The 114,580-nt window shown below is 65.3% G+C and carries 101 protein-coding genes, 1 tRNA gene, 2 rRNA genes and 1 pseudogene (2 of these 105 only partly in view); 58 read left to right on the top strand and 47 right to left on the bottom strand.

The annotated features are described in order from the left end of the window. A protein-coding gene (locus U8330_RS04295) for an alpha/beta hydrolase (RefSeq protein WP_323107159.1) crosses the window boundary here: on the bottom strand, positions 1-757 show its 5' portion. It extends 86 nt beyond the left edge of the window; 757 of the gene's 843 nt are visible here — the first part of the coding sequence; its start codon is at positions 755-757; the stop codon falls past the left edge of the window. 280 nt (positions 758-1,037) lie between these two features. Between U8330_RS04295 and U8330_RS04290 the strand changes: the two genes are divergently transcribed. Beyond that, positions 1,038-2,024, top strand: a complete 987-nt coding sequence (locus U8330_RS04290; RefSeq protein ID WP_323103898.1) for a GlxA family transcriptional regulator — start codon at positions 1,038-1,040, stop codon at positions 2,022-2,024. A 106-nt stretch (positions 2,025-2,130) separates the two neighbouring features. Here the strand turns inward: U8330_RS04290 and ligD are convergent, their stop codons facing one another. The 3 genes from ligD to U8330_RS04275 form a co-directional block, all read right to left on the bottom strand. Beyond that, positions 2,131-4,734 (bottom strand): DNA ligase D, encoded by a 2,604-nt coding sequence (gene ligD, locus U8330_RS04285; RefSeq protein WP_323103897.1) that lies wholly within the window; start codon positions 4,732-4,734, stop codon positions 2,131-2,133. Positions 4,735-4,737: 3 nt separating this feature from the next. After that, positions 4,738-5,577, bottom strand: a complete 840-nt coding sequence (locus U8330_RS04280; protein ID WP_323103896.1) for a Ku protein — start codon at positions 5,575-5,577, stop codon at positions 4,738-4,740. A gap of 227 nt (positions 5,578-5,804) precedes the next feature. Beyond that, a complete protein-coding gene (locus U8330_RS04275) occupies positions 5,805-8,114 on the bottom strand; it encodes an FdhF/YdeP family oxidoreductase (protein ID WP_323103895.1) in 2,310 nt (769 codons plus the stop codon). A 372-nt stretch (positions 8,115-8,486) separates the two neighbouring features. Here U8330_RS04275 and coxB point away from each other — a divergent pair, with 372 nt between their 5' ends. The 6 genes from coxB to U8330_RS04245 all read left to right on the top strand — a co-directional run bounded on the left by coxB (position 8,487) and on the right by U8330_RS04245 (position 14,522). After that, positions 8,487-9,530, top strand: coding sequence for a cytochrome c oxidase subunit II (gene coxB / locus U8330_RS04270; protein ID WP_323107158.1), 1,044 nt, complete (start codon positions 8,487-8,489; stop codon positions 9,528-9,530). After that, a complete protein-coding gene (ctaD, locus tag U8330_RS04265) occupies positions 9,527-12,064 on the top strand; it encodes a cytochrome c oxidase subunit I (RefSeq protein WP_323103894.1) in 2,538 nt (845 codons plus the stop codon). The genes coxB and ctaD overlap by 4 nt, the downstream gene beginning before the upstream one ends. After that, the gene (locus tag U8330_RS04260) at positions 12,064-12,441 is read left to right on the top strand and encodes a hypothetical protein (protein WP_323103893.1); all 378 of its coding nucleotides are present in this window, start codon (positions 12,064-12,066) and stop codon (positions 12,439-12,441) included. Before ctaD ends, U8330_RS04260 begins: the two co-directional genes overlap by 1 nt. Continuing rightward, complete coding sequence (locus U8330_RS04255) at positions 12,438-13,106, top strand: cytochrome c oxidase assembly protein (RefSeq protein WP_323103892.1); 669 nt, start codon at positions 12,438-12,440, stop codon at positions 13,104-13,106. Before U8330_RS04260 ends, U8330_RS04255 begins: the two co-directional genes overlap by 4 nt. Further along, positions 13,103-14,152 (top strand): c-type cytochrome, encoded by a 1,050-nt coding sequence (locus U8330_RS04250; RefSeq protein WP_323103891.1) that lies wholly within the window; start codon positions 13,103-13,105, stop codon positions 14,150-14,152. Before U8330_RS04255 ends, U8330_RS04250 begins: the two co-directional genes overlap by 4 nt. Before the next feature lie 127 nt (positions 14,153-14,279). Beyond that, entirely contained in the window at positions 14,280-14,522 is a 243-nt protein-coding gene (locus tag U8330_RS04245; RefSeq protein ID WP_323103890.1) for a DUF2087 domain-containing protein, read from the top strand. Between the two features lie 106 nt (positions 14,523-14,628). On the opposite strand, the gene U8330_RS04240 is transcribed toward U8330_RS04245, so the two are convergent. Then, a complete protein-coding gene (locus U8330_RS04240; protein ID WP_323103889.1) occupies positions 14,629-14,901 on the bottom strand; it encodes a DUF2934 domain-containing protein in 273 nt (90 codons plus the stop codon). 160 nt (positions 14,902-15,061) lie between these two features. Between U8330_RS04240 and U8330_RS04235 the strand changes: the two genes are divergently transcribed. The 3 genes from U8330_RS04235 to U8330_RS04225 are packed head-to-tail and all read left to right on the top strand — an operon-like array spanning position 15,062 to position 15,737. Continuing rightward, positions 15,062-15,262, top strand: a complete 201-nt coding sequence (locus tag U8330_RS04235) for a hypothetical protein (RefSeq protein WP_323103888.1) — start codon at positions 15,062-15,064, stop codon at positions 15,260-15,262. A 46-nt stretch (positions 15,263-15,308) separates the two neighbouring features. Continuing rightward, positions 15,309-15,509, top strand: coding sequence for a hypothetical protein (locus tag U8330_RS04230; RefSeq protein WP_323103887.1), 201 nt, complete (start codon positions 15,309-15,311; stop codon positions 15,507-15,509). 3 nt (positions 15,510-15,512) lie between these two features. Next, positions 15,513-15,737, top strand: coding sequence for a hypothetical protein (locus U8330_RS04225; protein ID WP_323103886.1), 225 nt, complete (start codon positions 15,513-15,515; stop codon positions 15,735-15,737). A gap of 59 nt (positions 15,738-15,796) precedes the next feature. Here U8330_RS04225 and yjfF read toward each other — a convergent pair whose 3' ends face one another. From yjfF to tal, 8 genes are all read right to left on the bottom strand, one after another. Further along, on the bottom strand, positions 15,797-16,771 hold the full coding sequence (gene yjfF, locus U8330_RS04220; protein ID WP_323103885.1) for a galactofuranose ABC transporter, permease protein YjfF: 975 nt from the start codon (positions 16,769-16,771) through the stop codon (positions 15,797-15,799). Further along, positions 16,768-17,817, bottom strand: coding sequence for an ABC transporter permease (locus tag U8330_RS04215; protein WP_323107156.1), 1,050 nt, complete (start codon positions 17,815-17,817; stop codon positions 16,768-16,770). The genes yjfF and U8330_RS04215 overlap by 4 nt, the downstream gene beginning before the upstream one ends. Further along, complete coding sequence (ytfR, locus tag U8330_RS04210; RefSeq protein ID WP_323103884.1) at positions 17,814-19,331, bottom strand: galactofuranose ABC transporter, ATP-binding protein YtfR; 1,518 nt, start codon at positions 19,329-19,331, stop codon at positions 17,814-17,816. The genes U8330_RS04215 and ytfR overlap by 4 nt, the downstream gene beginning before the upstream one ends. A 236-nt stretch (positions 19,332-19,567) precedes the next feature. Continuing rightward, positions 19,568-20,530 carry a galactofuranose ABC transporter, galactofuranose-binding protein YtfQ gene (gene ytfQ, locus U8330_RS04205; protein WP_323103883.1) on the bottom strand — a complete coding sequence of 321 codons (963 nt, stop codon included), beginning with the start codon at positions 20,528-20,530 and terminating at the stop codon, positions 19,568-19,570. Positions 20,531-20,720: 190 nt separating this feature from the next. After that, positions 20,721-21,422, bottom strand: coding sequence for an L-ribulose-5-phosphate 4-epimerase AraD (gene araD, locus U8330_RS04200; RefSeq protein WP_323103882.1), 702 nt, complete (start codon positions 21,420-21,422; stop codon positions 20,721-20,723). 12 nt (positions 21,423-21,434) lie between these two features. Then, the gene (gene araA / locus U8330_RS04195) at positions 21,435-22,943 is read right to left on the bottom strand and encodes an L-arabinose isomerase (RefSeq protein ID WP_323103881.1); all 1,509 of its coding nucleotides are present in this window, start codon (positions 22,941-22,943) and stop codon (positions 21,435-21,437) included. A 43-nt stretch (positions 22,944-22,986) separates the two neighbouring features. Then, positions 22,987-24,648 (bottom strand): ribulokinase, encoded by a 1,662-nt coding sequence (locus U8330_RS04190; RefSeq protein ID WP_323103880.1) that lies wholly within the window; start codon positions 24,646-24,648, stop codon positions 22,987-22,989. A gap of 384 nt (positions 24,649-25,032) precedes the next feature. Then, complete coding sequence (tal, locus tag U8330_RS04185) at positions 25,033-25,983, bottom strand: transaldolase (protein WP_323103879.1); 951 nt, start codon at positions 25,981-25,983, stop codon at positions 25,033-25,035. 367 nt (positions 25,984-26,350) lie between these two features. Between tal and U8330_RS04180 the strand changes: the two genes are divergently transcribed. After that, positions 26,351-28,726, top strand: coding sequence for a glycoside hydrolase family 3 N-terminal domain-containing protein (locus U8330_RS04180; RefSeq protein ID WP_323103878.1), 2,376 nt, complete (start codon positions 26,351-26,353; stop codon positions 28,724-28,726). A 6-nt stretch (positions 28,727-28,732) separates the two neighbouring features. On the opposite strand, the gene U8330_RS04175 is transcribed toward U8330_RS04180, so the two are convergent. The 3 genes from U8330_RS04175 to U8330_RS04165 form a co-directional block, all read right to left on the bottom strand. Further along, a complete protein-coding gene (locus tag U8330_RS04175; RefSeq protein ID WP_323103877.1) occupies positions 28,733-29,488 on the bottom strand; it encodes an SDR family oxidoreductase in 756 nt (251 codons plus the stop codon). A 63-nt stretch (positions 29,489-29,551) separates the two neighbouring features. Beyond that, positions 29,552-30,352, bottom strand: coding sequence for an inositol monophosphatase family protein (locus U8330_RS04170; protein ID WP_323103876.1), 801 nt, complete (start codon positions 30,350-30,352; stop codon positions 29,552-29,554). Positions 30,353-30,420: 68 nt separating this feature from the next. Beyond that, positions 30,421-31,281, bottom strand: a complete 861-nt coding sequence (locus tag U8330_RS04165) for a helix-turn-helix transcriptional regulator (protein WP_323103875.1) — start codon at positions 31,279-31,281, stop codon at positions 30,421-30,423. A gap of 253 nt (positions 31,282-31,534) precedes the next feature. On the opposite strand from U8330_RS04165, the gene U8330_RS04160 reads away from it, so the two are divergent. From U8330_RS04160 to U8330_RS04135, 6 genes are all read left to right on the top strand, one after another. After that, positions 31,535-32,644 (top strand): MFS transporter, encoded by a 1,110-nt coding sequence (locus U8330_RS04160; RefSeq protein WP_416236898.1) that lies wholly within the window; start codon positions 31,535-31,537, stop codon positions 32,642-32,644. Positions 32,645-32,798: 154 nt separating this feature from the next. Further along, positions 32,799-36,071 carry a helicase-related protein gene (locus U8330_RS04155; protein ID WP_323103873.1) on the top strand — a complete coding sequence of 1,091 codons (3,273 nt, stop codon included), beginning with the start codon at positions 32,799-32,801 and terminating at the stop codon, positions 36,069-36,071. A 166-nt stretch (positions 36,072-36,237) separates the two neighbouring features. Next, complete coding sequence (locus tag U8330_RS04150; RefSeq protein ID WP_323103872.1) at positions 36,238-36,555, top strand: Dabb family protein; 318 nt, start codon at positions 36,238-36,240, stop codon at positions 36,553-36,555. Positions 36,556-36,589: 34 nt separating this feature from the next. Then, the gene (locus U8330_RS04145) at positions 36,590-37,558 is read left to right on the top strand and encodes an NAD(P)/FAD-dependent oxidoreductase (RefSeq protein ID WP_323103871.1); all 969 of its coding nucleotides are present in this window, start codon (positions 36,590-36,592) and stop codon (positions 37,556-37,558) included. Between the two features lie 10 nt (positions 37,559-37,568). Beyond that, positions 37,569-38,021: a DUF3429 domain-containing protein gene (locus tag U8330_RS04140; protein ID WP_323103870.1), complete on the top strand. Its 453-nt coding sequence runs from the start codon at positions 37,569-37,571 to the stop codon at positions 38,019-38,021. 169 nt (positions 38,022-38,190) lie between these two features. Further along, a complete protein-coding gene (locus tag U8330_RS04135; RefSeq protein WP_323103869.1) occupies positions 38,191-38,313 on the top strand; it encodes a hypothetical protein in 123 nt (40 codons plus the stop codon). Positions 38,314-38,369: 56 nt separating this feature from the next. Here the strand turns inward: U8330_RS04135 and U8330_RS04130 are convergent, their stop codons facing one another. After that, complete coding sequence (locus U8330_RS04130) at positions 38,370-39,518, bottom strand: fumarylacetoacetate hydrolase family protein (protein ID WP_416236815.1); 1,149 nt, start codon at positions 39,516-39,518, stop codon at positions 38,370-38,372. 234 nt (positions 39,519-39,752) lie between these two features. Here U8330_RS04130 and U8330_RS04125 point away from each other — a divergent pair, with 234 nt between their 5' ends. Next, positions 39,753-39,998, top strand: a complete 246-nt coding sequence (locus U8330_RS04125; protein ID WP_323103867.1) for a BON domain-containing protein — start codon at positions 39,753-39,755, stop codon at positions 39,996-39,998. Positions 39,999-40,001: 3 nt separating this feature from the next. Here the strand turns inward: U8330_RS04125 and U8330_RS04120 are convergent, their stop codons facing one another. The 6 genes from U8330_RS04120 to U8330_RS04095 form a co-directional block, all read right to left on the bottom strand. Further along, positions 40,002-41,021 (bottom strand): zinc-binding alcohol dehydrogenase family protein, encoded by a 1,020-nt coding sequence (locus U8330_RS04120; RefSeq protein WP_323103866.1) that lies wholly within the window; start codon positions 41,019-41,021, stop codon positions 40,002-40,004. A gap of 52 nt (positions 41,022-41,073) precedes the next feature. Next, positions 41,074-42,048 carry an ABC transporter permease gene (locus U8330_RS04115; protein WP_323103865.1) on the bottom strand — a complete coding sequence of 325 codons (975 nt, stop codon included), beginning with the start codon at positions 42,046-42,048 and terminating at the stop codon, positions 41,074-41,076. A 43-nt stretch (positions 42,049-42,091) separates the two neighbouring features. Next, the gene (locus U8330_RS04110) at positions 42,092-43,660 is read right to left on the bottom strand and encodes a sugar ABC transporter ATP-binding protein (protein WP_323103864.1); all 1,569 of its coding nucleotides are present in this window, start codon (positions 43,658-43,660) and stop codon (positions 42,092-42,094) included. 120 nt (positions 43,661-43,780) lie between these two features. After that, complete coding sequence (locus U8330_RS04105) at positions 43,781-44,770, bottom strand: ABC transporter substrate-binding protein (RefSeq protein WP_323103863.1); 990 nt, start codon at positions 44,768-44,770, stop codon at positions 43,781-43,783. Between the two features lie 401 nt (positions 44,771-45,171). Beyond that, complete coding sequence (locus U8330_RS04100) at positions 45,172-46,191, bottom strand: aldo/keto reductase (protein WP_323103862.1); 1,020 nt, start codon at positions 46,189-46,191, stop codon at positions 45,172-45,174. Positions 46,192-46,267: 76 nt separating this feature from the next. Then, complete coding sequence (locus U8330_RS04095; protein ID WP_323103861.1) at positions 46,268-47,779, bottom strand: altronate dehydratase family protein; 1,512 nt, start codon at positions 47,777-47,779, stop codon at positions 46,268-46,270. A 165-nt stretch (positions 47,780-47,944) separates the two neighbouring features. Here U8330_RS04095 and U8330_RS04090 point away from each other — a divergent pair, with 165 nt between their 5' ends. Beyond that, positions 47,945-48,823 carry a GntR family transcriptional regulator gene (locus tag U8330_RS04090; protein WP_323103860.1) on the top strand — a complete coding sequence of 293 codons (879 nt, stop codon included), beginning with the start codon at positions 47,945-47,947 and terminating at the stop codon, positions 48,821-48,823. A 49-nt stretch (positions 48,824-48,872) separates the two neighbouring features. Continuing rightward, positions 48,873-49,973 (top strand): mannitol dehydrogenase family protein, encoded by a 1,101-nt coding sequence (locus U8330_RS04085; RefSeq protein WP_323103859.1) that lies wholly within the window; start codon positions 48,873-48,875, stop codon positions 49,971-49,973. 99 nt (positions 49,974-50,072) lie between these two features. Here U8330_RS04085 and U8330_RS04080 read toward each other — a convergent pair whose 3' ends face one another. Continuing rightward, positions 50,073-51,044, bottom strand: coding sequence for an AraC family transcriptional regulator (locus U8330_RS04080; protein ID WP_323103858.1), 972 nt, complete (start codon positions 51,042-51,044; stop codon positions 50,073-50,075). Between the two features lie 216 nt (positions 51,045-51,260). On the opposite strand from U8330_RS04080, the gene U8330_RS04075 reads away from it, so the two are divergent. The 4 genes from U8330_RS04075 to U8330_RS04060 all read left to right on the top strand — a co-directional run bounded on the left by U8330_RS04075 (position 51,261) and on the right by U8330_RS04060 (position 55,573). Next, the gene (locus tag U8330_RS04075) at positions 51,261-51,623 is read left to right on the top strand and encodes an Atu4866 domain-containing protein (RefSeq protein ID WP_323103857.1); all 363 of its coding nucleotides are present in this window, start codon (positions 51,261-51,263) and stop codon (positions 51,621-51,623) included. Between the two features lie 99 nt (positions 51,624-51,722). Continuing rightward, the gene (locus tag U8330_RS04070; RefSeq protein WP_323103856.1) at positions 51,723-52,793 is read left to right on the top strand and encodes an aldo/keto reductase; all 1,071 of its coding nucleotides are present in this window, start codon (positions 51,723-51,725) and stop codon (positions 52,791-52,793) included. A 372-nt stretch (positions 52,794-53,165) separates the two neighbouring features. After that, positions 53,166-55,100, top strand: coding sequence for a methyl-accepting chemotaxis protein (locus tag U8330_RS04065; RefSeq protein WP_323103855.1), 1,935 nt, complete (start codon positions 53,166-53,168; stop codon positions 55,098-55,100). Then, positions 55,100-55,573 carry a chemotaxis protein CheW gene (locus tag U8330_RS04060; protein WP_323103854.1) on the top strand — a complete coding sequence of 158 codons (474 nt, stop codon included), beginning with the start codon at positions 55,100-55,102 and terminating at the stop codon, positions 55,571-55,573. Before U8330_RS04065 ends, U8330_RS04060 begins: the two co-directional genes overlap by 1 nt. 28 nt (positions 55,574-55,601) lie before the next feature. Here the strand turns inward: U8330_RS04060 and U8330_RS04055 are convergent, their stop codons facing one another. The 8 genes from U8330_RS04055 to U8330_RS04020 form a co-directional block, all read right to left on the bottom strand. Further along, positions 55,602-56,345 carry an SDR family NAD(P)-dependent oxidoreductase gene (locus tag U8330_RS04055; protein ID WP_323103853.1) on the bottom strand — a complete coding sequence of 248 codons (744 nt, stop codon included), beginning with the start codon at positions 56,343-56,345 and terminating at the stop codon, positions 55,602-55,604. A gap of 15 nt (positions 56,346-56,360) precedes the next feature. Continuing rightward, a complete protein-coding gene (locus tag U8330_RS04050) occupies positions 56,361-57,452 on the bottom strand; it encodes a glycerol dehydrogenase (RefSeq protein WP_323103852.1) in 1,092 nt (363 codons plus the stop codon). Next, entirely contained in the window at positions 57,443-58,216 is a 774-nt protein-coding gene (locus U8330_RS04045; protein ID WP_323103851.1) for an SDR family NAD(P)-dependent oxidoreductase, read from the bottom strand. Before U8330_RS04045 ends, U8330_RS04050 begins: the two co-directional genes overlap by 10 nt. A gap of 12 nt (positions 58,217-58,228) precedes the next feature. After that, positions 58,229-58,906 carry an HAD family phosphatase gene (locus tag U8330_RS04040; RefSeq protein WP_323103850.1) on the bottom strand — a complete coding sequence of 226 codons (678 nt, stop codon included), beginning with the start codon at positions 58,904-58,906 and terminating at the stop codon, positions 58,229-58,231. Continuing rightward, positions 58,903-60,405: a xylulokinase gene (locus tag U8330_RS04035; protein WP_323103849.1), complete on the bottom strand. Its 1,503-nt coding sequence runs from the start codon at positions 60,403-60,405 to the stop codon at positions 58,903-58,905. Before U8330_RS04035 ends, U8330_RS04040 begins: the two co-directional genes overlap by 4 nt. A 39-nt stretch (positions 60,406-60,444) precedes the next feature. After that, entirely contained in the window at positions 60,445-61,419 is a 975-nt protein-coding gene (locus tag U8330_RS04030; RefSeq protein WP_416236814.1) for an ABC transporter permease, read from the bottom strand. A 13-nt stretch (positions 61,420-61,432) separates the two neighbouring features. Beyond that, the gene (locus U8330_RS04025; RefSeq protein ID WP_323103848.1) at positions 61,433-62,944 is read right to left on the bottom strand and encodes a sugar ABC transporter ATP-binding protein; all 1,512 of its coding nucleotides are present in this window, start codon (positions 62,942-62,944) and stop codon (positions 61,433-61,435) included. Between the two features lie 118 nt (positions 62,945-63,062). Continuing rightward, positions 63,063-64,028 carry a substrate-binding domain-containing protein gene (locus tag U8330_RS04020; RefSeq protein WP_323107151.1) on the bottom strand — a complete coding sequence of 322 codons (966 nt, stop codon included), beginning with the start codon at positions 64,026-64,028 and terminating at the stop codon, positions 63,063-63,065. A gap of 216 nt (positions 64,029-64,244) precedes the next feature. Between U8330_RS04020 and U8330_RS04015 the strand changes: the two genes are divergently transcribed. From U8330_RS04015 to U8330_RS03980, 8 genes are all read left to right on the top strand, one after another. Then, positions 64,245-64,865, top strand: a complete 621-nt coding sequence (locus U8330_RS04015; protein WP_416236813.1) for a glucose-6-phosphate isomerase — start codon at positions 64,245-64,247, stop codon at positions 64,863-64,865. A 49-nt stretch (positions 64,866-64,914) separates the two neighbouring features. Next, complete coding sequence (eda, locus tag U8330_RS04010) at positions 64,915-65,568, top strand: bifunctional 4-hydroxy-2-oxoglutarate aldolase/2-dehydro-3-deoxy-phosphogluconate aldolase (protein ID WP_323103847.1); 654 nt, start codon at positions 64,915-64,917, stop codon at positions 65,566-65,568. Beyond that, on the top strand, positions 65,565-66,518 hold the full coding sequence (locus U8330_RS04005) for a shikimate dehydrogenase (protein WP_323103846.1): 954 nt from the start codon (positions 65,565-65,567) through the stop codon (positions 66,516-66,518). Before eda ends, U8330_RS04005 begins: the two co-directional genes overlap by 4 nt. Positions 66,519-66,521: 3 nt before the next feature. Continuing rightward, positions 66,522-67,457, top strand: a complete 936-nt coding sequence (locus U8330_RS04000; protein ID WP_323103845.1) for a phosphoglycerate dehydrogenase — start codon at positions 66,522-66,524, stop codon at positions 67,455-67,457. After that, on the top strand, positions 67,457-68,320 hold the full coding sequence (locus U8330_RS03995; protein WP_323103844.1) for an MBL fold metallo-hydrolase: 864 nt from the start codon (positions 67,457-67,459) through the stop codon (positions 68,318-68,320). The genes U8330_RS04000 and U8330_RS03995 overlap by 1 nt, the downstream gene beginning before the upstream one ends. A gap of 67 nt (positions 68,321-68,387) precedes the next feature. Continuing rightward, entirely contained in the window at positions 68,388-69,266 is an 879-nt protein-coding gene (locus tag U8330_RS03990) for an SIS domain-containing protein (protein WP_323103843.1), read from the top strand. 319 nt (positions 69,267-69,585) lie between these two features. After that, positions 69,586-71,526 carry a methyl-accepting chemotaxis protein gene (locus U8330_RS03985; protein ID WP_323103842.1) on the top strand — a complete coding sequence of 647 codons (1,941 nt, stop codon included), beginning with the start codon at positions 69,586-69,588 and terminating at the stop codon, positions 71,524-71,526. A 367-nt stretch (positions 71,527-71,893) separates the two neighbouring features. Further along, the gene (locus tag U8330_RS03980) at positions 71,894-72,886 is read left to right on the top strand and encodes a helix-turn-helix transcriptional regulator (protein ID WP_323103841.1); all 993 of its coding nucleotides are present in this window, start codon (positions 71,894-71,896) and stop codon (positions 72,884-72,886) included. Positions 72,887-72,925: 39 nt separating this feature from the next. Here U8330_RS03980 and U8330_RS03975 read toward each other — a convergent pair whose 3' ends face one another. The 4 genes and pseudogenes from U8330_RS03975 to U8330_RS03960 all read right to left on the bottom strand — a co-directional run bounded on the left by U8330_RS03975 (position 72,926) and on the right by U8330_RS03960 (position 76,679). Next, the gene (locus tag U8330_RS03975; protein WP_323103840.1) at positions 72,926-73,264 is read right to left on the bottom strand and encodes a cupin domain-containing protein; all 339 of its coding nucleotides are present in this window, start codon (positions 73,262-73,264) and stop codon (positions 72,926-72,928) included. A 2-nt stretch (positions 73,265-73,266) separates the two neighbouring features. Beyond that, entirely contained in the window at positions 73,267-73,983 is a 717-nt protein-coding gene (kduD, locus tag U8330_RS03970; RefSeq protein ID WP_323107149.1) for a 2-dehydro-3-deoxy-D-gluconate 5-dehydrogenase KduD, read from the bottom strand. A gap of 51 nt (positions 73,984-74,034) precedes the next feature. Then, positions 74,035-75,195: pseudogene (gene uxuA, locus U8330_RS03965) on the bottom strand (mannonate dehydratase); the annotation flags it as partial. Beyond that, on the bottom strand, positions 75,192-76,679 hold the full coding sequence (locus U8330_RS03960) for a mannitol dehydrogenase family protein (RefSeq protein WP_323103839.1): 1,488 nt from the start codon (positions 76,677-76,679) through the stop codon (positions 75,192-75,194). The pseudogene uxuA and the gene U8330_RS03960, both read right to left, overlap by 4 nt. A 154-nt stretch (positions 76,680-76,833) precedes the next feature. Here U8330_RS03960 and uxaC point away from each other — a divergent pair, with 154 nt between their 5' ends. The 8 genes from uxaC (at position 76,834) to U8330_RS03920 (ending at position 84,830) form a co-directional block, all read left to right on the top strand. Further along, positions 76,834-78,240: a glucuronate isomerase gene (gene uxaC, locus U8330_RS03955; RefSeq protein WP_323103838.1), complete on the top strand. Its 1,407-nt coding sequence runs from the start codon at positions 76,834-76,836 to the stop codon at positions 78,238-78,240. 107 nt (positions 78,241-78,347) lie between these two features. Further along, a complete protein-coding gene (locus tag U8330_RS03950) occupies positions 78,348-79,274 on the top strand; it encodes a TRAP transporter substrate-binding protein (protein WP_416236897.1) in 927 nt (308 codons plus the stop codon). 117 nt (positions 79,275-79,391) lie between these two features. Continuing rightward, positions 79,392-80,006 (top strand): TRAP transporter small permease, encoded by a 615-nt coding sequence (locus U8330_RS03945; RefSeq protein WP_323103836.1) that lies wholly within the window; start codon positions 79,392-79,394, stop codon positions 80,004-80,006. A 4-nt stretch (positions 80,007-80,010) separates the two neighbouring features. After that, a complete protein-coding gene (locus tag U8330_RS03940; RefSeq protein WP_323103835.1) occupies positions 80,011-81,291 on the top strand; it encodes a TRAP transporter large permease in 1,281 nt (426 codons plus the stop codon). Between the two features lie 21 nt (positions 81,292-81,312). Next, positions 81,313-82,095 carry a FadR/GntR family transcriptional regulator gene (locus tag U8330_RS03935; protein ID WP_323103834.1) on the top strand — a complete coding sequence of 261 codons (783 nt, stop codon included), beginning with the start codon at positions 81,313-81,315 and terminating at the stop codon, positions 82,093-82,095. Positions 82,096-82,114: 19 nt separating this feature from the next. Beyond that, positions 82,115-82,948 (top strand): 5-dehydro-4-deoxy-D-glucuronate isomerase, encoded by an 834-nt coding sequence (kduI, locus tag U8330_RS03930; RefSeq protein ID WP_323103833.1) that lies wholly within the window; start codon positions 82,115-82,117, stop codon positions 82,946-82,948. Positions 82,949-82,977: 29 nt separating this feature from the next. After that, entirely contained in the window at positions 82,978-84,021 is a 1,044-nt protein-coding gene (locus U8330_RS03925; protein WP_323103832.1) for a Gfo/Idh/MocA family oxidoreductase, read from the top strand. Positions 84,022-84,212: 191 nt separating this feature from the next. Beyond that, positions 84,213-84,830: a hypothetical protein gene (locus U8330_RS03920; RefSeq protein WP_323103831.1), complete on the top strand. Its 618-nt coding sequence runs from the start codon at positions 84,213-84,215 to the stop codon at positions 84,828-84,830. 45 nt (positions 84,831-84,875) lie between these two features. On the opposite strand, the gene U8330_RS03915 is transcribed toward U8330_RS03920, so the two are convergent. The 4 genes from U8330_RS03915 to U8330_RS03900 all read right to left on the bottom strand — a co-directional run bounded on the left by U8330_RS03915 (position 84,876) and on the right by U8330_RS03900 (position 88,887). After that, the gene (locus tag U8330_RS03915; RefSeq protein ID WP_323103830.1) at positions 84,876-85,316 is read right to left on the bottom strand and encodes a BLUF domain-containing protein; all 441 of its coding nucleotides are present in this window, start codon (positions 85,314-85,316) and stop codon (positions 84,876-84,878) included. Next, the gene (locus tag U8330_RS03910) at positions 85,313-86,956 is read right to left on the bottom strand and encodes an EAL domain-containing protein (protein WP_323103829.1); all 1,644 of its coding nucleotides are present in this window, start codon (positions 86,954-86,956) and stop codon (positions 85,313-85,315) included. The genes U8330_RS03915 and U8330_RS03910 overlap by 4 nt, the downstream gene beginning before the upstream one ends. A gap of 180 nt (positions 86,957-87,136) precedes the next feature. Then, the gene (locus tag U8330_RS03905; RefSeq protein ID WP_323103828.1) at positions 87,137-88,039 is read right to left on the bottom strand and encodes a proline iminopeptidase-family hydrolase; all 903 of its coding nucleotides are present in this window, start codon (positions 88,037-88,039) and stop codon (positions 87,137-87,139) included. Positions 88,040-88,104: 65 nt separating this feature from the next. Beyond that, on the bottom strand, positions 88,105-88,887 hold the full coding sequence (locus tag U8330_RS03900; protein WP_323103827.1) for a LuxR family transcriptional regulator: 783 nt from the start codon (positions 88,885-88,887) through the stop codon (positions 88,105-88,107). A gap of 125 nt (positions 88,888-89,012) precedes the next feature. Here U8330_RS03900 and U8330_RS03895 point away from each other — a divergent pair, with 125 nt between their 5' ends. Genes U8330_RS03895 through U8330_RS03875 form a run of 5 tightly spaced genes read left to right on the top strand, consistent with a single transcriptional unit; the run spans position 89,013 to position 94,962 of the window. Next, complete coding sequence (locus U8330_RS03895) at positions 89,013-89,906, top strand: proline iminopeptidase-family hydrolase (RefSeq protein ID WP_323103826.1); 894 nt, start codon at positions 89,013-89,015, stop codon at positions 89,904-89,906. A gap of 48 nt (positions 89,907-89,954) precedes the next feature. Continuing rightward, a complete protein-coding gene (locus U8330_RS03890; protein ID WP_323103825.1) occupies positions 89,955-90,893 on the top strand; it encodes an ABC transporter permease in 939 nt (312 codons plus the stop codon). Next, on the top strand, positions 90,890-91,741 hold the full coding sequence (locus tag U8330_RS03885; protein WP_323103824.1) for an ABC transporter permease: 852 nt from the start codon (positions 90,890-90,892) through the stop codon (positions 91,739-91,741). The genes U8330_RS03890 and U8330_RS03885 overlap by 4 nt, the downstream gene beginning before the upstream one ends. Further along, the gene (locus U8330_RS03880) at positions 91,738-93,426 is read left to right on the top strand and encodes an ABC transporter ATP-binding protein (RefSeq protein WP_323103823.1); all 1,689 of its coding nucleotides are present in this window, start codon (positions 91,738-91,740) and stop codon (positions 93,424-93,426) included. The genes U8330_RS03885 and U8330_RS03880 overlap by 4 nt, the downstream gene beginning before the upstream one ends. A 21-nt stretch (positions 93,427-93,447) precedes the next feature. After that, on the top strand, positions 93,448-94,962 hold the full coding sequence (locus U8330_RS03875; protein ID WP_416236812.1) for an ABC transporter substrate-binding protein: 1,515 nt from the start codon (positions 93,448-93,450) through the stop codon (positions 94,960-94,962). A gap of 81 nt (positions 94,963-95,043) precedes the next feature. Here the strand turns inward: U8330_RS03875 and U8330_RS03870 are convergent, their stop codons facing one another. Both U8330_RS03870 and U8330_RS03865 read right to left on the bottom strand, forming a co-directional pair. Then, complete coding sequence (locus U8330_RS03870) at positions 95,044-96,606, bottom strand: D-aminopeptidase (RefSeq protein ID WP_323103822.1); 1,563 nt, start codon at positions 96,604-96,606, stop codon at positions 95,044-95,046. Between the two features lie 168 nt (positions 96,607-96,774). After that, complete coding sequence (locus U8330_RS03865; RefSeq protein WP_323103821.1) at positions 96,775-97,506, bottom strand: SDR family oxidoreductase; 732 nt, start codon at positions 97,504-97,506, stop codon at positions 96,775-96,777. Between the two features lie 81 nt (positions 97,507-97,587). On the opposite strand from U8330_RS03865, the gene U8330_RS03860 reads away from it, so the two are divergent. Then, entirely contained in the window at positions 97,588-97,983 is a 396-nt protein-coding gene (locus U8330_RS03860) for a helix-turn-helix domain-containing protein (RefSeq protein ID WP_323103820.1), read from the top strand. A gap of 112 nt (positions 97,984-98,095) precedes the next feature. Here U8330_RS03860 and U8330_RS03855 read toward each other — a convergent pair whose 3' ends face one another. Together U8330_RS03855 and U8330_RS03850 are read right to left on the bottom strand one after the other, a co-directional pair. Beyond that, positions 98,096-98,941 carry an amidohydrolase gene (locus U8330_RS03855; RefSeq protein WP_323103819.1) on the bottom strand — a complete coding sequence of 282 codons (846 nt, stop codon included), beginning with the start codon at positions 98,939-98,941 and terminating at the stop codon, positions 98,096-98,098. Between the two features lie 107 nt (positions 98,942-99,048). Continuing rightward, positions 99,049-99,858, bottom strand: coding sequence for an IclR family transcriptional regulator (locus tag U8330_RS03850; RefSeq protein WP_323107146.1), 810 nt, complete (start codon positions 99,856-99,858; stop codon positions 99,049-99,051). 381 nt (positions 99,859-100,239) lie between these two features. On the opposite strand from U8330_RS03850, the gene U8330_RS03845 reads away from it, so the two are divergent. The 12 genes from U8330_RS03845 to U8330_RS03790 all read left to right on the top strand — a co-directional run bounded on the left by U8330_RS03845 (position 100,240) and on the right by U8330_RS03790 (position 111,908). Continuing rightward, the gene (locus tag U8330_RS03845) at positions 100,240-100,974 is read left to right on the top strand and encodes an SDR family oxidoreductase (RefSeq protein WP_323103818.1); all 735 of its coding nucleotides are present in this window, start codon (positions 100,240-100,242) and stop codon (positions 100,972-100,974) included. A 30-nt stretch (positions 100,975-101,004) separates the two neighbouring features. Further along, positions 101,005-101,850 (top strand): fumarylacetoacetate hydrolase family protein, encoded by an 846-nt coding sequence (locus tag U8330_RS03840; RefSeq protein ID WP_323103817.1) that lies wholly within the window; start codon positions 101,005-101,007, stop codon positions 101,848-101,850. Between the two features lie 20 nt (positions 101,851-101,870). Then, a complete protein-coding gene (locus tag U8330_RS03835; protein ID WP_323103816.1) occupies positions 101,871-103,148 on the top strand; it encodes an L-fuconate dehydratase in 1,278 nt (425 codons plus the stop codon). Between the two features lie 126 nt (positions 103,149-103,274). Continuing rightward, on the top strand, positions 103,275-103,505 hold the full coding sequence (locus U8330_RS03830; RefSeq protein ID WP_323107145.1) for an acylphosphatase: 231 nt from the start codon (positions 103,275-103,277) through the stop codon (positions 103,503-103,505). A gap of 170 nt (positions 103,506-103,675) precedes the next feature. Further along, on the top strand, positions 103,676-104,299 hold the full coding sequence (locus U8330_RS03825; RefSeq protein WP_323103815.1) for a Rieske (2Fe-2S) protein: 624 nt from the start codon (positions 103,676-103,678) through the stop codon (positions 104,297-104,299). Next, on the top strand, positions 104,296-105,141 hold the full coding sequence (locus tag U8330_RS03820) for an aromatic ring-hydroxylating dioxygenase subunit alpha (protein WP_323103814.1): 846 nt from the start codon (positions 104,296-104,298) through the stop codon (positions 105,139-105,141). The genes U8330_RS03825 and U8330_RS03820 overlap by 4 nt, the downstream gene beginning before the upstream one ends. Before the next feature lie 11 nt (positions 105,142-105,152). Beyond that, positions 105,153-105,818 (top strand): glutathione S-transferase family protein, encoded by a 666-nt coding sequence (locus U8330_RS03815; RefSeq protein WP_323107144.1) that lies wholly within the window; start codon positions 105,153-105,155, stop codon positions 105,816-105,818. 4 nt (positions 105,819-105,822) lie between these two features. Further along, on the top strand, positions 105,823-107,205 hold the full coding sequence (locus U8330_RS03810) for an amidohydrolase (protein ID WP_323103813.1): 1,383 nt from the start codon (positions 105,823-105,825) through the stop codon (positions 107,203-107,205). Positions 107,206-107,238: 33 nt separating this feature from the next. Then, positions 107,239-108,336, top strand: coding sequence for a BMP family ABC transporter substrate-binding protein (locus U8330_RS03805; protein WP_323107143.1), 1,098 nt, complete (start codon positions 107,239-107,241; stop codon positions 108,334-108,336). A gap of 40 nt (positions 108,337-108,376) precedes the next feature. Next, complete coding sequence (locus tag U8330_RS03800) at positions 108,377-109,918, top strand: ABC transporter ATP-binding protein (protein WP_323107142.1); 1,542 nt, start codon at positions 108,377-108,379, stop codon at positions 109,916-109,918. Further along, a complete protein-coding gene (locus U8330_RS03795; RefSeq protein ID WP_323103812.1) occupies positions 109,915-111,000 on the top strand; it encodes an ABC transporter permease in 1,086 nt (361 codons plus the stop codon). The genes U8330_RS03800 and U8330_RS03795 overlap by 4 nt, the downstream gene beginning before the upstream one ends. Beyond that, positions 110,997-111,908 (top strand): ABC transporter permease, encoded by a 912-nt coding sequence (locus tag U8330_RS03790; RefSeq protein WP_323103811.1) that lies wholly within the window; start codon positions 110,997-110,999, stop codon positions 111,906-111,908. The genes U8330_RS03795 and U8330_RS03790 overlap by 4 nt, the downstream gene beginning before the upstream one ends. 407 nt (positions 111,909-112,315) lie before the next feature. On the opposite strand, the gene U8330_RS03785 is transcribed toward U8330_RS03790, so the two are convergent. The 3 genes from U8330_RS03785 to U8330_RS03775 all read right to left on the bottom strand — a co-directional run. Continuing rightward, positions 112,316-112,392 (bottom strand) — tRNA-Met (locus U8330_RS03785). A 57-nt stretch (positions 112,393-112,449) separates the two neighbouring features. After that, positions 112,450-112,564 (bottom strand): 5S ribosomal RNA (gene rrf / locus U8330_RS03780). Between the two features lie 304 nt (positions 112,565-112,868). Continuing rightward, positions 112,869-114,580, bottom strand: a 23S ribosomal RNA gene (locus tag U8330_RS03775); it runs 1,176 nt beyond the window's last position.

Here is a 114,580-nt window from a genome sequence, read left to right as displayed (position 1 = left end):
TCAGCGTTCCGTTTTTCAGCAGCTTCACCGACTTCAGAGCGGAATCGGCGATCGGGACGATCTGGTCGTCTTCGCCGTGCAGCACCAGCGTCGGCACCGAAATGGCCTTCAGGTCTTCCGTCTGGTCGGTTTCCGAAAACGCCTTGATGCCATCATAATGGGCCTTGGCACTGCCCATCATGCCCTGCCGCCACCAATTCTGGATGACGCCTTCCTGAGCCTGTCCGCCATCGCGGTTGAAGCCATAGAAGGGGCCGGCCGGCACATCGCGGAAGAACTGCGCGCGATTGGCCGCGAGAGCGGAGCGGAACCCGTCGAAGACCTCGATCGGCAGGCCTTCCGGATTGGCTGATGTCTTCAGCATCAGCGGCGGAACGGCCGAGACGAGCACGGCCTTCGCCACCCGTCCCGACGGCTCGCCATGCTTGGCGACATAGCGGGCGACTTCGCCGCCGCCGGTGGAGTGGCCGATATGGACGGCGTTTTTCAGGTCCAGATGCTCTGCAACCGCGAAAGCATCAGCGGCGTAGTGATCCATATCATGCCCCTCGGCCACCTGCGCCGAGCGACCATGGCCGCGGCGATCATGGGCAACGACGCGATAGCCCTTGGACAGGAAGAAGAGCATCTGCGCGTCCCAGTCGTCGGAGGACAGCGGCCAGCCGTGGTGGAAAACGATCGGCTGGGCGTTCTTCGGACCCCAGTCCTTGTAGAAGATGTCAACGCCGTCCTTAGTGGTGACGAAACTGCTGGTCATGTCGGTCTCTCCTTGGATCTTGGTTGCGGTTTGGGTCTTGGATGCAGTCTGGGTCTGGGCGGATGCGGGGAACTTGACGACCGCGAGCGACACGGCTGCGCCGCCCGCAATCAGCAAGCCCCGCCGCGTGGCCATCGGGCCGGAGCCTGGTTCAATCGATGTCATGGCCGTTTCCCTTCGGAAAATTCGGGCTTCGTCGTTTCGACATGGACAGATGTAAGCCAAACCTGCCTTATAGGGAGGCGGCGGAAATGACGATCATGAAGCGGAAACTGACAAAATGGCCGAGCGGCGCGAGGTGGTGGCGGAAGTCGGGTTGCTGATCTATCCCGACTGTCAGTTGGCAGCCGTCTACGGGTTGACGGATCTGTTCCGGATCGCGAGCCAATGGGTGCCATACCAGGCCGACCATCAGAGAACGGTGCGGGTTTCACACTGGCAGGTCGAGCAGGACGATGTCGTCTGCGTCTGGGATAGCCATCCCGGCGCCGCGCATCGCCTCAGCTATGTCATCGCGCCACCGAGCATCGTCATGCCCGCCAAGATGCAGGCCATGCCTGTTGCGGCGCGCTGGATGGTGGCCAGGCATCACGAAGGTGCCACAGTCGGATCGATCTGCGCCGGCGCCTTCGTGCTGGCCGAGACGGGATTGATCGACGGCCGACGGGTCACCACGCACTGGGCGTTCAGCGATGAACTGGCAGCACGCTATCCGAAGCTGGAACTGGCGGCCGAGCGGATGGTCATCGACGACGGCGACATCGTGACGGCCGGCGGGATTCTCGCCTGGACGGATCTCGGACTGACGCTCGTCGAGAAACTGATGGGCCTACAGACCATGCTGGCGACGGCCCGTTTCCTGCTCGTCGATCCGCCCCGTCGCGACCAGGATCCCTACCGGTCCTTCGCACCCAAATTCGACCATGGCGATACGGCGATCCTGCATGTTCAGCACCATATCCATGCCACGGCATCGCAGGCTCATGAGATCCCGGACCTGGCCGACCGGGCGGGACTGACCGAACGCACCTTCCTGCGCCGGTTCGTCAAGGCGACGGGGCTTCGGCCGACCGAATACATCCAGCAGATCCGTATGATGCAGGCGCGGGACGCCCTGGAGACCACCGGGCTGCCCGTGGCCCAGATCGCCTGGAACGTCGGCTATTCCGACGGTGCGGCCTTCCGAAAGATCTTCCTGCGTGTCACCGGACTGAAACCGACGCAGTACCGCCAACGCTTCGGACTTCGCTCGGAGCTCAGCGCATAGCGCCGACCTCTTCCCGGATCTTCGGCCCGCTACGGACCCAGCTCACTAACGGCGTACATGGCAACGAAGAGCTGCCACTCCCTACTCCCTACTGCCTCCTCGCTCCTCACCGCTTCCCCTTCGGCACCGTCCCTGCAGCGTCGAAGAACCCCTCCCACGGATCCTGCTTCAGGGCGGCCAGTCGGTTGGGGACAGTATCGACGGTGAAGCTGGCCGGGCCGATCGCGTCGGTCAGCTCCTCCCAGGCGATCGGAGTCGAGACGGCGGCGCCGGGGCGTGCCCGGGTGGAAAAGGGAGCAACGGCGGTGGCGCCGCGGCCATTGCGCAGATAGTCGATGAAGATGCGGCCCTTGCGCTTGGCCTTGGTGGCGACCGCGAGATATTTGTCGGGCTCTGCCCGCGCGGCGGCCGTGGCGAGCGCCTTGGCATAGGCCTTGACCGCGACCCAGTTGGCTGAAGGCTTGAGCGGCACCACCACATGCAGGCCCTTGCCGCCCGAGGTTTTGACGAAGGCGGTAAGGCCGTCCGCCTCGATCAGCTGTTTCAGAAGCTGCGCGCCTTCGATGACCGCCGACCAGGCCACATCCTCGCCGGGATCGAGATCCATGGTGATCATGTCCGGCTTTTCCAAAGCCTTGGTGGTGGCACCCCAGGGGTGGATTTCGAGCGTTGCCGATTGCACCAGCGCCGCCAGGCCATCGAAATCGAGAATGCGCAGCAGCGGCTCGCCGCTCTTGTCCTTCGCATCCTTGATCTGCCCGACAGCCTTGTTCATGCCCCGCCAGGCATGTTTCTGGAAGAAGCGCTGCTTGCCGTCGATCCCGTCCGGGCAGCGCAGCAGCGAGAGCGGCCGGTCGACCACGAAAGGCGCCATGAAGGGCCAGACCTGGGCATAGTAGTCCGCCAACCCCTGTTTGGTGACGCCCTCCTTCGGCCAGTAGATCCGGTCGGGATGGGTCAGCGCGATGCGCGCCTTGGGTGGGGCAGGCACCGTGGTCTTCGCCTTGCCGGACGCGCGCTTCGGCGCTTCCGTTGAATCTTTCGTCTCGCGTATCACCGCCTCCGCGCCCTTGTCCTCCCGCAGACCGCGGAAGGCGGCGTGGCGCAGATTGCCATCGGCCGACCAGGCGCGGAACTCGACCTCGGCGACCAGCTTCGGCGCGACATAGACGAGTCCGCGCCGCGCATCGGCCGTCAGCTTCTCGGAAAACGGGCTCTTTTCCTCTTCAAGCGGCGACAGCAGCTCGAACAGGCGTTCGGCCATGCTGCGCGTGAAACCGGTGCCGACGCGCCCCACATGCCGCAGCGCCTTGCCTTCGTAGACGCCGAGCGCCAGCGCGCCGATCGCATGGTCGGAGGTAGAGGATGGCGCATAGCCGCCGATGACGAATTCCTGCCGCTCGGAGCATTTCGACTTGATCCAGAGCTTCGAACGCCCGGATTCATACGCGCTGTCCCGATCCTTGGAGATCACGCCCTCAAGGCTTAGGCGGCAGGCATGGGTCAGCACCAGGTTGCCGTCATCCTCGAAATGATCCGAGAAGCGCAGCAGCGGGTCGTCGCTGCGCAGCAATTTCTCAAGCAGCGCCTTGCGCGCAACGAGCGGCGCCTTGCGGACATCGTGCCCGTCGAGATGCAGGCAGTCGAAGAGATAGAAGCGAAAGCGATCGCTGCGGCCTTCGCTCAGGTCCTCCTGCAAGGCGGAAAAATCGGACGCGCCATTGCCGCGCTCCACGACGATCTCGCCATCGAGCAGCGCCGTTTCGACCGGCAGCGCGGCAAGCGCATCAGAGATGGCCGGGCCGAACCGTGCCGTCCAGTCGAGCCCGCCGCGGGTGAGCAGCGTGACGGCGCCATGGTCGATGCGCGCCTGCAGACGGTAGCCGTCGAACTTGATCTCATGCAGCCAGCGCGTGCCGGCCGGTGGCTTGGCCTTGAGCGTGGCGAGCGCCGGCTGGACGAAGTCCGGCAGCGCGCTCTTGCGCGCCCCCTTCGGCCATTCATGCGCCTGTGCCTTGGCCGCGGAGGAAGCTGACGTCTTGCCGGCCGCCGGGCCGGACGCCTTGCGGGTCTTCCTCGATGAGGAGGCCGCGTTCTCCGCCCCGTCCTTCCCCCTGGAGTTCCAGGTATCCTCCGGCGCCGCCTTGACCTCATCGAGCGTGCGGCCGGATTTGACGGAGTCGGGGCGTTCTTTAAGCAGCGCTTCGCCCTTGCCTGGCCGCGCCTCCTCGTCGTCTCCCTTGATCAGCAGCCAGTTCTCGCGCGTTTCGCCAGGCCGTCCATGCATGCGCACCAAATGCCAGCGGCCCTTCAGCTTCTCGCCCTCGAGTGTGAATTCGAGGTGCCCTTTCTTGTAGGATTTTTCGAGATCGTGGATCGGGCTCCAGGTTCCTCGGTCCCAGACGATCACCGTGCCGCCGCCATACTGGCCCTTGGGAATGATGCCTTCGAAATCATTGTAGGAGAGCGGGTGGTCCTCGACATGCACCGCGAGGCGCTTGTCTTCCGGGTCGAGGCTGGGGCCCCGCGTCACCGCCCAGCTCTTCATCACGCCGTCCACCTCCAGGCGGAAGTCGTAATGTAGCCGGGTGGCATCGTGCTTCTGCACGACGAAGCGCCGCTCTCCCTTCGCACCCGCGGCTTCGGTTTCGCCTTTCGGTTCCGGCGTCTGGTCGAAGCGACGTTTGGCGTTGTAGGTGGCGAGACTCATGGCTCAGCCCGCCTTGCGGCTTGTGGCGGCCGCGCTCCTGCCGCCCTTCCCGCTCTTGCCCGTCTTGCCGCCCGCCTCCACGCTGCGGCGCAGCGCCTCCTTCAAATCGACGATGTTGTCGCGCTTCTCGACCTTGCGCTTCGGCAGCGTCTTGCCGGCAATCTTGGCCTGCACCAGCTCGGTCAGCGCGTCATTGTAGCGATCGGTATAGGCATGAGGATCGAAGCGGCCGGACTTGGTCGCGATGATATGCCCGGCGAGATCCAGCATCTCGTCATCCATCTTGACGTCGGGAATGGACTTGAAGGCGGTCTTGGCCGAGCGGACCTCGTAGTCGAAATTGAGCGTGGTCGCGACCAGCGTGTCGCCCTGCGGGCGGATCAGGAGCGTCCGGTTGCGGCGGAAAAGGATCGCCTCGCCGATCGCCGCCATGCCATCGGCGGCCATGGCGCGGGCAAGCGCCGCCATGGTCTCTCCATCATGATCGCCGACGGGTGCGAGGTGATAGGGCCTGTCGAAATAGAGCGTGTCGACGGCTTCGAGCGGCAAGAAGCGCTTGAGCGTGATCGTCTTGTCGTTCTCCGGCATCAGCGCGGCCAGTTCATCGCCCTCGATGGTGATGTAATCGCCATTGTCGAGCGCATAGCCCTTGATCTGGTCGTCCCGCTCGACCGGCTTACCGGTTTCGCTGTCGACGAACTGCCGCTCGACCCGATGGCCGGTCTTGCGGTTGATGATATTGAAGGAGATCTTCTCGGTGGACGACAGCGCCGAATAGAGCCCGACCTCGCAGGAGATCGACCGAAACTTCAACGTCCCCTTCCAACTCGCCCGCCGCGTCATCCACACACCCCGCCTCAGGTTCTTCCACTCGATGCTACAACGAACGGAGGGTGCGGCGGTTCCAAGGGAGCCAATCCGCTGCCAGATGGGTCCGGCAGACAGCGAAGGAATGCCGGTCCACTCCGAGCCGGCAGGGCGTGATCGATAAATCCAACTTTATCGATCACGTCACACAGCGCCAGCATCCCGCCGCTCCACCCCACGCCGGTGAGCGCTGATCGCCTCCCTCAGGCCGTCTCCGCCTGCGTGCCGGATCGGACGATGCGGACGGGGACGGATTTGGCGGCGGGTACCTTGCTCTTTTCCGCATGCTGCCAGAGCGGGATGAGGCCGTTGGCTTCCGGATAATAGGCGCCGGTGCAGCCGTCCGGAATGTCATAGGGCACGACGCGAAGCCCGTCGAGCCGACGCTCGACATTGTCGTCCGCCACCGTTTCGAGAGAGACGATCTCGGCCTCGCGGACGCCGAGCCGGGCCATTTCCTTTCGGTTGAGGAAGAGCACCATACGGGTGCCGTCCACGCCGCGGAAGCGGTCGTCATAGCCATAGACGGTGGTGTTGAACTGGTCGTTGGAGCGCAACGTCATCAACCGGAGCACGTCCGGCCCGTCTTCGGCAAAGCTTGCCGAAAGCGCGCCCGGCAGCTTGAATTCCGCCTTGCCGCTCTCGGTCTTCCAGATTCGGTCGCGCACCGGCAACGGCTTTTCCATGCCTCCGGGCGTGTGCATACGGGCGTTGAAGTCCTTGAAGAGATCCGGATAGGTCGCCTCGATGGCGTCGCGCGCCGTGGCGTAATTCGCAACCCAGCCGTCCCACGGGACCTTCGGGTTCGGCTCCAGGCAGGATTTGGCGAGTTCGGCGACGATCCGCGGCTCGGAGAGAAGATGCGGCGAGGCCGGCTCGTGGAAGCCGCGCGAGCCATGGAAGCAGGAGGTGCTGTCTTCCATGCTCACCGTCTGCGGCCCCGTCGCCTGCCGGTCGATCTCGGTGCGGCCGAGGCAGGGCAGGAGATAGGCGACGCGGCCGTTGAAGAGATGGCCGCGATTGAGCTTGGTCGCCACTTGGACGGTGAGCCGCATCTTCGGCCAGTGCTCCTCCATAAGCCGCTGTTCGGGAACGGCGCGCAGGAAATTGCCGCCAAGGCCGATAAAGGCATCCACCGTGCCGTCGATGATGCCCTGGCAGGCGTCCACGGTCGACAGGCCATCCTCGCGCGGCGGCTCGAAATCATAGAGTTCGGCGAGCCTATCGAGAGGCACGAGATGGGCCTTTTCGGCAATGCCGACCGTGCGCTGGCCCTGGACGTTGGAATGGCCGCGCACCGGACAGATGCCTGCGCCATCCCGGCCGAGATTGCCGCGCAGCATCAGGAGGTTGACGAGCACCTGCACGGTCTCGACGCCGCGCTTGTGCTGGGTGAGCCCCATGCCGTAGATACCCATCACCGCCTTGGAGGTCAGGTAAACGCCGGCGGCCTCGGTCATGGCGGCACGCGGCAGGCCGGATTCCCGTTCGAGCTCGGACCACTCCTGCGCCCGGACATAGTCGATGAAGGCCTGTGCCCCTTGCGTGTGCTCGGCCAGGAACTCACGGTCGAGTACGCCCGAACCGCCCTTGGCGAGGTCGACATCGTCCGCCTCGATCACCGCCTTCGCCATGCCGACAATGGCCGCGATATCGCCGCCGGCCTTGACCTGATGATATTGGCAGGAAATCTCCGTGGCATGTTCCACGGTCATCTGCAGCGGGCTTTGCGGATTGACGAACCGCTCGAGCCCGCGCTCCTTCAGGGGGTTGAAGGTGACGATGCGGGCGCCGCGCTGCACGGCTTCCTGCAACTGGTGCAGCATGCGAGGGCTGTTGGAGCCCGGGTTCTGGCCGAAGAAGAACATGGCGTCAGCCTGGTCGAAATCCGAAAGCCGGACGCTGCCAACTGGCTGGCCGATGCTTTCCGCCAGACCGACCGAGGTCGATTCATGGCACATGTTGGAACTGTCGGGCAGGTTGTTGTTGCCGTAGAGCCGCGCCATCAGCGCATACATGTAGGAGGTTTCAAGCGAGGCGCGGCCGGAGGCGTAGAAGACGGTACGTTTGGGATCCTGCGCACGGATCTCCTTCAGCTCGCGGCCAATGGCGCGGAAGGCGTCCTCCCAGCTCGTCTCGACATAGCGGTCGGTTGCGGCGTCGTAGCGCATCGGATGGGTCAGTCGCCCGGTGCGTTCGAGAGTATAGTCGTCCCAGCCCTTCATCTCCTCCACCGTATGTTTGGCGAAGAGCTCCGGCGTGGCGCGATCCGGCGTCAGCTCCCAGAAGGTGGCCTTGGCGCCGTTCTCGCAGAACTCGGCCGGGTGGGGCTTGGCAGGCTTGGCCCAGGCGCAGCTGACGCAGGCGAAGCCATCCGGCTTGTTCTGCAGGGCGAGACCGCGGATGACCGAGGCGGGGCGGCCGTTTTCCTTCGCCTGGCGCAGGAGCGACTTGACGGAACCCCAGCCGCCGGCAGCGCCGGTATAAGTCGTGATCTTGGGTACCTCGGACATGAGCGGTCTCCATGCGCAGCGGAAGGGCGCGGCAGAAGCGCCGCACAAGCGTGAACGGCCGGTCGCGCGCAACGTTCCGCCGCGCGGTCCGGCCAGGAAGGAAGCTATGGCGTGGCGCCCGCTTGGAAAGCGGCGGGCACCAAAAGTTTCGACCGGTTTTCCGGCTTTTGTCTGTTAGCGAAGCCTTGCCAGCCGGCCACACCGCGACATATTGCCTCTTGAACCCACGACACTCCGCGACATGCGGCCTTGACGGCCGACCGGGACGGACAAGCGGGACCGCCAGCCCCTTCGACCCGGCCCCTTCCGAACCAGGGCCACAGCCACGGAGCGACGGATACTTTGCGACAGCCTCTCCCGCCCGCGCGCCGCCTGCCTGGGAACGCACCTCCGTCCGCATCCACCGGGCGCTGTCGTCCGCCGGTTCTGATTACGCTCGCCCTTGTCGCTCCGCTTGCGACCCCCCTTTCCGGATGCAGCGGTCGGCAGTCTGCGCTCGACCCGGCGGGAACCGAGGCAGGCGCGGTCCACGACCTCTTCTTCGTCATGCTGATCGGCGGCGCGGTTATCTGGACGCTGGTCATGGCCCTTCTGCTCTATGCCGGCCGCAGCCGCCCGGAGCCCGTCTCCGCCAAGACGGCCAACCGGCTGATCCTGTGGGGCGGCGTCGCCTTTCCCGTCACCGTGCTTTTCCTGCTGCTCGCCTATGCCGTCTGGCTGATGCCGCAGGTCAGGCCCTGGCTCGGCGCCGGGCCCACGGGCGAGCCGCAGATCGAGGCGACGGGCGAACAGTTCTGGTGGCGGCTGCGCTATCTGGAAGGGCCAGGCCAGCCGGGCTTCGAGACCGCCAACGAGCTGCGCCTGCCGGTCGGCGAGCGGACGATCTTTGCCCTTGAAGCGGCCGACGTCATCCACTCCTTCTGGATTCCGACGCTCGGCGGCAAGATGGACATGATCCCCGGCCGCACCAACATCCTGTCGCTGGAGCCGACCCGGACCGGCACCTTCCGCGGGCCCTGCGCCGAGTTCTGCGGAACCTCCCATGCGCTGATGGCCTTCACCGTGGTGGTCATGGAGCGGGCCGACTATGACAGCTGGCGGGCAGCACAAGCGGCGGGCCATCCCGCCGTGCCGCAAGCGCTGCAGGCCGGGCGCGATCTCTTCTTCCGCCATGGCTGCGCGGCCTGCCACGCGATCAACGGCACGGCGGCGATCGGCCGTGTCGGGCCGGACCTGACCCGGATCGCCAGCCGCGGCACGCTTGCCGCCGGCACGCTGTCGAACACGCCGGACAACCTCGCCCGCTTCATCCGCGATCCGGGCGCCGTCAAGCCGGGCGTGAAGATGCCCGCCTATACCATGCTGCCTGCGGCCGAGATCGATGCCATCGCCGCCTATCTCGGAGACTTGCGATGAGCAGCGTCGATCTGGCGAGCCTGAAGGAAAACGAGTTCTCGGAGGAGGAGCGCGAGGCGCAGGAGGAGCGGCTGCGCGCTGTGTGGGAAACGCCGAAGGGCTGGCGCTACTGGACCTCGGTCAACAACACCGAAATCGGCCTCTGGTACGGCGCCACCGCCTTCATCTTCATGCTGTTTGCCGGCCTGCTCGGCCTCATGGTGCGCGTGCAGCTCGCCGTGCCGGAGAACAGCTTCATCTCCGCCGATCTCTTCAACCAGGCCTTCACGCTGCACGGGACCATCATGATGTTCCTGTTTGCCGTGCCGATCTTCGAGGCGGTGGCCGTCTATCTCCTGCCCTCGATGCTTGGCACGCGCGAGCTGCCCTTCCCGCGGCTCTCCGCCTTCGGCTATTGGAGTTTCGCGCTCGGCGGCGTCTTCGTCTGCGGCTCGATCTTCTTCAATGCCGCGCCCAACACCGGCTGGTTCATGTACCCGCCGCTCGCCACAGACAAGGAAACGGCCGGCATCGGCGCCGACATCTGGCTGCTCGGCCTCTCCTTCATCGAGGTGGCCTCGATCGCCGCGGCCGTGGAGCTGATCGTCGGCATCATGAAATGCCGGGCGCCCGGCATGCGCATCAACATGATGCCGCTCTTTGCCTGGTATCTGCTGATCGTGGCGGGCATGATCCTCTTCGCCTTCCCGCCGCTGATCGCCGGCGACATCCTGTTCGAGATGGAACGGATGTTCAACTGGCCGTTCTTCGACGTCGCGCGCGGCGGCGATCCGCTGCTCTGGCAACACCTCTTCTGGATCTTCGGCCATCCGGAGGTCTACATCATCTTCCTGCCGGCCATCGCCATCATGGCCATGGTGGTCCCGACCTTCTCGCGCCGGCCGATCGTCGGCTATTCCTGGATCGTGCTTGCTGCCGTGGGTACCGGTTTCTTGAGCTTCGGCCTGTGGGTCCACCACATGTTCGCGACCGGCCTGCCGCAAATGTCGCTCGCCTTCTTCTCGGCCGCGTCCGAAGCCGTGGCAATCCCGACAGGGGTGCAGATCTTCGTCTTCATCGCCACCATGCTCGCCGGCCGGGTCATCTTCTCGACACCGATGCTGTTCGGAGCGGGCGGGCTGGCGATCTTCATCATCGGCGGGCTGACCGGCGTCATGGTGGCGCTGGTGCCCTTCGACTGGCAGGCGCATGATACTTATTTCGTCGTGGCCCATCTCCATTACGTGCTGATCGGCGGCATGCTCTTCCCGGTCGTTGCCGGCATCTACTACTACTACCCCCTGCTCGACGGAAAGAAGCTCTCCGACCGGCTCGGCAAGATCGCCTTCTGGCTGATGTTCGTCGGCTTCAACACCGCCTTCTTTCCCATGCATTTCGCCGGATTGCGCGGCATGCCGCGCCGGGTCTTCACCTATCCCGCCGATATTGGCTGGGACTGGTTCAACCTGATCTCGACCATCGGCGCCTTCATCTTCGCGGCCGGCGTCGGCACGGTGCTGATCGATGTCGTGCGCCCCAAGGGGAAACAGCCGCGCTGCGGCGACAATCCCTGGGGCTCCGGCACGCTGGAATTCATCTCCGAGCCGGATGAAACCTGGGGCGTGCGTTCGGTGCCGATCATCACCAGCCGCTACCCGGTCTGGGATCAGCCCAATCTCATCGAAAAAATGCGGGCTGCCCGCTACTTCCTGCCGGACGCCAAATCGGGTGCGCGCGAAACGCTGGTGACGACGGTGCTGGATGCGCGGCCGGTGCAATGCCTGCGCGTCGGCGGCACCTCGATCGTCACCATGGTCGCGGCCTTCATGCTTGGCGGCGTCTTCATCGCGCTCACCTTCCACTGGTGGATTCCGACCATCCTCTTCGCCATCGGCACGCTCATCGCCATCCTCTACTGGCTGTGGACGGGAACGGCCGAAGTGCCGAAGGAGGAGGACTATGATGTCGGCATGGGCGTGCGCCTGCCGGTCTATGCCTCCGGTCCGGATTCGGTCGGCTGGTGGGCCATGTTCATCACCATGGTCGGCGACGGCACCGCCTATGCGAGCCTGATCTTCTCCTATTTCTTCTTCTGGACCATCCATGACGACTTCACCAACGGCATCGAGGGACCGGGCGCCGTCTGGCCGATGGTGGCGCTCACCGCCTTTGCGCTGGCCTGGGCAGGCATGCTTGCGGCGCGGCGCGTCAACAGGGCCGAGCAGCGCCAGATGACGCAGGTCCTGCTCGCCCTCTCGGCGCTGCTTGCGCTTGCCGGCTGCCTCGCCGGGCTTGCCGGGCCCTTTCTCGCCGGCATGGACCCGACCCAGCATTCCTATCCGGCCATCGTTTGGGTGGTGGCGATCTGGACCGTCGTGCATGGCGCGGTGGGTGTCCTCATGCAGCTCTATTGCCTGGCCCGCAGCCTCACCGGCCGGCTGACGGCGCGCTACGACATGGATCTCGGCAATGTCGTGCTTTACTGGCACTTCATGGTGATCACCGCCGTCACCGCCTTCGCGGTCATCGGCCTCTTCCCGCTGGTGAGGGCGTGATGCGGTTCATCAAGGAAATCGAGACCTTCTGGACCCTCTTCACCGCGCCCACCGTCTGGGCGCTGCATTTCCTCGTCTGCTACGTCGCCTTCGCGGTCTATTGTGCCAAGCAGGGGGCGCTGGCGCTCTCCTTCGACACGATGCGGCTCGGGCTGGCCTTCGTGACGGTGGTTGCTCTGGCGATGATCGTGCTGGCCGGCTGGCTTGCCTGGCGGCAATGGGGGTTCGGCACCGACGATCCGCCGCATGACGACCCGACGGACGAGGACCGCCGCAAGTTCCAGGGCTTCGCAACGCTGCTTCTCTCGGGCCTGAGCTTCATCGCCGTTCTCTACACGGCCGTGCCGCTGCTCTTCATCGCGGCCTGCCAGTCATGACCGCGCCGCGCCGTTCCCTCCTCCTTGCCGGCCTCTTCGTGTCCGCCCTGATCGTGGTGGCGATCGCGGCGAGTTGGGGGGAAGGCTCCTTTGCCGCGCATATGGTGATCCATATGGCGCTCGTCGCCATTGCCGCGCCGCTGCTGGCAGCCGCCCTTTCGGGCACGACATACGATGTCACGCGTCACCTCTCCTGGCTGACGCCGCTTAATGCCTCGCTCCTCGAACTGCTCATCGTCTGGCTCTGGCATGTGCCGGCCATGCGGGTGCTGGCGGAAAGCCACGCCATCTTCGCGCTCCTGGAACAGGCGATGTTCCTCGGCGGCGGCCTACTCTTGTGGTTCGCCTGTCTGGGCGGGCGGGCCGATGGGCGGATGGGTCGGCAACTGGCAGGCGCGATCGGACTCGTCTTCACCTCCATGCACATGACGCTGCTCGGCGTGCTGCTCGCCCTCAGTCCCCGCCCGCTCTATGCCAGCGGCACGGTCACCTGCTTCGGCCTGCCGCTCAGCGCCGAACTCGACCAGCAGGCAGGCGGCGTGGTGATGCTGCTCGTCGGTGCCGTTTCCTATCTTGTCGGCGGCGTTGCGCTGCTCGCGGGCATTCTCGGCCCCGATGCCGCCGAGCGGGACATGACCGGCCGGATCAGGGAGGATGCCGCATGAGGCTGCGTCTCAGACATCTCGTTGCAACACTGATCGCCCTGCCGGTTCTCGGCCTTCTCGTCGGATGGCTGGGCCTGGTGCCGATCGGCGCCTCGGGCGGCCATTGGGCGGCAACCGACTGGTTCCTGCACTGGGTCATGCGCAATTCCGTGCGCACCGCCGCGCTCGGCACCGCTACGCCGCCGCTGGAGGATCCAGCCATGCTGCCGCTTGGTGCCGGGCACTTCGAGGTCGGCTGCGCCGTCTGCCACGGATCGCCGGCGCAGGATCGCTCGGCCGCAGCCCTTGCCATGCTGCCGCCGCCGCCGGTCTTAAGCGAGGTCGTGCCGACCTGGACCGACGCGCAACTGTTCGAAATCGTCCAGCACGGTGTCCGCTTCACCGGCATGCCCTACTGGCCGGTGCGCAATCGCGAGGATGAGGTCTGGTCGATCGTCGCCTTCCTGCGCCAGCTGCCGGAGATGGATGCCGCGACCTATCGCCAGTTCGCGGGCCTCGCCGAGACCACGCCCGGCGCGGTCGAGCCGCCGGCGCTGACCTGCGATGGATGCCACGCCGAGGAGCGGCTGACCGGCCGCAGCCTCATCCCCTCGCTTGCCGGGCAGTCGGAGGCCTATCTGCTCGACAGCCTGCGCGCCTATAGCGAGGGGACGCGGGCAAGCGGCGTCATGGCAGTGGCGATCAGCGCGCTGAAAGACGAGGAGCTGCCGGCGTTGGCCTCCGCCTATGCCGAGCGCGCCCGTCGACGCCAGGAGCCGGCCGAGGCGAAGCCGGCGATGGCCGAGCTCGGACGAAAGCTCGCCGAACTGGGCGACCCCGCACGCCGCATCCCCGCCTGCCTCTCCTGCCACGAAAAACCGGACGCCAACCCCGCCTTCCCCCGCCTCTCCGGCCAGTCCGCCCCCTATCTGCAAAGCCAGCTGCGCCTCTTCGTCGCCAAGACCCGCGGCGGCGGGCCCTATCGCCAGCTGATGCAGCAGGCCGCCGAACATCTGGAGGAAGCCGACATCCAGGCCCTGGCCGCCTATTTCTCAGCGCGGCCGTGAGGGGCATCGGAACAGGCGCAGACGCCTCTGCCTATTGACAGAACAGCCCTATTTACGAATCTTCTTATAAAAACGCGCATCTCGGCTGCTTCGAGAGTGCGGAGGCTTGGCTGTTCGGGGACGAGGAATGGACCTGATCGATGCAGACGGACGGGTAACGCGCTGGCCTCGCAAAAGAGAACAGCGACTGATTGTGCTCGACCACCTCGCCGCCCTGTTCGAACGGGGCCGGTCATACCCAGAGAAAGAGATCAACGAGATCCTCAAGGCCGGCCACCTGTTTGGCGACTGGGCCCTGCTTCGACGCGAACTCTTCGAAAGCGGTCGGCTCGACCGAGATGCGAAAAGCGGGCTCTACTGGCGGATTTGACTGAGACCCTCACGGGTGCCTATCGCCCGTCTCACGCCGCCGCTGCGGCGCGCTCGCGAAAGGGTCGAGGGCAGCTCGAGACGAGTTCGCCCCCGACCGCTGTCACTCAGCGCGCGATATCGCCCTGCATGTTGCGGGCCGACTGGCGGGTTGTGTCCTGCGTGTCGTCTTCGGCGTCGTCTTGGGCATCCGCACTGTTGGCCGGGTCGAGTTCGTGCGTGCCGCCGTCGAGCATTGCGCTGCCGTAGAGCTCGCGTTCGGCGTCCTGCCAATGGCGTTCGTGGCTGCCGTGGCTGCCGCCATCCTTTTCCCAAAGTTCGTAGGCGCGCGCGCGGATGCGCTCTTCGCGGTTGTCGTCCTGCGGCCGGTCCTGATCCATGGTCGGTCTCCTTATCCTCGAGCGCCCTGATCGAAGGGCATCGCGAATGAAACATCAGCACTTGCCCATTGTTCCCGCTGTACCGGGCGCAAAGGGGGAACATTCGCAGACATCCTGGGTTTGCTTCTCACGTGACGAACGCCTGGAAGGAGGAGAGACCATGCAACCCGTCAGAGAACCGAAGACGAAGGGGCCCTATGAGGGCCGGAGCGAGGACTGCCAGGAAGCCATCGGCAGCAAGCTGCAGATGATCACCGAAGCGGCCATGCATGCCGGTTGGACGCGCGAGGACATCCGCGCCGCCTTCTGCGCGCTCCTGTCGGAGTTCAAGGACCGCGACGAGCAGCAGCAGGCCGCGTGACCGGCCGGAACTCGATGCCGCAAACACCCAAGCAAGGAGACAACGAATGGCCGATGCCGTGAAAAGCAATGCCGCCCCCGGGACGACAGACGAACTGCCGCGCTGGGAAGGGCCGCAGTCCACGCGCCCGAGCAGCTACCTGCCGGCCGCCGATGACCCGGACCGGGCCACCGATGCCAATGGCGAGACCAATGCCGCGCCGGAACGCGCCAAGGTTTCCGACGCCGGCAAGGTCAAAGGGGACTGAGCGATGAGCGACAAACCTGCCGCCGAGAAGGACGCCGCCGGCGCCTTCACCCGCCCGACCATCGGGCGAACCAATGACGGCGTGTCCAGCGCCAAGCCGACGGTCATCACCGGCTCCGAAGACGCCACCGAGCATCGCGAGCCGCCGCCGCGGGAGAAATCCGCAAAGGATTTCGACCTGAACTTCAAGGAACGCGACGCGAGCGCCGGCGATCCGAACAAGGCGTGACGATGAGTCCGAACGATAAGAGGCCGGCAGCCCGTTAAGGGTATGCCGGCTGCTTTGCGTCAGGCCGCGGCCAGAGCGCGGTTGTTGCGGGAGAGGTAGAGGATGCCCTTCTGCAAAAGGATGAAGGCGAAGAGCAGCACGCCGATCAGGATCTTCGTCCACCAGGATGACAGCGTGCCGTCGAAGGTGATGTAGGTCTGGATGAGGCCCTGGATCAGAATGCCGACCAGCGTGCCGGCGACGAAGCCGGACCCGCCCGAAAGCAATGTTCCGCCGATCACCACCGCCGCGATCGCATCGAGCTCGACGCCCACGGTCGCCAGCGAATAGCCGGCCGAGGTGTAGAGCGAGAAGACGATGCCGGAAATGCCGGCGAGCAGGCCCGAGAAGGCATAGATGAGGATCGTCGTCGCCGCTGTCGGAACCCCCATCAGCCGCGCCGTCGCTGTGCCGCCGCCGAGTGCGTAGACATTGGTGCCGAAGCGGGTGCGATGGGCGATCAGGATGCCGGCCGCAAAGACCAGCAGCATCAGCCCGCCGATCAGGGTCAGGCGACCGCCGCCGGGAAGCTTGATGTAGAGGCTCTTCAGCGTCGAATAGAAGGGATGGCGGATCGGGATCGAATCGATCGACAGGACGAAGGCCATGCCGCGCGCGAGAAACATGCCGGCAAGCGTGACGATGAAGGCCGGCATTTCCAGATAGTGGATGATCGCCCCCATGATCGCACCGAAGGCGGTCGTGAGGATCAGCGCCAGCGCGAAGGCGGCCAGCGGATGGATCGAGGTGGTCTCGAGCAGCACGGCCAGGAAGACGCCGGTGAAGGCGATGACCGAGCCGATCGACAGATCGATGCCGCCGGAGAGAATGACGAAGGTCATGCCGACCGCGGCGATGCCGAGAAAGGCGTTGTCGGTCAGGAGATTGCCGATGACCCGCGTTGAGAACATCGCCGGGAACTGGATCGTGCAGAGCACGTAGCTCAGCACGAAGATCAGGATCGTCGCGGCCAGGGGAAGGTGACGGGCTTTCATTTCGCTTTGCTCCCAATGGCAGGCTTCGGACCTTCGACCGGCGTGTTCGGCCGGTCGTCGCGGCGCGAGAAGAAGGCGAGCGTGCCCTGCAGCTTCGGCGACTGCAGAAGCAGGATGAAGACGATGATCGCCGCCTTGATGATGAGATTGAACTCCGGCGGGAAGCCGGACAGCAGGATACCGGTGTTGATCGCCTGGATGATCATGGCACCGAGCAGCGAGGCGGCGATGGAGAAGCGCCCGCCGAGGAGCGACGTCCCGCCAACGACGACCGCGAGGATCGCATCCAGCTCCAGCCAGAGCCCGGCATTGTTGGCATCCGCGCCGCGAATATCCGCCGCCGCGATGATGCCGGCGGTGGCGGCGCAGAGGCCGGACAACACGTAGGCCGCGATCAGCAGGATCGGGGTGGAAACGCCCGACAGCGTCGAGGCGCGCCGGTTGACGCCGATCGACTCGATCAGCATGCCGAGCGCGGTGCGACGGACGAGCAGCGCCACGAGCAGGCCGGCCATCAGCCAGATGACGACGGGCATCGGCAGGTAGAAGAGCGAGCCGGAGCCGATGAAGATCAGGCCGGGATCGTTGAAGGTCAGGATCGCGCCGCCGGTGACCATCTGCGCGATACCACGACCAGCGACCATCAGCACCAGCGTGGCGATAATCGGCTGAATGTCCAAAAGTGCGACCAGCACGCCGTTCCACAAGCCGCAGGCAAGGCCGACACCGACGGTGATCAGCAGCGTCAGCGGAAGCGAGACGCCGGAGGTAATGCAGGAGGCGGCGACCGCGCCGCAGATCGCCATGACCGCACCGACCGAGAGATCGATGCCCTTGGTGGCGATGACGACCGTCATGCCGATCGCCAGCAGCGCCACGGGCGCCCCGCGGTTCAGGATATCGATCAGGCTGCCATAGAGCCTGTCGTTTTGGACGGCCAGGTTGAAGAAGCCCGGAAAGGCGATCGAGATCAGGCCGAGGATGATGGCCAGTGCGATCAGCTGCGGGAGAAGGCGCCGGCTATAGGCGCTGAGCATCGACATTATGCGGCCTCCGTCTTGTGGGCGGTGGCGATCGCATTGACGATGCCGTCCGTGGTGATGGCCTCGCCGGTAAGCTCGGCCACATGTTCATGGTCGCGCAGCACGATGACGCGGTGGCTATAGACGACCAGCTCCTCGATTTCCGAGGAGATGACGACCAGCGCCATGCCCTTCTGACAGAGCTCTTCGATCAGGCGGATGATTTCGGCGTGGGCACCGACGTCGATGCCGCGGGTCGGCTCGTCGAGGATCAGGAAATCGGGATCGGTCGCCAGCCAGCGGGCGAGGATCGCCTTCTGCTGGTTGCCGCCCGAAAGCAGCTTGATCGGCTTTTCGCGATCGGAGGTGCGGATATCGAGCGCCTTGATGTAGTGATCGGCGAGCCGGTCCTGTTCGGCGCGCGAGATCGGCCGCGCCCAGCCGCGCCGCGCCTGCAGGGCGAGCGCGATGTTCTCGCGCACGGAGAGATCGCCGATGATGCCGTCTGTCTTGCGATCCTCGGGACAGAAGCCGAATTTCTGCCGAATGGCCGCGCGCGGCGAGGAGAGATCGACTGGTTTGTCGTCGATTTCCGCCGTGCCGCTGTCGGCCTTGCGGGCGCCGAACATGACCTCCGCCGTCTCGGTGCGGCCGGAGCCGAGCAGGCCGGCAATGCCGATCACCTCGCCGGGGCGGACATCGAGATCGAAGGGGTTGATGCGGCCCTTGCGTCCGAAACCGCGGAAGCGGAAGCGGATATCTCCAGCCGAACTCGTATCGGCATGGGCGGCGGAGCGCACCTCCTGCTGCAGCTCGCGCCCGAGCATCATGGCGATCAGATCGAGCCGCTCAAGCCCCGCCGTCTCGCGCGTGCCGACCAGCTGGCCGTTGCGCAACACGGTGATGCGATCGGTGATCTCGAAGACCTGTTCGAGGAAGTGGGTGATGAAGATGATGCCGAGCCCGCGCTCCTTCAGCCGCCGCACGACGCGGAACAGCATGGCGACCTCATGGGCATCGAGGCTGGCGGTCGGCTCGTCGAGGATCAGCACCTTGCCGGACAGATCGACGGCGCGGGCAATGGCGATGACCTGCTGGATGGCGACCGAATAGCTGTCGAGACCCGCGGTCACGTCGATGTCGAGCTCGTAATCCTTGAGGAGTTCGCGCGCCATGCGGTTCATGCGCCGCGTATCGACGAGGCCGAAGAGACGCGGCTGGCGGCCGATATAGAGGTTTTCGGCGACGCTCAGGTTCGGCAGGAGGTTGACCTCCTGATAGACCGTGCCGATGCCGAGGCGCTGGGCATCCAGCGTATCGCGCGGATCGACCTCGGTGCCGTCGAGCGTGATCGTGCCGCCGTCGCGGTGATAGGCGCCGGTCAGGCATTTCACGAGCGTCGACTTGCCGGCCCCGTTTTCGCCGAGCAGGGCATGGACTTCGCCACGGCGCAGCTCGAAATCGACCTTGTTGAGCGCGCGGGCTCCGGGGAAGACCTTGTCGATGCGGCTGGCGGACAGAATGGTGGTGGACTGCATGACCCTCTTTCCGAAAAGCGCGACGGGCAGGCCGGCGGTCGGCGAAGGGCCGATCCTGACAGGCATGCGGGGACGATGGTGTCGCGGGTCGGCGCGGGCTCTTGCCCGGCGCAACGGCGTGCCTGCCGGGTGGATAGCCTCCCGGCAGGCACTGAAATGAAAACGGGTGGAGGCGGGCGACCGATCGGTGAGCCGACACGGACCGGAGAAGCCTGCCCCTCCCCCAGGACCAGGGCTTAGTAGCCGAGACCTTTCTTTTCTTCATAGACCTTCTTCGGATCGTCAGCCTGGGTATAGAGCTTCGATTCCGTCTGGATCCACTTCGGCGGCATCGTGCCGTCCTTCTTGTAGGCGGCGAGCGCGTCGAAGGCCGGGCCGGCCATGTTCGGCGTCAACTCGACGGTGGCATTGGCCTCACCGGCAGCCATGGCCTGGAAGATATCCGGAACGGCGTCGATCGAGACGACGAGGATGTCCGTGCCCGGCTTCAGGCCGGCTTCCTTGATCGCCTGAATGGCGCCGACGGCCATGTCGTCATTGTGCGCATAGAGCGCGCAGATGTTCTTGCCGCCATTTTCGGCCTTCAGGAAGCTTTCCATGACTTCCTTGCCCTTGGTGCGGGTGAAGTCGCCGGTCTGCGAGCGGACGATCTTCAGGTTGTCATGACCCTTCAGCGCTTCTTCGAAGCCCTTCTTCCGGTCGATGGCCGGCGAGGAACCGGTGGTGCCCTGAAGCTCGACGACGTTGCAAGGCTTGCCGGCAACGGTGTCCACCAGCCACTTGCCGGCGACATTGCCTTCATGAACGAGGTCGGAGGTGACCGCCGTCATGTAGAGGTCCTTGTTGGCGTCGACCGTGCGGTCGAGCAGGATGACCGGAATTTCGGCATCCTTGGCTTCCTGCAGCACTTCGTCCCAGCCGGTGGCGACGACCGGCGCGACGAGGATCGCATCGACGCCCTGGGCGATGAAGGAGCGGAGCGCCTTGATCTGGTTTTCCTGCTTCTGCTGCGCATCGGCGAACTTCAGATCGATGCCGCGCTTCTCAGCCTGCTGCTTGGTGAGCGTGGTTTCGGCAGCGCGCCAGCCGGACTCCGAGCCGATCTGCGAGAAGCCGACCGTCATGTCGGCAGCCGAAGCGGCCGAGAAAACGGAGGCAGCAAGGATCGTTGCACAGCTAAGTGCCTTGACGAATTTCATGGATTTCCCTCCCGAGGAATATCGCATCAGTGCGATGCGAGGATTTAGTCATATAGTATGACTATTGTAAAGTACCTTTGTTACCGCTGACCAACAATCCTGGGGCGGCTCCTCCTGCGTGCGTTCTCCCTAACGCAGGCAGTCGGGTCGCACCGGCCAGGAGGCATGGTGCGACCCAATCTTAGTAAGATCAAGCTTTCGTTTCAGCCTGGCCGTAATAGGCGCCGGGGCCGTGCTTGCGCTTGAAATGCTTGGCGAGCAGCTCCGGCTCGATCTCCGGCAGGCGCGGCTCCAACTGCAGCGACATCAGCGCCATCTGGGCGATGCATTCGACCGCGACCGCCACTTCCACGGCCTTCGCCACCGTCTTGCCCCAGGTAAAGGGTGCATGGCGATTGACGAGGACGCCGGGGAAATCGAGCGGATCGAGAGTGCCGATCCGCTCGACGATCACATTGCCGGTCTCCCATTCATAAGCCGTAGCGATCTCCTCTTCCGTCATCTTGCGGGTGACGGGGATCGCGCCGTTGAAATAGTCGGCATGGGTGGTGCCGAAGATCGGGATGGCGCGGCCAGCCTGGGCGAAGGCGGTGGCATGCGATGAATGCGTGTGCACCACGCCGCCGATCTCCGGAAAGGCCATCAGCAGGCGACGATGGGTCGGCGTGTCGGAGGACGGGTTGAGCGTCCCCTCCACCCGCTTGCCTTCGAAATCGACGATGACCATGTCCTCCGGCTTCAGCGCTACATAGTCGACGCCGCTCGGCTTGATGGCAAAGACGCCGCGGGCGCGGTCGACCGCGCTCGCATTGCCGAAGGTGAGGTTGATGAGGCCGTGGCGCGGCAGCGCCACATTGGCCTCGTAAGCCTCCCGCTTGAGTTCGGTATACATGCCGCCCTCTCCTTACGCCCGGATGCCGCGCGCGAAGTGGTAGTAGACCTCGTTGTTGCGCAGATCCTGCTTGAAGGTCGGCAGCGTCGTGTCGTCATTGATGACGGCCAGCTCGATGCCGGCGATGGTGGCGAAATCCTCCAGCATCTCGGTCGTCACATCATAGCTGTAGGCGGTGTGGTGCGCGCCGCCGGCCAGGATCCAGGCCGTGCAGGCGGTCTTGAAGTCCGGCTTGCACTTCCAGACGGCGCGCGCGACCGGGAGGTTCGGCAGGTCGGGATGCGAAACGGCCTCGACCTCGTTGACCAGCAGGCGGAAGCGATTGCCGAGATCGACGAGCGTGACGTTCAACGCGTCGCCGGTGCGGGAATTGAACACCAGGCGGACCGGATCTTCCTTGCCGCCGATGCCGAGCGGGTGGATCTCCACTGCAGGCTTATCAGACGCGATGGTCGGGCAGATTTCCAGCATATGGGCGCCCAGCACCTGCTCTGCGCCCGGAGCCATGTGATAGGTGTAGTCTTCCATGAAGGAGGTGGCACCGGACATGCCGTGGCCCATGACCTTGACGGCGCGCAGGAGCGCGGAGGTCTTCCAATCGCCTTCGCCGGCAAAGCCGTAGCCATCGGCCATCAGCCGCTGGGGCGCGAGGCCGGGCAGCTGGGTCAGGCCATGCAGGTCTTCGAAGGTGGTGGTGAAGCCCTTGAAGCCACCTTCCTCGAGGAAGGCGCGCATGCCGAGCTCCTGGCGGGCATTGTAGAGCAGCCGGTCGTGGCGGGCGCCGCCCTTGGCAAGCTCCGGCTCGACGGCATAAAGCGTCTCGTATTCCGCGGCGAGGGCTTCGACATCGGCATCGCTGATCGCGTTCATCTTGGCGACGAGATCGCCGATGCCATAGCCATTGACCGAGAAGCCGAAGGCCATTTCGGCCGAGACCTTGTCGCCTTCAGTCACGGCGACCTGGCGCATATTGTCGCCGAAGCGGCAGAAGCGCGCGCCCTGCCAATCGGCCCAGGCGCGCACGGCGCGGATCCAGGCGTCGATGCGGGCATGGACGTCCGGGTCCGTCCAGTGGCCGACCACGACCTTGCGGCCGAGGCGCAGGCGGGTGTGCATGAAACCCGCTTCCCGGTCGCCATGGGCGGACTGGTTGAGGTTCATGTAATCCATGTCGATCGTGGCCCAGGGGAGCTCGCGGTCATACTGGGTGTGGAGATGCAGGAACGGCTTCTGCAGCTGCGACAGGCCGCGGATCCACATCTTGGCCGGCGAGAAGGTGTGCATCCAGAGGATGATGCCGGCGCATTCCGGATCGGCATTGGCGGCAATGCACATGTCGGCCGCCTGATCCGGCGTCGTCACGATCGGCCGGTTGACGATTTCCAGCGGAAACTTGCCTTCGCGGCCGAGACCGGCAGCGATCTCGCCGGCATGCGCGGCCACCTGCTCCAGCGTCTCCGGTCCGTAGAGATGCTGCGATCCGCAGACGAACCAGATCTTCAGAGGCTTCAACCCAATCATTGTCTTCTAACCCTTGCTCGAAGTGGCAGTCACCGTCAGACGCTCAAGCGTGTGCGGCATATTTGATGTCGATCAGCTCTTTCATGAGCTGGGTGAGGTCGGCGGAGGCGGTGAGACCCCCGAAGCTGTCATGCAGCTGCCGGTAGAGACCGTAGATCCGCTCATAGACCGCCTGGTTCTCGGCGTTCGGCGCATAGCTCTCGGCGCGCAGCGACGTCATGGCCGCCTTGGCGCTGTCGAAATCCGGATGAGCGCCGGCGAGAACCGAGGCTGCGATGGCGCCGCCGAGCGCGCAGGTCTGGCTGGAACCGGCCACCAGCATGGTGCAGCCGGTCACGTCCGCGTAGATCTGCATCAGCATCGGGTTCTTCTCGGCAATGCCGCCGGTGCAGACGACGCGATCGACCGCCACGCCATACTCACGGATGCGCTCGATGATGGCACGGGCGCCGAAGGCGGTCGCCTCGACCAGCGCACGATAGATCTCGGCGCGGGTGGTGTAGAGCGTCTGGCCGAGCAGCAGGCCGGTCAGGCGCTGGTCGACGAGGATGGTGCGGTTGCCGTTGTTCCAGTCGAGCGCCAGGAGGCCGGACTGGCCGGGCTTCAGCCGGCTGGCTTCGGCCGTCAGCTCTCCATGCAATGCGCCGGAGCCGCCACAGACGCCCTCGACCCACCATTTGAAGATATCGCCGACGGCCGATTGGCCGGCTTCAACGCCGAAGAAGCCCGGGAGGATCGAGCCTTCGACGATGCCGCAAATACCGGGAATATCTCCCGGATTCTTGGAAACGGGGATGACCGCGCAGTCGCAGGTGGAGGTGCCGATGACCTTGACCAGCGTGCCTTCCTCGACGCCGCAGCCGATGGCGCCGTAATGCACGTCGAAGGCGCCGACGGCGATCGGGATGCCGGCGGGCAGGCCGAGCCGGGCAGCCCAGTCGGCGCTCAGCGTTCCGGCCGGCGTTGCGGCATCGTAAGCCACGTCGTAGAGACGGTCGCGCAGATCGGCGAGCTTGGGGTCGAGCATGGACAGGAATTCCTTGTCCGGCAGGCCACCCCATTTCGTGTTGTAGAGACCCTTGTGCCCGGCCGCGCAGACGCCGCGAACGACCGCCTTCGGATCGGTGACGCCGGCGAGTTGCGACGGAATCCAGTCAGCAAGTTCGACCCAGGAATACGCAGCCTCGAACACCTCGGGCGCGACGGTCAGGCAATGCCAGATCTTCGACCACCACCATTCGGAGGAATAGGTGGAGCCGACCATGGCGATGTAATCCGGGCGATGGGCGGCGGCGAGCTCGGTGATGCGCGCCGCCTCGCGCCAGCTTGTATGGTCCTTCCACAGCCAGCACTGGGCGTCGTAATTGTCCTTGAAGCGCGGGTCGATGCCAAGCGCGCGGTTGGCGCTGTCGACCGGCATCGGGCTGGAGCCGGTGGAATCGACGCCGATGCCGGCGACCCGGCTCGCATCGAAATCCGGCTTGCTGCGCGCCTCGGCCAGCGCCTGCGCCACGCTCTTCTCAAGGCCGTACAGGTAGTCGGCCGGGCTCTGGCGCGCGACATTGTGGTCGTTGGAATCGAGGAGGACGCCCTGCGTGCCGCTCGGATAATCGACGACGCCGGTTCCATATTCCTTGCCATCCGAGGCGCGCACGATGAGGGCGCGGACCGAATTGGTGCCGTAGTCGATGCCGAGTGTAAACATGAACGCTCCAGTCTCTGCCTTGCGCGGATCAACCGCCGGCGGCCGGACCAGCGGGTCCTCGATCCGGCCCATTCGGTTCGTCCGCGCTATCCATTTTCATGCCCGGTCGGGCCGGAGACCATCAACGACGAAGGGGCCCGCGTGCCTTTCCTTCGAAAGGGCCGCATTGGCATTTCCGTTCGTTCTGGTATCCTCCCACGCACCGACCCTGGCAGCGGCGTAGAAACATCATATCGTATTACTTTTGTAAACAGGGCCAGCGTGCTTTTTCACCGCCCTCTTTCGCAGCTGCTCTGCCACCCTGGTCGGGACACGAAAAAACCCGGCGCCCTGCGGGCACCGGGTTTGTCGTAACGAACGCTTCTGGACGCCTCAGCGCCCCGATCAGGCGAGGCGCTTGCGAACCTGGTCGCGCAGCACGTTCAGGTCCTTGCCGAAGGCGCGGATGCCTTCCGAGAGCTTCTCGGTGGCCATGGCGTCTTCGTTCAGCATCCAGCGGAAGGTCTTTTCATCGATCGCGATCTTCTCGATCGGCTTGACGTTCTCCGGCGAAAGCTTGCGCTCCAGCGTGCCCTGGTCCTTGTCGAGCTCCTCGAGCAGCGCCGGGCTGATCGTCAGGCGATCGCAGCCGGCCAGCGCTTCGATCTCGCCGATGTTGCGGAAGGAGGCGCCCATGACGACCGTGTCGATGCCGTTCGACTTGTAGTAATTATAGATCTCGCGCACGGAGACGACGCCCGGATCAGTCTCGGAAGTGTACGTCTCGCCGGTCGACTTGACGTACCAGTCGAGGATGCGGCCGACGAAGGGCGAGATGAGGAAGACCTTGGCGTCCGCGCAGGCAACGGCCTGGGCCATGCTGAAGAGGAGCGTCAGGTTGCAGTCGATGCCTTCCTTCTGCAGCACTTCCGCAGCGCGGATACCTTCCCAGGTGGACGCCAGCTTGATCAGGATCCGGTCCCGCTCGATGCCGCGCTCCTTGTAGGCAGCGATAATCTGGCGCGCCTTGGCGATCGAGCCTTCCGTATCGAAGGAGAGATCGGCATCGACTTCTGTCGAGACGCGGCCGGGCACGAGCTTGGTCAGCTCTGCGCCGACGGACACGGCCAGACGGTCGGCCACGGCAGAGACCAGCGCATCGCCGCTCGCGCTCTGCGACTTTGCCCAGCGGATCGCTTCGGCGTTGATCTCGTCGAACAGCGGCGTGCCGAGCGCCTTCAGCACGATGGTCGGGTTGGTGGTGCAATCGACCGGCTTCAGGCGGGCAACCGCCTCGATGTCGCCCGTGTCCGCGACGACCGTGGTCATCTCGCGCAGTTGTTCAAGCTTGGACATGTGTGAAAGCCTTTCCTGTTGCCTTATGCGAGGGCGCCACCAGCATGGCGGGGCAGCCTGCCCGCGCGCTCCTCCGCGCTCGCCGACGGGTATGGCAAAGCTTAGAGAGGGTTGTCAAACCGGCATTTCGAATCCTCTGCCGGAAGAGCGCTTGGTCAGCAGGGACTTTACCAATCGAGCGTCGCGACAAGGGTTGTAGAGGCGCAGCGAAGGGCCCGCGATCCCGCCGTCCCCAGTGATTGTTGAACGCATCCCTCTTCCGGCTGTTCCCTTCCGAAAAAAAGAGGTACGTTCCTCAAAAATTCGGGATCGCCCATGCTTGAGGAGAAGCGGCGAGCCGTGAGACAGACCGGGAGAGAGACGGACCATGACCCTGCTTTATCAAAACGCTGTGGAGACCATCGAGCGGCGGGTCGCCGATCTGCTCGGCCGGATGACCATTGCCGAGAAAGCCGCGCAGATGCATGCGCTCTGGCTGATGCTGTCCGAAGACGGGAATCATCAGGTGCGCACCGACGAATTCACCGGCGCCACCGATCCCGACCAGCTCAAGCGCCTGCTCTCCCTCGGCCTCGGCCAGATCACCCGGCCGCTTGGCTCGCGGCCGATCGACCCTGTGGCCGGCGTGCGGGCGCTGAACCGTTTGCAGAAATTCCTGGTGGAGGAAACCCGGCTCGGTATCCCGGTCCTTTCGCACGAGGAATGCCTTTCGGGCGTCATGGCGCGCGGGGCCACGCTGTTTCCCTCGTCGCTCGCCTATGGCGCCACCTTCGATCCGGAGCTGATCGAGGCCGTGGGGCGGGCAATCGGCGAGGAAGCCCGCGCCATCGGCTGCCACCAAGGCCTGGCGCCGGTGCTGGATGTGGCGCGCGATGCCCGCTGGGGGCGGACGGAAGAAACGCTCGGCGAGGATCCCTACCTGGTCGGCCTGCTGGCCACCCGCTACGTGCAGGGCCTGCAGGGCGAGAAGCGGGACCTGCTGGCGACGCTCAAACACTACGCCGGCCATTCCTTCTCCGAAGGCGGGCGCAACCACGCGCCGGTGCATCTCGGCTGGCGGGAGCTGAACGACACCTTCCTGCTGCCGTTCGAGATGGCGGTGAAGCTTGGCCGCGCCGCCTCCGTCATGCCGGCCTATCACGATCTCGACGGCGAGCCGCTGCATGCCTCCCGCCACCTCTTGACCACGGTGCTGCGCGAGCGCTGGGGTTTCGAGGGGTTGATCGTCGCCGATTATGTCGGCATCAGCCTTCTCTACCAGCATCATGGCGTGGCCGCCGACCGGGCCGAGGCAGCGGCGCTTGCCTTCAACGCAGGGCTGGACGTGGAACTTCCGGGCGAGGATTGCAGCGCGCATCTGGAAACGGCGCTTGCCCGCGGGCTGATCACGCTCGACACGGTGGACGAGATCGTCCGCCGCATTCTGAGCGAAAAATTCCGCATTGGCCTGTTCGAGAAACCCTATGCCGACGACAGCGCGGTCAGCCTCCAGCGGCCGGAAACGGTGGCGCTCGCCCGCCAGGTTGCCACGCAATCGGTCACGATCCTGCAGAATACCGGCATCCTGCCGCTCAGCAACAGCGCGAGCATCGCGCTGATCGGCCCGACCGCCGACGACCCGCTGGCGCTGCTCGGCGATTACTCATTTCCCGTCCACCTTATCGTCAAGGACGAGGTAGAGGCGACGCGGGAGGTGGTAACGCCGCGCGCCGCCTTCGAGGCCGCCTTCGGTGCCAACCGGGTGACCTATGCCAAGGGGTGCCATATCCTCGAGGAGCGCCGCTTCGGCGCACCGGTCTTTCCTGGCGATGTCGACGACAGCACGAGCCTTGCCCTCGCCTCCGCGCTCTCCACGCGCCTCGACCTCATTCCCGAAGCGGTGGCCGCAGCGGAAGCGGCTGATCTTTCCATCCTCTTCCTCGGCGATCTCTCCGGCATCTTCCAGACCGGGACGGTGGGCGAAGGCTCCGATGTCGACAGCCTGGCGCTGCCCGGCGTGCAGCAGCAGCTGCTCGAAGCGGTGGTGGAGACCGGCAAGCCGGTGATTGTGGTTCTCACCTCCGGCCGGCCCTATACGCTGGGTGGTCTGGAGCCGAAGCTCGCGGCACTCGTCATGGCCTGGTTCGGCGGGCAGCAGGCGGGACCGGCCCTGTTCGACGTGCTGACCGGCGCGGTCGAGCCCTCCGGACGCCTGACGATCTCCGTGCCGCGCAGCGCCGGTGCCGCACCCTATTTCTACAACCACAAGCTCAAGAGCGCCGGCACGCCGATCGCCCGCCATTTCGGCAGCGCCTTTCCTTTTGGCCATGGCCTGAGCTACACCGACTTTGCCTTCGAGGACCTCGCGCTCGCCGAAGAGCGGGTCGATCTTGCCACGGGGACGATCGCGCTCGGCCTGACGATCCGCAACATTGGCAGCCGCGCCGGCATCGCCGTGCCGCAGCTCTATGTGCGCGATCGCGTCACCTCCGTCGTGCGGCCGGTCAAGGAGCTGAAGGGCTTCGGGCGGGTGGCGCTTGCTGCCGGCGAGAGCCGGCGCGTCGGTTTCCACCTGCCGACCGACATGCTGGCCTTCACCGGACAGGCGGGCGTCCGCGTCGTCGAACCCGGCGAGATCGACCTGATGATCGGCGCGTCCAGCGCCGATATCCGCCTTCGAGCGACCGCGACGCTGACCGGCGAGACACGGCCGCTGCCGGAAGACTGGCGGATGGAAAGCCGCTTCTTGATCGAGGGCGACTGAGGCGGCTCAGAGCGAAACCGTCAAGCCGCCATCGACATAGAGCGTATGGCCATTGACGAAGGAAGAGGCGTCGGAGGCGAGGAACAGGCAGGCGCCGATCAGCTCGTCCACCTGCCCCCAGCGCCCGGCCGGCGTGCGCTTCTGCAGCCAGTCGGTGAAGGCAGGATCGGCGACCAGGGCGGCATTGAGCGGCGTTTCGAAATAGCCGGGCGCAATCGCGTTGCATTGCAGCCCGTATTTCGCCCAGTCGGTCGCCATGCCCTTGGTCAGGTTGGCGACCGCGCCCTTGGTGGCCGTGTAGGGGGCGATCGAGGTGCGCGCGAGAGCCGCCTGCACGCTGGCGATATTGACGATCTTGCCCTTGCCCCGCGCGATCATGTGGCGCGCCACTGCCTGGCCGACATGGAAGACGCTGGCGATATTGGTCTGCAGCAGCCGTTCGAAGGCATCGGCCGGAAACTCCTCCAGCGGCGCACGGTGCTGCATGCCGGCATTGTTCACCAGAATATCGATCGGTCCCGTCTCCGCCTCGAAACCATCTACGGCCGCGCGGGCGGCATGGTGGTCGGTCACGTCGAAAGCCAGCATGGTGGCGCCGGGCACCTGCGCGCGCGCCGCCTCGAGCTTGGCGGCATCGCGGCCGTTGAGAATGACCTCTGCTCCGGCGGCGGCGAGGCCCCGCGCCAGCGCCAGCCCAATGCCCTGCGACGAGCCGGTGACGAGCGCGCGGCGCCCTGTCAGATCGAACAGCTGAAGACTCATGTCGTCCCTCCCGAATGTCTCGCGACAAGAGCTAGGGACGGAGGCAGAAAGGCAAGAGGCAGCTTACTCGGCAGCCACCAGTTCCTGGACCGGCACGGCGATCTCGGGCCAGAGCGCCTCGGTGGCGGCCATCAGTGCCGGCGTCGCGGCGGCGATCCAGGGGCTCTCCGTTCCCGCCTTGATGCCGATCCGCACCGCGAGCCCGGCTTCGCGCGCAATGACGGCGCCGCCGGCGAGATCCCACATGGTCGTCTGCTTCTGCAAATGTCCATCGAAGGTGCCGCGCGCGGCAAAGGCGAGGCCGACCGAGGTGGACTGGATGGATTCGACCACGAAGCCGGCGCGCCGGAGCCCGAGATTGAGCGCCGCCACCTCCTCCAGATAGATTGCCGCGCTATCGCCGAGCGACAGCACGCGGATTTCCTCAAAGGGCACGACACGCTCAAAAGGCTGGCCGTTGCGATAGAGACCTTCGCCCTGCGCAGCCGAATAGACCTCGCCGAAGGCCGGCAGCGCCACGACGCCGAGCTCCGGTTCGCCGGCCCGAACGAAGCCGAGCGAAATGCCCCAGAGCGGCGAGCCGCGCAGGAAATTGGTCGTGCCGTCGATCGGATCGATGATCCAGTAGGCCTCGCCGGCCTCGCCACCCATTTCCTCGCCGACGATCGCTTCGTCAGGGAAAAACTGGGCAAGGCGGGCGCGGATCAGCTGTTCGACGCTGGTGTCGGCCTCCGAAACGAAATCCTGCACGCCCTTGGCGCGTGCGGCGATGCTGCCGCGCGCCTCGAAGAAGGCGAGCGCCGCGGCCATCGCCTCGTCGACAATTTCGGTGGTGCGCGCCAGCCGCTCGTTCATGCCCGTCATCGGCTCAAAATCCCCTGACCTTCGCCGGCCGCGTCCTTAAGCTTGGCCGCCGGAAGCGACAAGAGCATTCAGGGCTTGCGCGCCGCTGAAGCGTCGAGAACGGCCGACTGAAAGCGCTCGCGGAAATAGGTGCTGGGCGGGCTGCCCAGCATGCGGCGGAACATGGTCGTGTAGGCGGCGATGTTCTCGTAGCCGGCATCGAGCGCGACCGAGGTGACGCTTTCGCCGGAGGCGAGCTTCGGCAGCGAGGCGAAGAGGCAGGCCTGCTGGCGCCAGGTGACGAAGCTGATGCCGATCTCGGCACGAAACAGCCGGGTGAAGCTGCGCCGGCTCATGGTGAGCGCGGCCGCCCAGTCGTCGATGCTCTCCACGGCGGAAGGGGCCTTCAAGAAGCGCCGGCAAAGCCGCGCCAGCCCTTCATGCTGCGGGATCGGCAGGCCGAGCGGGCGGTGCGGCAGGCGGGTGATCTCGTCCAGGAGCAGGTTCATGACCAGCTGCTGGCGGTTGGCATCCGTCGGCCGGCCCTCCTCCGCCACCAGATCCTGCATCAGGCTGCGGGCCAGCGGCGTGATCTCAACAACACGCGGCCTGTCCGCCCCGCCATACAGCGGGGAAACGTAGATTGAGAGCATCTCCACCTCGCTCAGCGCTTCCGAGGCATGGTCGAGCCCTGCCGGGATCAGGAGCCCGTGGCCAGGCGGCACCATGAAGCGGCCATCCGCCGTCGACACCATGACGACGCCGCGTCGCGCGCCCCAGAGCTGGGCCTTGCGATGGGAATGACGCGGCGAACGGTAGCCGAGCGGATAGACCCGGCGAAGCGCGAAGACCGGCGCATTGGCGCCATCGATGCGCTGCAGGCTTGCCTGGTGCTCTGCCGCGTCGGACGGTGGCGCAAGAGCGATTTTCTGTGCTGTCGGCTGTCGCATTTGGCCCACTCACGAAAGAATGCAAGCAGATCGCAAAAGCAGGCCAGCGTCAAGCGCGCTAGAGCATCCGCACGCGACGAGAGGCGTCGCATCCGGCTTACACCGAGGAGATCCCATGGCCAGTGTCGTTTCGCCTTCCCCCCTGACGCCCGCAACCGCCGCCGTCCCCGCCGCGGCCCCGCTTGCCGGCATCGAGAAGACAACCTTCTCCATCATCTTCGCCGCCAGCGTCTGCCATATGCTGAACGACATCATGCAGTCGCTGCTGACCTCGCTCTACCCGCTGCTGAAGGAGAGCTATGCGCTGGATTTCGTGCAGATCGGCCTGCTGACCTTTGCCTTCCAGGTGACGGCCTCCCTGCTGCAGCCGGCCGTCGGTGTGGTGACGGATCGCTGGCCCATGCCCTTCTCCCTGCCGGCCGCCATGCTCTCCACCTGTGCCGGCCTGCTGACGCTCGCCTTTGCCAACAGCTTTCCCATTCTGGTGCTCGGCGCCTGCCTGATCGGCATCGGCTCGGCGATCTTCCACCCGGAAGCCTCCCGCGTCGCGCGACTGGCTTCAGGCGGGCGCCATGGTCTGGCGCAATCCATCTTCCAGGTGGGCGGCAACACCGGCACGGCCATCGGCCCGCTGCTCGCCGCCTTCATCGTCATTCCGCACGGACAGGCGAGCCTCGGCTGGTTATCTCTGATCGCGCTTGCCGGCTTTGCCATCCTTTCCTTTGTCAGCATCTGGTACACCCGCCATCGCCGCAGCATGGCCGGACGACCGCCGGTCAGCCGCACCTTTCCGCTGCCGCGCCGCACGGTCTTCTTCACGCTCGCCGTGCTGGTCGTGCTGACCGCGACGAAGAACGCCTATCTCGCCAGCATCTCCAGCTACTTCACCTTCTACACGATCGAGAAGTTCGGCATCGGCGTGCAGGATGCGCAGCTGCTCCTGTTCCTTTTCCTCGGTGCCTCCGCCGCCGGCGTCTTCTTCGGCGGGCCGATCGGCGACCGCTTCGGCGCGCGCGTCGTCATCTGGTTCTCGATCCTCGGCGTCATTCCGTTCGCGCTGATGCTGCCCTACGCAAACCTGTTCTGGACTTCGGTGCTGGTGATCGTGATCGGCTTCATCTTCTCCTCCGCCTTCTCGGCCATCGTCGTCTTCGCACAGGAGCTGGTTCCGGGGCGCGTCGGGCTGATTGCCGGCATGTTCTTCGGCTTTGCCTTCGGCTTCGGCGGCATTGGCGCCGCGGTTCTCGGCCTCTTTGCCGACCGGCAGGGCATCGAGTTCGTCTATCGCCTCTGCTCCTACCTGCCGCTGCTCGGACTTCTGACCGTGCTCCTGCCCCGCCTGCCGCGCGAACGCGCGGCCTGAACGAGCGAACGGCATCCGGCGGCGGGAACTTTGCCGCCGCCGGATGATTGAATGAACCTCCCCCGCTGATGGGCATCCGCCCGTCTCCCAGTTCGAGGTTCCCGTGTCCGCAGGGTCTGTCAGTACCGCGCTTCCCGCCGAAGAAATTCCGTTCATGTCCGCCATGTCCGACGCGCCTCCGGCGGCGGAAACCATCGATGCGCCTGCACCGCGCCTCTCCTCCTCGCTCATTGCCGCCCGCCTCATCGGAGCCCTGAGGGAAGACCCGCGGCCGCTTCTCTACGTGGCGCGGACCGAATCGACAGCGATGGCGGTGGCCGAAGCGCTGCAGGCGCTGGCGCCGGACAGCGGACCGGTGCTGCTGCCACCCTGGGACTGCCTGCCCTATGACCGGATCCTCCCCTCCCGCCGTGCCATGGGTCGGCGCATGGATGCACTGCGGGTCTGGCTGGACGAAGCGGGCAAGAGCCGCCACGTTCTTGTCGCCCCGCTCGACGCTCTTCTCCAGCGCGTGCCACCGGTCGAGATCATCCGTGTAACGCGGCTGACCATCGAAACCGGCAAGCCTTTCGACCGCGCGGCCTTCGAACGCTTTACCGAGGAGACCGGCTATCTCTCCGACAGCGTCGTCGACGAGCCGGGCGAGGTCAGCTTCCGGGATGACATGGTCGAGATCTTCCCCGCTGGCTGGGACCATCCGATGCGAATCGTCCTGACCGAGGACGAGGTAGTCGAGGAGATGCGCGTCTACGATCCCGAGACGCAGCGCAGCGTGGAAACGCTCGACACCATGCTGTTCGGCCCGGCTTCCGAACTGATCGGTCCGCCGGAAGAGGGTGAAACGATCGAAGGCGGCGACATGGAGCGCCTGCTCTACCGCCACTATGGCCAACTCTCCTCAGTGCTCGACATTCTGCCGCCGTGCCGACTGCTGCTGGCCGAGGAGATGGAGGCGCGACTGGACGCGGCGCTCGATACGATCGCCGAGGCCCGCAGCGCGCAATGCGAGCTCGGCGGGCTTCGCGAGGGACAATCGACGCTGTACCTCTCCGCGCAGGACTGGGAGGCGGGCCTCGCACGCCATGCAACGGCGACACTGGCGCTGACCGGCGGCGAGCGGCTGCCGGACATGCGGGCCGAGCCGGCCGCACCCCGCGCCTTCCTGCGCGAAGAACTGGACAAGGGCCACCGCATTCTCATCTGCGGAGAGCATCCGCGGCTGTCCGCCATGCTGAAGCGTCTGGAAGACCATTCGGGACTGCGCTTCGCCGCCGTTCCGGACTTCTCCGCCCTGAGGGACAGCGACGGCCCGCTTTTCAAAAGCGCGTTCTCGCTCGAGAAAGGGTTCATCGACCGCCAGGCCCGCCTGACGGTCATCTCGGTCGCCGATCTCTTCGGCCATGTCAGCGAGCAGGGCGACGGTGCCGCCGTGCTGCGGGAGCCGGATCTCGCCGTCGGCGATGTGGTGGTGCACCAGGATCACGGCGTCGGCCTGCTGGCGGCGGTGGAAACGGTGGACATTGACGGCGTGCCGACCGATACGGCGCGGCTCACCTATCATGGCGACAGCTCGGTGCGCGTGCCGATGCGCGATTTCGGCCGGATCTGGCGCTACGGCTCGGCGCCGGACACCGTGTCGCTCGACCGGCTGCACACCGATGCCTGGTCGAAGAAGCGGGCGATCGTCTCGCGCGAGATCGACCAGGCGGCCCGCAAGCTCGCCAAACTGGCGCGCCAGCGCGCCGCCACCCCGGCCCCGAAGCTCGTCCCGCCCCGCGACGCCTATGCTCGCTTCGCGCTGCGCTTCCCCTTCCCCGAAACGCCGGACCAGAGCGCGGCGATTGCCGCCGTGCGCGAGGATCTCGCCTCCGGCCGGCCGATGAACCGCCTGATCTGCGGCGATGTCGGCTTCGGAAAGACCGAGATCGCGCTGCGGGCGGCAGCGATTGCCGCGCTGTCCGGGCACCAGGTCATCGTGCTGGCACCCACCACCGTGCTTGCCCGCCAGCACCAGGCCACCTTCGAGCGCCGCTTCGCCGGCACCGGCAAGCGGGTCGCCCTGCTGTCGCGTCTCGTGAAACCGGCCGACGCCAAACGCGTCAAGGCGGCGTTGAAGGAGGGCAGCATCGACGTCGTCGTCGCGACCTCGGCGGTTCTTGCCCGCGATGTCGGCTTCGCCCGGCCGGGCCTGATGATCATCGACGAGGAACACAAGTTCGGCGCGCGCGACAAGGCCGCCATTTCGCGCCTGAGCCCCGGCCTGCATGTGCTGGTGATGACGGCGACGCCCATTCCGCGCACGCTGCAGCAGGCGCTGATCGGGCTGCAGGATGTGAGCCTTCTGACCACGCCGCCCGCCCGGCGGCGTCCCGTGCGCACCTTCCTTGCCCCCTTCGATCCGGCCACGGCCCGCACCGCGCTGCTGCGGGAGAAGCGCCGTGACGGACAGTCCTTCGTCGTCGTGCCGCGGATCGAGGATCTCGCCACGGTCGAGGCGCTGCTGCGCGAGCTGGTGCCCGATCTTTCGGTGTCTATGGCGCATGGCAAGATGCCGGCCGCCGAGGTCGATGAGGTGATGGTCGGCTTTGCCGACGGCAAAGGCGATATCCTGCTCTCCACCAACATCATCGAAAGCGGGCTCGACGTGCCGCGCGCCAATACCATCCTCATCTGGGATGCCGAACGGTTCGGCCTTGCGCAGTTGCATCAGCTGCGCGGACGGGTCGGCCGTGGGCGCATGCAGGGCATTGCCTATCTGACCACCCCGCCCGGCGAACCGGTGGCCGAGGAGACGACGGCGCGGCTGTCCGTCCTGGTTGCCCACGACCGGCTCGGCGCCGGGCTCGCCATCAGCCAGCAGGATCTCGATCTGCGCGGCACCGGCGATCTGTTCGGCGAGGACCAGGCAGGCCATGTGAAGGTCATCGGCACGAGCCTCTATCAGGAGCTGCTGGCCTCCGCCATGGGCGGCGAGCGGGCCGTCGGCAACCGCCTCTTCCAGCGTCCGACCCTGCGTATCGGGATCGACGGGCGCCTGCCGGACGATTACGTGCCCGAGCCCGCCGTGCGGCTGACGCTCTATTCGCGGTTGCTCAAGGCCCGGCGCGTCACCGAGATCGATCGGATCGAGGAGGAGATGGAAGACCGCTTCGGCGCCTGCCCGGCGGAGGCCTTGATCCTGCTTCGCCTCGCCCGCGCCACGGTTGCCGCGGCCGATCACCGGATGACCGAGATCGATGGCGGTCCCCTGGCGCTGGCCTTCAGCTTTTCCCGCAAGCCGGCCGCCGCCACCACGCGGCGCCTTCGCCAGGGCGGACCGCTGAAAGTCAAGGACGGCCGCCTTCTGCTCACCCGGGAAACCGCCGACGGCATGGCGCGGCTGGAACTCCTGGAAACGTTACTCGGCCTTTCCGGCGCGCAGGACTGAGACCGGAACCGGCGGGTTACACACGGAGCCGTAAGGGCGGAGACGCTGCGCATTGCAGCCGCTCCGTCCTGCGCTATGTTCGTGGGAGCGGACGGGGCCGAAGTCTTGGCCGCGTCCATCCTCTGCGCATTCCTTCGCCCCTTCGCCATCTCAGGACTGTCAGCTCATGATCCGTCATTGTGTCTTCATTCGCTTCCGCCCGGCCGTCACCACGGCCGAAAAGGTGGAGATCTACCGGGGGATTGCGGCGCTGGAGGCGCGGATCGACGGCATGCGCACGGTTCACGCCGGCGAAAATGTCAGCCCGGAGACCGGCATGGACAAGGGCTATTCCGAGGGCTTCATCGTCGATTTCGACAGCGCGGCCGCACGCGATGCCTATCTCGTGGATGAGGAGCATCGCCGCCTTGGCGGATTGATCGTCGCCGCCGCAGCCGGCGGGGTCGACGGCGTTCTGGTCTTCGATCTGGAGGTCGGCGCATGAGCGCGGCCTCTTTCCCCTCCAGGCGGTGACCGGCGTGACGATTGCGGTCATCGGCGCCGGCCTCGCCGGCCTGACGCTCGCCCGAAGGCTCCAAGGGCAGGCGGAGGTGACCATCTTCGAGAAGAGCCGTGGTCCGGGCGGGCGCATGGCGCATCGCCGGCGTGGCGCCTTCGACGCCGATCACGGCGCGCAATACTTCACCGCGCGGTCGCCCACCTTCCGGGCGCTGATCGACCAGGCGATGGCGGTTGGCGCGGTGGCACACTGGCAGGTCCCGATTGCCAGCCTGCCGCAGCGGGACCGGCCGGACCGGCAGAGCGAACCCCGTTTCGTCGGCACACCCGGCATGAGCGGGCTCGCCGCCTGGATGGCGGAGGGGCTCGACCTGCGGCGCGCGGTCGAGATCGCCCGCCTGGAAGGCGAGGCGCGACGCTGGCACCTGATCGATAGCGCCGGCGAACGTCACGGTCCGTTCCAATATGTGGTTGCGGCCACGCCCGCACCCCAGGCCGCCCGGCTCCTTCCGGCGGATTCGACGCTGCAGCCGCTGATCGCCGGGGCGCAGATGCGCGGCTGCTTCACGCTGATGATCGGCCTCGATGCTGTGCTGCCGCTCCCCTTCGACGCCGTCCGCATCGACCACCCCGTGCTCTCCTGGCTGGCGCGAACCGCCACCAAGCCGGGGCGCCCGCAGACGGAGAGCCTGGTGATCCACAGCCGCAACGACTGGGCCGATGCGCATCTGGAGGAGGACCGTTCCGCTGTGCAGGCCGCGATGCTTGCGGCGCTGCAGGCGCTGACCGGCCACGACCTTTCTGCCGCGCCCTGGCTCGATCTGCATCGCTGGCGCTATGCCAGCGTGGAACAAGCAGTGGGTCTGCCGCATCTTCTGGATGCCGATCAGGGACTGGCCGCCTGCGGCGACTGGTGCCGGGCAAACCGGGTGGAAGCGGCCTTCGAAAGCGGCGCGAGCCTTGCCGAGGCGCTCGCCGCTCACCCCTGAGGAGGACGGCATGGACCGATCGATACGCCTGACCCAGACACTGACCCTGCTGGGCGCCCTGCCCTTTCTGGCCCTCGCCATCGGCCACGCTGCGGGGCTGGAACTTCGGCTTGCCGGCGATCTGCCGCCAGGCAGCCTTGCCCGCGCTTTCCTCGCCTATGGTGCCGTGATTGCCAGCTTCATGGCCGGCACGATCTGGATGCAGGCCGAGATCCATACTTTGAAGGTCACGCCGCTTCTGCTCCTCTCCAATGCGATCGCGCTTCTGGTCTTTGCCACGCTGATCCTTCCCATGCCGCTTGTCCTTGCCCTTCTCGTGCAGGCCGCGTGCTTCATCCTGGCTCTCGGCTGCGATTCGGTCTCCTATCGCGTCGGCCGCCAGAAGCCCTGGTACTTTCGCCTGCGTTGCCTGGTGACCCTGATCGTGCTCTGCGCCTATCTCGTGATGCTGGTCGCCGGGTGAGGCCGACCAGCCTGCGTCAGCAGAGCCTGTCCCCTGTGTCAGCAGAGCCTGTCCCCTGTGTCAGCAGAGCCTGTCCGGTCTCGCGTTGCCGCGCGGCAGCGATGCGCAAAACGCACAGCACCTTGTCTCGGATCTCTGTAGAAGGAGGCAACAGACAGTGGAGACGACCATGAACGCCAAGCACAGCTTCCAGACCGCCGCGGTCCGCAGCCGGATCTGGGACAGCTTTGTTGCCACCCGCAGCGACGCCGCACCCCGCGACATCGCCAAGCGCCAGCAGCGCGGCCTCTAAGACATACAAGGCCGGCCCCGCCCTGAGACGGAGCCGGAAGAAGAGCCGCTGAGCCCTCAGCCCTCACGCCCGAGAAGACCGCGCGATGCCAGATTGCGCATGAGGTCGGCAAGACCGAAGGTCCAGGGCGCACAATCCGTCGTCAGCCGCACCACATTGGTCAGAGCCCCGAGCTTGGGGCTGGCGATCGTTACCCGGTCGCCCACATGGTGAGTGAAGCCCTGACCAGGTGCATCCCGGTCCTCGACCGGTGCGAACAGCGTTCCCAGAAACAGAACCAGCCCGTCCGGATATTGATGATGCGGCCCGATCGTTTGGGCGACGAGATCGGTCGGATCGCGGCTGATCTCGCTCATCCGGCTCGCGCCCTTCAGCACGAACCCATCCGCTCCCTCCACCGTCAGTTCCAGCTCGGCCTGACGGACATCGTCGAGGGTGAAGCTTTCATCGAAGAGACGGATGAACGGACCGATGGCGCAGGAGGCGTTGTTGTCCTTCGCCTTGCCGAGGAGCAGGGCCGAGCGACCCTCGACATCGCGCAGGTTGACGTCGTTGCCGAGCGCCGCGCCCTTGATCGCGCCGCGGCTGTCGACCGCCAGCACGATTTCCGGCTCCGGATTGTTCCAGCGCGAGACCGGATGAATGCCGACATCGCTGCCGTGACCGACGGAGGCGAGCACCGGCGCCTTGGTGAAGACCTCGGCATCCGGCCCGATGCCCACTTCCAGATATTGCGACCAGACGCCCTCCTCGATCAGCGCCGCCTTGACCCGCTCGGCCTCGGGCGAGCCGGCCTTGAGATTGCGCAGGCTGTCGCCGATCAAGGCGCTGATCCGGTCGCGCACCTTGGCCGCAAGGTCAGGATTGCCGGCAGCCTTCTCCTCGATCACGCGCTCCAGCATCGAGCGGGCGAAGGTGACGCCGCAGGCCTTGACCGCCTGCAGATCGACGGGCGCCAGGAGCCTGATGCCGGTGGCGGAACCGTTGAGCACCGCCTCGAGCGTACCCACAGCCTCGCCCGGCTGCGCGGCGATGAAGGCCACAGGGTCGGGCTGCTCCATGACGTCGCGCACCGTCGGCGCTGCCTTGGTGGTGATGTCGATCACCTGACCGTCCCGGAGCGTGACGACCGAGGGCCCGGCGCGATCATCGCGCCAGACACGGCCGATGAAACATCCCGCTTTGTAGACCTGCTGCATGTCCATTCCATCCTTCCGCAGGGCAGTTCTTAGCACCGCCTGCATTTTTGCAATTTCGCCAGCAACTTAGCTGCGCTGCCCTCACCGGATCAAGCCGCTTTGCAGCCGTGCGTCGCGGGATGCCCCACTGGACGGGGATCACATCCCCGTCATCGGGGTGACATCGGCGGATGATCGTGCGAAGATGAACGCCAGATGAACAGAATGAATCCCGCGATTCCTCACAAAGGAGCGACCGTCATGTTCATGGGTCTCTTTACCGCCGCCGCCCGCACGCCGAACCTGGCTGCCGCCGCCGCCTCCGTGACCTCCGCCCTGCTCTACGAGAGCGATCTGGACGATGCCGAGATCGTGGTCAGCCAGAGCGGCTCGGCCTTGGTGCTGGACGGCACGATCCGCAGCGACGATCTGCGCCGCCGGGCCGTGGATCTTGCCCGCAGCCTGGTCGGCTGCGAGGTTCGGGACCAGATCGTGCTTACCTCCTGAGGGTCAGGCCGCCACCGCCACGATAGCCTTGATCAGGCCTGCCTTCTCGTGCGCCCAGCGCGGAAGGTCGTCGATGACGCCGGTCAGCGTCGTGCGGTGGGTGATGAGCGTGTCGACCGGCACGGCGCCGGAGCGGATCGACGCCATGACATGCTCGAAGTCTTCCCGCGTGGCATTGCGGCTGCCGACCAGCGTCATTTCCCGCTTGTGGAATTCCGGGTCCGAGAAGCGGATCTCGTCCTTGACGACGCTGACGAAGACCAGCGTGCCGCCATGGGCGACGAAGCCGAAAGCGGCCTGCATGGAGCCGCCATGGCCGGTGGCGTCGAAGACCAGATCGAACCCGTCGCCGCCGCTTGCGGCCAGCACGTTCTCGAGCGTCTCGGCACCAGCCAGGATGCCCGACGAGAAGCCGAAATGCTGACTTGCCATGGCCAGCCGCTCGGCACTGGCGTCGAGCAGCGTGACCTCGTGGCCGGCAATGCGGGAGAAGAGCGCGGTGCCGAGGCCGATCGGCCCGGCGCCGATGACGAGCGCCTTCGACCCCGATGCGCCGGCGCTACGGCGCACCGCATGCGCGCCGATCGCCAGGAACTCCACCGTCGCCGCCGCTTCCGGGGACAGATCGCCCGCCGGATAGAGATTGGCGACGGGGACGAGGATCTCCTCGCACAAGGCGCCATCCCGGTGAACGCCGAGGACCTCGATCGCCTGGCAGCAATTGGGCTTGCCCTTGCGGCAGGCGAGGCAGCGCCCGCAGGCGAGATAGGGATTCACCACGACCAGCGAACCGGGCGCGAGCGACGCATCGCCCGCCGTTTCGACCACATGGGCGGAGATCTCGTGGCCCATGACGCGTGGATAAGCGAGGAAGGGGTGCTTGCCTTCATAGATGTGGTAGTCGGTGCCGCAGATGCCGACATGGCTGACGGCGAGGCGCGCCCAGCCGGGCTCAAGGGCGCCCGGGGCCGGCTGCTCGGACAGTTGAAGCCGCCCCGGTTCCTGGCAGATCGCCGCTTTCATGATGCTGCAGTCCTTGCTTGTCTGAGAAGTCTTGCCCGACGGCCGGTGCCGTTCACCGGCTTCCGCGCCGGCGCAGCTGGTCGAAATAGACGATGACGATGATCAGGCCGCCCGTGATGATGCGCTGCCAGAAGGAGTTCAGGTTCATCAGGTTCGCGCCATTGTTGATGGTGGCGAGGATGAAGGCGCCGAGCAGCGGACCCTGCACGGAGCCGACCGCGCCGAACAGGCTGGTGCCGCCGATGACCGAAGAGGCGATGGCCTGCAGTTCCCAGCCTTCGGCCTGGGTCGCATTGCCGATGCCGATGCGCGAGGCGAGCAGCAGGCCGACGAAGGCAGCGCAGGTGGAAGAGAGGATATAGGCCGTGTAGATGGTGCGCGTGACGTTGACGCCGGAAAGACGGGCGGCCTCGCTGTTGGAACCGACGGCGAAGAGATAGCGGCCCCAGCGGCTCAAGTGCAGATAGACATAGGCGGGGATCGCCACCACCAGCACCATCCAGAACAGGCTCGGCACGCCGAGGAAATCGGCTCGCGAGAACTGCGTGAAGCCTTCATGGCTGATCGAAATGGTCGAGCCATTGGTGATCAGCAGGCCGATGCCGCGCAGCGAGGTGAGCGTGGCGAGCGTGATGATGAAGGGCGGCAGGCCCATGCGCACGATGCCGAAGCCATGGAAGGCTCCGATGGCGACGCCGATCAGCAGGGTAATCGCCATGGCCGGCCAGAGCGGCACGCCATAGGAAAGCAGCCAGGCAAGCGCCACGCTGGTGAAGCCGACTACGGCGCCGACCGAAAGGTCGATGCCGGCGGTGATGATGACGAAGGTCTGGCCGACCGCAAGGATGGCCGTCATCGCGCCCTGGCGCAGCAGGTTGCTGATGTTGTTCGACGTCCAGAAGCTGTTGGTCGCCAGGCCCAAGAGCAGCCAGAGGAACAGCAGCAGCCCGAGCAGGGTCAGCCCGAACAGGATGTTCATGCCCTTGCGCGGCACGCGCGCGGTCTCCGTTGCGGTCTCAACGCTCATGGTCTGCCTCTCCCCTTCCACTCAAACTCACTGTATCGGCGCGTCAGACGCCGATGGCCTCGGACAGGACCTCTTCATGCGAGGCACTGCGATAATCATGGCTGGCCACCAGGCGCCCCTGGCGGAACACATGCAGCCGGTCGGCCAGTTCATAGACCTCCGGCAGGTAGGAGGAGATCAGGATGATCCCGGCCCCCTGCTCCAGAAGCCGGCCGAACAAGCGGTAGATCTCCGCCTTTGTGCCCACATCGACGCCAACCGTCGGCTCATCGAAGATGAAGAGCTTGGCACCATGGCTGAGCCATTTGCCGATCACGATCTTCTGCTGGTTGCCGCCGGACATGGCCGACGCCAGCACCCGGCGGGTCGGCGTCTTGATCTTCAGGTCGTTGATCTGCTTGTCGGCATTGGCATGCTCGCGCGAGCGGCTGATGGTGAGCCCGCGCGACAGACGATCAAAGACCGGCAGATTGATGTTGAGCCCGATCGGCAGGTTGAGGCAGAGGCCCTGGTCGCGCCGGCTTTCCGGCGCCAAAGCAATGCCCAGATCCATGGCCTGGCGCTCGTTGCGGATCTCGACCTTGCGGCCTTCCCAGTGGATTTCGCCGGCCGTGACCTTTTCGCGGCCATAAAGGCCGAGCGCGAATTCGCTGCGGCCGGCACCGATCAATCCGTAGAGACCGACGATCTCGCCGGCGCGCACGGTCAGCGAGACATCCTCGAAGCCCGGGCCGCTGAGGCCGCGCGTCTCGACGATCGGTGCGCCGATCGTCATCGTTTCCTTGTGGTAGACCTGGTCGAGGCTGCGGTTGATCATCATCGAGATCAACTCGGCATCATTGGTTTCGCCGATGAGCCGCGTGCCGACATGGGTGCCATCGCGCAGCACCGACACGCGGTCGGCGAGTTCGAAGACCTCTTCCATGCGGTGGCTGATGTAGACGATCGTCACACCTTCGGCCTGAAGGCGGCGGATGAGGCGAAAGAGCTGCGCGGATTCCTGGCGGGTCAGGTAGGCGGTCGGCTCGTCGAAGATCAGGAACTGCGTGCCGCGCATGGCGGCGCGGGCGGTGGCCACCAGCTGCTGCTGGCCGATGGTCAGGCTCGCCAGCGTCGCCGCGGCCGGCAGGCTGAAGCCGAGATCGTCGAGCACGGCCTGGGCGGCGTCCGTCATGGCGCGCTTCTTCAGAAGACCGCCGGAATCCATTTCGTCGCCGAGGAACATGTTGGCGGCAACGGTCAGGTGCGGGCAGAGAACCACTTCCTGGTGGACGGCATTGATGCCGCGCTGAATGGCCTCGTTCGGGCTTGCGAGCGCGACGGTCTCGCCGCACCAGAGAATATCGCCGGAGGTTCGGCGGATGACACCGGTCAGGAGCTTGATCAGCGTCGACTTTCCGGCGCCGTTTTCACCGACGATGGCGTGGATTTCACCGGACAGGAAGGTCAGATCGGCAGGCTTCAGAGCCTCGACGGCGCCATAGAGCTTGCGCAGGGCACGCAGTTCCAGGATCGGCTGGCCCTTGGGAACCGGATGGCCGGCAATCTTGATCCCGCGCGGCTTGGCCAAGGTGTCGTTCGGCCGCAGACCGGCATCGTACACATCTGACATGAAGACCTCCACTCGCATCCATCCGGCCCCGCGCGGCCGATCAGGCAACGCGGGCGGACAGAAGCTTCACCCAATGAGATGCGTGGGGTGGCCGGCCGAGCCGACCACCCCGGTTCGAGATCAGTTGATCTTCGGGTTCAAGAGAGCGTCGATCTTCGGCTCGGCCATGTTGGCCTTCGTCACCAGGTTGGCGCCGGTGTCGACATTGGCCTCGACCTTTTCCTTCTTGGAGGCGGCGAGCGCCGTCTTGATGCCGTCATACCCCATGCGATAGGGGTCCTGCACCACGAGGCCGGCGAGAACGCCTTCCTTGAGGAAGCCGACCGTCTTCTCGTCGCTGTCGAAGCCGATGACCTTCACCTTGTCGCCGAGCTTGTTTTCGGCAATCGCCTGGCCAACGCCCTGCGCCATGATGAGGTTCGAGGCGAAGACGCCGACGAGGTTCGGGTTGGCGGTGATGAGGTCGGTCATCATGTTGAGGCCGGTGGTTGCCTGGCCGTCGGCATACTTATCGGCGACGACCTTCAGGCCTGGATATTTGGCCGCGATCTGCTCCATGAAGCCGGCGCGGCGCTGATCGAGCGAGCCGACGCCCGGCAGACTCGTGATGATGGCGATTTCGCCCTCTTCCTTGCCGGTCGCTTCCTTGATTGCAGCCGCCAAGCCGTCAGCGGCGATACGTCCGCCCTGGGTGTTGTCGGTGGTCAGGAACGAGGTGAAGGCCTTGGAGTCGGCAGCCGAGTCGATACCGATAACCGGAACGGACTTGGCGGCTTCGTCGATCGGCTTGCCGAGTGCCTTGAATTCGGTCGGCGAGATGACGACGGCGGCCGGGCTGCCGGCGACGGCGTTTTCGAGAATGCTGATCTGGCCGTTGATGTCGGCTTCCGACTGGGCGCCGAGTTCCGGCACGTTGACGCCGAGATCCTTGCCCGCCGCACGGGCGCCGGCCAGAACGATCTGCCAGTAGAACGAGGTGGTGTCCTTGACGATGATCGGAATGGTGACGTCCTGCGCCATGGATGCCGCCGGCATCATGGCAGCGAAGAGCGCAGCGCCAGCCAGGCTGGTGAAGCCGCGACGGCTGAGAGTCGATTTCAGAAAGGTCATTTGGTTCTCCTCCACACGTCTTGGTCGTCTCTCCCGGATCCTGCCGCAAGACGCGGACGGCACGATCTTTATCGATAAAAAACATTTGCGAGAGGCACGCTACTCGGTTGGATCGAAATTGCAATGGCTATTTCTGATCCTCCCCAGGCTGGCCGGACCTCCTTGCCCGCTACAGCCCAACGTTGCCTCCAACAACGTTCCTTCATGCTCATACGCTAACCCAGAGATCAGGGAAGCGCAATCAGAAATGACACCAATGTTCCAGAATTTTTAGAAATGGAACATTTGATCCGATCATGATTAGGATCGGGCAGCTCGCAAACCCGATCCATTCCTCACGATTTCAAACTAAGATCCTGTTTCAATTCGCTTCTCCCCCTGTCGAGGAAGCCGTGACGCGTTCAAACGCGCACAGCGTCCGTTCCAAGTGGGGGAGCGACCAGAGTGTGTGCTTCATAGGCAGCGAACTGGTCCGCCGTCAGGCGATGACTCTCGAGCGCCATGTTCCGCTCCAGGCTGGACCGGCGCGCCGTGCCGAGCAGGACCGAGGCGACCAGCGGATTCTGCAGGGGAAACTGCATGGCCGGAGCCGCAAGCGGCACGCCCTGCGATTCGGCGATCGCCTGCATGGCGGCAACCTTCTCGAGAACCTCGGGCGTTGCCGGCAGATAGTCGAAATGCGCGCCCTCCACCGGGCCGGTCGCCAGAATGCCGGAATTGAAGACGCCGCCGACGATCAGCGAAGTCTGCGCCGCCTCGCACAGCGGCAGGAGCTCGGCCACGGCCGAACGGTCGAGCAGGGTGTAGCGGCCGGCGAGAAGAATGCAGTCGATCGTCGCCTGGCGCATGACATCGAGACAGACCTCGATCTCGTTGACCCCGAGCCCGTAGGCCGCGATGGTCCCGCCGGATTTCAGCTCCTCCAGCGCCTTCAAGCCACCATCCAGCAGCTGGCGCAGATAGACGGCATTGCGCTCGGCGCCGTGGGTATAGACGCCGATATCGTGGACGAAGAGAATGTCGATCCGGTTCAGGCCGAGACGGGCATAGCTGAACTCGACCGAGCGCATGATGCCGTCATAGGAGTAGTCGTAGTCGGTTTCGAAGGGCAGCGGATCGACGAAGCCATAGCTCGGCACCTGGTCGTCCGGAACGGGGCGCTGCAGCCGGCCGACCTTGGTGGAAAGCACATGGCTGCCGCTCGGCTTGTCGCGCAGGAAATCGCCCACCCGCCGTTCGGCAAGGCCGAAGCCATACCAGGGCGCCGTGTCGAAATACCGCATGCCGCTATCCCAGGCAGCCTCCAGCGTCTCCATTGCCGCATCGCGCGGGCAGGCGCGATACATGCCGCCGAGCGGCGCCGTGCCGAAACTATATTCGGTGACCGAAAGCGCCGTCTTGCCGATCTTGCGCGTCTGCATGTCTTTCTCCTACCTGTCCTGCCGGTCGCGTGTGGGCGACCCTGCCACTGCCTGCCATCCTGCGCGCGCCCTGGGATCAGAGCGTGGCGCCGAGATGCCAGGGCACGAATTCATTGTCGCCATAGCCGAAGAGCTCGCTCTTGGTCTTTCGGCCGGAAGCGGTCTCGACGATCAGCTCGAAAATCTCCCGGCCCATGCCGGCAATGGTCGCCTCGCCGGTGGCGATCGTGCCGCAATCGATGTCCATGTCCTCTTCCATCGCCTGATAGAGCGCGGAGTTGCTCGTCAGCTTGATGGACGGACAGGGACGCGAGCCGAAGCAGCTGCCGCGCCCGGTGGTAAAAGCGATCACATTGGCGCCGCCGGCCACCTGCCCGGTGGCCGAGACCGGGTCGTAGCCGGGCGTATCCATGAAGACGAGGCCGTGCTCGGTGACGCGCTCGGCATAGTGATAGACGGCGGTGAGCGGCGAGCGCCCGCCCTTGGCGACGGCGCCAAGCGATTTCTCGAGAATGGTGGTCAGCCCGCCGCGCTTGTTCCCGGGCGAGGGATTGTTGTCGAGCGAGGCGCCGTGCTGGGCGACATAGGCCTCCCACCAGGAAATGAGCCCGTCGAGCTTGGTGGCCACGCCTTCGTCCACCGCGCGGCTGCGCAGGAGATGTTCGGCGCCATAGATTTCCGAGGTTTCGGAGAGGATCGCCGTCCCGCCGGCACCGGCCAGGATATCGACCGCAACGCCCAGCGCCGGATTGGCCGTGATGCCCGAGAGCCCGTCCGACCCGCCGCACTGCAGGCCGACGATGATCTCGCTGACCGGGATCGGCTCGCGCCGTGCCGTGCCGACTTCCGCCGCGATCTCTTCCAGAACGCCGAGCGCCCGGGCGACCGCGCGGCGCGAGCCGCCTGCGTCCTGAATGTTGAAGTGGCGCTTGGCTGCCCCTGCCCCGCTCTGTCCGTAAAGCGTCAGCTGATTGACCTCGCAGCCGAGGCCGACCATCAGCACGCCGCCGAAATTGACGTGGCGGGTATAGCCGGCCAGCGTGCGATGCAGGTTCTTCATGCCGTCGCCGGTCGAGCTCATGCCGCAGCCCTGGTCGTGGACGATCGGCACGAAGCCGTCGATTCCCTCGTAGCGCGGCAGGATGGAGCGGTTCGCCTCGTCCGCGATGGCGCGGCAGACAGTGGTGGAACAGTTGACGCTGGCGATGATGCCGATGAAGTTGCGCGTCGCCGCGCGGCCGTCCGCCCGGCGATAGCCCATGAAGGTTCGCGCGCGGTCATCCGCATTGGCGCTTTCCGGGGCCACCGGCGCGCCGATCGAGAGCCGGTCGTTGTCGATCGCCAGATTATGGGAGTGGACATGATGGCCCGGCGCGATCGCCGCGGTTGCGCGGCCGATCGCCTGGCCGTATTTCACCACGGGCTCGCCGGGCGCGATCGGCTTGATCGCGACCTTGTGGCCGGGATCGATGCGCTCGGCAGCGGAGACACCCGCTTCGAGCGGGGCTCCGGCCTCGATGGCCAAGGACGCCACGGCAACATTGTCGTCCGGCGACAGAACGATGAAGGACGGCGCACCCACCGGCATCTCCCTTACTATGTCTGCAACCGATTACGCTCATCGATCGCGATTTTTGTCTTTTATCCACAATAGACAGATCGCCGTCAACGGGTATTATGTCCGCGTGGAATGCGGGGAGCAGCACGCGCCACGATGAGGTCCCGGGGGGACCGGAAGGAACGACCGGCCGGCATGGCAAAACAGAACACCGTCTTCAAGGAGGCCTTCAACCGCGCGCTGACGCTGATCGCGGAGACCGCGCGGCTGCCGTCGGAACCGGAGCTGAGCCAGGCGCTCGGCGTCAGCCGGACGACGGTGCGCGCCATTTTGACGCGCATGCAGGAGCTCGGCCTGATCTCCTGGGACAAGCGGGCCAAGCTCGTGCTGCGCAAGCCGGAGACGGGCGATTACTTTCCGAACGAGGAAACGGACTCGCTCTCCGCCATCATCGAGCGCAGCTTCATGCGGCGGATTCTTGCCGGCGGCGCCGAGCCCGGCATGCAGATCAACGAACTGGAGCTCGCCCGCGATATCGGCACGGGCACGACCGCCGTGCGAGAATTCCTCATCCGCTTCAGCCGCTTCGGCCTGATCGAGAAGCGGCCGAACAGCCATTGGGTGCTCAAGGGCTTCACGCGGGAATTTGCGCTGGAGCTGACCGAGGTGCGCGAAATGTTCGAGCTGCGCTCGGCCGCCGGCTTTGCCGCCCTGCCCGAAGACCATGCCGCCTGGGGAGAGCTTGCGGCGATCGAGGCGGTGCATCATGCGCTGCTTGCCGATATCGACCGGCGCTATCCGGAGTTCTCCGAACTCGACGAGCGCTTCCACCTCCTGGTGCACCGCGCCTCGAGCAACCGCTTCATCGTCGATTTCTACGACATCATCTCGATCGTCTTCCACTACCACTACCAGTGGAACAAGACCAATGCCCGGCAGCGCAATGCCCGGGCGCTGGAAGAGCATCTCGACTATATCGCCGCGCTGAAGACCCGCGATCTCGCCGGTGTCGAGGCGGCCTGCCGGAAGCATCTGCGCTCGGCGCGCGAGACCCTGCTGCAATCCATTCCATAGCCCTGTCCCCCTAACGCCTCTCCCTCTCCCCCTTACGCAGGATCCGCCGATGACCGCCTCGACCCCCACGCCGATCGTCCAGTTCGGAACCAGCCGGTTTCTCCAGGCCCATGTCGATCTCTTCGTCAGCGAGGCCATGGAGCGCGATGCGGCACGCGGGCCGATCACCATCGTGCAGACGACCAGCTCTGCCGACCGCGCCGGCCGGCTGGGGGCGCTCGCCGCCGAAGGCGGCTTTCCCGTCATCATTCGCGGCCTTGAGAACGGAGCGCCGATCGAGCGCAGCCAGCAGGTGAAAAGCGTCGCTCGCGCCCTTTCAGCCGGCAGCGACTGGCCGGAAATTACGAGGATTGTCGTCGAGGAGGCGGAGATCCTTCTCTCCAACACAGGAGACACGGGCTATGTCGTTGCGGAGGATGACGAGGCGGAGGGCGTGCCGGCCTCCTTCCCCGGCAAGCTGCTGCGGCTTCTCCATGCACGGTTCGTGGCCAACGGGCGCGGCTTGACGGTGCTGCCCTGCGAGCTCGTTTCCCGCAATGGCAGCGTCCTGAAACGCATCCTTCTCGACCTCGCCGAGCGCCGCATCGGCGACGCCTCGTTTACGCGCTGGCTAGATACGGCGCTCGTCTGGGGCAATTCGCTGGTGGACCGCATCGTGTCCGAGCCCCTGCAGCCGGCAGGCGCCGTGGCCGAGCCCTATGCGCTCTGGGCAATCGAACGCCAGCCGGGCCTCCAGGTGCCCTGCACCCATCCTGCGATCCGGCTTGTCGAGGATCTGGAGCCCTACGAGGCGCTGAAGCTGCATATCCTCAACCTCGGCCACACGGTTCTTGCCGATCTGTGGCTGAAGGGCGGCCGCGCGCCGGACGAGACGGTGCGCGCCATTCTCGGCGAACCGGCGATCAAGGCGCAGCTTCAGGCCATCTATGCACAGGAGGTCATCCCCGCCTTCGCCGCCAAGGGTCTCGGCGAAGAGGCGGGAGCCTATGTGGCCGAAACCATGGAGCGCTTCGAGAACCCCTTCCTCGACCACCGCCTGCGCGATATCGCCCAGAACCATGCCGAGAAGATCCGCCGCCGGCTGGGCGGGCTGAAGGCGTGGAGCCCGCAGACGCCCATGCCGGCGCTCGACCGCATCATCGCCGGCTAAAGCATTTCCGGCGATCACGGGATCACCTCCACTGCTCTATGTTTCTGTTTTGGCCGCATTGTCCGACGCCGAAGCGATCACGCTTCGGCTGGGAATACTCTAGGCATCGGCCCGGCTGGCGCGCCGCGGCTGCCCGGCTCCGGCAGGCAGGTCCCGGCGCCGCTGGCCTTCGCCGCTCGCTGGGCTCTCGCCCGTCTCGCGCAGGCGCTGCACGTCCCGTGCGGGCGGCAGGCCGAAGACGCGGACATAATCGCGCGAGAACTGCGACGGGCTGGCATAGCCGACCGCAAACCCGGCGCTCGCCGCATCCAGCCGCTCGCTCAGCATCAGCCGGCGCGCCTCCTGCAGACGCAGCTGCGTGCGAAACTCGAGGGGACTCATCAGCGTGATCGCCTTGAAATGCGCGTGGAAGGCCGAGCGGCTCATGCCGGCCACCTCTGCCGCATCCTCGATGGGGCAGGCCTCGCGAAAGCGCGCCCTGATCCAGACGATGGCGCGGGCGATCTGGCTCAGATGCGTGCCTGCCCGGGCCATGTGCCGCACCGACGCCGCCCCCGGACCGGTGATGAGACGATAGAGGATCTCGCGCGTGGCGAGCGGCGCCAGCGCGTCGATATCCTCCGGCCGGTCTAGCAGCCGCAACAGCCGAACCGCGGCCTCGACGACACCGGAATCGACATCATGGAGCAGCAAGCCGCTCAGGGCCCGCGGCCGCGGCGCCTCCTTCGGCGGATAGCGGATCGCCAGCTCGGCGAGCTCCACCGTATCGAGATCGAGCTGCAGGCAGAGATAGGGCGCCTCGGCGCTCGCCTCGACCACCGACCCCATGACCGGCAGATCCACCGAGGCGATCAGATAGCGCGCCCGGTCGTAGACGAAGGCCGTCTTGCCGAGCATGGCCTGCTTGCGCCCCTGCGCCACCAGGCAGAGCGTCGGCTCGTAGATGACCGGCATGGGCAGCGTCGGCTGCGAACAGCGGATCAGCTTGAGCCCGGGCACGGCGGTCTCGACGGTGCCGTCGCGTGGCGCATGGCGGCTGATGAGCGCGATGATGGTCTCTTGATCGGTCATGGCCCCTTCTCTCATGCGGACTGTCCCTCCGATAGCGGACCGGCACGATCCTTGGACGATCGGGCAAGAAGCGCGGAGGATGGCGCTACCGCCCGAAGACCGGAAGGCGCGATAAAGCTGGGGCAGCCGGGTGGAGCCGACAAGCCCACCGGATGCGCCAAGCCCCACCGCCGGCAGCCTCTGCTCGCTCTGGCGATGACCCAAGGGAGACGTGCCATGAAGACCAAAGCCCAGATGCTCGCCGCACTCGGCGCCGTCCTGACCGGCGATGCAACGATCGCCACGCCCGATGCTGCCGCAGCCGCCGTCGTGGCAAGCCCGACGCAAGGGCCGGCCCGACCGCAGCATCCCTATGTCGGAATGTGGGTCACCGCCGACGGGCGGATCCGCCAGGAACTGCTGGCTAACGGCCGCTACGACGAAGCGCGCGGCGCGCGGCAGAGCGCCTATCAGGGCCGCTACGAGGTCCGCGGCACCCATATCAACTATTGGGACGACACCGGCTTCACCGCCGACGGCACCTTCGTCAGCGAGGATGAACTGCACCATGGCGGCATGATCTTCTTCCGCCAGCGCTGACAGCCTCCGCGTGGAGGATCGGACAACCCGCCCCGCCACTGCCCCATACAGAAAGAGCCGGCAGGAAAACCCGGCTTCGCTTGATCAGGAGACACAAGCATGAACTCACCCCACTCGCTGACCGACTACCGCCTGCTCGGCCGTTCAGGCATGCGGGTTTCGCCGCTTGCCCTCGGCACCATGACCTTTGGCTCCGACTGGGGCTGGGGAGCGGAGGAAGGCGAGGCACGCCGGATCTTCGACGCCTATGTGGATCGCGGCGGCAATTTCGTGGATACGGCCGTCAATTACACCAATGGCGCCTCGGAGCGCATCCTCGGCGGTTTCATCAAGGACAAGCGCGAGCGGATCGTGCTCGCCACGAAATTCACCATGGCGCGCGATCCGGCCAACATCAATGCCGGCGGCAATCACCGGCTGAACATGCAGCGCTCCGTGGAGACGAGCCTGCGCCAGCTCGACACCGACCGGATCGACCTGCTCTACATTCACGCTTGGGACTTCACCACCCGTCCCGACGAAGTGATGCGCGCGCTCGACGATCTGGTTCGGGCCGGCAAGGTGGCCTATCTCGGCATCTGCAACACGCCGGCCTGGCGCATTGCCGAGATGCAGACGCTGGCGGACTTGCGGGGCTGGTCGCCGCTGGTGGCGCTGCAGATCGAATATAGCCTGGTCGAGCGCACGGTCGAGCATGAGCTGATGCCGATGGCGCAAGCGCTGGGGCTTGGCGTTCTGCCCTGGTCGCCGCTTGGAGGCGGCATCCTGACCGGGAAATATTCGACCGCCGATCTTTCCGACGAGAATGGCGCCGATGTTTCGACCGAGCGCAAGGGCGTCATCGCCTCGACCGGCCATCTGAACCAGCGCTCGCTCGACATCGCCGAGGTCGTCGGAACGATTGCCGCGGAAACCGGCGCCAGCCGTTCGCAGGTGGCGCTGGCCTGGACGCTTCTGAACCCGGCCGTCACCGCCCCGGTGATGGGCGCTCGGACGCTGAAGCAGGCGGAAGACAATTTCGGCGCGCTGGCTCTGACATTGAGCGACGATCACATCGCGCGCCTCGACGCCGCCAGCCGCCCGGCGCCGATCTTCCCGCATCGCTTCATCGAGCGCCCCATGGTCCGGCAATTGATCCACGGCACGCAGAGCGTCGCAGCGAGATCCTAAGCGATCTGCGCCATCGCAGCGTCAGAGCGAATGACCGGAACGGCAGAGAATGGAAGAGACCGCGAGCGAGCATGGAGCGTGTCCATGCTCGCTCGAAACGTATCTGCGGGCGTCGAGACTTGCGAGGGCGAAACAGTCGCCCGCCACCATGAACGTCTTCTATAAAAGCCTTCTCGAATATTAAGTGTATTTTAGTTTCCATGAAAATAAAATGGGAATGGCGAAGTCGGGAGGAGTGTCTCCAATCGCCGAGCTGGCGCTCAGTTGGGGCGCCTGAGGCGATCCGCATGAGGCGGATGTTCACACGCAATTTCCACTCTTGCACGCAGGCCCTGCAAAGCAGGCCCTCGCCAGTCTTGGGAAAGGTCCACCATGTCGTTCCTTCGCAATGCCAGCATCCGCACGAAAATTCTCTCCTTGATCCTTCCGCTCTGCTTGGTTGGACTGGCGGCCGCCGGGTTTCTCTCGTTGCGGTTCAAGGCGGCCGACAATGCCTATTTTGCATTCATCGCCGAAGACAATGCCGCTCTCGTCGAACTGGCGCGCGCGAACCGAAACCTCCAGAGCGTTGCCTACGACGCCTACAAGATGATGGCCTATGCGCCCCAGGACAAAGCGTTCGTGTCCTCGCTCGAAGACTATGGCAAGCTGCGGGAGCTGCTGTTCCAACGCCTGGATAACGCAAAGACGCTCCTGCCGGAACTCGAGCCGCAGATCGGGGATCTTATCGACAAGACAAAATCCGTGGTCACGCTCACGGACAGCGCCGTCGAACTGGCCAAGGCATCGCGCGACAACGAATTGCGCGAAACTTTGTCGAAGGCGGATGCAGAAATCGCGTCCCTGACCGACGACATCACCAAGCTCGTCAACAGCTCCGCCACGCGGATCGCCGAGGAAAGCCAGACCCTTTCCCAGCGCACCCAATCCACCATCACCGTCTCGCTGATCGCGATCGGACTGACCTTCCTGGTCGGAATTCTTGCTGCCCTCGTCGTTTCCGCCAAGGGCATCGTCGGGCCGATCGCCCGGATCTGCGAGCGGATGACCACGCTTGCCGGCGGCGAGACCGCAGCTCCGATCGACGGGCTCGAGCGGCGCGACGAGGTGGGGCGCATGGCCAAGGCCGTGCAGGTCTTCCGCGAGAGCGCGCTGGAGCGCATCCGGCTGGAGCGCGAAACGGAGGCGGGCCGGACCCTGTCCGAGAAGGAGCGGATCGAGCGCGATGCGCAGAAGGCGCGCGAGGCTGCCGAGGTGCAGACCGCGATCGACAGTCTTGCCACCGGGCTTTCCAAGCTCGCCGAGGGCGATGTGTCCTTTCGTCTTCAGCAGTCATTCGCCGGCGCGCTCGACGTGGTGCGCAAGGACTTCAACCATTCCGCCGAGAAGCTGCAGGATGCGCTGACGCGTGTTGCCGAAAACGCCCGGGGCATCGATACGGGCACGGTCGAGATCAAGTCGGCCGCCGACGACCTCGCCAAGCGGACCGAGCAGCAGGCTGCCGCCGTCGAGGAAACCGCGGCCGCCTTGGAGGAGATCACCACCACGGTGCAGGACTCCACCAAGCGGGCCCGCGAGGCCGGCCATATCGTGGCCCGCGCCAAGACCGGCGCCGAGCAATCCGGCGAGGTCGTCCGCCGTGCGGTCGGTGCGATGGAGCAGATCGCCAAATCCTCCGGCGAGATCTCCAACATCATCGGCGTGATCGACGAGATCGCCTTCCAGACGAACCTGCTTGCGCTCAATGCCGGCGTCGAGGCAGCCCGCGCCGGCGAAGCCGGAAAGGGTTTCGCCGTCGTGGCGCAGGAGGTGCGCGAACTCGCCCAGCGTTCCGCCAATGCCGCCAAGGAAATCAAGGCGCTGATCACCACCTCCAATGCGCAAGTACAGGAAGGCGTGCAGCTTGTCGGCGACACCGGCCGCGCCCTGGAGACGATCGTCTCCGAAGTGCAGGAGATCAACCGCCACGTCTCGGCCATCGTCGAGGCCGCGCAGGAGCAGGCCTCCGGCCTCCAGCAGATCAACTCGGCCGTAAACCAGATGGACCAGGACACGCAGAAGAACGCAGCCATGGTGCAGGAATCGACGGCGGCCAGCCATCGCCTGGCCAAGGAGGTGAGCTCGCTCAACCAGCTCCTGTCGCAGTTCCGCCTCGGCCAAGGCGTCGTTCCCGCCACGCCGCGTGAAGCGACCGGGCGCGAATCGCCTGCCCCCTCTCCCGTCAAGGCGCTTGGCAGGAAGATCGCCTCGGCGTTCTCCGGCACGGCTGCCGTGGATCATCACGCCAGCGAATGGAAGGAATTCTGATGAACGTCATCTACCAACAGGCGGGCGATGCTTTGGAAATCATCGCCTTCATGCTGCACGGCCAGCTGTTCTGCGTGCGCACCGTCGCCATTCGCGAGATCCGCGGCTGGGCGCCGGTGACGCCTCTGCCCCATACGTCACCCGAGGTGATGGGCGTCATGAACCTGCGCGGCACGGTGATCCCGATCGTCGACCTGGCGATGAAGCTCGGCATGCCGCCGGCCCAGACCTCCGAGCGCAGCGCCATCGTCGTCACCAGCGTCCACGGCAACACGATCGGCATGATGGTCGACCGGGTTTCGGACATCCTGACGATCGCCTCCAGCGATTTGCAGCCGATTCCCGCCGCCGCCGAGACCGCGATGGGCTATGCCGAAGGCGTCTTTGCCCGCGACAAGGACATGATCTGCTTCCTCAACCTGGAATCGATCTTCTCTGTCGACAGCGCCGCGGCCTGGGGCGAGATGGTCTGACGGCGATCCGGCACCGGCCGACGGTGCCTCAGCCGCTGTGATAGCCGCCGTCGACCGGCAAGGTGACGCCGGTGACGAAGGCGGCTGCGGGCGACACGAGGAAGAGCGTCGGGCCCACCAGATCCTCCGCCTCCCCCCAGCGCTGCAGGGCGGAGCGCTTGGCGATCCTGTCTGCGCTCTCCGGCACGGACCAGAGCGCGCGCGTCATGTCGGTGCGGTGATAGCCCGGCGCAATCGCATTCACGCGGACGCCGTCGGGCCCGTATTGGTGGGCGAGCGCCCGGGTGAGGCCGACAATGCCGGTCTTGCTGGCCGTATAGGCCGGCACCGATTTGTCGGCGAGATAGCTCAGCATGGATGCGACCATGACGATGCTGCCGCCGCTTGCCTTCAACAGCGGAAAGGCCACGCGCGACAGGCGCATGGCGCTGTTCAAATTGATGTCGATCACGTCGAGGAAGGTTTCCTCCTCCCATTCCTGGTCCGGCCGGGCAACGCCCTGGCAGTTGACGAGAACATCGAGGGTCGAAAAGGCCTCCATGAACCGGCTGATGGCGGCGCCGTCCCGCACGTCGAGCTGCGCGAAGCGCAGGCCTTCGCCGGCCTCGGCGCGCGCTGCATCCAGGCGGGCGGCGGAGCTGCCGGTCGCCACGACGCTGGCACCGGCCGAGGCAAAACCCTTGGCGATGGCAAGGCCGATGCCGCTCGTGCCGCCGGACACCAGCACCGTCTTGCCGGCAAGGAAAACGGGAGCGTAGGGGGTCGGGGTCATTTCGGGCTCCTCCAGTCAGATCAAGGCGCGCAGAGCCGCGATTACGGCCTCTTCGCGGATCGGCATCGGTTCATTGTGGATGATTTCGCCGGCCCGGCAGGCGCGCCGGGCGACGATGGCGAGCTTCTCCTCGCTCGCCTCTGCAATGCCGATCTCGGCGAGCCGGGTCGGCAGGCGCACGCTCCGGCAAAAGGCGCGCACGCGCTCGAATTCCTCCTCCGCGCCGTGCAGCAGCAATCCCGCCAGCACGCCGATCGCCACCTTCTCGCCATGGAGGTGATGGTGAACGTCCTCGAGCTCGCAGAGACCGTGATGAATGGCATGGGCCGCCGCCACGCCGCCCGATTCGAAGCCGATGCCGGAAAGCAGGATATTGGCCTCGACCACCCGCTCCAGCGCGGGCCCCGCACGGTCGGCATCGCAGTCTTCGAGCGCTGCGGCGCCATGGGCAAAGATCGTCTCCCGGCAGAACCGCGCGACCTCATAGGCCAGGCTGACGCCCGGCATTCCCATGCAGTTGAAGGCGCCGCTCTGTCGGCAGCTCTCCGCTTCGTAATAGGTGGCGAGCGCATCGCCGATGCCGGCGGCCAGGAAGCGCGCCGGCGCCCGCGCGATCAGCGCCGTATCGACCAGGACAAGATCGGGATTGGATGGGAGGAAGGTGTCATAGGCGACGGCGCCGTCCTCGGTATAGATGACCGCAAGGGCGCTGCAGGGCGCATCGGAGGCCGCGATGGTCGGCACGACGATGACCGGCAGGCCGAGATCGCGAGCCGCGGCCTTGGCCGTATCCAGCGCCTTGCCTCCGCCGGCGCCGATGAGGAGGGTCGCGCCGGCCGCTGTCGCGCGTTCGACCAGAACCGCGATCTGCGCCTCGGAACATTCGCCGCCATGGCGCAGGATCTCGGCCTCGACCTGCCCGTCCAGCGCCGCCGTGACGGCGGGCAGCAGGAGATCGTGGATGCCGCGATCGAGAAGAACGACGGCCTTCGTGCCGAAACCGCGGGCCTCCCGGCCGAGCTCTGCCAGGGCACCGGCGCCCTGAATGTAGCGACCGGGAAAGCGCGCGCCGCGCAGAAGGCCGGCGGATGCCTGATCTACCAGCATACATAGCCCCCATCGGCCAGAACGATCGAGCCGGTCATCAGGCTGGAGGCCTCGCAGGCGAGGAACAGGATGACCGAGGCCACCTCGTCGGTGCGGCCCAGCCGGTTCATCGGCGTGCCGCCCACCCAGTGGCGATACATCTCCTCGTTCTCGTAGACATATTTGTTCATTTCGGTGTCGATATAGGTCGGAGCCACAGCGTTCACGCGCACGCCGCGCGCGCCCCATTCGGCGGCGAGCGAGCGGGTGAGATGGTGCACCGCCGCCTTGGACGCGTTGTAGTTTGCCTGCTCCTGCGGGCGGTTGACGATGAAGCCGGACATGGAGCCGACATTGACGATCGACCCGGCGCCGCTGTCGAGCATGGCCTTGCCGAAGGCGCGGCAGCACCAGAACACGCCGTTCAGGTTGACGTCGATCACCTTGTTCCAGACCTCGTCGCTCATCGTCTCGGCCGGATGATTGCTGATGGCGATGCCGGCATTGTTGACCAGGACATCCACCCGGCCATGGCGGGCGAGCACCGCATCGCGCACCGCCTCGACCCGCGCCCGATCGGTAACATCGAGCAGTTCGCCTTCAACGCGATGGCCCTTGGCGGTCAGCGTTTCCAGTGCGCCGGACAGAAGCTCGGGATTCATGTCGGTCAGCACCACCAGGGCACCCGCCTCGGCCAGCGCCTCGGCTGCGGCCAGCCCGATGCCGCGGGCAGCCCCCGTGACCACGGCGATCTTGCCGGTCAGTTTGAATTTGTCGAGATACATCGGTCATCCTCCTCAGGGACGGAAAGCAAGCTCGGCGGCGCGATCCGCAATCAGGGCGTCGAGCGTGGACAGAAGGTCGTGCGGCGCGGCGAGCGTGGTGCCGGCCGGAAAGGCGAGATCGCCGCGGTGCGGCTCGGGCCAGCCGATCACGGCCATGCCGGCTGCAAGGCCGGCTGCCGCGCCGGGTAAGCTGTCCTCCACCACCGCGCAATGCGCGGGGTCGACCCCGAGCAGATAGGCGGCGCGCAGATAGGGTTCGGCATGGGGCTTGCCGTCGCGCACGTCGTTGCGCGACACGGTGATGAGACCCGGCCGGGCAAGGCCGACTGCTGCGAGACTGGCATCCATCAGCATGCGGTCGGAATTGGACACGATCGCGAAGGCAATCCCTTGCCGCTCCAGCCCCTGCAGCACCGCCGCAGCACCCGGCCGCAGGCGCAGGCTGGACGCGGTTTTGAGAAACGCGGCGTATTTGGCGGCCACATAATCGTCGAAGGAGAGCGCCAGACCGGCGCGCTCGACCAGCAGGGCGTGGCAATCGAAGCCGGACATGCCGGTCATCAGCCCGCCGATTTCGGGTGGCGCAACGCAGCCAACCGCCTTCAGCACCGTGTCGGTGGCCTCAGAATGCATAGGCTCGCTGTCGATCAGCGTGCCATCCATGTCGAAGAGAACGGCAGCAAGCGTCATTGCGGCAGCCGGTCCAGATCGTCGTAGAGCGCCTGGGCGTGGTGGTAGAGCTTTTCGAACAGCACCTGCATCGGCTGGTAGACCGCCTGCCAGGCCGGATCGGGCCGGATCTCGCGGTCATAGTGGACGAGGGCTTCGGCCGCCTGCTCCACGCTGGCAAACCGGCCGGTGGCCGTGGCGGCCATGATGGCGCAGCCGACCAGGCCGCATTCCGGTTCGCGCGGGACGAGAATCGGCAGGCCGTAGACGCTGGCCTTGATCTTCATCCACAGCTCCGTCTTGGCGCCGCCGCCCGAGGCGACGATCCGCGTCAGCGGTGCGCCGGAAATGGCGTTGAGGCTGTTGATATGGCGCTTGGTGGCGAAGGCGACGCCTTCCAGCACCGCGCGGTGGAGGTGCGCCAGGCCATGGGCAGCGCCGATGCCGAAGAACTGGGCGCGGGCATTGCGATGGGCGCCGAGCCGCTCGCCGGTGAGATAGGGCATGAAGAACAGCCGCTCGGCACCCGGCGGCGCTTCCGCCGCCTTGGCGACGATCTCTTCATAACTCGCCTGTTTGTCGTGAAAGGCGCGGCGGGCCCAGCGCATGGCGTCGCCACCCGATTCGAGCAGCATGAAGGCACCCCATTGACCTTCCACCGTGCCGACATTGCAGACGGACGGGTCGAGAAGCGGCGTCCGGGCGATTGCGGTGATGATAGCGGAGGTTCCCATAACCTCGGAGCCGATACCGGGCCGGCAGACGCCGGAGCCGAGCAGCGCGACCGGATAATCGGCGCCGCCGACCAGAACCGGCGTCCCCGCCATGAGCCCGGTTTCGCCGGCCGCCACGTCCGTCACGGTGCCGAGATGCTCGACCGGGTTGCGAAGCGGGGCAAGCTTGGCGCGGTCGAGGCCAAGCCGATCGAGCATGCGCTCGGACCATTCGCCCGTTGCGGGATCCATCATGAAGCTCGCGCCGCCATCCGTGCGGTCCATAGCGATCTCGCCCGTCAGCCGGAGATTGATGTAATCCTTCGGCATCAAGACGGCGGCCGTGCGGGACCAGGCGGGCGCGTCGTTGTCACGCAGCCACTGCAGCTTGAAGCCCGGCCAGGCGGGCGCGGCGGGGTTGGCGCAATCGGCAAGGTAGGTCTGCGGTGCATGCGCCGCCTCGAAGGCGGTGACATAGTCGACCGTGCGCTTGTCGTTCCACAGCGGCGCGGTCTCGCGCGTCAGCCGGCCATCGGCATCGACGAGCACCGTGCCGTGCATCTGGCCGCAGGCCGCCACAGCGGCAATGCGCGCCCGCGCGCCCTCATGGTCAGCCAGCACCGCGCGGATCGCCGCACAAACGCCGGTCCACCAATCCTGCGGACGTTGCTCGGACCAGCCGAAGCGCGGCACGATCTGCTCATGCTCACGCGCGGCGACGGAGAGGATGCGGCCATCGGCCGCCATGAGCGCGGCACGGACGCTGCCAGTGCCGACATCGATGGCGAGGAAGAGATCATCAGTCATGAATGCGACATAGCCCGGCGGCAGGAGAAGCGATAGCGGCTACTTACGGAACCAGTTCGAGGCATATTGCAGCAGCATGGCGCCGATGATGATGCAGCCCATGAACACCTGCTGGTGATAGCCAGGCACGCGGGCAAGGTTCATCATATTGGCGATGATGCCGAGCACGAGCACGCCGATGAAGGTGTTGAAGACGCCGCCGCGCCCGCCCATCAGGCTCGCCCCGCCGATGACGACGGCGGCGATGGCATCCAGCTCTGCGCCGACGCCGATATTGGCCGAGCCGATGCCGGTGCGGCTGGTGGAGACGATGCCGGCAGCGGCGGCCAGCACGCCGGAAATGACATAGACCGCCGTGGTATAGAAGGCGACGGGGATGCCCGACAGGCGCACCGCCTCGACATTGGAGCCGATCGCCTTCACCAGCCGGCCGAAGCGCGTATAGTTGAGGACGATGCCGGCGACGAGGAAGACGACCGCCATCAGCACGACCGGATAGGGAATGCCGGCGATCGACCCTGCGCCGAAGGCGGTGACCCAGGCGCCTGCATCGCCCATCTGGATCGGCTGGCCGGTGGAAACGATGAGCGAAAGCCCGCGCGCCACCGTCATCATGGCAAGCGTCGTGACGAAGGGCGGCAGCTTGAGGAAGGCCACGAGCACGCCCGAGGCCAGCCCGCAGGCTGCGCCGGCGAGCAGCGCGCCGGCCACCGAGACGCCGGTACCGAACTGCTGGATGAGAATAGCGGACAGCACGCTGCCGAGCGCGGCGATGGAGCCGACCGACAGGTCAATGCCGCGCGTCAGGATGACGAAGAGCATGCCGATCGCCATCAGGCTGGTGCCGGCGCTCTGGCGCAGCACGTTGATGATGTTGCGCTCGGTCAGGAACACGTTCGACATGGAGGTGGCGACGATCAGCAGCGCGATCAGGATCGCCACCGTGCCATAGCGGTGGAGCAGCGTGCTGATGTTCAGCGAGCGCGGACGGGCGGCTTCGGTCAGGTCTGTCACGTGTTTCACCCACTCAGTTGGCGGCTGCGGCTTCGGTCAGGGGATCGGCCTGGACCATGGCGAGCTTCAGCAGTTTTTCTTCGGTATAATCGGCCGGCTCGAGCGCGCCGGTCAGCTCGCCCTCGCGCATGACCAGGATGCGGTCGCACAGGCCGAACAGTTCGAGATGTTCGGAGGAGATGACGAGGACGGCTCGGCCCTCGGCGGCCAGGGACTTGATCAACGAATAGATCTCGGTCTTGGCGCCGACATCGACGCCGCGCGTCGGCTCGTCGAAGATCATCAGCTCGCCATCGGCATGGAACCACTTGGCAAGCACCACTTTCTGCTGATTGCCGCCCGACAGGCTGCTAGCCGGATCGTTGAGGCTGCCGGCCTTGATGCGCAGCCGGCCGGCCAGGGCCTCCACCGCGTCCCGCTCGGCGGCATGGCGCATGAAGCCGAAGGCGTTGACGAGGGGCGCGAGCTTGGACATGGTCGCGTTGACGCGGATCGGGAAATCGAGAACGAGGCCCTGCTCCTTGCGGCTTTCCGGCACCAGGCCGATGCCGGCGCGTACCGCATCGCGCGGGCTGGAAATCTGCTTCTCCTCGCCCTTGATGAAGATGCGGCCGGACTGCGCCTTCTCGGCCCCGAAGATCATTCGCACCAGCTCCGTACGCCCCGCACCGACCAGGCCGCCGAGCCCGACGATCTCGCCGGCCCGCACGCTGAGCGAGGCGCTGCGGATGCGCAGTCCGTCGGACAGGTTCTCGATGCGCAGCACCTCGGCACCCGGCTCCCGCGCGACATCCTCGCCGAACAGGGCTTTGAGTGGCCGCCCGACCATCATGCGGATCACGTCGTCGATGCTGACATCGCTGCGCTCGACGGTGATGACGGAAGCACCATCCTTCATCACCGTGATTCGATCCGCGATGCGGAACACCTCGTCGAGGCGGTGCGAAATATAGATGACGCCGACGCCTCGCTCCTTCAGCGTGCGGATGATGCCGAGCAGGCGCTCCGCATCCCGCATGGACAGCACGGCGGTCGGCTCGTCGAAGACCATGACGCCGGCATTGCGCGACAGCGCCTTGGCGATCTCCACCACCTGCTGATGGGCAACGGAAAGATCGCCGACGATGGCAGAGGGAGAAATGTCGAAGCCGAGGCTGGCGATGAGTGTCTTCGCCCGGCGGCGCAGCTCGCGCCAGGAGATCGCGGCAGGAAGCTCGGCGAGAAAGATGTTTTCAGCAACGGTCAGATCGGTCGCGAGCGCCATTTCCTGGTGGATGATGGCAATGCCCTTGTCGAGCGCATCGACGGGGCTGCGGAACTGCTCCTTGGTGCCGCGCACGCTGACGCTGCCGGCCTCGGGCACATATTCGCCGCCGAGCACGCGCATCAGCGTCGACTTGCCGGCGCCGTTTTCGCCGAGCAGCGCATGCACCTCGCCGGCGCGCAGCGCAAAATCCACGCCCCGCAGCGCATGCACGCCGCCGAAGGATTTGCGGATACCGCTCAGTTCTACCAGATGGTTCATGGTCACTTCCGAAGGGGTCGGGTCGACGGCGCAGCCTGCAGGCAGGCTTCGTCAGGCGCCGGGATAGGGCGGGAAGCGGCCGGCGCAGGGCGCCGACCGTTCCGGGGAGGATCGGGTCTTAGAACACCGCGTCCTTCTTGTAGTACTGCTCGACATTGTCCTTGGTGATGGCGACGGGGGTCGTGTAGGTCACCTTGGAGATCTGGCCTTCCATCTGGCCGTCCAGCATCTTCTTGGCCATGTCGACCGCCGTGGCGGCAACCAGCGCCGGATCGTTCAGCCCGGTCGCACCGTACTTGCCGGCCTGGATCTGCTGCAGCGCTTCCTTCTGGCCATCGGCGGCCGCCAGGAACAGCACGCCCTCCGAACGGCCGGCCTGCTCCAACGCTTTCTGGGCGCCGAGCACCATGGAGTCGTTCTCGCCGAGAACGACATTGATATCCGGGTTGGCGGTCAGCAGGTCTTCCATGGCCTTCAGGCCACCCTCGTTGCCCCAGGCACCCCAGCCCTGGCCAACGACTTCGAAACGGGCACGTCCTTCGTTGCGCAGCTGGCCTTCGAGAAGACCGGCGAGCACGCCGAGGCGGCGCTCCTGGCCGACTTCGTTGCCCTTGTCGCCGGAGATCAGGGCGATCTTCAGGTCCTTGCCCTTGGTGGAATCGGCCAGCCACTGGCCGACCAGAAGGCCGTTCTGCGAATTGGAGGACTGGACGAGCGTGACGAAGTTCGCCTGCGGGTCGAGCGTGGAGTCGATCACGAAGACCTTGACGCCGGCGGCGGTGGCCGCGTTGACGGCCGGAACGAGGCCCTTGCTGTCGCGCGGATTGATGATCAGCGCGCCGATGCCCTGGGCCACCATGTCTTCCACGTCGGCAACCTGCTTGTTCAGGTCATTCTGCGCATCGACGGAGATGACCTCGCAGCCGAGCTCCTCGGCATGCTTCTTTGCCGAAACCTCCTGCGCGGCGAAATAGGGCGCGTCGAGCGTCTTCATCGAAATGCCGATCTTGCAATCGGCGGCCTGGGCAGCGGTCATCGCAACGAGCGATACGGCCGCACCCAAGGCCAGCTTCAGGGCAGTCATCTTCAGGCGGTTCATTCGTTTTCTCCTCCACGAAAGCGCAACAACGCAAGCCAGGTCCGCTTGGTTGATATGTAGCGTAATTACGTATTTTTTTATCGTCAACATAATTTTTAGCCGCTTCTTCCGGTTATTGCGATGCATCATGCCGAAATTTTCATCTTGCACGTGGCTTCCGTTCAAATTATGTAATTTCACTACCAAACGGAGGAAGCGTGCATGCTGAGAGAACCGGTAGCGAACCTGGTCGACCCGAAAGCCGGCGGAATGAGCGGACATACGGGCCGCTATGAAAAGCGGCTCAGCGATCTCAAGGGGCTCTATGCCGACGAGGCAGCTCATTCCGCCCTCCTGACCGAGCGGGGCGATGTGGTGGTCTACGATGTCGAGGACTTCAAGCCGGGCGCCGATGCGGGCGACCTCATTTATGGCGTCACGCGCATGAGCCCTGGACGGATCGGGCGCGAATTCTTCCTGACGCGCGGCCATATCCATGCGCGCGCCGACCGGCCGGAGATCTATTACGGCCAGCAGGGCCGCGGCCTGATGCAGCTCGAATCGCCCGAGGGCGAAACCCGCATCGTCGAGATCGGCCCGCAGGCGATCTGCTATGTGCCGCCCTACTGGATCCACCGCTCGATCAATGTCGGCGAGGAGGATCTGGTCATGGTCTTCGCCTATCCGGCCGATAGCGGCCAGGATTACGGCATCATCGAACAATCGAACGGCATGCGCCACCGGGTGATGGCTGGCGCCCAAGGATGGGAACTCGTCGAGAACCCTGCCTACCGCCCGCGCTCTGCAGCGACGGTCGAGAGCCTCCTTCGCCCATCCGCCTGATAGCCCTGCCCGCCAACGACAGCCTGACTGATCGAGAAAAGGACCCGTGATGACCAACCCCATCGACCTGATTGCCGGACTGGGCGTCGTGCCCGTCATTGCCATCGAACGCGTCGACGATGCCGTGCCGCTGGCCGATGCCCTGCTCGAGGGCGGGTTGCCGGTGGCGGAGATTACCTTCCGCACCCCGGCAGCCGCCGACGTTCTGGCCGCAATCCGCGATGCGCGGCCGGAATTGTGCATCGGCGCCGGCACCGTGCTCGATCAGGACAATCTCTCCCGCGCTATTGGCTCCGGCGCCCGCTTCGGGCTCGCACCCGGCTTCGATCCGGCGATCGTCGATGCGGCCAAGGCCGTCGACCTGCCCTTCTGCCCCGGCATCATGACGCCGAGCGACCTGACGCAGGCCGCCGCAAAGGGCGTGAAGCTTGCCAAATTCTTCCCCGCGGGCCTTGCCGGAGGGCCGAAGGCGCTGGCCGGTATTTCCGCGCCCTTCGCCCATCTCGGCATCCGCTTCATTCCGACCGGCGGCGTCACCGAATCGACGATCGGCGACTGGCTGGCGCTGAAGGCCGTGGTGGCCGTCGGCGGCACCTGGATCGCCAAGACCGAGGACATCCGCGAGGGCCGCTTTGCCGAGATCGCCCGCAACGCCGCCTCCGCAGTGAAGACGGCACGCCAGGCTCTGGAGGCACGCGCGTGAGCCGCTTTCAACCCGCCACCCGCCCGACGCTCTATTTCATCGGCGTCACCACCGGCAAAAGCTCGATCATGAAGGTGTTTCCCGCCTGGGCGGAGTTTCTCGGCCTCAAGGATGCGGAGATCAAGGGCATCGACTTCGCGCTGCATGACGATCCCGCCGCCTATCGGGAGGCCGTCGAGTTCATTCGGGACGACGCGCTGTCCATGGGCGCGCTCGTCACCACCCATAAGATCGACCTGTTCCATGCCTGCCGCGATCTCTTCGACGTGGTCGATCCGCATGCGCGGCTGATGGACGAGACAAGCTGCATTTCCAAGCGCGACGGCACACTCATCTGCCACGCCAAGGACCCGATTTCCTCCGGGCTCGCCATCGATGGCTTTTTGGGCGACGGTTACTTCGAGCGAACCGGCGCCGATCTCTTCTCCATGGGTGCCGGCGGCTCCACCATCGCCATCACCTGGCATCTGATGCGCCGCAGCCGGGGTGCCGATGTGCCCGGTCGGATCGTCGTCTCGAACCGCAGCCAGCACCGGCTGGACGAGATCCGCCGCATCCATGCCGAAATCGACAGTGCCGTGCCCGTCGACTACGTGCTCGCGCCCAACGCCGAGGACAATGACGCCGTTCTGGCAGGTCTCAAGCCCGGTTCTCTGGTGATCAATGCCACGGGCCTCGGCAAGGATGCGCCGGGCTCGCCGCTGTCGAACGCCGCCATCTTTCCAGAGCGGGCGGTGGCCTGGGATCTCAATTACCGCGGCGATCTCATCTTCCTCGATCAGGCGCGCCGCCAGGAGGCGGAGCGGGCGCTGCAGGTGGAAGATGGCTGGACCTATTTCCTGCATGGCTGGACGCAGGTGATCGCCGAGGTCTTCAACGTCGCCATTCCGACCTCCGGTCCCTCCTTCGACCGCATATCCGACATCGCCAAGACGGCAGCCGGGAGATAGGCCATGAACCAGCGGATTCTCGTGACCCCCCGCTCGCTGACCGCCGAGCCGCATCCGGACGTGGAGCGGCTGCGCGAGCAGGGCTTCGACATCGTCTACAGCACGGCCGGCGCCATGCCGACGGAGGAGGAACTCTTGCGCCTCGTGCCGGACTGCGTCGGCTGGCTGGCCGGCGTCGAGCCGGTGACGCCGCGCATCGTCGAGGCTGCCGAACAGCTGAAGGTCATCAGCCGGAACGGCGTCGGCATCGACAACCTGCCGGTCGACCTCTTGAAGGCGCGCGGCGTTGCGATCCGCATTGCCGAGGGTGCGAATGCGCTCGGCGTGGCGGAGCTGACCATCGGGCTCATGTTCAGCGCGCTCCGCTCCATCCCGCGCGTCGATGCCGGCATCAAGACCGGCGGCTGGCCTCGCCTGCGCGGCGCGGAGATCCGGGGGCGAACCGTCGGCGTGGTCGGCTGCGGCGCGATCGGGCGCGAAGTGGCGCGCATGGTCATCGCGCTCGGGGCGCAGGTCGTGGCCTTCGATCCGGCGCGGCCCAATCTCGACCTGCCGTCCAGCGCCTTCCGCTATGCCGAGATCGACGAGATCCTCGCGGACAGCGATCTCGTGACGCTGCACTGCCCCCTGCCCCGCGACGGCTCGACGCTGATCGACCGGCGGCGGATCCAGGCTGTGCGGCCGGGGCAGATCCTCATCAACACCGCGCGCGCCCTGCTGGTGGACGAGGAGGCGCTGATCGAGGCGCTCGACAGCGGTCGGATGACCGCCTATGCGACCGACGTCTTCGACCAGGAGCCGCCGACCTCGCTGACGCTGGCGTCGCATCCGCGCGTGATTGCCACCAGCCACATTGGCGGCTTCACCGCCGAAAGCGTCGATCGCGCCACCCGCATCGCCGCCCTGAACCTCGTTTCGGCCTTGGATCCGGTGTCCTGATGGCCGGCCGGCTGACGGAAACGCTCCTCGACACGCCGCTGGCGGAAGCCCTGGCCGGCCCGCCGGCGGCCACTTTCTCTCTCGCCTGGCTTGGCCAGGCCGGCTTCGTGATCGAGCTTGCCGGCCGGCGGCTGGTCATCGATCCCTACCTTTCGGACAGTCTGGCCGTAAAATATCGCGGCACCGCCCGTCCGCATCGCCGCATGATGCCGGCGCCGGTCGAGCCTGAGGCGCTCGGCCGGGTGGATGCCGTGCTTTGCACCCACGCCCATACCGACCATATGGATCCCGCAACGCTGCAGCCGCTGCTCTCTGCCAATCCCGGCGCGAATCTCGTCGTGCCGCGCGCCGTTCTCGCCCAGTCCGCCCTGCGCGCCGGTCGGGCGGAAGCGGAGATCACGCCGGTCGATGCGGGAGAAAGCGTCGAGATCCTGCCGGGCATCACGCTGACGGCAACGCGCGCCGCGCACGAGACGCTGGAGGAGGACGAGGCCGGGCGGCATCGGTTCCTCGGCTATGCCCTGCAGGCCGGTCCCATCCGCCTCTGGCATTCCGGCGACTGCGTTCCCTTCGACGGGCTGGTGGCGGAGGTGCGGGCGCTGGCGCCGGATCTCGTGCTGTTGCCGGTCAACGGACGTCGGCCGGAACTTTCCGACAATGGTGTGCCCGGCAATTTCTCGCTGACAGAAGCGATCGATCTCGCCCAAGCGGTCGGTGCAACATCGATGATCGCCCATCATTATGGGCTCTTCGATTTCAACACGGCCGATCCGCGCGAGATCGATGAGAGGATCGGCACCTGCGGCGCACTGCAGCTGCTGCGCGCGCGCACCGGCCGCCTTTATGGCTGGACGCTTTCGTGAGGCGCGTGCGTGATGTAGAGCTGAAAGGGCTGCCGCTCGGCCGGAGCGGGACGTGAAAGGCAAGCACATGGACACGGATCTGCGCTCCAGCACGGGCCGCAATATCATAGAGATCATCCGGACCATGCGGCCGGAGCTGCGCAAATCCGACCGGAAGGTCGCCGATGTCGTGCTGGCCGATCCTCGTCGGATCATGAGCGCGACGGTCGGCGAAACGGCACAGCTTGCCGAAGTCAGCCAGCCGACCGTGCTGCGCTTTGCCACCGCGATCGGCTGCAACGGCTTCCAGGACTTCAAGATCCGTCTCGCCCAGAGCCTGGCCTTCGGCACGCCCGCCACCCATTCGGTGCTGCTGGATACGGACGACCCGGAGACGGTGGCGGAGAAGATCTTCGACTATACGATGACGAGCCTCGACTGGGCGCGCTCGCGGCTCGACAAGGCGGCGCTGCACAAGGCGATCGACCGGCTGGCCGAGGCGCGCGCCATTGTCTTCTTCGGCTTCGGCGCCTCCGGCATCGTCGCCCGCGATGCGCAGCAGAAATTCCCGCTCTTCGGCGTGCCCTGCGTGGCCGAGCTCGACAGCCACCAGCAGCTGATGGTGGCCTCGATGATGAAGCCCGGCGAGGTCGCCTTCATCATCTCCAACACCGGCACCACCCGCTCGATCATCGAGATCGCCCGCATCGCGCGCGAAAACGGCGCAGTCGTCATCGGCCTGACCGGCTCGGACTCGCCGCTCGTCACCTATTGCGACGTGGCACTGATCGTCGAGACCCTGGAAAACACCAATATGTACACGCCGACCATCTCGCGCATTGCGGCTCTGGTCGTCATCGATATTCTCTCCACCAGTGTCGCCATGCGCCGCCCGGCCGAGGACCAGGCGCGGATCCATCAGATGAAGCGGCAGCTTTCCGACATGCGCCGCATGCAGCCTCTCTAGGGCTCCGCATCCTCACCGCCTGCTGCCGGCGCCACCCCGCGCGTCTTGGCACGCGCCACTGAAAATGCTGAAGAAATCGTAAAGGGCCGCGGCTCAGGTCTGGCGATGGTCAAGCACGGCTGACAGGCTAAGCGTCAGCTAATTTTAACGTAATATTTCAATAACGCACTCAATAAGAGAGGCGAAGCGGATCTGGCACGTGCGCGTTGCTGCTTTGGCCCCGGATAGCGGGTTCCGAGCAGGCACAGCCGTTGCCTCCGCCGGCGCGGACAGATGTTCCGCGAGACCACCGAGACCCGTGACCACAGAGGAGTGGCGCATGAAACATCTTTCCATCGTCGGCAAATTCTTCACCATCATGGCCATGTTCGCGCTGTTTGCGCTGGGCAGCACCCTGTATCTCGCACGCCAGACGTCCGTCATGGACGGCGACTATAACAGGCTGATCAATGGCGAGCAGAAGGCGGCGGTCTACCTCGCGCGCTCCAACCGAAGCCTGCAGGTGATGCGCTCGGAAGTCGCCGAAATGCTGATCGCCCGCTCCGCGGAGGACATCGCCTTTGCGGACAAGGAACTGAAGACCGCCCGCGAGGCCTTCATCGCCTATATGGACAAGGCGATCGAGGCTCTGCCGGGCAACGCCGACGTCGCGACGCTGAAGACGCAGGGCCTGGCCGCCATCGACACCACCTGCGCGCCGACCATTGCGGCAGCGCGTCTTGTCCAATCCCCGGACGGGGCTGCGGCCGCCCAGGGCATGTATCTCAAGGATTGCCAACCGGCCTTTCTGACCCTCTCGCCGCACTTCACGAAGGTCACCAGCACGATGATCGAGCACGCGGAACAGGCGGGGTCCGCCCTGTCGGATCAGGCGCATGGGGCGATTTATACCTCGATCGCGGTTGTCATGGTCGGCCTTCTCGTGGTGCTCGGCGCCGGCTTTCTGGCCGTTCGCGCCTGGCTGGTTCGCCCGATCGACGCCCTGTCGAAGACCATGGACCAGCTGGCGAACGGTCAGCTGCAGACGGTGGTGGACGGCACCGACCGGCGCGACGAGATCGGCGGCATGGCCAAGGCTGTGCAGATTTTCAAGGACAACGGCCTGCGCAACCGCCAGCTGGAACAAGAAGCGGACAGCAACCGGACCGCAAGCGAAGCCGAGCGCGCCCGCAGCCTGGCCGAGGATCGCCGCCGCGCCGACGAGATGCGCCAGGCAAGCGAGAGCCTGGCCGATGGCCTCAGCCACCTGGCCCAGGGCGACCTCACCTTCCGTCTCGACAAGGCCTTCGCCGCCGACTTCGAAGGCCTGCGCGCCGATTTCAACGCAGCAGTTTCGCAGCTTGCCGAAAGCATGCAGGCCGTGGCCTCGGCAACCGGGACGATCGACAGCGGTGCCCGCGAGATCAGCCACAGCGCAGAGGATCTCTCCAAGCGCACTGAGCAGCAGGCGGCCTCGCTGGAGGAAACCGCCGCCGCGCTCGATGAGATCACCGCCAATGTCTCCAACTCCTCCAAACGCGCCGAAGAAGCCCGCGCGGTGGCGATCGAGGCCAATGACAGCGCCCGCAAGTCCGGTGCCGTGGTGGCCGATGCGGTGGATGCCATGAGCAAGATCGAGCAATCCTCCAACCAGATCTCCTCGATCATCGGCGTGATCGACGAGATCGCCTTCCAGACCAACCTGCTGGCGCTCAACGCCGGCGTGGAAGCGGCGCGGGCAGGCGAAGCCGGCAAGGGCTTTGCGGTCGTGGCCCAGGAGGTGCGCGAGCTTGCCCAGCGCTCCGCCCAGGCCGCCAAGGAGATCAAGGACCTGATCCGCAATTCCTCCGGAGAGGTGCAGAACGGCGTCAAGCTCGTCAGCCAGACCGGCGAGGCGCTCAAGACCATCGAAGCGCTGGTCATCACCATCAACCAGCATGTCGAGGCGATCACCACCTCGGCGCGCGAGCAATCCGTCGGCCTGTCGGAGGTCAACACCGCCGTCAACCAGATGGACCAAGTGACCCAGCAGAACGCAGCCATGGTGGAGGAATCGACCGCCGCAAGCGCGACCCTTGCCGTGGAAGTCGATCGCCTGCGCGAGATCGTCTCCGGCTTCCGCCTTGGCCAGACCACATCACGGCCCGCAGCCTCGCGTCCCACCACACGACCGACAGGCGAGCGCGCACCGAGCGAACGTGTCTTGCCCAAGAAGCCGCTCTTGAGAGTGGCAGGTGGCGGCGCCGCATCGGCGGCGGTGGAAAGCTGGGAGGAATTCTAGGCGCAGGTCGGCCGGTCCGGCGGGCGTAAGGGGCATCGCTCTTCTTACGCTCCAAAGGGTCCGGCCGCCCCGCCAACGCCGAGACCGGCAGGCCGCGGGGAAGCGATCAGGAGGCGCCGACTCAAACCGGTTTGGTTCTCTCGGTCGAGGAAAGGGCCGTGCGCTCGGCGCCGGCCCTGACCACCTCTGCGCAGAGCGGGTAGATCGTTCGAATTTTCGCGAAAAAGTTGTCAAAATCAGAGGGTTGCCGTCAGATTTTCTTCTGCGTCCCGGCGATTTCGGTGGACCGGAACGGCACATCGTTTTATTCTTCATGCCTTGATGTGCAGATGTGCAAGAACCCCTTGCCATACGCTGGGTCGATCCGATGGCAGGCCTTTCCCTCGCAGGTACCGACTGGGTTCCCCCGCCGTCGAAATTTGCCTTGTTCTCGCCGGAGCGGACGCAGCTCGAGCAGCTGAACGCCATGAGTTTCCTGAGCGTCGCCTTCCGCTCGATCAAGAAGGACCCGTTTCTCCTCGATATCAAGGGCGTGCATGGCGGGGCGATCACGCAATGGGACACGACCGCGCCCCATGGCTTCGTCACCAAGCCCAAGCTGGCGCTCGACAAGATCACCATCCGCTTCGTGACCGAAGGCTCCATGGTGCGGCGGAATTCCCATTCGGATTTCATCGGCGCACCCGGCAAGGCCATGTTCGTCGCCTTCGATGAAATGGTGACGGAAGAGGCCTCGCCTGGCTTCTCGGCTTTCGCAGGCACCGTGGACCGCGAGGCGCTGCTTGCCTGCCATCTGGCGCTGGAGGGCAAGGATGAGCTGCCTTTTCCCCAGTTTCAGCCTGTCGTGGATGTGGAAGGCCCGGCCATGCGCGCCTTCCGGCACAATTTCCGCCTGCTCTATCTGCGGCGGCGAGAGGGGATCGATGCCGGCGACATGACGGCGAGCCTGCTGGAGGAAATGATCCTCTACCAGTTCCTCGCAAGCTGGCCCAAGGTGAGCGGCGACAGCCATACCGGCACCGCGCTCCGCCCCTCCTGGCCGGTTCGCCGCGCGATGGACTATATCGAGGCGCAGTTGCAATCGCGCCTGACCGTTGCCGAGATCGCCGCCATCGCTCATACGGGCGTCCGCTCCCTGCAGCTTGCCTTTCGCCGCGAGCTCGGCAAGACGCCGGTTCAGTGGATCATCGAACGCCGGCTTGCGCGGGTGCGCGCCGACCTGCTGCGCGCCGATCACGACGACGCCTCGATCGCCGCCATCGCCAGCCGCTGGGGCTTCCCCCACTTCGGCGACTTCACCCGCCGCTACCGCACCCTCTATGGCGAAACTGCCCTGCAGACACGGAAGCGGCGGGACTGAATAAGATCGGCGCGATTGCGCTCTCCGAGGCGAGAGACGCTAAAGGAAGTCGGCACGGTGCGGGGTGAAGCAATCCACCAGCCGCCCCTTTTCCAACGCCTTGACCCCGTGCTTCAGTCCGGAGGGCACGATGAAGCTGTCGCCGGCGGTCAGCCGTTCGGTCCGGCCGTCGATGGTGACATCGAAGGTTCCCTCCGCGACATAGCTCGATTGCACATGCGGGTGATGATGGATCCAGCCCTCACCGCCTTCCTCGAAGGCGAACTCGACCATCATCAGTTCCTCGGTATAGCAGACGATCCGCCGGCGATTGCCGTCGGGCGTCTGCTGCCACGTGCCTTCCGAGGCGCGCATGAAAATGTCGGTGCTCTGAACCATGATTACCTCGCCAGCCATCCGCCATCCACCGGCAGGACGGCGCCATGCATGTACCGCGATGCCTCGGACAGGAGAAAGACCGCAGCATCGCCGATATCCCGCGCTTCGCCCCAGCGACCGGCCGGAATCCGGTCGAGAATGGCCCTGCTGCGGTCGGGATCATTGCGCAGCGCTTCCGTATTGTTGGTCTCGATATAGCCCGGCGCGATCACATTGACATTGATGCCCTTGGCCGCCCACTCATTGGCCAGCAGGCGCGTGATGCCGAGCACGCCATGTTTCGAGGCCGTATAGGACGACACGCGGATACCTCCTTGGAAGGAGAGAAGCGAGGCAATGTTGACGATGCGGCCCGCCCGGCCCCTGGCCATGCAGGAGCGGCCATAGGCCTGGCAGAGGAAGAACAGGCTGCGCAGGTTGACATCCATCACCTGGTCCCAGTCCTCCTCCGTGAAGTCTACCGCATCGGCACGTCGGATGATGCCGGCATTGTTGACCAACCCATCGAGCGGGGCCTCCGCCATCATCTCTTCGAGCAGCGCGACCGAGGCTTTGCTGTCGGCAATATCACCCTTGACCGCGACGAAGGTACCCCCCTGCCCCTCCACAAGGCCGGCGGTCTCCTCCATGGAAGAGCGTCCGATGCCGATCACCGTGCCGCCGGCGCGGGCGATGGCGAGGGCGATCCCCTGCCCGATCCCGGTGTTGGCGCCAGTCACCGCAATCCGCTGTCCACGGAGGCTGAAGGCAGAGGGATACGCCGTCTGCGTCAACGTCGTCTGGATCCCCCGCAGCTCGGCAAGGCCCTTCAGGCGGCCGATGCAGGAGTAGCCGGGGTTCACGCGTTTGCCGATGTCGTCGATGATGGCGTGGCCGTGGTCGGGGCGCATGGGGATCTGCCAGTCCTCCCGACCCTCGTCGCGCCGGCGTGCCTCCTCGCGCATCAGGCCTGCCACGACGCGCACCATGTCCGTGTCGCCGCTAAGGTGCTCGGCCTCGTGGAAGGAACCATCGGCCTCCTTCGTCACATTGCGCAGATGGGCGAAATGGATCTTTGGGCCGAACCGCGCCGCCATGGCAGGCAGGTCGTTTTCGGCATTCGACCCGTAGGAGCCGGTGCACAGGGTCAGGCCGTTGGTGGGCGAGTCCACCGCGTTGAGCAGGGACTCGGCCGCCGAGGCGGAAGACACGACCCGCGGCAGGCCGAAGATCGGAAAGGCCGGATCGTCCGGGTGGATCGCCATGCGCACACCCACCTCTTCGGCCACCGGCACGACCTCGCGCAGGAAGTTGAAGAGGTTTTCGCGCAGGCCCTCCTCCGTCAGATCGTCGTAGACGGCAAGCGCCCGGCGGAAACTGTCGCGGTCGAAGATGAATTCGCGGGCTGGAACCCAGCCGATCAGGTTGGTTTCCAGTCGGGCGAGATCGCTCTCGCTCATGGCGGCAAGCCGCGCGCGCGCCGCCTCGATCCGCGCTTCGGGATGATCGGCCTCCGCGCCCTTGCGCTTGAGAACGAGGACGTCATAGGCGCAGAAATCGACGATATCGAAGCGCAGGGCGTCGCCGCCATGTGGCATGGGGGCATGCAGGTCGGTGCGCGTCCAGTCGGTGATCGCCATGAAATTGTAGCAGAGCGTCTTGATGCCCGCGGCGGCGATGGCCCGCACCGACTGCTTGTAGTTTTCGATATAGTCGCGATAACGGCCGCTGCGGGTCTTGATGTCCTCGTGGACGATCATGCTCTCGACCACGTCCCATGTGAGACCCGCCGCTTCGATCTCCGCCTTGCGCCTGGCAATCTCGTCGGCGGGCCAGGCGCGGCCGTCATTCAAGTGATGCAGCGCCGTGACGATGCCGCTCGCGCCCGCCTGGCGGACATGGGCGAGCGTCACCGTATCGTCGGGGCCGAACCAGCGCCAGGTTTCCTTCATGCGAGCATCTCCTTCACTGTGGCCTCGGCGCCATGCTGCCAGAGACGATCCAAATGGGCGGCGGCAAGATCGACGAGGCGCTCCCGCACTGCGAGGCCGGTGGCAAGGCCCGCTGCCGCAAAGGCGGCATCCACCGTGGCGCGCGCGTCGCGCGTCTGCGCGAAGATCTCCGCCAATTGCGCGTCGAGCGGATCGGTGAAGGTGCCGGCGGCCGGCGCCGCGCCGCGCGCCCTGGCGGCAGCGAGCCAGGCGGCCGGCACGAGCATCAGATGCTGGGCGGACCCGCCGGCCTCGAGCCGCTCGGCAGCCACGCTCAAAATCCGCTGCGGCAGCTTCTGGCTGCCGTCATTGGCGATTTGCGCGGTGCGATGTTTCAGCGCCGGATTGTCGAAGCGGCGCTTGAGGCTGGCCGTGTAGCTCTGGGGGTCGAGGCCGGCGCCCATCGGCAGGGAGGGGATCGCCTCGGCCCAGAGGCCGAGCACGAAACGGCGGATCAGCGGCTCGGCGAAAGCTTCGGACACGGTGGTCTTGCCGAACAGCAGACCGAGATAGGCGATTGCCGAATGCGCGCCGTTCAGCAGCCGCAGCTTCATCTCCTCGAAGGGCGCGACGTCGGCAACCATCTCCACCCCGAACCGCTCCCAGGCGGGCCGTCCCGCCGGAAAGTGATCCTCGATCACCCATTGCAGAAAGGGCTCGGTCGAAACCGGCCAGGCATCGCGAACGCCCAAGGTATCGGCAATCCGGGCGCGATCCTCGTCTGTCGTGGCGGGAACGATGCGATCGACCATGCTGGACGGACAGGCGATGCTGCTCTCCACATAGGCGCCGAGCGCCGCATCACGCGCGGTGGCGAAGGAGACAAGCAGGCGTTTGAGCGTCGCACCGTTTGATGGAAGATTGTCGCAGGAGAGGATGGTGAAGGGCGCAAGGCCCAGCGCGCGCCGGCGAACGATCGCCTCGGTCAGAAAGCCGTAGATCGTCCGCGGGTTCTCCGGCGCTGCGCGGTCATGGACGAGATCGGGATGATCCAGAGCGAGCGCGCCCGACGCGGTGCGCAGATAGGCCTTCTCGGTGACGGTCAGCGTGACGATGCGGATCGTGGAATGGGTGAGATGCGCGACCAGGGCCTGCGGCGAATCGGGGGCGACCAGGACATCGAGCAGAGACCCGACGACGGAGAGCTGTTCGCCGCCGCCATCGACCACCGCAAGCGTATAGAGCCCATCCTGCGGGGCCAGCGCGTCGCGCGTCTCGGGGCTGCGCAGCGAAGCGCCGATGATGCCCCACTCCGCCTCGCCGGCAGCCAGGCACTTGTCGACGATCGCCGCCTGATGGGCGCGATGAAAGGCGCCAAGACCAAGATGCACGATACCTGCGGTGACGCGGCTGCGATCATAGCCCGGCCGGCCAACCGTGTCCGGAAGCATCGGCAGCGTGTCATTGCATAGGCGCCGTGCGGACGCCTCCTCCGAAATCTCCATGGTTCCTCCCCCATTGAGCGTAAGGCATGAGTGCCAAAACCAGCGCAGCTCCGTCAAGCAAAAGTCATCATACAACTGGTGTTTTTTTGTATGTTGACATGATGTCGTCTTCTGCTTACCGATTGCGAAAGCCGAAGGAGGAGCGGCTGATCTCATGACCCTTGTTGCACCGGATTTGCTGTTCCCGACCGATGACGCCGCCCGCACCGTGGCGCGTGATCTCTATGCTGCGATCAAGGATCTGCCGATCATCAGCCCGCATGGTCACACCGACCCGCGCTGGTATGCCGAGAACGCCCTGTTTCCGGATCCGGCCCAGCTTCTCATCGTGCCCGACCATTATATTTTCCGCATGCTGTTCAGCCAGGGCGTGCGGCTCGAGGATCTCGGCGTGCCGACGCTCGACGGCTCGGCCGTGGAAACCGACGGCCGCAAGATCTGGCGGATCTTTGCCGAGAACTACTACCTCTTCCGCGGAACGCCGACCCGGCTCTGGCTCGATTACACCTTTGCCAACCTCTTCGGCCTCGAAGAGCCGCTGACCCCCGCCAATGCCGACCGGCACTATGATGCGATCGCAGCCTTGCTGCAGACCGACGCCTTCCGGCCGCGCGCCTTGTTCGAGCGCTTCAACATCGAGGTGATCTCGACCACGGACGGCGCGCTCGACGAGCTGTCCTCCCACCGCATGATCCGGGAAAGCGGCTGGAGCGGACGTGTCGTCCCCGCCTATCGGCCGGACGCGGTGATCGATCCGGACTTCGAAGGATTCGGCACGGCGCTCGATCGGCTTGGCGAAATCAGCGGCTGCGACACCGGCCGCTGGCAGGGCTATCTGGAAGCGCATCGTAACCGCCGCGCCTATTTCCAGTCCTTCGGGGCGACCGCCACCGATCATGGTCTCGCTTCGGCCGAGACCGCCAATCTTTCGGCGGCCGAGGCGCAGAGCCTGTTCGACAGCGTGCGCAGCGGGCGCGCGGACGAGCGGCAGCGGGCCCTGTTTCGTGCGCAGATGCTGACGGAAATGGCAAAGATGAGCGCCGAGGATGGTCTGGTCATGCAGATCCACCCTGGCTCCTGGCGCAACCATTCGCCGACGATCTTCAAGAAGTTCGGACGTGACAAGGGTTTCGATATCCCAACGCAGACCGATTATGTCCGGGCGCTGAAGCCCATGCTGGACGCCGTCGGAACCGACCCGCGCGTGTCGATCATTCTCTTCACGCTCGACGAGACGAGCTATGCCCGGGAACTCGCGCCCCTGGCCGGCGTCTATCCGGCGCTGAAGCTCGGGCCCGCCTGGTGGTTCCATGACAGCCCCGAAGGCATGCGCCGCTTCCGCGAGATGACGACGGAAACGGCCGGCTTCTACAACACGGTCGGCTTCAACGACGACACCCGCGCCTTCCCCTCGATCCCCGCCCGCCACGATGTCGCGCGACGGGTGGATTGCGCCTTCCTGGCGCGCCTCGTGGCCGAGCACCGGCTTGGGGAAGAGGAGGCCCATGATCTCGCACAGGCGCTGACCTACGGGCTCGCCAAGGGGGCCTACAAGCTGTGAGGCCCTGAACAACACCACGCAACAGCAGGCGAAAGCCTGCCAACTGGGAGGAGACAATGTTGCATATCACCAAACTCTGGACGGGCGTCGCGCTCGCTTCGCTTCTGATGCTGGGCAGCGCCTCGGCGCAGACGGTGCTCAAATCCTCGGATACGCATCCGGATGGCTATCCGACGGTGGAAGGCGTCAAGTATTTCGGTGCGCTGATCAAGGAGCGCACGGCCGGCCGCTATGCGGTCGAGGTCTACCACTCCGCCCAGCTCGGCGAAGAAAAGGACACGATCGAGCAGGTCCGCTCCGGCGTCATCGAGCTCAACCGCGTCTCCATGGCGCCCTTCAACGGCACGGTGAAGGAAACCATCGTTCCGGCTCTGCCCTATATCTTCCGTTCCGAAGAGCACATGCACAAGGTCATGGACGGGCCGATCGGCGACCAGATCAAGGCCGCCTTCGAGCCGGCCGGCCTGGTCGCACTCGCCTTCTATGATGCGGGCGCCCGCTCCTTCTACAATGCCAACAAGCCGATCAAGACGGTTGAGGACATGAAGGGCCTGAAGTTCCGCGTCATCCAGTCGGACATCTTCGTCGACATGGTGGCCGCGCTCGGTGCCAATGCGACGCCGATGCCTTACGGCGAGGTCTATTCCTCGATCGAGACCGGCGTCATCGACGGGGCGGAGAACAACTTCCCGAGCTTCGATACCGCCAAGCACTATGAAGTCGCCAAGAACTTCTCGCTCGACGAGCACACGATCCTCCCCGAGGTCTTCGTGATGAACAAGGCGGCCTTCGACCAGCTGACGCCGGAGGACCAGGCGCTCTTCAAGCAGGCGGCCAAGGACAGCGTCGCCAAGCAGCGCGAGCTCTGGGCCGCCAAGACGCAGGAATCGCGCGCGGCCGTCGAAAAGGCGGGGGCTCAGATCAACGAAGTCGAAAAGCAGGGCTTCATCGACGCGATGAAGCCTGTCTACGAAAAGCACATCACCGATGACGTGTTGAAGAAGCTCGTCGCCGACGTGCAGGCGGTGCAGTAACCACTCCGCGGCTGCCTGCTGGCCGTTTGAAGGCCAGCGGGCCGCCGTGTGTCCATTGTCCAGAGCTTGCATGCCCGTTCCCTCCGCGCGGAGGGAAGGTCAGGAGACAGCCGAACCATGTCCACCACCCTCAAGACCGGCATTCCAGTCCTTACGAAACTGAACACGGCCGCGCTCTATATTGCCGGCGCCGGTCTCGTCGCCATGACGGCCATCGTCGCCTGGCAGGTCTTCTGCCGCTATGTGCTGAACGATTCGCCCAGCTGGACCGAGCCCGGTGCGGTGATCCTCATGAGCTGGTTCATCTTTCTCGGCGCCGCTGTCGGCGTGCGGGAGAACAACCACATGGGCTTCGACGTGCTGCTCTATGTCCTGCCGCGGGCCGGCAAGAAGTGGCTGCGGATGATTTCCGACATCGTCATCTTCGCCTTCGGCCTGGGGATGATCTGGTATGGGGCCAAGCTCGTCAGCCTGACCTTTGCAACCCGGCTGCCGGCGCTCGGCATTTCCGGTGCCTGGGACTATGCGCCGCTGATCGGCGGCGGCCTGCTCATCGTGCTCTTCTCGCTCGAACGGATTCTGATGCGCCTGTCCGGCGCGCCGATCGACGAGGCGCTGGACGAGCTGGCGCCCACCGAAATCGCCGTCGAACTCGAAAATATCGAAGACGTCCGCAAGGACGCCGCCACGCTCGGCGCGAGCAGCCGTCCGCCCGTGGCGAAGGGGAATTGAACCGATGGAACTCTGGATCCTGTTCGGCAGCTTCACGCTTCTGATGCTGATCGGCACGCCGATCGCCTTCTGCCTCGGCGTGTCGAGCCTGGCCACCGTCCTCTATATGGGCCTGCCGCCGCTTGTGGTGTTCCAGCGCCTGAACTCCGGCATGAGCGTCTTCTCGATGCTCGCCATCCCCTTCTTCATCTACTCCGGCGACCTGATGGTGCGTGGCGGCATTGCCGGGCGCATCGTCGCCTTCGCCGCCTCGATCGTCGGGCATCTGCGCGGCGGGCTCGGCCAGGTGAACATCCTCACCTCGACGCTGTTCGGCGGCATCTCCGGCTCGGCGGTCGCCGAGGCCGCGGCCGTGGGCGGGCTGATGATCCCGCAGATGAAGGCCCGCGGCTATGGCGCCGATTATGCGGTCAACGTCACCTCCATGGCAGCGCTGATCGCTCTCCTTCTGCCGCCCTCGCACAACATGATCATCTATTCGATCTCGGCCGGCGGCAAGATCTCGATCGCCGATCTCTTCACCGCCGGCGTCGTACCGGGCCTGCTCTTTGCCGCGGTGCTGATGGTCACGGCCTATATCGTTGCCCGCAAGCGAGGCTATCCGACAGAGCGGTTCCCCGGCTTTGCTGCCGTGCTCCATCTGCTTGCCATCGCTCTTCCTGGCCTGCTGCTGATCGCCATCATCTTCGGCGGCGTGCGCTCCGGCATCTTCACGGCGACCGAAAGCTCCTGCATCGCCGTCATCTATGCGCTTCTCGTCACGCTGCTGATCTACCGGCAGCTGAGCTGGCAGGATTTCGTGCATGCGACGATGGGGGCCGTGCGCACCACGGCCATGGTGCTGCTCATCATCGGCTGCGCGGCCGCCTTCTCCTGGCTCATGGCCTTCCTGCGCGTGCCGGCCACGCTGGTCGCCTGGATGCAGACCCTGTCGGACAATCCGATCATGATCCTGCTCCTGCTCAATGTGCTGATGCTGGTGCTCGGCACCTTCATGGACATGGGCCCGACGATCATCATCACCACGCCGATCTTCCTGCCGATCGCCACCGCCTATGGTGTCGACCCCGTCCATTTCGGCGTGATCATGATCCTGAACTACGGTATCGGCTTGAACACGCCACCCGTCGGCGGCGTGCAGTTCGTCGCCTGCGCGGTGGGAAAGATATCGGTCTGGGAAGCCATGCGCTCCATCTGGCCCTTCTACGGGGCGGGCATCGTGGTTCTTCTTCTTGTCACCTATATTCCGGCTCTCTCGCTCTGGCTGCCGAGCGTGTTCAAATAGGGCCTTTGGAGTGGAACGACGATGAGCGGACAACCGGCGGATATGAAGGTCGAGCGAAAGCCGAAACTCTCCGAAAACGTGGCGCAGGCGCTGCGCTCGCAGATCCTGGCCGGCGATTTCCAGGTGGGCGAACGGCTGCCGACCGAACAGCGCATGACCGAGATCTTCGGCGTCAGCCGCACCGTGGTCCGCGAAGCGGTGGCAGCCCTTGCTGCCGACAATCTGGTCGAGGCCCGGCACGGGGCGGGCGTCTTCGTGCTTGGTCACCCGACCCACAAGATCAGCGCGCTGACGGCCGATATGGGCAACCGGATCAGCCAGGCGGTGAACGTGCTCGAGGTCCGCATGGGCATCGAGATCGAAAGTGCGGGCCTTGCCGCAGGCCGCCGCAGCCCTTCGCAGGAGGCCCGCATCCAGGAGGCCTTCTTCGAGTTCGAACATCTTCTCAAGGAGGGACAGCCGACCGGCAAGGCCGACTTCGCCTTCCACCGCGAGATCGCCTCGGCCACCAACAACCCCTTCTATGTCGAGATCCTCGACGCGCTTGGCGACCGCACGATCCCCTGCGACCGGAACTCGCCCTGGTATTCGGTCGAGGTTCTTTCGACCGACTATCTGGCCGGCCTGCAGCGGGAGCATCTGCGCATCCTGCAGGCGATTTCCGCCGGCGATGCCGATGGCGCGCGCGACGCCATGCGCGCCCATCTGCTCGCCGCCCAGGAGCGCTATCGCAAGCGGCTCTCCGGCCAGCAATCCGACTACACGATGAACGCGGCGCCACCTGCCCGGATCCGAACCTTTTGAACCACGGAAGAAGAGTGACATGACAACCGAATACAGCACCCGTTTCGCGATCGACCCCGCCGCCGCCGCCATGATGGGTACGGACGAGTTGCGTCACCATTTCCATGTCGGCCCGCTGTTCGTGCCCGGCCAGATCACCCTCACCTACACCCACTACGACCGGATGATCGTCGGCGGCGCCATACCTGCCGAAACCGCCCTGCCGCTCGAGACGATCAAGCCGAACGGCACCAAGTCCTTCCTCGAGCGCCGCGAGCTCGTGGCCGTCAATATCGGCGGCGCGGGCGAGATCACCGTCGGCGAGACGACCTATCCGCTCGGCACGCGCGACATGCTCTATGTCGGCATGGGAGAAACGGTCCGCTTTGCCTCGACGAATGCGGACGCGCCGGCCAAGTTCTATCTGCTTTCCGCCCCCGCCCATCGCAACTGCCCGACGCGGCTGATCACGCTCGCCGATGCCAAGCGCCTCGACCTCGGCGCCCAGGAAACCTCGAACGAGCGCTCGATCTTCCAGTTCACCACGACCGTCGAGACCTGCCAGATCGTCGTCGGCATGACCCAGCTTGCCAAGGGCTCGGTCTGGAACACCATGCCGGCGCATGTGCACGACCGGCGGATGGAAGCCTATCTCTATTTCGATCTCGCCGACACGGCCCGCGTCTTCCACTTCATGGGCGAACCCTCGGAAACACGCCATATCGTCATGGCCAATGAAGAGGCCGTCCTCTCCCCCGCCTGGTCGATCCACTCCGGCTGCGGCACCTCCAACTACGCCTTCATCTGGGCCATGGCCGGCGACAATGTCGACTACACGGACGTCGATGCTGTTGCGATTGGAGATATGCGGTAGATGACGCCTTCTGGAAGGCAGTCCGCGCCATGAGTGGCAAAAGCAAGCGGCGTGCTGGAATCCTGGGGCTTGGCATGGCGGCAGCGCCGCATGTGTTGAGTTTGCTCGACCTTTCGGACCGGGTAACCGTCGTTGGGGCGTTCGCACCGAGTGAAGCGCGCCGCACGGCGTTCGGGGCGCGTTTCGGGCTGCCGGTGGTGGAGACGGCCGAGGCGCTGTTCGACGATCCGTCGATCGATTATCTCGTCGTTCTGACCCCGCCCAACACGCATCTCGACCTGGTGGAGCGCGCCGCGCGGACGGGCAAGGCGGTGCTGCTCGAAAAGCCGCTGGAGGTGACGCTGGAACGGTCGCGCCAGCTGGTGGCGGCTGCGGCGCGGATCCCGCTCGGCATCACCTTCCAGCGCCGGTTTCGTCCCTCCTTCATGGAGACAGCCCGGCTCATGCGGGACGGCGCGCTGGGCGAGATCGTCTCCGCCACGATGGCGCTCGGCAACTGGCGACCACAGGCCTATTACGACGAGCCTGGCCGCGGGACTTGGGCGCGCGACGGCGGCGGTGTGCTGCTGACGCAGGCGATCCACACGATCGATCAGTTCATCGCGCTTGTCGGATTGCCGACCGACGTCTCTGCGCTTGCCGTTACCAGTGCGGTGCACCGGATGGAGACGGAAGATCTGGTCCATGCGACGCTGCGGTTCGCGGGCGGGGCGATCGGCGCGCTCAGCGCCACCACCGCCGCCTATCCCGGCCTGCCGGATCGCATCCAGCTTTTCGGAACCCGAGGCTCGGCCCTGCTCGAGGGCGACGGCGCGCGGGTGCAGCTGATGGACGGGGGCACGTTTGCCTGGTCGGACACCGACGGCGGCAGCGGCGCGGACCCGATGGCCTTCTCGCACCACAACCATCTGGCGCTGCACCGGGATTTTCTCGACGCGCTCGACCAGGGTTCGGCGCCATCGGCCAGTGCCGACGATGCGCTTGCCGCCCACCGCCTGATCGATGCGATCCTGCGGTCGGCGGAAACGGGGTGCTGGGCACGGCTCGATGCGGACGTGCCGCTGCCGGGATGAAGCGGACGCGGACGTGTTAGCCCTGAACTCAGCGAAGAGCGCCGCAGACCGGCCGTCGCGCTCGGCGGATCGCAGGGCGCGCACACGCTCAACCAGGATCTCTCCGTCCGGATGATCGCTTCGGCGACGGCCAGGCGAAAGGGTCCCGCGCACGGATTGACCTCGGCAGCCTGCGGCCCATTTGCTGGGTCATGAGCAAGAGCAAGCCCGCCGCCGCCTTCACCCGCAGCTTCGCGCTGCCGACAACGGCCACGCTCGGTTCGGCGCTGCGGGCGAAGGGCCTGCTGCAGGAACTGCGCGCGCGGCTCGGCGGCAAGGCACATCGGGCGCTGGCGCTCGATGGCATGGCGCTGACGCTCTCGATGGGCGAAGAGGACGAGGATGCGTTCTCGGCGCTGGAAACACGGCTCGCCGCGCTGCTGCCGACCCTTGATAGTCTGCCGGTGCTTCCGCGCGAGATCGAGGATATTCTGACGATCACCACAAGCGAGCGGCGGCGTTGGCTGGAAGACGGGCGTCTGGTCAGCGCCGGAACACGCACGATCCGGCTGCGCGGCCGGGCGAAGGCGATCACCTTTCACGTGTTCGATCCCCGCCAGGTCGAGGCGCTGCTCGATCAGGGCACCGTCGACACCTGGCGCGAGGACGACGTCCTCGCCCGGGAAGAGAACCGCCAGAAGGCTGCGGAACGGCGGCGACTGACCAAGCGCGTCAAGGCAGCCAGGGACGAAAGCATCAACCGGGAGCGCAGCCCAGCGAACGACCTGAAGGGCTTCGAGCAGTTCTTCAAGGACGGCCTGCTGCGCTGACCGTCTCCGGACGAGGCGGGACCGCCGCCCTCGTGGAAATCTGCGTCAGAGCGCGTGCTCTTCCTCAAGCGTCAGGTCGCGCAGCAGCCGATGGATCTCCTCCCCGCTTAGGCGGGCTGGATCAAAGCCGCTTGCGGTGGCGATGCCGGAGAAGCGGGCCGCATCCCTGTCCGAAAGCCCGATGAAGCCCATGGCCCAGTTGGGAAAGGAGCGATGCTCCACCGGATCGAAGGCCAGAAGCGAGACATCGCTGTGGCGTTCGTCCTGCTGGATGCGCTCGAAGGTCGCCTCGACCGCTTCGAGCGGCCCTTCCAAGACCTGGGCGAAGCAGCCGGCATTGAACAGCAGGGCGCCGGTGATGGCATCGCGGGCATTGTTGGCCCGGCTCCTGGCCAGAATGTCATCGACCGCGGACTGAAAGCTTGAAGCATCGGCGGAGACATGGTTGCGGCTGTAATAGACGAGGCGGTGAAGGCGGTCGGTCATCGGGCAGTCTCGCTCACGGTGTCGGGGTTGGATCGGCTCAGGAAGTCCGCAATCTTCGCCGGCTGCATCGGCCGCCCGGTCAGGTAGCCCTGAACGTGGGTGCAGCGCTCGCTGCGGATCCGGGCCAGTTGCTCCGCGGTCTCCACGCCTTCGGCGGTGATCGCCATGCCGAGGCTGGTGCCGAGGCTCGCCACCGCCTTGAGGATGGCCTCGCTGTCGGCACTGTCGGTGGCGACGAAGGACCGGTCGATCTTGATCTTGCTGAAGGGGAATTTCTGCAGATAGGCGAGCGAGGAATAGCCGGTGCCGAAATCGTCCATCGAGATCTTCACGCCGAGATCGCGCAGGGCGGCAAGCGTCACCAGCACATTGTCGGTATCGTCAAGAAGCGCACCTTCGGTGATCTCGATCTCCAGCCGGTGCGCCGGAAGGCCCGAGCGGGCGAGCGCCGCGGAAACGGTGTCCAGCAGCGTATCGGCCTTGAACTGAAGCGGCGAGACATTGACCGCGATGATCATCTCGTCCGGCCAGGTCGCCGCCTCGATGCAGGCCTGGCGCAGCACCCACTCGCCGATCTTGACGATCAGCCCGTTCTCCTCGGCCAGCGGAATGAACTGCAGCGGCGGAATGTTGCCCTTGACCGGATGGGTCCAGCGCAACAAGGCCTCGAAGCCGATGACCCGATCGGTCGACAGATCGACGAACGGCTGGTAGCTGAGCTCGAACTGCTTGAGCGCCAAAGCCCGCCGCAGATCGATCTCCATTTCACGGCGCTCCTGCAGGCCGGTGTCCATGCTGGCCTCGAAGGTGCGGAACCGGCCGCGGCCAGCCCTCTTCGCCTCGTACAGTGCGAGATCCGCATTGCGCAGCAGATCGCGCGCCTGCGCCGCTTCGGCCCGCAGCGCCACGCCGACGCTGGCTCCGATGTTGATCGTATGGCCGCTCAGGACATAGGTTCTGCCGACCAGATCGACGATGCGCGCGGCGAGCCGCTCGGCAGCCGCATCGTCCTCGACATCGCGCTGCAGGATGACGAATTCGTCGCCGCCCAGACGCGCGACCAGATCGCTCTTGCGGCAGGCCGCGGTCAGGCGGTCGGCCACCTTCTTGAGCAGAAGATCGCCCACCGCATGGCCGAGCGTATCATTGACCGTCTTGAATCGATCGAGATCGACGCAATGGACGGCAACGGTGGCAGCACCCGCATCCTGCTCCAGAGCCGCGGCGAGATGGGCCATCAGCGTGTTGCGCTTGGCAAGACCCGTCAGCTCGTCGCGGTCGATGGCGATCAAATTCGCCTCGGCCGCCGGCGCGAGCCTCAGATCCACGACGAAGCCGCCATCGGCAAGTGCTGCGAGCGTGACATCGTAAGTCTCGTTGCGCCGGCAGGCGAGACGGAGGACGACCGGCCCGCTCTGCGATGCGCCGGACAGGGTGAAGCCCGGCATCAGGTCGCGAAGATTGAGGCCGACCACCCAGCCTTCGAAGACAGCCTCGGCCGCATCATTGGCATAGACCACGACACCCTCCTCATCGAGCGCCAGAACAGGGCGCGGCAGGGCGGCGAGAATATGCTGCGGACTGGGCGGGCTGGCGAGGCGGGCGACAGGATCCGGCGAAAGAGGGCTGTGCGTGTTCATGCTGACTCAACCATTGCGATGGAGCCAGTCATAGGGTGCAAAAGGTTAGCGGATACTGACCTTTTGCCGCCGCTCATCCGCTTCGTTCGGTAGAGTCGCCAAAGGGTTAACCGCTGTGCCCCCCGATGATGAGCGAGTTATCAAGGGTCGCACAGGTCGGAAGGGTTCCGTTCCGCCGCGTCAGTCGTGGCTGCACAGGAAGTCCGAGACCGTGGAGAGGCAGAGATCCTGTTCCTCGACATGCGGCATATGGCTCGACTGCTCGAAAACCACCCAGCGCGCGTGGGGGATGGTCTCGACATAGGGACGGACAACCAGCGGCGTTGCCTCGTCATGGCGCCCCGAAAGCACCAGCGTCGGTGCGGTGATGCTGTGAAGGCGGTCCTCGATCGTCCAGTCCTTCATCGTGCCGATCACATGGAATTCGGTCGGGCCGTTCATGGTGCGGTAGACGGTGTTGTCCTCCTCCATGATCGCGAAGGTGCGCGAGACCTCCGCGGGCCACGGCACGACCCGGCAGACATGCCTGTCATAGAACACGCGCGACGCAGCGATGTAATCCGGATGGGTCAGGGTCCCCGCCTGTTCATGGAGCATAAGGGTGGCCTGCACATCGTCGGGAAGTGCGCCGCGCAACCGGTTGGCTTCGGCGACCCAAGTCTTCATGTTTGCCGGCGAGTTGGCAAGCACCAGCGCCTTCAGCCCGGCCGGCTGGCGAACTGCATGTTCCGCCCCCAGCATCCCACCCCAGGATTGGCCGAGATAGGCATAGCGATCGCCGATGCCGAGATGAGCGATCAGGGCGTCGAGTTCGTCCAGGAACAGGGAGACCGTCCAGAAATCAGCGCCCTTGTCCGGCAGCCGCGTGGATTTGCCGTTGCCGAGCTGGTCGTAATGAATGACCGCACGCCCATCGAGCGCGGCGATATGCTTGAAGGAATCGACATAATCATGGGTGCAGCCGGGGCCGCCATGCGCGACGATGAGCGGCAGCGGGCCCGAGGCGAGCGATCCGGTGACACGGTACCATGTCTGGTACCCACGGAATGGAACATAGCCTTCCTGCGATGCGATCCTGTCCACGTCCGCTCCCTGTTCTGACGACGGAAAGCCGGACTATAGCGAGGGCGTGGCGCGCCCGGGACCTATCACGACTTATAGGATGGGGGCTCGTCGAGCAGGTGATAGTGGGCGGCGCGGGCGACCGCCTCGGTCCTGTTCTTCGCCCCAAGCTTGCGGGCGGCGGAATTGAGATGCATCACCACGGTCGGCACCGATCGGTCGATGATGCGCGAGACCTCCTTGGCGGAAAGCCCATGCGAGGAATAGCGCAGGCATTCGCGTTCCCGCTTGGTCAGCCGCACGCCGGATCCGTTTCGCACCGGCTCGTCGAACAGCTCGTCGGCAGCCTCGTGGAAGATCTGCGCGAGAAGGCCGAATTCTGCGAGCCTGTGCAGGGCTTCGGCCATGAAGTCGCGCCTCGCGCCGTAGCGCACGCCGGTCACCGTCGCATAATCGCCCTGCGGCCGGTGAACCGGCACCGTGACGCCCGAGAGCATGTCATGCGCGTGCAGGAAGTCGCAGACCGGCTTCGTCTCGTCGGTCAGGAGACGGCTGATGCGCGTCTCCACCCCCGGGTCATAGCTCCAGAAGAACGGAACCGAGGTTTGCGTCGCGAGACGCTGCACCGGATCGATGCGGAAATATTCGCGGTCGCACCAGTAGTCGTGCATGTCCCCCGCGACATTGCGCAGTTTCAGCAGGGTGGGAATACCGATCCGCCCGTCGAGGCCGGCGGTGGACGGCGTGTAATCATAGATCAGCCCATCGAAGCCCATTGCCTGCATAAGGGCAAAGGCCTCGTCGATCCGTCCATCGAGCGTGTCGCGCGCCGAGAAACGAGCGGCGACCGACGCCATGTCCTGAAGCATCCGAACCTCCGCTGACCAGTGCCGGCACCCTATCACTTTTTATAGCTGGCAGGCAGGTGGCAATGCGTTGAAATTAGCCATGCTGAAAAAACGGTCAAGACAGGATCGAGAGGCGGGGATCAAGCATGTGGCGTGAGATGAGTCCGGACGAACGGATCGAGGTCGAGGTCGATGGGTTCAAACTCGTCGCTTACAGTTTCGGCAGCGGAGAGGAGACCATTCTCTGCCTGAACGGCGGTCCGGGCCTGCCCTGCGACTATCTGCGCGATGCCCATTCCTGTCTGGTCGACCGGGGATACCGCGTCGTGGCCTTCGACCAGCTCGGCACCGGGGCCTCGGATCGCCCGACGGATGCCGCGCTGTGGACGATCGAGCGCTATGTGGAGGAAACCGAAACGGTGCGCCGGGCGCTCGGTCTCGGCCGTGTTCACCTGCTCGGCCATTCCTGGGGCGGGTGGCTCGCCATCGACTATGCATTGAAGTATCAACAGAATTTGAAGACATTGATCCTCGAGGACACTGTCGCCGACATGCCGCATCTGATAGCCGAGCTTGACCGGTTGCGCGCAGCACTCGGATCGGAAACGGTGGCGATGATGCAGAAGCACGAAGCGCAAGGCTCGATCGACCATCCGGAATATCTGGCAGCGATCACGCTCCTGAACTACCGCCATGTCTGCCGCCTGCCCGACTGGCCGGCACCCGTCAAACGCTCGCTCGACGACTGGAACATGGGGCCTTACGAGACGATGCAGGGGCCGAACGAATTCCTCTATACCGGCAATCTGAAGGACTGGAACCGTATCCCGGACCTTCCCCGGTTGACGCTTCCCGTGCTGATCACCGTCGGCGAACACGACGAGCTGACGCCGGCCTGCGCGATGCGCATGAAACATGCGCTGCCCAATGCCGAGCTGCATGTCTTCCGCAATGCCAGCCATATGCCGTTCTACGAGAACCCGGAGGCCTATTACCCCGCGCTGACGAACTTCCTGTCGCGCAACGGGTCCGTGCAATGACGGCGGATCCGGTCCACGCCGCGCAAGACAAGGGCAAACGCCGACCCCATGCATCGCTTTAAGTTCGTTCTCTACCGGCCGCTGCAGCTTTTGCCCGTGCTCCTCGGCATCAGCATCATCACCTTCGTGCTCGTGCGCCTCATTCCCGGCGATCCGGCCCGCGTCCTGCTCGGCACCAGGGCGACGCCCACGGCGATCGCGCAGATCCGCAAGCAATACGGCCTCGACGAGCCGATCTGGCTTCAATATTTCTACTTCATTCGCAACCTCGGCCACGGCGAAATGGGCAAGTCGATCCTCTACAAGATCGACGTCTTGAAGCTGGTCGCCGCGCGGATCGAGCCGACGCTGATGCTGGTGCTCACCAGCGTTCTGCTCGCCATTCTCATCGCGGTCCCGATGTCGGCGATCGCCGCGCGCCGGCAGGGCAGGCTGGCAGACCAGGCGGTCCGGGTCGTCTCGACCATGGGCATCGGCTTTCCGCCCTTCTGGCTCGCCCTGATGCTGATCATCTTCTTCAGTGTCCGGCTCGACCTCTTTCCCGTCTCCGGCTATGGCGCGACGATCGGAGACAAGCTGTGGCATCTCGCGCTGCCGAGCCTGACGGTGGCGCTGTCGCTATCGGCCGTTCTGACCCGCAGCCTGCGCGCCGCCATGATCCAGCAGCTGCGCTCGGACATCGCGACGGCGGCGCGGGCGCGCGGCATGCCGGAAAGCATCGTCTTCTGGCGGCATGTCCTGCCGAATTCCCTCGTCCCGACCATCAACCTCCTGGCCGTCAACATCGGCTGGCTGATCGGCGGCACCGTCGTCGTCGAAAGCGTCTTTGCACTGCCGGGCATGGGCCAGCTTCTGGTGCGCGCCATTTTCTCGCGCGACTACATGGTCGTCCAGGGCGTCGCCATGGTGTTTGCCTGCGCGACCGTGCTCGTCAATTTCCTCGCCGACATCATCACGGTGGCGATCGACCCGAGGGTGAAGCTATGACTGTTCCTGTCGTCGAGACACCGGCCGCACGCGCGCCCTCCAGGCTCGGCCAGCATCCGGCCCTTGCGATCGGCGCGGCGATCCTGCTGTTCTTCGTAATCCTGGCCTGTGCCGCGCCGCTTTTCGCGCCTTACGATCCGATCCTGCAGATGGCGGATCAACGGCTGCAGCCGCCCTCCCTCCTGCATCCCTTCGGCACCGACAATTTCGGGCGCGACATCCTATCGAGGGTGATCTGGGGCACGCGGATCGATCTGCAGATGGCCTTTCTGGGCGTCGTCTTCCCCTTCGTCATCGGAACCCTGATCGGCACGCTGGCCGGCTTTTTCGGCGGCATCGTCGATGCGGTGCTGATGCGCATCATCGACATTATCCTCGCCTTTCCCTTCCTGGTCCTGATGCTCTCGATCATCGCCATTCTCGGTCCGGGCCTTACCAGTTTCTACATCGCCATGGCGCTGGTCGGCTGGGTCTCCTATGCCCGGCTGGTGCGCGCGCAGATCCTGGTGCTGAAGAACAGCGACTATGCGGTCGCGGCCGTCAGCCTCGGCTTCGGCAAGATGCGCATCATGTTCCGCCATCTCCTGCCGAACGCGATCGCCGGCTCCCTCGTTTTCGTCATGTCGGATGCGGTCCTCGTGCTCCTGAGTGGGGCGGCCATCAGCTATCTCGGACTCGGCGTTCAGCCGCCGACGGCGGAATGGGGGATCATGGTGGCGGAGGGCCAGCCCTTCGTGACCACGGCCTGGTGGATCACCCTCTTCCCGGGACTGTCGATCGTGTTTCTCGCCTTTGCCTTCAGCCTGCTCGGCGATGGCCTGGGTGACTTCGCCGGAGTCCAGGAATGACCGCGCCGCTCCTCTCGATCCGCGATCTCGTCGTCACCTTGAACGGCGTCACGCCGCAGAAGACCCTGATCGATCATGTCAGCGTCGATCTCGCGCAGGGCGAAATTCTCGGTCTCGTCGGCGAAAGCGGTTCCGGCAAGAGCCTGCTCTGCCGCGCCGTCATGGGTCTTCTTCCTTCCCGCAGGCTGTCGGTCGATCATGGAACGGTGGACCTGGCCGGTCGCGACCTCGTGACGGCGACACCGGCCGAGATGCTGGCGGTGCGCGGCAGCGAGATCGGCATGATCTTTCAAAACCCGACGAGCCATCTCGATCCCGTGATGAAGATCGGCGACCAGATTGCCGAGGGCATCCGGTTCCACCAGGGCGCCAGCGCGCGCGAGGCCCGCGCGGCGGCGGTGGACATGCTGATCCAGGTCGGCTTCCCCGATCCGGCCCGCCAGTACGACAACTATCCGCATGAATTCTCGGGCGGCATGCGCCAGCGGGCCATGATCGCCGCCGCCCTCTCCTGTCGCCCGAAGATCCTGATTGCCGACGAGCCGACCACGGCGCTCGATGTGACGATCCAGGCGCAGATCCTCGACCTGATCATGGCGCTGCGCGACAAGCTCTGCCTGTCGGTCATCCTCATCACCCACGATCTCGGCGTCGTCGCGCAGACCTGCGATCGAATCGCGGTCATGCGCAACGGCCGGATCGTCGAGCAGGGCGAGAAGCGGCAGATCCTGTCTTCGCCGGCACACGACTATACCCGCATGCTGATTGCCAGCCACCCGTCGCTCGCCGCGGCAGACGCGCCCGAGGCCGTTGCCGCGGCGCCGCCGACCGAAACGCCGGCGCGGCCGATGCTCGAGATCGACGACCTGCATGTGACCTTCGACAGCGGCGGCTCCTTCTTCGGCGCCCGTGGCAAGAAGGTCAGCGCGGTCAAGGGCGTCAGCCTGCGCGTCATGCCCGGCGAAACGATCGGCATCGTCGGGGAATCGGGGAGCGGAAAGAGCACGCTGGCGCGGGCCATCCTGGGGCTGGTCAAACACTCCGCCGGCCGCATCGCCTTCGACGGGATTGATCTCGCCAAAGAGCCGCGCGACGCGCTGCAGCGCCTCCGGCGCGAAACGGCGATGGTGTTCCAGGATCCGTTCAACTCGCTCAACCCGCGCCTCACCGTCGGCGAGACCCTGGGCGAGGTGTTGAAGGTCAACGGCATGGCGCCGGCCGCCATTCCGCGCCGGATCGAGGAACTGCTGGACCTCGTGCATCTCGACCGCGCCTTTGCGGGCCGCAAGCCCCGCAGCATGAGCGGCGGACAATGCCAGCGTGTCGGCATCGCCCGCGCGCTTGCGGTCAATCCGCGCCTCATCATCGCGGACGAATGCGTGGCGGCGCTGGACGTGACCATCCAGAAGCAGATCGTCGATCTCTTCGCGGAACTGAAGGCGCGCATGAACCTCACGCTGCTCTTCATCGCGCATGATCTCGCCATCGTTCGCAATCTCTGCGACCGGGTCATCGTGATGCTGCATGGCGAGGTGGTGGAAGAAGGCCCCTCCGCCCGCGTCTTCGCGCAGCCGCAGCAGCCTTATACAGCGGCCCTCATCGGGGCGATCCCCGACATCGATCCCGACAAGAGACTTCTGGCGCCCCGCCTTGCCGGCGCGCCCGCTGCAGACGCCCATCTCTAACCAAAAAAGGGGACAGCAAACATGCTCAACAAATGGATGAAAATCGGCCTGGTCACCGTCATGACCTCGCTCTCGCTCGGCGCCAGCCTCGCTGAAGCCGCAGGCGTGCTGACCATCGGCCGTCGGGAGGACTCCACCACCTTCGACCCGATAAAGACCGCGCAGAACATCGACTTCTGGGTGTTTTCCAACGTCTATGACGTGCTGGTCAGGGTCGACAAGAGCGGCACCAAGCTGGAACCGGGCCTGGCGGAAAGCTGGACGGTCTCCGAAGACGGCCTGACCTACAGCTTCACGCTTCGCGATGCGAAGTTCTCCGACGGCAGCGCGATCACCGCGGACGATGCCGTGTTCAGCCTCACCCGCATTCGCGACAACGAAGGCTCGCTCTGGCGCGACTCCTACAAGGTCATCAAGACGGCGGAAGCCAAGGATCCGAAGACGCTGGTGGTCACGCTTTCCAGCCCGTCCGCGCCGTTCCTGTCGACGCTTGCCATGCCCGGCGCCTCCATCATCTCCAAGGCCGGCCTCGAATCGCTCGGCGAGGACGCCTATGCCGAAAACCCGATTGCCTCCGGCGCCTTCGTCGTTAAGGAATGGCGGCGCGGCGACCGAGTGATCCTGGAGAAGAACCCGAACTTCTGGCAGGCCGATCGGGTGTCGCTCGATGGCGTCGAATGGATCTCGGTCCCGGACGACAACACCCGCATGCTCAATGTGCAGGCCGGCCAGCTCGATGCGGCGATCTTCGTGCCCTTCTCGCGCGTGGAAGAGCTGAAGAAGGACGCCAACCTGACCGTCCATTTCGACACCTCGACCCGCGAGGATCACCTGCTCATCAATCATGAGCACGGCGATCTTGCGAAAAAGGAAGTCCGCGAGGCGATCGACTACGCGATCGACAAGAAGGCGATCGTCGACACCGTCACCTTCGGCCAGGGCGAGGTCGCCTATTCCTTCATTCCGAAGGGTGCGCTCTACCATTATGCCGACAATCTGCAGCGGCCCTATGATCCGGAAAAGGCAAAGAGCCTGCTGTCCGCCGCCGGCGTCAGCGGGCTGACGCTGAACTATCTCGTCAATGCCGGCAACGAGGTCGACGAACAGATCGCGGTCCTGCTGCAGCAGCAGCTGCAAAAGGCCGATATCACCGTCAACCTGCAGAAGATGGATCCGAGCCAGACCTGGGACATGCTGGTCGCAGGCGAATACGATCTGTCGGTCATGTACTGGACCAACGACATCCTCGATCCCGACCAGAAGACCACCTTCGTCGTCGGTCACGACAGCAATATGAACTACATGACGCGCTACAAGAACGACACGGTCAAGGATCTGGTGGCGGCCGCCCGCCTGGAGATGGATCCTGCCAAGCGCGAGCAGATGTATATCGACATCCAGAAGATGGCGAAGGCCGACGTAAACTGGATCGACCTCTATTACAGCCCCTTCATCAACGTCTCGCGCAAGAACGTCGAGAACTTCTACCAGAACCCGCTCGGCCGCTTCTTCCTGGAAGATACCGTCAAGAACTGACGCCGCCGCGAGGTCGGATCACACGATCGACCATGCCCGCCCGGACCATCCGGGCGGGCATTTCTCGTTCGGCGAAATGGTTTATCGTCCGATGCGGCTGTACGCCACGTTGCGGGCGAGCCAGCAGCCGAGCGTCACGCCGCTGACCGCGCCATCGGCGCTGCGCTCGATCTGCAGGGTCCAGTCTCCCGGGGCGGGTGCATCCATGGAACGCCGGCACGGCAGCGTCCAGACATCGGCGCCGCGCGGCTGCAGAGAGGTCATCTCACCCCTGCCGAGAAAGCCTTCGAAAAAGCCGTGGAAGACCCCATTGGTCTCGACGATCTCGAACGATGCGTCGAGTTCGTCGCTGTGATAGCGCCCGGCAATGTCCGGCCGCGCCTCGCCCCCAACCCGCTTCGCAACGCCGCGCAGATTATCCCGCCAGCGTTCGTAGGTGATCTCGTCGCCGCGCCGGGACAGCGTCATCGATGCGGAGCGCGCCGTATCGGCATCGGTCACGATCAACCGCTCGGCCCCGCCGGCATAGGTGGCCTTGAGGCCGCTGTGGCCGGGCGAAAGGGTGAGCAGCAGGCCGGTATCCGGATCGAGATAGCGCCCCTTCCAGTTTTGTTCTGCCGGCGCGCCCTTCTCGTCCTGCGCCCCCAGCCCCAGCGCTGCCCCCATGAGACGCCGGGCGGCGCCGTGCGCATCGCCTTCGTGATGGAGGAGCACGACCACCGACAGCCGCTCGGACGCGGCGTGCAGCCGGTGCGCCCGGAAGCCGCGCAGCGCGCCGCCATGCCCGGTGGTGCGGATCTCGCCGATCCGGTCATGGGCCAGGCCGTTGCCATAGGGTGCCTCCCGCCCGTCGGCGAAACGTTGCGGCCGGGCAAGGCGCCGGTAGATCCCGGCCTCGTCGTCCCGGGTCCGATCGATGAAGCGCTCCCAGGCCAGCATGTCGTCGAGCGAGGCCGAAATGCCGGCATCTCCCGTCCAGAAAATCCGGTTTGTCGCGGGAAAATACCCGACGGCCTCGTTGCCTTCGTGGCCGACGAGGCCATCGGCAGGGGTCGTCGTGTCCGGCAGAAGTTCGGCTGTCGGCATGTCCGCCGCATCGAACAGATGGGCGCGGTAGAGTTCGCCCAAGGAGCGGCCCGCATGGTCTTCGATGATGTCCGACAGGATGCGGAAATTGCCGTTCGAATAGGAATATTGATGCCCCGGTTTAAAATGGGTGCTCCGCATGCGCGCAAACAGCGGCTTGGCATCCTCCCGCCGGAAGACCCCTTCCGCATCCGCGCCGTGAAGCACCGTCAGCGCCCAATAGTCGCGCAAGCCCGACTGGTTGTTGCAAAGGTCCCGGGTGCTTGGCAGGGGCGTGCGCAGGGCGGGAAGATGAGCAGCGATGCGCGCGTCGAACTTTTCGAGATCGTCGGTCAGGCTGAGAAGCACCCCGCAGGTAAACTGCTTGCTGATCGAGCAGATGGGGAAGCGGGTCTCGGGCGTGATCGGCCTGTGCTGCTTGGGATTGGCATATCCCCAGCCGTGGCGCAGCACGACCACGCCCTCTTTCACGACCCCGATCACCCCGCCCAGCCCATGCGTTTTCTGGCTCAGCTCGGCCGCGGCCCGCTCCAGGCCCTGAATATCGATCGCTGTCATGACGTCCTTCGGATTTCGCAAGAGAAACAATGCGAAGATCTTAGCGAACTCCTCCGCCGAACGATATGCCGATGAAAGCGGGTTTGCGCGGCGGGAAGGCTCGGCCTGCTGCCTGCCAGGGAGGTGCTGTTCCGGCCGACCGGGCCGGAACAGCGTTTCGCGCCCCGGTCAGACCTGGCGCAGGCCGCCATCGACGCAGAGTTCGGCGCCGGCGATGTAACTCGCCTCGTCGCTGAGCAGGAACAGCGCGGCAGCGGCCACCTCGTCCGGCCGCGCCATCCGCTTCATCGGAATCGGCGCGACAAGCGTCGCGCGCATCTCCTCGCTCACGGCCGCCATCATCTCCGTATCGGTCGGACCGGGAGCGACGACGTTGACGCGTATCCCCTTCGGCGCCAGCTCGGCCGTCCAGGTCCGCGCATAGGAGCGCACGGCCGCCTTGGTGGCCGCATAGGTGCCGTAGGAGGCGAAGCCGCCCTGGTCGGCGATCGAGCCGACAAGAACGACCGAGCCCCCCTCGCCCATGGCAGGAAGGGCCGCCTGCAGCCCGAACACCATGCCCCGGACATTGACGTCGAAGTGACGATTGAAATGCTCCGGCGTAATGGCCTCGATTTCGGCCGGCTCGGAGAGACCGGCATTGAGAACGAGCGCATCGATCCGCCCGCGCGCCTTCCGCACAGTGTCGACCGCCGCCAGGAGGTCTTCCGGAACGCTGGCATCGGCGGCAATGCCGGTCGCATGTCCACCGAGGCGCGCGGCCGCCTGATCGGCATCGTCTTTTCGGCGGCTGGTGAGGAAGACGGTCGCCCCTTCCCCGGCCAGGCGCTGCGCGATCGCCAATCCGATACCCTTGGCGCCGCCAACGACCAGGGTGACTTTGTTCTGCATTCGAGCCATCGGAAATCCTTTCGAGTGATGGTCCCGATATGATATACGTCATAAATCTGGTATCAATTACGCACCTGAAGTAGACTAGATATGGACGACTATACCGACCTCCAAGCCCTCTCGGACTGCGCCCTGCGCGACATGGCGGCCCTGCGCCCCGTGCTCGACAAGATCGCCGACAAATGGACGATCCTGATCCTGACGGTAATCTGCCCCAAACCCTCGCGCTTCAACGAAATCAAGCGCCGCCTGAACGGGATTACCCACAAGGCCCTGGCCGACGCCTTGAAACGGCTCGAGCGCAACGGCCTCGTGACCCGAACCGTGCTGCCGACGCAGCCGGTCGGCGTCGAATATGCCATCACCCCCCTCGGCCACTCGCTGCGCGAACCCTTCGAGGCCCTGTGCGCCTGGGCAGCAGCAAACGGCACCCGCATCGACGCAGCCGCTCAACAGTATGACGAGAGGGGTGAGGATCGGCGGTGAGACGACGCGCGCTGTGCCGCTGACAAGGAGCGACTTTGCTGCTGCCGGGACGACATGTCCGTCCCGGTCTCGGACCGCATGCGACTGAACCAATCGCGGCCAGCCGACCTTTCTACGAGATCGAGAGGTTCCAGAGACGGATTGCGTTGTGGCTCAGCAGGGCGTCGCGCTCGGCGAGGCTGCAGCCGGAGAGGAGGGCGTGGGTGGTTGCCACCCAAGGCAGAAGTCCGCCGCCCAGCGTGCAGACCGGCCAGTCGCTGCCCCAGACGACGCGGTCCCAGCCGAAGGCCCCGATCGTATGCTCGACAAAGGGGCGCAGCGTGTCGGCCGTCCAGCGCTCTGAATCAGCATAGGCGACGACGCCGGAAATCTTGCCGAAGACATTCGGCCTTTGCGCCATCTCGCTCACCTGGGCGCGCCAGAGCGCGTCGTCGCCGGCCTGAATGTCCGGCACGCCGCAATGGTCGAGGATGAAGACGCAGTCGGGGACGAGATCGACCAGCGCCATCGCCTGTTTCATCTGGCGCGGCAGCACGCAGAGATCGAAGGTCAGCCCGGCACCGGCGAGATGCCTGATGTTCTCGCGGAAGAGCGTGCTCTCGGAGAGATCGTCGGGCATGACATGCAGCACGCGGCGCAGCCCCTTGACGAAGGGGTTTTGCCGCTGCGCCTCGACATAGGCCGGGAAGCCCGCCTCTTCGGGGCGGCAGGAGGCGATGGCGCCGGCGATCAGGCTGCCCGGTGCGGCGGCGAGCTGGGCGACATGGTCCGTTTCCCGCTCGATATCGCCGGGCGCGACATCCACTTCCATATGCAGGCTGGCGACGATGCCCGCGCGCTGAGCCTGCAGGCGATAGGTCTCGTAGAGATAATCGTGGTCGAGCGCCGGCACATCGGCCAGCCACGGATAGGACAGAGCCGACCGGTCGATGAGATGAAGATGCGTGTCGATGATCATTGGACCGGCTCCCCCCGTATGCGCTCTCCTCTATCTCACACGGAAACGAGACGTTCAAATAAGAAGAATGGCGGCAGCTATCGCATTCCGATAATGCGGCGCACGCCTCAGCTATCCTGTGGAATGTCCGATCCGGCGAGCAGCGACAGCTGGGCTGCGGTCTTCAACAGCATCGAGATCGTCGTCGTGATGTCCGGGGCGTTCGGCGCGTTGACGAGGCTGATATAGGGACAGGTAAGCGCCGCAATCCCCTTGCCGTCTGGACCGAGGATGGGCGCGGAAAGATTGTAGACCCCGGCGATTTGGGCCGAGGCCATCATCGCGTAGCCGCGCAGGCGGATGTCGTCGAGCCGTGCGTAGAAATCCGGCGTCAGCGTCACCTCCTCCCGGCTCTTCACATGCTCCGAAATCATCATCTCCCGCTCGCCCGGCGTGCGAAAGGCCAGCAGCACATGGCCGGAGCCGGTGTCGAAGAGGCTGACATGCGAGCCGACCCGGATCGAGATTCCCCAATAATCCGGGGCCTCCTGCTGGGCGATGATGACGGCTGACCCGCGGTCGAACACCGCCAGCTGGTTGGCCTGGCGGCTGCGCTGGGCGAGATCGCGCATCAGCGGCGTTGCGTAGGACGCGAGCCGGCGGGTCGGCGCATGGAGCTGGGCCAGTCCGAACAGCTTCAGCGTCAGGGAATAGCGGTCGCCATCGATCCGCGTGATGTAGCCGCGCCGGACGAGACGATCGAGCATGCGGTAGAACTCGTTGGGGCTGCGGCCGAGCTTTCGCGCAATTTCCGCCTGCGTCAGACCGCCATCGACGCTGGCGAGCAGCTCCAGAATGTCCAGGCCCTTGTCGAGCGCCGGCGCACGGTAGCGATCGTCTTCCGCATCCACGGCTTCGTTTCCCCGATAAATCGTCATCTTCATATACGAAGAGGCCGGCGGCGAGGCAACAATGGCAGGCCTTGACGACCTGTGCGAGTTGCGATTTGTAAATGAATGAGCCTCCCATATGTGAGAGAGAGGGAGAAAGAGACTGAACCGAGGGGGAGTACGGAAGACCGACTTCTTCCTGGCGGGGAGCGATCAGCGAAAGGAGGATCGAAGCGCCGCGAGACGCATCGATCATCGACACCACGCTTTCACCCATGACTGTGATCGCTTACGGTTTGTTCGGCGCGCCTTGAGGGAGAGGTTCGGGGCCGGGCGAACGAACGGTGAGAAGCGTGAGCGAAGCAGGGGCCATCCAGCCGCAGACCACAGCCTTCTGACGCAATGACGACAACGATGAGGACCAAAGCGATGACGACAAAACTCGGCGGCAAGACGGTGCTGATCACCGCGGCCGCGCAAGGCATTGGCCGGGCCACGGCGCTCGCCTTTGCCGCGGCGGGAGCCACGGTTCACGCCACCGATATCAATGTGGAGATTCTGTCGGAGCTTGCCGGCGAGAGCGGGATCGTAACCCATCGGCTCGACGTCCTGGATACGGCGGCGGTCGAGGCGCTGGTCGCCGAGATCGGACAGGTGGACGTGCTGTTCAACTGCGCCGGCGTCGTACATGGCGGCAGCATTCTCGACATGCCGGACAAGGATCTCGATTTTGCCTTCGACCTCAACGTCAAGGCGATGATCCGCACCATCCGTGCGGTTCTGCCCGGCATGCTCGCCCGCAAGGACGGCGCCATCATCAACATGGCCTCGGTCGCCTCGAGCATCAAGGGCGTGCCGAACCGCTTCGCCTATGGCACCACCAAGGCGGCCGTGATCGGCCTGACCAAGGCGATCGCCGCCGATTACGTCGCCGAAGGCATCCGCTGCAATGCCATCTGCCCCGGCACGGTCGAGAGCCCCTCGCTCGAAGGCCGGATGCGGGCGCAGGGCGATTACGAGGCGGCACGGGCTGCCTTCATCGCACGCCAGCCCATGGGGCGGCTTGGAACGCCGGAGGAAATCGCCGATCTCGCCGTCTATCTGGCCGGCGCCACCTATACGTCCGGCCAGGCCTGCGCCATCGACGGCGGCTGGACCATCTAACCTGCATTCTTGCCCAAGGACTAGGACATCATGAAACTCGTTCGTTATGGCGCCGCCGGCGCCGAAAAGCCGGGCCTCGTCGATCGCAATGGCGTGATCCGCGACCTGTCCGCCCATGTCTCCGATATCGCCGGAGCGGCCATCAATCCGCAGGCGCTGGAGACCTTGGCGGCGGTCGATCCCGAGAGCCTGCCGCTCGTCGACGGCGATCCACGCCTCGGTCCCTGCGTTGCCGGCACCGGCAAGTTCATCTGCATCGGCCTCAACTATTCCGACCACGCCGCCGAAACCGGCGCCACCGTGCCGTCCGAGCCGATCATCTTCATGAAGGCAACCTCGGCGATTTCCGGCCCGAACGACGACCTCATCATCCCGCGCGGCTCGGAGAAGACCGACTGGGAGGTCGAGCTCGGCATCGTTATTGGCCGCACGGCGAAATATGTGAGCGAAGCGGACGCGCTCGATTACGTCGCCGGCTATTGCACCATCCACGATGTCTCCGAACGCGCCTTCCAGATCGAGCGCCAGGGCCAGTGGACCAAGGGCAAATCCTGCGACACCTTCGGCCCGACCGGCCCCTGGCTGGTGACGAAGGACGAGGTGCCGGATCCGCAGAACCTCTCCATGTGGCTCAAGGTCAATGGCGAGACCATGCAGGATGGCTCGACCAAGACCATGGTCTACGGTGTCGCCCATCTCGTCTCCTATCTCTCGCAGTTCATGTCGCTGCAGCCGGGCGACATCATCTCCACCGGAACGCCGCCGGGTGTGGGCATGGGCATGAAGCCGCCGCGTTATCTGAAGCCGGGCGATGTCATCGAACTCGGCATCGACGGGTTGGGTACGCAGAAGCAGACCGCCCGCGCTGACATCTGACGAGACAAAGGCATCCTCCCATGACCCGCATCACCGACCTCAAGGTCTACGACCTCCGGTTCCCGACCTCGCAGAGCCTGGATGGCTCGGATGCCATGAATCCGGATCCGGACTATTCCGCGGCCTATGTGGTTCTCGAAACCGACCGGCCGGGGCTTGCGGGTCATGGGCTGACCTTCACCATCGGGCGCGGCAACGACATCTGCTGCATGGCGATCGAAGCCATGCGCCACCTCGTCGTCGGCTCCGAGCTCGCCAGCATTCTCGCCAATCCCGGCCGCTACTGGCGGCATTTGACCGGCGACAGCCAGCTGCGCTGGATCGGGCCGGACAAGGGCGCGATGCACCTGGCAACCGGCGCCGTCGTCAATGCCGTTTGGGATCTTCTGGCCAGGGAGGCCGGCAAACCGGTCTGGCGGCTTGTTGCCGAGATGAGCCCGGAGCAGATCGCCGACATCGTCGACTATCGCTACCTGACCGACGTGCTGACCCGGGACGAGGCGATCGAGATTCTCACGCGTGCCGAACCCGGCAAGGCGGAGCGGATCGCGGTGCTCGAAGCCGAGGGCTATGCCTGCTACACGACCTCCGCCGGCTGGCTCGGCTACGACGATGCAAAGCTGCGCCGGCTCTGCCAGGAGGCAATCGACGCCGGCTTCAACCATGTGAAGATGAAGGTCGGCCGCGATCTCGAAGACGATATTCGCCGGTTGACCATCGCGCGCGAGGTGATCGGACCCGACCGCTATCTGATGATCGACGCGAACCAGGTGTGGGAGGTGGACGAGGCGATCGCGTGGGTCAACAGGCTCGCCTTCACCAAGCCGTTCTTCATCGAGGAACCGACCAGTCCCGACGATGTCGCCGGCCATGCCAGGATTCGCCGGGCGATCGGACCGGTCAAGGTGGCAACCGGAGAGATGTGCCAGAACCGCATCATGTTCAAACAGTTCATCGCCGAGGGCGCGATCGATATCGTCCAGATCGACAGCTGCCGCATGGGCGGGCTGAACGAGGTGCTGGCCGTGCTTCTCATGGCGGCGAAATACGAGCTGCCGGTCTGGCCGCATGCCGGCGGCGTCGGCCTGTGCGAATATGTGCAGCATCTCTCGATGATCGACTACATCGCCGTTTCCGGCACGAAAACCGGGCGCGTGATCGAATATGTCGACCACCTGCACGAGCACTTCCTCGACCCCTGCATCATCCACAATGCCGCCTATATGCCACCCAGCAAACCCGGCTTCTCGATCGAGATGAAACCCGAATCGATTGCGCAGTACACCTTCAAGCGCTGAGAGACCGAGCTCCGCCCCTCCTCGCGTCAACGAACCGGTTACGAGCCCGTCATGGTCCTGTCTCATCATCAGTTTCCTGCGCCGGAAACGCCCTTCGACAACGGCGCGCCGATTCGCACCGAGCGGATGATCATCACCGGTCGGCTGGACGTCGCGCGCTTCCTGCCCTGGATCCGCCGCCATTCCGCCAAGCTCGGCATCCGCCAAACGGTCGACCATGCCGACGAGGCGCGCATCGAACTGACGGTCATGGGCCCGGTGGAGCTGATCGATGCGCTGGAAATGGGCTGCTCGCTCGGCCCCATCTCGGTCTGGGTGGAGGACATCCAGCGCGCGGACGCTGTGGCAGCCCATTGAAACACAGCCTTGAAGGGCATCGTTTCGGCTCGCCGGAAAAAAGGCTTGTGCGTAAATATTAGCCATCATTGCGCCTGCAGAAATATTATGCAAACGTGCGCCTGGACGTCGCCGGACCCTTCTGGCCAGCGCGCCCGAACTGCCGCTTCGAAATGCCTTGGAATGTCACGATGTCTCTGGATCCCGCTTCCGTCTGGACCCCCGTCGCTCTTTCGGCGGATCTTCCACCAGCGTCGGTCCTTCCAGCTCGCCTGGCCTCTGCCTCGCTCGCCGTCTGGCGCGCGCAGGGGGGCGCAGTCTTAGCCGTTGCGGATCGCTGTCCGCATCGCGGCATGCGGCTTTCCCATGGCTTCGTGCGCGGCGAGGCGCTTTCCTGCATCTATCACGGCTGGCGCTACGGCAAGAGCGGACGCTGCCTCGCCATCCCCGCCCATCCGGGACTGGAGCCGCCGGAGGCCATTCGCGTGGCGACCTACCGGACAGAAGAGCGGGACGGCATCATCTGGGTGACGGAGAGCGAGGATGCGGGCGATGCGCCGGCCCATGACGGCTTCGTCGGCCTGCGCAGCGTCACGATCGCCGGCATGCCGGAGACGCTGGCCCTGCAGTTCGATGGAACGATCGCCGGCACGGCGGCGCGGCTTCTCACCGCTCCATCCGGCGAAGCGGGCATGACCCTCGTGCATCTGCTCGTCCCGGCCACCGCCACCGATCCGCAAAAGATCGCCGCCTCGCGTGCGCTGGAAGCCCTGCGCCGACAGACCGAAACCGCACGCAGCGGAGATGCCGCATGACCAGCAACGCTATGATCGACCAATGGTACCCGGTCGGGCTTTTAAGCCAGCTCCGCTCCGAAGGCCGCGAAACCCTGTTGATGGGCGAGACGATCCGCGTCGCCCGTGGCGCCGATGGCACGGCCGCCGTTGCCACGGCCGAGGGACGCGCCCTGCCCGTCACCGAACGCTACGGCCATGTCTGGTCCTCGCTCGGCCAGCCGGCCAAGCCGCTCTTCGACATTCCGGAAGCCGAGCAGCCGGGCCGGCGCATGGTCGATGTCGGCGTGGTGCGCGTGCGCTGCTCGCCGCTCCGGGCTGTGGAGAATTTTCTCGACATCGCCCATTTCCCCTTCGTCCACACCGATATCCTTGGCGCAGAACCGCACACGGAGGTCGAGAACTACAAGGTGGAGATCCGCGAGGACGCCGACGAGGTCTGGGCGACGCAGGTGAAGTTCTATCAGCCGCAAGCCGCCAAATCGGCAAGCGGCGGCATCACCACGGAATATATGTACCGGGTACCGGCGCCGACCTGCTCCGTTCTCTACAAGACCTGCCCGCCCCGCCCCGGCGAGTGGGACGTGATCACGCTTTTCGTGCAGCCGCTGACGGAAGAACTCTGCGACGTCTGGCCCTGGATGGCGCTGTTCGACGACGAGACGCCGATGACCGATCTCATCCACTTCCAGCAGATGATCTTCCTGCAGGACCGTTCGATTCTGGAAAACCAGATCCCGCGCCGCCTGCCGCTCGATCCGGGCATGGAAATCCCGACGCGGGCCGACCTGACCTCCGTCGCCTATCGCCGCTGGCTGAAGCGCCACAGCTTCACCTATGGCGCGCAGCTGGTGGCCCAATGACCGCGCCGTCCATGGTTCTCTACGACTACATCCTCTCGCCAAGCTGCTACAAGGCGCGCCTGATGGCGGCGCTGGCCGGCGTCACGCTGGTGCTGCGGGCGGTCGATTTCCATCCCGGCGCCGAACATCGCGGCCCCGATTTGATGAGCCTCAATCCGGCCGGCTCCATCCCGATCCTCGTCGATGGCGATCTGGTGCTGACCGAATCCTCCGCAATCCTCGTCTATCTCGCTGCCCACGCCGCACCGGCCTTTCTCGGGCCAGGCGATCCGGCAACGAGCGCCCGCATCCAACAGTGGCTGGCTTTCTCGGCCCGGCTGACAGCGAGCCTTGGCGGCGCACGGCTGCATGAAATGCTGCACCGCCCCGGCGCGGTCGACACGCTGCGTGCATCCGGCGTCACGGCCCTGCGCGAGCTTGAAGCGGCGCTGTTCGAACAGCGGCTGAAGGCCGAGCCCTTCCTCACTGGTCCCACGCCGACGATCGCCGACATCGCCTGCTTCCCCTATGTCGCGCTGGCGCCGGATGGCGGCGTCTCGCTCGACGCCTACCCCTCGATCCGCCTCTGGATGCGGGCGGTGCGGGCGCTGGAGGGCTTCATCGAAATGCCGGGCATCCACCGCCTGCACGAGCTGAAGCCGGATCCGCACGAAACGCCAGAAACCGTGGAAGCCTGATCCGATGGCCGGGCATCTCCTCAAGAACTGCGCCGCCGTCATTCTCAACGATGGGACGGGACCCTTCGTCCGCCGCAATGTCGATCTTCTGACCGAGAACCAGGCCATCAAGGCGATCGGCACCGATCTCGCCGGCCTACAGCCCCTGCCCGAGGGAACCGAGGTGTCGGATGCCACCGGCTGGTTCGTCTATCCGGGGCTCGTGAACACGCACCATCATTTCTTCCAGTGCTTCGTGCGCAACCGCGCCGAGCTCGACTGGACGAAACTCTCCGTCATCGAATGGCTGGATCGCATCTATCCGATCTTCGCCCGGCTGACGGAGGATTGCTTCTACCATTCCTCGGTCACGGCCATGGCCGAGATGATCAAGCATGGCTGCACCACTGCCTTCGACCACCAGTATAATTTTCCGCGCCATGCCGGAAAGCGGTTGATCGACCGGCAGTTCGAAGCGGCCGATCTCTTCGGCATGCGCTTCCACGCAGGACGGGGCGGCAACTCGCTGCCGAAATCGGAAGGATCAACCATTCCGGATGAGATGCGGGAGACGACGGACGAATTCATCGCCGATTGCGCCCGGCTGATCGAGACCTATCACGACGATGCGCCCTTCAGCCTGCGCCAGGTGGTCGTCGCCCCCTGTCAGCCGGTCAATGGCTACCGCGAGACCTTCGCGGAATCCGTCCGTCTCGCGCGCGACAAGGGCGTGCGCCTGCACACCCATGTCGGCGAAGGCGAAAGCCCGGTCATCTTCGCGCGCCACGGTGCCCGAACGGTCGATTACCTCCATGAGATGGGCTTTGCCGGGCCGGACACCTTTTATGCCCATTGCTGGGAGCTAACACATGACGAGCTGGCCACCATGGCCGCTTCCGGCACCGGTGTCGCCCATTGTCCGGAGCCAGTCTATCTCGTCGGCGCCGAGGTGACCGACATCCCGGCCATGAGCGCGCTCGGCGTTCCGATCGGACTTGGCTGCGACGGGGCGGCGTCCAACGACAATTCCAACCTGATGCACTGCATTCATTCGGCCTATATGCTGCAATGCCTCGTCGCCCAGACCCGCGCCCACCCGGTCCCGCCTCCGGCCGACTTCCTGGGCTATGCGACGACGGGCGGCGCGCAGATGCTCGGCCGGGCTGATATCGGACGTCTCGCCCCCGGCATGGCCGCCGATCTCTTTGCCATCGACACCCGCCGCATGGACTATGTCGGCACGCGCCACGACCCGTTGAGCCTGATCGCCAAGGTCGGCATCGGCGCGCCGACCGACATGACCATGATCAATGGCCGCATCGTCTGGGCCAAGGGTGAATTTACCGGCCTCGACGAGGGCAAGCTCTTTGCCGAGGCGGAAGCCGCGCTCGCCACCATCGATCTGTAAAACCAGAAGAACCAAAAGAGGGAAACGAACATGATCACCGCCATCAACCGCCGCGCGCTGCTCAAGGGCGTCGCACTGACAGGCCTTGCCAGCGCCATCGGCGCCCGCGTCACGCTCGCCGCCGACGAACCGCTCGGTATCGCGCTCGTCGTGCCTTCGCCGATCGGCGATGTCGGCTGGGGCCATGCGCTGGCCGCCGGTCTGGAGCCGATCAAGGCTGCCTATGGCGACAAGGTGAAGGTCACGATCCTCGAAAACATCCCGGAGGGTCCGGATGCCGACCGGATCATGAACAAGGCGGTGGCCGACGGCAACAAGGTGCTGATCGCCGGCTCGTTCGGCTACCAGAATGGCGGCCTGCAGATCGCCCGACGCAACAGAGACGTCACGGTGCTGCACGCCTCCGGTTTCCAGGTCGCCCCGAACTTCTCGCCCTTCGCCGCCAAATATTTCCAGGGCACCTATCTGATGGGCATGGCGGCCGCCGCGCTCACCAAGTCCAACAAGCTCGGCTCCGTCTCCGCCTTCGCGATCCCCGAGCTCATAACCTCCATCAACGCCTTCACGCTCGGTGCCCAGGCGGTCAAGCCCGAGATCGAGGTCTCCGTGGTCTGGGTCAATTCCTGGTTTGACCCGGCCAAGGAGCAGGAAGCCGCCAAGGCGCTGATGGCACAGGGCTGCGACGTGATCTTCTCCAACGCCCAGGATACCCCTTCCGTCATCTCCGCCTGCGAAGAGGCGGGCGTCTACGCCTTCAACCTGAATTCCTCGATGAAGAGCTATGCGCCGAAGACCTATCTCGGCTGCGTCGCCACCGACTGGTCGCCCTTCTTCAAGGCCTCCGTCGATGCCCATGTTGCCGGCACCTTCAAGGGCGCAAACGCCTTCCTCGGCATGAGCGACAAGGTGGTGGCCGTGGTCGACTGGAACACGGCCGTTCCCGCCGAGAACATGACCAAGATCAAGGAGGCCGAAGCCAAGATTGCCGACGGCAGTTTCTCGCCCTTCACCGGCCCGATCGCCAAGGCAGATGGCTCGGACGGCGTGCCGGCCGGCAAGACGCTGACGGACGGCGAGATCGTCGCCATGGACTGGCACGTCAAGGGCGTTACCACGCCGCTGCCGAAGTGATCGCACCTCCATGCCAGATCCAGCCAACACGGAGGTGGGCCTGAGGCCCCCGCTGCTCTCGCTTCGCGGCCTGTCGAAGAGCTACGGCCAGATCCACGCCAACCAGGCGATCGATCTGGACGTGGCGGACCATTCGATCCATGCGATCCTCGGCGAGAACGGCGCGGGCAAGTCCACCCTGATGAAGCTGATCTACGGCGTGGAGGCGCCCGACGAAGGCAGCGTGACCTGGCGCGGCGAGCCGCTCCGGCTCAGCTCCCCGGCCGAAGCCCGCCGACAGGGCATCGGCATGGTGTTCCAGCATTTCTCGCTGTTCGAGACCCTGACGGTGGTGGAAAACATCGCTCTCGTCGTTCCCGGGCGCAAGCGCGATCTCGTCGCGCGCGTGCGGAGCCTCGGCCGGGATTTCGGCCTCGAGGTCGATCCGCTCGCCCATGTTCATGCCCTCTCGGTCGGCGAGCGGCAGCGGGTGGAGATCATCCGCTGCCTGATGACCGATCCGAAGCTCATCATTCTCGACGAGCCGACCTCCGTGCTGCCGCCGCAATCGGTGGAGACCCTGTTTGCAACGCTGCGGCGCCTGCGCGATGGCGGTGTTTCGATCCTGTTCATTTCCCACAAGCTCGAGGAAATCCGGGCGCTGTGCGACCGCGCCACGATCCTGCGGGCCGGCCGGGTGACCGGCCATGTCGATCCACGCGCCCATGACGCCCACGACCTCGCCCGGATGATGATCGGGCGCGACATGCCGGAGATTCCCCCGGCAGTGGCGATGGAGACCGGAGAGAAACGGCTGGAGCTGATCGGCCTCGACCACCGGCCGGAGGATCCCTTCGCCGTCGCGCTGAAACGCGTGACGCTGGAGGTGAAGGCGGGCGAGATTCTCGGCATTGCCGGCATATCCGGCAATGGGCAGTCGGAGCTTTCCGCGATCATCTCCGGCGAAACCCGCCTCGGCCGGGAGGCCAAGGACCGTATTTTCATGATGGGCGAGGATGTCGGCCGGCTTGGTGCTGCACAGCGCCGGCGCCTGGGTTTTGCCTTCGTGCCGGAGGATCGGCTTGGCCACGGCGCCGTGCCCGAACTCTCCCTGTCGTTGAACGGCCTCTTGACCGCCCATCCGATTGGGCTCTTGAAACAGGGGTTCATCGACCGCGCCGAAGCGAACCGTTTCGCCGAGACCTGCATTCGCGATTTCGATGTCCGCACGCCCGGCGTGGAGGCGGAAGCCGGCGCGCTGTCGGGCGGCAATCTGCAGAAGTTCATCGTCGGGCGGGAGATCATGCTGGCTCCGAAGCTGCTCTTTCTCGCCCAGCCCACCTGGGGCGTCGATATCGGCGCCGCCACCGCCATCCGCCAGCGCCTGATTGCGTTGCGCAATGACGGCATGGCGATCCTCGTCGTGTCCGAAGAAATCGAGGAGCTTTTCGAAATCTGCGACCGGATCCAGGTGCTGCATGACGGAGCGCTCAGCCCCTCGCTGATCACCCGCGAAACGCGCCTTGAGGATATCGGCCGCTATATGATCGGCGCGGCAACGACGCCCGGCGCCGAAGCCGCCGGCGGAAAGGGCATCGCATGAGAACCGTCCCGCATCTCGTCCGCCGCGAGCGCGCATCGCTGGCCGCCACCCTGCTCGCACCGCTCGCCGCCCTCGCCGCCGCGACGCTCCTCAACCTCGCGCTCTACGCCGTCATGGGCCGCAGCCCCGCTGCGGTGTTTCATGCCATGCTGCTCGACCCTTTTCTCAGCTGGGCCGCCTTTTCCGAAGTTCTCCTGAAAATGGGGCCCTTGCTGCTGATCGCGCAGGGGCTCGCCATCGGCTTCCGCGCCAAGGTGTTCAATATCGGCGCGGAGGGTCAGTTCATTCTGGGCGCCATCTTCGCCTCCGCCATTCCGGTCTGGTATCCGGCGGCAACCGGCGGCTGGATCTGGCCGGCCATGCTGCTGGCCGGCGCGGTCGGCGGCGCGCTGTGGGCGGCGATCACCGCCTTCTGGCGGGTGCGGCTGAATGCGAACGAGATCCTCGTCTCGCTGATGCTGAGCCTCGTTGCCGCACAGGTGCTCAACTATCTTCTGCTCGGCCCCTGGAAGGACCCGAACGGCTTCAATTTCCCCCAATCGGTCATGTTCCAATATGACGCCATGGTTCCGATCCTGATCGATGGCACCCGCGTCAACTGGTCCTTCCCTCTGACGATCCTGCTGTCGCTTGCCGCCTATGTCTTCATGCAGAAGAGCTTCATGGGCTATCGGCTGCAGGTAGGCGGCCTGGCGCCGCGCGCGGCCGGCTATGCCGGTTTCAGCGAGGGTGGCGCGATCTGGATGTCGCTCCTCATCGGGGGTTTCGCGGCGGGTCTTGCCGGCGCGGCCGAGGTGGCCGGACCGATCGGCCAGTTGCAACGGTCGATCTCCACCGGTTACGGCTATGCCGCAATCATCGTCGCCTATCTCGGCGGGCTGCATCCGCTCGGCATCCTCGTCTCCTCCCTGCTGATGGCCGTTCTCTATATCGGCGGCGACACGGCCATGGTCTCGGCCGAACTGCCGATCGCAGCGGTGCGGGTGTTCCAGGGCAGCCTGCTGATTGCCTATCTCATCGCCGTCGCCTTCGTGCGCTACCGGCTCGAATGGCCGACCCCCCTTGACCGGAGGCCGGCATGAGCGCGGTCGACTTCATCCTTGCCGGAATGCTGGCTGCCGCCACGCCCTTTCTGCTGGCGGCACTCGGCGAATTGGTGGCAGAGCGCGCCGGCGTGCTCAATCTCGGCGTCGAGGGTCTGATGGCGCTGGGCGCGGTGGTCGCCTTCATCATCGTCTATCATGGCGGCGGCCATGTGCTCGCCTTCCTGGCCGCGGGCCTGGCAGGCGTGCTCCTCTCGCTCCTCTTCGCGCTGGTCGCGCTCGGCTTTCGCGCCAATCAGGTCGCCACAGGCCTTGCGATCGGCATTCTCGGCCAGGGCCTCTCTGCGCTGTTCGGCAAGTCCTATGAAAGCCTGACGGTCAAGGGCCTGCCGAAGATCGCCCTCCCCGGCCTCTCCGACCTGCCGGTCGTCGGCGGGCTGTTCAGCCAGGACCTCGTCGTCTGGCTGTCGCTGGCTCTCACGCTCGCGATCTGGGCCGGCTTCGCCTTTACCAAGACCGGGCTCGTCATCCGCGCTGTCGGCGAAAACCCGAACTCTGCCCATGCGATCGGCTATTCCGTTCAGGGTGTTCGCCTGGCTGCAATTGCCTTTGGCGGCCTGCTGGCCGGCTTTGCCGGAGCCTATGCATCGGTCGTCTATACGCCGCTCTGGGCCGATGGCATGATTGCCGGACGTGGTTGGATCGCCATTGCGCTGGTCGTCTTCGGCACCTGGCTGACCGGCCGCATCTTTCTCGGCGCCTGCCTGTTCGGCGCCGTTTCGCTGATGAGCCTTGCGGCGCAGGCGACAGGCGTCGAGCTGCCCTCGCAGCTCCTGTCCAGCCTCCCCTACCTGATCACCATCATCGTCCTCGGCATCATCTCCGCCAACAAACGCCTCCTCAAACTCAACGGCGTCGCTTCACTGGGCGAGCCGTTCGAGCGGTAGGAGACAAGAACAACAACGACGCTTCAGCTAGGCGGTCTCGTGCTCGAACACGCTCGGACTGACCGAAGAGCACTCCGCCGGCCGCAGGCTTCATTTCCGGTTTGCGGTTCCTTCATCTGGATACCAACCGCAGACGGAGGCCTTACAGCATCCATCAGTGACGCATGTTCAATGACAGGTTTATGTAAATTTTCGGCTCGACCTACTGCCAGCGGAAGCCGTAACCGCCCGGTTCCGTTTAGCGGCCCAACGCTGCTGTGTTCCCTCGAACGGAAAGTCTTTATGAGCGGCGGAAATTAAAAAACGTCGTCGACTGCGCGCGTTCCTTCCAGCGCCCCCCTTTTCCCGAAACGCAGGAAAGCCCCGTCGGCGAGAGCGAGCGGGGCTTTTGGTGTTTTGGGTGTGTTTGGTTGCGGGGGCAGGATTTGAACCTGCGGCCTTCAGGTTATGAGCCTGACGAGCTACCGGGCTGCTCCACCCCGCGGAATGGGATTGGTTTGGGGATATGTGATGAGAAGACTGGATGACTTGCGCTTAGCAGACCTGGCAGCGACCGACTCTCCCGCGTCTTGAGACGAAGTACCATAGGCGCTGGGGCGTTTCACGGCCGTGTTCGGAATGGGAACGGGTGGGGGAACCCCGCGATGACCACCAGGTCGGCTAAGGGCAAGTGTTTTTCGAGAAGCTGGATTTGGGGCGAAGTGCGAAGTGCGCAGTGCGAATAGGGTATTCGCCAGTCGGCAATCGCTGGTTTTGAACACGTCGTTGGTATGGCAGTGGCGAGGGAGCCGTTTGGAGGCTCCGCAAGCGCGTGCCGGATTTTTCCAGCAGCCGGCAGAGCCGAGCCGCCGGGCGTCCGGCGCGCCGTGCGCAGCGAAGCGGCCGAAGGCCGCGACAGCGCGAGCACATAACATGGCATCATCGCCGCGCGGCGCGCGGTGATGAGCACAAGCAATGGGAACGATCAAGATCGAACGAACGATTAGTACCGGTAAGCTTCATGCATTGCTGCACGTCCACACCCGGCCTATCAACGTGGTCGTCTTCCACGGTTCTTCAGGGAATACTCGTTTTCAGGGGGGTTTCCCGCTTAGATGCCTTCAGCGGTTATCCCGTCCATATATAGCTACCCTGCTATGCCCTTGGCAGGACAACAGGTCCACCAGAGATATGTCCATCCCGGTCCTCTCGTACTAGGGACAGATCCTGTCAATATTCCTACACCCACGGCAGATAGGGACCGAACTGTCTCACGACGTTCTGAACCCAGCTCACGTACCGCTTTAATTGGCGAACAGCCAAACCCTTGGGACCTGCTCCAGCCCCAGGATGCGATGAGCCGACATCGAGGTGCCAAACAACCCCGTCGATATGGACTCTTGGGGGTCATCAGCCTGTTATCCCCGGCGTACCTTTTATCCGTTGAGCGATGGCCCTTCCACGCGGGACCACCGGATCACTATGACCGACTTTCGTCTCTGCTCGACTTGTCAGTCTCGCAGTCAGGCGGGCTTATGCCATTGCACTCGACGACCGATTTCCGACCGGTCTGAGCCCACCATCGCGCGCCTCCGTTACTCTTTCGGAGGCGACCGCCCCAGTCAAACTACCCACCATACACTGTCCCGGATCCGGATAACGGACCGCGGTTAGACATCCATGACGATAAGGGTGGTATTTCAAGGATGGCTCCACAGGAACTGGCGTCCCTGCTTCAAAGCCTACCACCTATCCTACACATGCCGACACGAATGCCAGTGTAAAGCTATAGTAAAGGTGCACGGGGTCTTTCCGTCTGACCGCAGGAACCCCGCATCTTCACGGGGAATTCAATTTCACTGAGTCTGCGTTGGAGACAGCGGGGAAGTCGTTACGCCATTCGTGCAGGTCGGAACTTACCCGACAAGGAATTTCGCTACCTTAGGACCGTTATAGTTACGGCCGCCGTTTACTGGGGCTTCGATTCAAAGCTTGCACCTCTCCTCTTAACCTTCCAGCACCGGGCAGGCGTCAGACCCTATACGTCGTCTTACAGACTTCGCAGAGCCCTGTGTTTTTGATAAACAGTCGCTACCCCCTGGTCTGTGCCACCCCATCCTGGTTGCCCAAAATGGGGTCACGCTTCTTCCGAAGTTACGCGTGCAATTTGCCGAGTTCCTTCAACGCAGTTCTCTCAAGCGCCTTGGTATACTCTACCTGACCACCTGTGTCGGTTTCGGGTACGGTCTGTACGGTGGGGCTCTTTCCTGGAACCGGTTCCCTGCAAGGCGCAATCCAATAAGCCCTCACAAGTTGCCCGATCCGTCACTTCCCACCAGGCCCACGATTATTAACGTGGTTCCCATCGACTACGCGTGTCCGCCTCGTCTTAGGGGCCGGCTAACCCTGCTCAGATGAACTTTAAGCAGGAACCCTTGGTCTTTCGGCGAGAGGGTCTCTCACCCTCTTTATCGTTACTCATGTCAACATTCGCACTTCCGATACCTCCAGGAGCCCTCACGGGTCTCCCTTCACTGGCTTACGGAACGCTCCGCTACCCCAACGATCGTAAGATCGTCAGCCTCAGCTTCGGTGCATGGCTTTAGCCCCGTTACATTTTCGGCGCAAAACCCCTTATTTAGACCAGTGAGCTGTTACGCTTTCTTTAAATGATGGCTGCTTCTAAGCCAACA

Source organism: Rhizobium sp. CC-YZS058 (assembly GCF_034720595.1).
GTDB lineage: Bacteria > Pseudomonadota > Alphaproteobacteria > Rhizobiales > Rhizobiaceae > Ferranicluibacter.
The sequence above is the reverse complement of the archived record's forward strand: the minus strand, read 5'-3'. Positions and strand labels throughout refer to the sequence as shown.

Excerpts from the sequence above, each read along its gene's own strand:
- U8330_RS04155 (WP_323103873.1), top strand. The coding sequence starts at position 32,799 with ATGTCCGCCATGTCCGACGCGCCTCCGGCGGCGGAAACCATCGATGCG.
- U8330_RS03840 (WP_323103817.1), top strand. The coding sequence starts at position 101,005 with ATGAAACTCGTTCGTTATGGCGCCGCCGGCGCCGAAAAGCCGGGCCTC.
- U8330_RS03975 (WP_323103840.1), bottom strand. The coding sequence starts at position 73,264 with ATGGTTCAGAGCACCGACATTTTCATGCGCGCCTCGGAAGGCACGTGG.
- U8330_RS04040 (WP_323103850.1), bottom strand. The coding sequence starts at position 58,906 with ATGACGCTTGCTGCCGTTCTCTTCGACATGGATGGCACGCTGATCGAC.
- U8330_RS03910 (WP_323103829.1), bottom strand. The coding sequence starts at position 86,956 with ATGAACACGCACAGCCCTCTTTCGCCGGATCCTGTCGCCCGCCTCGCC.
- U8330_RS03825 (WP_323103815.1), top strand. The coding sequence starts at position 103,676 with ATGTCTCTGGATCCCGCTTCCGTCTGGACCCCCGTCGCTCTTTCGGCG.
- araA (WP_323103881.1), bottom strand. The coding sequence starts at position 22,943 with ATGATTGGGTTGAAGCCTCTGAAGATCTGGTTCGTCTGCGGATCGCAG.
- U8330_RS03945 (WP_323103836.1), top strand. The coding sequence starts at position 79,392 with ATGTCCACCACCCTCAAGACCGGCATTCCAGTCCTTACGAAACTGAAC.
- U8330_RS04240 (WP_323103889.1), bottom strand. The coding sequence starts at position 14,901 with ATGGATCAGGACCGGCCGCAGGACGACAACCGCGAAGAGCGCATCCGC.
- U8330_RS03900 (WP_323103827.1), bottom strand. The coding sequence starts at position 88,887 with ATGCTTCAGGACATGGCGTCGGTCGCCGCTCGTTTCTCGGCGCGCGAC.
- U8330_RS04095 (WP_323103861.1), bottom strand. The coding sequence starts at position 47,779 with ATGCCGGTGGGTGCGCCGTCCTTCATCGTTCTGTCGCCGGACGACAAT.
- uxaC (WP_323103838.1), top strand. The coding sequence starts at position 76,834 with ATGACCCTTGTTGCACCGGATTTGCTGTTCCCGACCGATGACGCCGCC.
- U8330_RS03795 (WP_323103812.1), top strand. The coding sequence starts at position 109,915 with ATGAGAACCGTCCCGCATCTCGTCCGCCGCGAGCGCGCATCGCTGGCC.
- U8330_RS04105 (WP_323103863.1), bottom strand. The coding sequence starts at position 44,770 with ATGACCTTTCTGAAATCGACTCTCAGCCGTCGCGGCTTCACCAGCCTG.
- U8330_RS03890 (WP_323103825.1), top strand. The coding sequence starts at position 89,955 with ATGCATCGCTTTAAGTTCGTTCTCTACCGGCCGCTGCAGCTTTTGCCC.
- U8330_RS04255 (WP_323103892.1), top strand. The coding sequence starts at position 12,438 with ATGACCGCGCCGCGCCGTTCCCTCCTCCTTGCCGGCCTCTTCGTGTCC.
- U8330_RS03980 (WP_323103841.1), top strand. The coding sequence starts at position 71,894 with ATGGCAGGCCTTTCCCTCGCAGGTACCGACTGGGTTCCCCCGCCGTCG.
- U8330_RS04135 (WP_323103869.1), top strand. The coding sequence starts at position 38,191 with ATGAACGCCAAGCACAGCTTCCAGACCGCCGCGGTCCGCAGCCGGATC.
- U8330_RS04260 (WP_323103893.1), top strand. The coding sequence starts at position 12,064 with ATGCGGTTCATCAAGGAAATCGAGACCTTCTGGACCCTCTTCACCGCG.
- U8330_RS04165 (WP_323103875.1), bottom strand. The coding sequence starts at position 31,281 with ATGCGACAGCCGACAGCACAGAAAATCGCTCTTGCGCCACCGTCCGAC.
- U8330_RS04280 (WP_323103896.1), bottom strand. The coding sequence starts at position 5,577 with ATGACGCGGCGGGCGAGTTGGAAGGGGACGTTGAAGTTTCGGTCGATC.
- kduI (WP_323103833.1), top strand. The coding sequence starts at position 82,115 with ATGACAACCGAATACAGCACCCGTTTCGCGATCGACCCCGCCGCCGCC.
- U8330_RS03850 (WP_323107146.1), bottom strand. The coding sequence starts at position 99,858 with ATGACGATTTATCGGGGAAACGAAGCCGTGGATGCGGAAGACGATCGC.
- U8330_RS03875 (WP_416236812.1), top strand. The coding sequence starts at position 93,448 with ATGCTCAACAAATGGATGAAAATCGGCCTGGTCACCGTCATGACCTCG.
- U8330_RS04115 (WP_323103865.1), bottom strand. The coding sequence starts at position 42,048 with ATGAGCGTTGAGACCGCAACGGAGACCGCGCGCGTGCCGCGCAAGGGC.
- U8330_RS04110 (WP_323103864.1), bottom strand. The coding sequence starts at position 43,660 with ATGTCAGATGTGTACGATGCCGGTCTGCGGCCGAACGACACCTTGGCC.
- U8330_RS03990 (WP_323103843.1), top strand. The coding sequence starts at position 68,388 with ATGGACACGGATCTGCGCTCCAGCACGGGCCGCAATATCATAGAGATC.
- U8330_RS03830 (WP_323107145.1), top strand. The coding sequence starts at position 103,275 with ATGATCATCACCGGTCGGCTGGACGTCGCGCGCTTCCTGCCCTGGATC.
- U8330_RS03935 (WP_323103834.1), top strand. The coding sequence starts at position 81,313 with ATGAGCGGACAACCGGCGGATATGAAGGTCGAGCGAAAGCCGAAACTC.
- ytfR (WP_323103884.1), bottom strand. The coding sequence starts at position 19,331 with ATGCAGTCCACCACCATTCTGTCCGCCAGCCGCATCGACAAGGTCTTC.
- U8330_RS03810 (WP_323103813.1), top strand. The coding sequence starts at position 105,823 with ATGGCCGGGCATCTCCTCAAGAACTGCGCCGCCGTCATTCTCAACGAT.
- U8330_RS04160 (WP_416236898.1), top strand. The coding sequence starts at position 31,535 with ATGCAGTCGCTGCTGACCTCGCTCTACCCGCTGCTGAAGGAGAGCTAT.
- U8330_RS04085 (WP_323103859.1), top strand. The coding sequence starts at position 48,873 with ATGACCGCCTCGACCCCCACGCCGATCGTCCAGTTCGGAACCAGCCGG.
- U8330_RS04175 (WP_323103877.1), bottom strand. The coding sequence starts at position 29,488 with ATGAGTCTTCAGCTGTTCGATCTGACAGGGCGCCGCGCGCTCGTCACC.
- U8330_RS04075 (WP_323103857.1), top strand. The coding sequence starts at position 51,261 with ATGAAGACCAAAGCCCAGATGCTCGCCGCACTCGGCGCCGTCCTGACC.
- U8330_RS03790 (WP_323103811.1), top strand. The coding sequence starts at position 110,997 with ATGAGCGCGGTCGACTTCATCCTTGCCGGAATGCTGGCTGCCGCCACG.
- yjfF (WP_323103885.1), bottom strand. The coding sequence starts at position 16,771 with ATGAAAGCCCGTCACCTTCCCCTGGCCGCGACGATCCTGATCTTCGTG.
- U8330_RS04065 (WP_323103855.1), top strand. The coding sequence starts at position 53,166 with ATGTCGTTCCTTCGCAATGCCAGCATCCGCACGAAAATTCTCTCCTTG.
- U8330_RS04055 (WP_323103853.1), bottom strand. The coding sequence starts at position 56,345 with ATGACCCCGACCCCCTACGCTCCCGTTTTCCTTGCCGGCAAGACGGTG.
- U8330_RS03855 (WP_323103819.1), bottom strand. The coding sequence starts at position 98,941 with ATGATCATCGACACGCATCTTCATCTCATCGACCGGTCGGCTCTGTCC.
- U8330_RS03920 (WP_323103831.1), top strand. The coding sequence starts at position 84,213 with ATGAGCAAGAGCAAGCCCGCCGCCGCCTTCACCCGCAGCTTCGCGCTG.
- U8330_RS04050 (WP_323103852.1), bottom strand. The coding sequence starts at position 57,452 with ATGCTGGTAGATCAGGCATCCGCCGGCCTTCTGCGCGGCGCGCGCTTT.
- U8330_RS04000 (WP_323103845.1), top strand. The coding sequence starts at position 66,522 with ATGAACCAGCGGATTCTCGTGACCCCCCGCTCGCTGACCGCCGAGCCG.
- U8330_RS03995 (WP_323103844.1), top strand. The coding sequence starts at position 67,457 with ATGGCCGGCCGGCTGACGGAAACGCTCCTCGACACGCCGCTGGCGGAA.
- U8330_RS04130 (WP_416236815.1), bottom strand. The coding sequence starts at position 39,518 with ATGGACATGCAGCAGGTCTACAAAGCGGGATGTTTCATCGGCCGTGTC.
- U8330_RS03880 (WP_323103823.1), top strand. The coding sequence starts at position 91,738 with ATGACCGCGCCGCTCCTCTCGATCCGCGATCTCGTCGTCACCTTGAAC.
- U8330_RS04235 (WP_323103888.1), top strand. The coding sequence starts at position 15,062 with ATGCAACCCGTCAGAGAACCGAAGACGAAGGGGCCCTATGAGGGCCGG.
- U8330_RS03835 (WP_323103816.1), top strand. The coding sequence starts at position 101,871 with ATGACCCGCATCACCGACCTCAAGGTCTACGACCTCCGGTTCCCGACC.
- U8330_RS04020 (WP_323107151.1), bottom strand. The coding sequence starts at position 64,028 with ATGACTGCCCTGAAGCTGGCCTTGGGTGCGGCCGTATCGCTCGTTGCG.
- U8330_RS03925 (WP_323103832.1), top strand. The coding sequence starts at position 82,978 with ATGAGTGGCAAAAGCAAGCGGCGTGCTGGAATCCTGGGGCTTGGCATG.
- U8330_RS03895 (WP_323103826.1), top strand. The coding sequence starts at position 89,013 with ATGTGGCGTGAGATGAGTCCGGACGAACGGATCGAGGTCGAGGTCGAT.
- U8330_RS04060 (WP_323103854.1), top strand. The coding sequence starts at position 55,100 with ATGAACGTCATCTACCAACAGGCGGGCGATGCTTTGGAAATCATCGCC.
- U8330_RS03985 (WP_323103842.1), top strand. The coding sequence starts at position 69,586 with ATGAAACATCTTTCCATCGTCGGCAAATTCTTCACCATCATGGCCATG.
- U8330_RS03845 (WP_323103818.1), top strand. The coding sequence starts at position 100,240 with ATGACGACAAAACTCGGCGGCAAGACGGTGCTGATCACCGCGGCCGCG.
- U8330_RS03940 (WP_323103835.1), top strand. The coding sequence starts at position 80,011 with ATGGAACTCTGGATCCTGTTCGGCAGCTTCACGCTTCTGATGCTGATC.
- U8330_RS03885 (WP_323103824.1), top strand. The coding sequence starts at position 90,890 with ATGACTGTTCCTGTCGTCGAGACACCGGCCGCACGCGCGCCCTCCAGG.
- U8330_RS03870 (WP_323103822.1), bottom strand. The coding sequence starts at position 96,606 with ATGACAGCGATCGATATTCAGGGCCTGGAGCGGGCCGCGGCCGAGCTG.
- U8330_RS04180 (WP_323103878.1), top strand. The coding sequence starts at position 26,351 with ATGACCCTGCTTTATCAAAACGCTGTGGAGACCATCGAGCGGCGGGTC.
- U8330_RS03915 (WP_323103830.1), bottom strand. The coding sequence starts at position 85,316 with ATGACCGACCGCCTTCACCGCCTCGTCTATTACAGCCGCAACCATGTC.
- U8330_RS04170 (WP_323103876.1), bottom strand. The coding sequence starts at position 30,352 with ATGACGGGCATGAACGAGCGGCTGGCGCGCACCACCGAAATTGTCGAC.
- ligD (WP_323103897.1), bottom strand. The coding sequence starts at position 4,734 with ATGAGTCTCGCCACCTACAACGCCAAACGTCGCTTCGACCAGACGCCG.
- U8330_RS03960 (WP_323103839.1), bottom strand. The coding sequence starts at position 76,679 with ATGGAGATTTCGGAGGAGGCGTCCGCACGGCGCCTATGCAATGACACG.
- U8330_RS04140 (WP_323103870.1), top strand. The coding sequence starts at position 37,569 with ATGGACCGATCGATACGCCTGACCCAGACACTGACCCTGCTGGGCGCC.
- U8330_RS03820 (WP_323103814.1), top strand. The coding sequence starts at position 104,296 with ATGACCAGCAACGCTATGATCGACCAATGGTACCCGGTCGGGCTTTTA.
- U8330_RS04015 (WP_416236813.1), top strand. The coding sequence starts at position 64,245 with ATGCTGAGAGAACCGGTAGCGAACCTGGTCGACCCGAAAGCCGGCGGA.
- U8330_RS04245 (WP_323103890.1), top strand. The coding sequence starts at position 14,280 with ATGGACCTGATCGATGCAGACGGACGGGTAACGCGCTGGCCTCGCAAA.
- eda (WP_323103847.1), top strand. The coding sequence starts at position 64,915 with ATGACCAACCCCATCGACCTGATTGCCGGACTGGGCGTCGTGCCCGTC.
- U8330_RS04190 (WP_323103880.1), bottom strand. The coding sequence starts at position 24,648 with ATGTTTACACTCGGCATCGACTACGGCACCAATTCGGTCCGCGCCCTC.
- U8330_RS04250 (WP_323103891.1), top strand. The coding sequence starts at position 13,103 with ATGAGGCTGCGTCTCAGACATCTCGTTGCAACACTGATCGCCCTGCCG.
- araD (WP_323103882.1), bottom strand. The coding sequence starts at position 21,422 with ATGTATACCGAACTCAAGCGGGAGGCTTACGAGGCCAATGTGGCGCTG.
- ctaD (WP_323103894.1), top strand. The coding sequence starts at position 9,527 with ATGAGCAGCGTCGATCTGGCGAGCCTGAAGGAAAACGAGTTCTCGGAG.
- U8330_RS04125 (WP_323103867.1), top strand. The coding sequence starts at position 39,753 with ATGTTCATGGGTCTCTTTACCGCCGCCGCCCGCACGCCGAACCTGGCT.
- U8330_RS04230 (WP_323103887.1), top strand. The coding sequence starts at position 15,309 with ATGGCCGATGCCGTGAAAAGCAATGCCGCCCCCGGGACGACAGACGAA.
- U8330_RS04225 (WP_323103886.1), top strand. The coding sequence starts at position 15,513 with ATGAGCGACAAACCTGCCGCCGAGAAGGACGCCGCCGGCGCCTTCACC.
- U8330_RS04045 (WP_323103851.1), bottom strand. The coding sequence starts at position 58,216 with ATGTATCTCGACAAATTCAAACTGACCGGCAAGATCGCCGTGGTCACG.
- U8330_RS03815 (WP_323107144.1), top strand. The coding sequence starts at position 105,153 with ATGGTTCTCTACGACTACATCCTCTCGCCAAGCTGCTACAAGGCGCGC.
- U8330_RS04150 (WP_323103872.1), top strand. The coding sequence starts at position 36,238 with ATGATCCGTCATTGTGTCTTCATTCGCTTCCGCCCGGCCGTCACCACG.
- U8330_RS03865 (WP_323103821.1), bottom strand. The coding sequence starts at position 97,506 with ATGGCTCGAATGCAGAACAAAGTCACCCTGGTCGTTGGCGGCGCCAAG.
- U8330_RS04070 (WP_323103856.1), top strand. The coding sequence starts at position 51,723 with ATGAACTCACCCCACTCGCTGACCGACTACCGCCTGCTCGGCCGTTCA.
- U8330_RS04025 (WP_323103848.1), bottom strand. The coding sequence starts at position 62,944 with ATGAACCATCTGGTAGAACTGAGCGGTATCCGCAAATCCTTCGGCGGC.
- U8330_RS04035 (WP_323103849.1), bottom strand. The coding sequence starts at position 60,405 with ATGACTGATGATCTCTTCCTCGCCATCGATGTCGGCACTGGCAGCGTC.
- U8330_RS04090 (WP_323103860.1), top strand. The coding sequence starts at position 47,945 with ATGGCAAAACAGAACACCGTCTTCAAGGAGGCCTTCAACCGCGCGCTG.
- U8330_RS04290 (WP_323103898.1), top strand. The coding sequence starts at position 1,038 with ATGGCCGAGCGGCGCGAGGTGGTGGCGGAAGTCGGGTTGCTGATCTAT.
- ytfQ (WP_323103883.1), bottom strand. The coding sequence starts at position 20,530 with ATGAAATTCGTCAAGGCACTTAGCTGTGCAACGATCCTTGCTGCCTCC.
- U8330_RS03860 (WP_323103820.1), top strand. The coding sequence starts at position 97,588 with ATGGACGACTATACCGACCTCCAAGCCCTCTCGGACTGCGCCCTGCGC.
- U8330_RS04275 (WP_323103895.1), bottom strand. The coding sequence starts at position 8,114 with ATGTCCGAGGTACCCAAGATCACGACTTATACCGGCGCTGCCGGCGGC.
- U8330_RS04120 (WP_323103866.1), bottom strand. The coding sequence starts at position 41,021 with ATGAAAGCGGCGATCTGCCAGGAACCGGGGCGGCTTCAACTGTCCGAG.
- U8330_RS04100 (WP_323103862.1), bottom strand. The coding sequence starts at position 46,191 with ATGCAGACGCGCAAGATCGGCAAGACGGCGCTTTCGGTCACCGAATAT.
- U8330_RS04080 (WP_323103858.1), bottom strand. The coding sequence starts at position 51,044 with ATGACCGATCAAGAGACCATCATCGCGCTCATCAGCCGCCATGCGCCA.
- tal (WP_323103879.1), bottom strand. The coding sequence starts at position 25,983 with ATGTCCAAGCTTGAACAACTGCGCGAGATGACCACGGTCGTCGCGGAC.
- U8330_RS03950 (WP_416236897.1), top strand. The coding sequence starts at position 78,348 with ATGCTGGGCAGCGCCTCGGCGCAGACGGTGCTCAAATCCTCGGATACG.